Raw genomic sequence first — 103,560 nt, 5'->3', positions numbered from 1 at the left:
GGTCTGCGCGTGGACCTCAAAACGGCCCGCCATCGCCCGCATCTCGTGCGGGTCGGTCATAAAACGTGTTGCCATGTTGCCTTTCTCCTTCTGGATTTAACTTCCTGGATTTCTCATACAGGTTGGTCTTGGATCACGCGTGAAACCTCAGCCCGCCGCCGGCGAGGTCGGTACCACGCTGGTAGTGCGCGGCATGTCGAAGCGAGGTTCCGCTTCGGCTTGCCACTCGCTCCATTCGGCCCACTCATTCCACTCGTCCATGCCGTCGCCGGCCGCCTCCGGGCTGAGCCCCTCGGCCGCCTGCGCGGTTGCATCGGTGCCTTCTTCCGGCTCCGGTGCCCAATGGTCGTAGTCATCCGGGGGAACAGCCACCCCCCACTTCAGCGGAACCGATAAGCCGCCGAGCATCCCCGACTCGCCTCGCTTTGCCGACACCGCATCGTCCGGCAGCGGGGAACCAAGAGGCAAAAGCACGGTGCCCCCTTCCACAGCCGTTTCGTTCACATTCGAACCCGGCGGCGAATACAGCACCACCAGGCACTTCGCATCGTAAGTCAATTCTGAGGACAATATCCGGGATTCACCGATTTCGCCTCTTTGAGAAACAGCGCAAGATCTTGAGCGAAACGGATGACGGAATCCGGGTGAGAGCAGCACTCTCCGCTTGGTGCAACCAATATGGCCACAGACCCGGGCCCTGGGGGCCGCCGACTCGCGACCCGGTTTATCACCTGCCCTTTCCGACGACCTATCCGACCCCGGTCCGCGGCACCACGCTGGGCCGCGACTGCACCACGTGGGTCGGACTGGCTCCGCCGCGGCCCATCATCCCGCCGGGCATGCCCGCGCCCGCGCCCATGCCACCCATCGGCATCGGCATCATCGGCATGCCGCCGCCCATCGGCGCCCCGGCCGCCGCGGCGCCGGCCGGCATCTCGCCCATGCCCGACATCGCCGCGCTGACCATCCGGGACGGCGCCGAGCCCTGCCAGGTCGGCGGGACCGACATCGCGCCGACCAGCCGCGCCTTGCCCAAACCGGCCTCGGCGCCACCCAGGCCGCCGATGCCGCCACCGCCGAGCCCCTTCGGAACCGCACTGCTGACGAACTTCGCCGGATCCATGGCGCCGGCGGCACCCGTCGCTCCGGCCAGGGCCGCCGAATTCGCGCCGCCCATTCCTGCTTGGGCCGCCATCATGATCGGCGACATCATCATGCTCACCGGCATCATCCCGACCTGGGCGACGGTCGACAGCGACGAAATCGGCGCGGCCGAGGCCAGCGCGGACACCTGCGACACCGCGGGTCCGGCCACGGCGACCGCCGAGGCCACCGGAGCGGTGATCGCGCCGCCCACCGACGAGGCCAATCCGACGGCCTGCGAAGTCACCCCCGCCAGCGGCGCCGACAACAGCCCCGTCAAACCCGCCAGGTTCAGGGGCGGCGTGCTGAACGCCGGCAACGCCGCGGCGACCCCCATCGCCCCGCCGTGATAGCCGACCATGGCGGCCACGTCCTGGGCCCACATCTCCATGTACTCGAACTCGGTCATGAAGATCGCCGGGGTGTTCTGGCCCAGGATGTTCGTCGCGATCAACGTCATCAACTGGGTGCGGTTCGCCGCGATTGCGGGCGTGGGCACAGTCGCCGCCAGCGCGGACTCAAACGCCGTCGCCGCTGTGCGCGCCTGCAGACCCGCCGACTCCGCCTGCCCGGCGGCCGCGCTCAACCATCCGACGTAGGGCGTCGCCGCCGCCGCCATGGATATCGACGCCGGCCCCGCCCACGGCCCGTCGGTCAAGCCGGAGACCACCGACTGGAACGACGACGCCGCACCCGCCAGGTCCGTCGCCAGGGAGTCCCAGGCCGACGCCGCCATGAACAAGGGCCCCGAACCCGCCCCGGCGAACATCAACGCCGAGTTGATCTCCGGCGGGAAGAACGTAAAAGCGGGAACCATCACACCCCCAAGCCAGCCAGCCGCATCAACGGCACAGTCCAACGATCAACAGACACCACGGACCGATCCTAAGTCCATCGGCCATCAAAAATCCGGGGTTTCACCAAACCGTCTCACCCGTATTGGCGCTGAATTCGCGTCGGGGACCGGTTCTCGTCACCGAACGCCTCAGGCGTGGGTAACACCGGGGTGTTACCCACGCCCTTGAGAGGTGGTCAGGCCCAGCTGGACCCGACGGCGCTGTCGGTGCTGGCCATGTTGCTGCCGGCGCTTTGCACCTTCTGGCCGTGGGAGTTCGCCTGCTCGTAGATCACCTGGAAGTTGCGACCCAACTGGGTGATGAACTCCTGGCAGGCCACCGAACCGGCGCCACCCCAGAAGTCACCAGCAGCCAGCACATCGCGAACGATGGCCTGGTGCTCGGCCTCCAACGACGCCGCCTGCGCGCGAATCGTCGCGCCATGGGCGTCCACATCGCCGAATTGATAGTTAATTGTCATCGCACAAATCTCCTAAGTCTCAGTGCCGCTAACTGCTCAAAATCTGCTGCGACGCCTGCTCTTGCTGCTCGTAGTTGTTGGCGTCACGGATCAAGCCGTCGCGAACGCTCTGCAGCATGTTCACAATGTTGCGAAATGCCTGGTTCATCTGTCCCATGGTGTTGTAGGACGTCGCCTCCGCCGCCCCGCTCCAGCTGGCGCCGGAAATGTTTTGCGACGACGCCCACATCCGTTGCGCCTCATCCGTAACCGTCTGCGCATGCACGTCGAATCGACCTGCCATCGCCCGCATCGCGTGCGGATCGGTCATAAACCGAGTAGCCATAACCCCACTCCTTCCGTAACAAAAAATTGAAGTTAGGCGCCGCTGCGGCGCCCAACGCGCAGCCCCGACCTATCACCCCCGGTAGCCCAGCATCGCGGCGACATCCTGGGCAGGCAACCAGGAAAAATCGAGAACCATCACGACCCCCGCGCAGCGGGCCGTGCCAACGGCCTCGTCGCCTCCCGGAAATCAACACCCATCACGGCCGGATCGTAAGGCAAAAATCACCGAAAAGCCGCATATTTTTCTAAACTTGAATCAATCGAGAACGCAAACTTGACCGGATCAATAACACAAACTTGATCCAATCCGAAAACGGCTTGACGCCACCCCGCAGACCACCGAGCAGAGGCCGTCGGAGCAGCGCGGATCCCCGGCCGCGGCGCTCGTAGCGCCCGGACGCTCCGCGGAATTGCGATGGCAACTTTTCGAAAGAGCCGGAACCTCAATTCGCGCGCAATTTGAGTCGTTCGATTCATTCGGCGAATTAGCGCCGTGTACGCAGAGACCACAAATCGGCATCACCGTGCGGAAGGGGCGCCTAGCAGCCCTTCAGGCGGGCCGCCAGGTAATCGGCGACAGCGCCGATCGCGACCCGATCCTGGGTCATGGCGTCGCGCTCGCGCACGGTCACGGCGTCGTCCTCGAGCGAGTCGAAGTCGACGGTCACGCAGAACGGCGTGCCGACCTCGTCCTGGCGACGGTACCGGCGACCGATGGCGCCGGCGTCGTCGAAATCGATGTTCCAGCACTTGCGCAATTCGGCGGCCAGGTCACGGGCCTTGGGGCTCAGGTCGGCGTGCCGGGACAGCGGCAGCACCGCGGCCTTGACCGGCGCCAGGCGTGGGTCGAGCCGAAGCACCGTCCGCTTTTCCATGACGCCCTTGGCGTTGGGCGCTTCGTCCTCGCTGTAGGCATCGACGAGAAACGCCATGAACGACCGCGTCAGGCCCGCCGCGGGTTCGATGACGTAGGGCGTGTACCGGGAGTCGGTGACCTGGTCGTAGAACGACAGATCGGCCCCGGAATGCTTTGCGTGCGTTGACAAATCGAAGTCCGTGCGGTTGGCGACGCCTTCCAGCTCGCCCCACGGATTGCCGACGAAGCCGAACTTGTACTCGATGTCGACCGTGCGGTCCGAGTAGTGCGACAGCTTCTCCTGCGGGTGCTCGTACAGGCGCAGGTTCTGCGGGTCGATGCCCAGGTCGACGTACCACTGCAGCCGGGTGTCGATCCAATACTGGTGCCAGTCCCTGGCGGTGGAGGGCTCCACGAAGAACTCCATCTCCATCTGCTCGAACTCGCGGGTCCGGAAGATGAAGTTGCCGGGGGTGATCTCGTTGCGGAAGCTCTTGCCGATCTGCCCGATCCCGAACGGCGGCTTGCGGCGCGCGGTCGTCACCACGTTGGCGAAGTTGACGAAGATGCCCTGCGCGGTCTCGGGACGCAGGTAGTGCAGCCCCTCCTCGGTCTCGATCGGTCCGAGGTAGGTCTTGAGCATCATGTTGAATTCGCGGGGCTCGGTCCACTGGCCCTTGGTGCCGCAGTCCGGGCAGACGATCTCGCCCATCGGTACCGAATCGGGGTCGGCGATTCCCTTCTTCGCCGCGTAGGCCTCCTGCAAGTGGTCCTGGCGATGCCGGTGGTGGCAGTTCAGGCACTCGATGAGCGGGTCGTGGAAGACCTCGACGTGGCCGGAGGCCACCCACACCTGCCGGGGCAGGATGATCGACGAGTCGAGCCCGACCACGTCGTCGCGGCCGGTGACCACCGCGCGCCACCACTGGCGCTTGATGTTCTCCTTGAGCTCCACGCCCAGCGGGCCATAGTCCCACGCCGATTTGGTGCCCCCGTAGATCTCGCCCGAGGGAAAGACGAAGCCCCGCCGTTTGGCCAGGTTGACTACGGTGTCGATGACGGACGCCACGGGGCTGTGCACTCCCTTTCGAAGATCCGGGCAGACGGGCGGCGGCGAACCGCCGCCCGCAAAACATCAGTCATGGTATCGACCGGCGCCGCGATCTTTGACATGCGTCATCACGCATGTGACAGTGGAAAGCGGCCGATCGTGATTGCCACGACGGGCACTCCCGATAACCGGCACTTCTCGAGGTGATGACTCTCCCATGGCGACGTCCTCAACGTCCTCGGTGCCGGCCGCTGCCGGCGGCGACATGGGATCCGAGCTGAGCGTGCTGCCCCACGAGCATGGCGGGGCCGGGCCGGGCGAACACGCGGAGTTTCCCGAGTACCCCGTCCCACCGCCGCGGGAGATCCTCGATGCCGCGGGCGAGCTGTTGCGCGCGCTGGCCGCACCCGTGCGGATCGCGATCGTGCTGCAGTTGCGCGAATCGCACCGCTGCGTGCACGAACTGGTCGACGCGCTCGGCGTGCCGCAGCCGCTGGTCAGCCAGCATCTGAAGATCCTCAAGGCGGCGGGTGTGGTGGCCGGCGAACGGTCCGGACGCGAAGTGCTGTATCGGCTCGCCGACCACCACCTGGCGCACATCGTCGTCGACGCCGTCGCCCACGCGAGCGAGGACGCACCGTGACAGGCGCCAGCGTGCGCTCCACCCGCCAGCGCGCCGCGATCGCCACGCTGCTCGAGACGCTGGACGAATTTCGCTCGGCCCAGGAGCTGCACGACGAGCTGCGGCGCCGCGGCGACAACATCGGCCTGACCACGGTCTACCGGACGCTGCAGTCGATGGCCGCGGCGGGCATGGTCGACACGCTGCGCACCGACACCGGCGAGTCGGTCTACCGCAGGTGCTCGGAACATCACCACCACCATCTGGTGTGCCGATGCTGCGGTTCCACCATCGAGGTGGGTGACCACGAGGTGGAGGAATGGGCGGCGCAGGTGGCCGCCAAGCACGGCTACTCCGAGGTCAGCCACACCATCGAGATCTTCGGAACCTGCGCCCAGTGCCGCTCCTAGGGCGCTGAGGCTGTCCGCAGAAAAGTTCTGAAAAAAGTGTCCGGCACGCGTCCGCCGCGTGCTCCTACCCATGAGTGGCCCACGGGCCGAGACAACACCTCAAGGGAAGTGAGCACCCGATGCGCAACGAACTATCGCCCCAGCTGCGGCCGGTCCGCGAGGTCGAGGCCCCGTCACTGCAGTTCCGCACGATCCACGGGTACCGCCGTGCCTTCCGGATCGCGGGGTCGGGACCGGCCCTGCTGCTGATCCACGGCGTCGGCGACAACTCCAAGTCATGGGAAACGGTGCACGCCAAGCTTGCGCAACGGTTCACGGTCATCGCGCCGGATCTGCTGGGCCACGGCGAGTCCGACAAGCCCCACGCCGACTATTCCCTGCCGGCCTTCGCGAACGGCATGCGCGACCTGCTCGCCGTGCTCGGCATCGACCGGGTCACCGTCGTCGGGCATTCGTTCGGGGGCGGCGTCGCGATGCAGTTCGCCTATCAGTACCCCCAGCTGGTGGAGCGCATCGTGCTGGTGAGCGCCGGCGGCGTCACGAAGGACGTGAGCCTGGCGTTGCGGTTGGCGGCGATGCCGCTGGGCGCCGAGGCGCTGGGCGTGCTGCGCGCACCCGGGGTGATGCCCACGATCCGGCGCGTCGGCCGCGCCGTGCAGACCGTGCTGGGTTCCACCAGGTTCGGGCGCGACGCCGCCGAGGTGGTCAACCTGATGGAGGGCTTCCTCGACCCCGACGGGCTGGCGGCCTTCGCGCGCACCCTGCGATCGGTGGTGGACGCGCGCGGCCAATACGTCACCATGCTGGACCGCAGCTATCTCGTGAAATCCGTTCCAGTGCAAATCATTTGGGGCAAAGACGACCTGATCATCCCGGTCGACCACGCGCACACCGCCCACGCCTCGATGCCGGGTTCGCGCATCGAGATCTTCGAGGACTCCGGGCACATGCCGTTCCACGACCACCCCGACCGCTTCGTCGAGGTCGTCGAACGGTTCGTCGACTCGACCCGGCCGGCCGACTACGACCCGGACACGATGCTGTCGCTGCTGCGGACCGGCGGCCGCGAGGAGCTGGCCGCCGAAGCGACCGAGGCGGCGGTGTCCTAGCCCGTCAGCGAACGACGTATCTCCGCGCCGGTGTCGAGGACCAGCAGGATCATGGTGCGCAGGGCGTCGTCGGTCAGGCCGCCGCCGGGAAAGTTGTAGCGCAGCATCACGTCCGCTGTTTTGGCCACGCCCTTGCCGGAATTGCGTTGCGCCGCCTTCTGGTTGGCCTTCTCGACCAGCGTCACGCTGCCGAAGTTGCTGTCGTGCGCCTGCTTGGCGATCTGGTCGCTGATCTTCTTGGTCAGGGGCAGATCCCAGGCCAAGATCTGCGTCAGCGACACCAGATCGAGGCCCTCGGCGATGTTCACCACCCGCAGCGAGGCCAGCGTGCCGTTGTGCCGCAGCGTCAGCGCGCCGTCGGGCTCCTCCTCGATGGCAAGGGCGTCGCGCAGTATCGACGCCAGCCGCTCCTGCAGTGATGGCATCACGCGCTCCCGAACCGTCGATTGCGGTCCGCGTATTCCTCGCACGCCGCCCACAGGTCGCGGCGGTCGTAGTCGGGCCACAGCTTGTCCTGAAAGATGTACTCAGCGTAGGCCGCCTGCCACAACATGAAGTTGCTGGACCGCTGCTCCCCCGACGTCCGCAGGAACAGGTCGACGTCGGGGATGTCGGGCCGTTGCAGGTGGCGCGAGATCGTCGACTCGCTGATCCGGTCCGGCTTGAGCCTGCCCGCCTCCACCAAACGGGCTATCTCCCTTGCGGATTCGGTGATCTCCGCGCGGCCGCCGTAGTTCACGCAATAATTGACGGTGATGACGTCGTTGCCGTCCGTCATCGCCTCGGCGATCGCCAATTCGTTGATCACGCTGCGCCACAGGCGGGGACGGGATCCGACCCACCGGATTCGGACCCCGATCGTGTTGAGGTTCACCCGGCGCATGCGCACCACGTCGCGGTTGAAGCCCATCAGGAAACGGACCTCCTCGGGCGAACGCTTCCAGTTCTCCGTGGAAAACGCGTAGAGACTCAACCATTTGATTCCGATTTCGATTGCGCCGCAGACGATGTCGATGACGACCGCCTCGCCGGCCCGATGGCCGTCGGTCCGGCTGAGACCGCGCTGGGTGGCCCAGCGGCCGTTGCCGTCCATCACGATGGCCACATGATTGGGCAATCGGTCGGCCGGAATCCGCGGCGCGGCCGCTTTGGAGGTGTGCTGCGGGGGACGGCGCGGGCCGCCGCCGGCGGACGGCGGCAGCTCAGGGAAGGGGACGGGCCAGGTGGATTTGTCGGGAAAGACCGGGTAGTCGTCGGGCGCGGGGGGCAGCTGCGGGAAATCGGTCGACTTCGGCTTGCGCTCAGCCACAGGCAGTATCCTGCCCGATCAGCGCTGCGCGCCGTTCGGCGATGGTGCGGTCGACCTGGTATGTCCGCTCTACCAGCGGCAACGTTTTGAGCTGCCGTTCCAGGTGCCATTGCAAGTGCGCGGCCACCAGCCCGCTGACGTAGCCCCGGTGTGACTGCGGCGACGCCTCGGCGGCCTCCCAGTCCCCGTCGTGCAGCGCGGCCATCAGCTCCAGCACACCCGGCGGCGGGGTGGTCGAGCCGGCCGGGCGGCAGTGTGGGCAGACGCTGCCCCCGGCGGCGACGTGAAACGCCCGATGCGGACCGGCGGTGGCGCACCGGGCGCACTCGGTGAGCGCCGGCGCCCATCCGGCGATGCCCATGGCGCGCAGCAGATAGGCGTCCAGCAACAGGTCGCGGGGCCGGCGCCCGTCGGCCACCGCGCGCAGCGCGCCCACCGTGAGCCGGTGCAGCGCCGGGGCGGGCGCCCGCTCCTCACCGGCGAGGCGTTCAGCGGTTTCCAGCATCGCGCACCCGCAGGTGTACCGGCCGTAGTCGCTGACGATGTCGGTGGCGAACGCGTCGATGGAGACGACCTGGGTGACGATGTCGAGATTGCGACCAGGGTGCAGTTGCGCGTCGATGTGGGCAAACGGCTCCAGCCGCGCGCCGAATTTGCTGCGGGTGCGGCGCACGCCCTTGGCCACCGCGCGGACCAGGCCATGGTCGCGGGTCAGCAGGGTGACGATCCGGTCGGCTTCGCCGAGCTTGTGCTGGCGCAACACCACAGCTCGGTCTCGATATAGCCGCATCACCATAGTTTTGCACCCCGCCGCGACAATGCGGGTATCCGCGCCGTTAGTCTCGTACCCCGTGATCGGCGCTTCCGGGGCGGGCACCGGGTCCATCTCAGGATCCGGCGGTCAGCGCCTGCCCACAATGACTGACCTGCTATATCAGCTGGCCAGTCGCGCAGTGACGTCCACCACACTGGTGAGCCGTTCGCTGCACGCCATTCATTCCAGCCAGCCGACGCTGAACGCCTTCCGGGTGGTGCTGACCGAGTCGGCGCTGGCCGACGCGGCGCAGGCCGACCGGCGCCGCGCGGCCGGGGACACCGCGCCGTTGCTCGGCATTCCGATCGCGGTCAAAGACGACGTCGACGTCGCCGGAGTGCCCACCGCCTTCGGCACCGAGGGGTATGTCGCGCCCGCGACCCAGGACGCCGAGGTGGTGCGCCGCCTCAAGGCCGCCGGCGCCGTGATCGTCGGCAAGACGAACACCTGCGAGCTGGGCCAATGGCCGTTCACCAGCGGGCCGGGCTTTGGCCATACCCGCAATCCCTGGTCGCGGCGGCACACCCCGGGGGGATCTTCCGGGGGTAGCGCGGCCGCCGTGGCCGCGGGCCTGGTCACCGCCGCCATCGGCTCCGACGGCGCCGGCAGCGTCCGCATCCCCGCGGCGTGGACGCACTTGGTAGGCATCAAGCCGCAGCGCGGCCGCATCTCCACCTGGCCGCTGCCCGAGGCGTTCAACGGCATCACGGTCAACGGCGTGCTGGCCCGCACGGTGGCCGACGCGGCGCTGGTGCTCGACGCCGCGTCGGGCAACGTCGAGGGCGACCGGCACAAGCCGCCCCCGATCACGGCGTCCGACTATGTCGGCAAGGCACCCGGTCCGCTGAACATCGCGCTGTCGACCCGGTTCCCGTACAACGGTTTTCGGACCAAGTTGCACCCCGAGATCCTCGCCGCCACGCGGGCGGTGGGCAAGCAACTCGAGCTGCTCGGCCACAAAGTGGTGCCCGGCAACCCCGACTACGGCCTGCGGCTGTCATGGAACTTCCTGGCCCGGTCCACCGCCGGACTGCGGGATTGGGAGGAACGGCTGGGCGACGGCGTGATCCTGGACCCGCGCACGGTGTCCAACCTGCGCATGGGCCAGGTGCTGGGGCAGGCGATTCTGCGCAGCGCGCGCCGCCACGAGGCGGCCGACCAGCGCCGGGTCGGCTCGATCTTCGACATCGTCGACGTGGTGCTGGCCCCGACGACCGCCGAACCACCGCCGTTGGCGCGCTCGTTCGACCGATTGGGCAGCTTCGGCACCGACCGCGCCATGATCGCCGCGTGCCCATTGACCTGGCCGTGGAACCTGCTGGGGTGGCCGTCCATCAACGTGCCGGCGGGATTTACCTCCGACGGTTTGCCGATCGGCGTGCAGCTGATGGGGCCAGCAAACAGCGAGGGCCTGCTGATCTCGCTGGCTGCCGAGCTGGAGGCCGTGTGCGGCTGGTCCACCAGGCAGCCGCCGGTGTGGTGGCACGCCGGGGCCGACACGCCCCCCGCCGGGGCGCCGCCGTCGCGCATGTGAGGCGCCGCGCATTCGGACCGCGCTCTTAGCTCGCGACAACCCGGGTATCCCCACCGAATGGACCAATCCGACGCGCCATTGCTGAATGCGGTCGCCGACTATCGGGAAAAGAACCGGTACGGATTCACCCCACCCGGGCACCGGCAGGGACGCGGCACCGACTACCGGGTGCTGGCCGTGCTGGGCGGCGAACCGTTCCTCGACGACGTGCTGGCCAGCGGCGGGCTGGATGACCGCAAGACCAGCAACGGATACCTCAAGCACGCGGAGGACCTGATGGCCAACGCCGTCGGGGCCGACACCGCATGGTTTTCCACCTGCGGCAGCTCGCTGTCGGTGAAGGCCGCGATGATGGCCGTGGCCGGCGGCGACGGCAGCCTGCTGGTGGGTCGGGACAGCCACAAGTCCGTCGTGGCGGGCCTGGTCTTCTCCGGCGTGCAGCCCCGCTGGATCACCCCCCGCTGGGACGCCGAGCGCCACTTCTCCCATCCGCCCTCCCCCGAGCAGGTCGAGGAGACCTGGGCGAAGCACCCCGACGCCGCCGGTGCGCTCGTCGTGAGCCCCAGCCCGTACGGCACCTGCGCCGACATCGCCGGGATCGCCGAGGTCTGCCACGCGCGCGGCAAGCCGTTGATCATCGACGAGGCGTGGGGCGCGCATCTGCCCTTCCACGAGGACCTGCCGACCTGGGCGATGGATGCCGGCGCGGACATCTGCGTGGTCAGCGTGCACAAGATGGGCGCGGGTTTCGAACAGGGCTCCGTGTTCCACTTGCAGGGCGACCGGATCGACCAGGACCGCCTTTCGGCCTGCGCGGATCTGCTGATGACCACCAGCCCCAGCGTCCTGGTCTATGCCGCGATGGACGGATGGCGCCGGCAGATGGTCGAGCACGGCCACGACTTACTTGGTGCCGCACTGGATTTGGCGCACGAGCTGCGTCAGGACATCGAACTGATCCCGGACGTGGAGGTGCTCGACGACGAGTTGCTGGGCGTCGAGGCGTCCCACGACCTGGACCGGTTACAGGTGATGATGGACGTCTCGGCGACGGGCACCTCCGGCTATCAGGCCGCCGACTGGCTGCGCGCGCACGCCCACATCGATATCGGGATGAGCGATCACCGCCGCATTTTGGCGACCCTGTCCTTCGCCGACGACAAGGCCACCGCGGGCCGCCTCACCCACGCGCTGGCCGAATGGCGCAGGGCGGCCAGCGATTTCGACCCTCCCCCGCTGATCGACCTACCCTCACCCGAGGAATTGCAGTTGGACAACGTCTGCCCGCCCCGCGACGCGTTCTTCGGGCGCACCGAGGCGGTGCCCACCGACCGGGCCGCGGGGCGAGTCTCCGCCGAGCAGGTCACCCCGTATCCCCCAGGCATTCCCGCCGTCGTGCCCGGCGAGCGACTCAACGACACCGTGCTGGACTACCTGTGTTCCGGGGTGCGGGCCGGGATGAACGTCCCCGACGCGGCCGATCCGTCGCTGCAGACCATTCGGGTGCTCGCCTAAAGGCCGCGGCTAAAAGCCAAGCCGACCAAGTTGTTTGGGGTCGCTCTGCCAGTTCTTGGCGACCTTGACCCGCAGTTCGAGGTAGACCTTGGTGCCCAGCAGCTTCTCGATCTGGGCGCGCGCGGCCGTCCCCACTTCCCGTAGCCGCGCGCCGCCCTTGCCGATCACGATGCCCTTCTGGCTGTCCCGCTCGACGTAAAGGATCGCGTGCACGTCGATCAGGTCGTCGCGCCCCTCGCGCGGATTGACCTCGTCGATCACCACCGCCAACGAGTGCGGCAGCTCGTCGCGAACCCCCTCCAGGGCGGCCTCGCGGATGAGCTCGGCCATCAGGACCTCTTCGGGCTCGTCGGTCAGCTCACCGTCGGGGTAGTAGGCCGGGCCGGCGGGCAGCGCCGCGGCCAGCACGTCGGTCAGGATGTCGACCTGCGCGCCGGTGACCGCCGACACCGGGACGATTTCGGCCGAGTCGCCGACCAGCTCGCTGGCGGCGACCAACTGCGCGGCCACCCTGTCCTTGGGCACCTTGTCGATTTTGGTGACGACGGCGACGAGCGCAGTCTTGGGAGCGACCGCGCGAATCTGGTCGACGATCCACCGGTCGCCCGGGCCGATCGGCTCGTCGGCCGGGATGCACAACCCGATCACGTCGACCTCGGCGTAGGTGTCGCGGACCAGTTCGTTGAGCCGCTTGCCCAGCAGGGTCCGTGGCCGATGCAGGCCGGGGGTGTCGACCAGGATGATCTGAAAGTCTTCCCGGTGCACGATCCCGCGGATGGTGTGCCGCGTGGTCTGCGGTCGCGTCGAGGTGATCGCCACCTTGGTGCCGACCAGCGCGTTCGTCAGCGTCGACTTGCCGGTATTCGGCCGGCCCACCAAACACACGAAACCCGAATGGAATTCAGTCATGGCAGCATCCCAAAGCCGAGCGTCATACCGGGTTCCCGTCGGCTTCGGCCGGGCTCAGCAGGACGGTGTTGATCCGCACCCGCCCCCGGTGATCGCGGCCGCCCTCGGCGCGCAGGCGCAGGCCATGCGAGACCACCTCGGCGCCGGGCAGCGGCACCCGGCCCAATTCCAATGCCACCAGGCCGCCCACCGTGTCGACGTCGAGGTCGTCGTCGAATTCGACGTCGTACAGTTCGCCGACATCTTCGATCGGCAGTCGCGCCGATACCCGAAACCGCTTGTCGCCCAACTCTTCTATCGGCGCCGTCTCCGCCTGGTCGTACTCGTCGGCGATCTCCCCGACGATCTCTTCCAGCACGTCCTCGATGCTGACCAGGCCGGCTATCGCGCCGTACTCGTCGACGAGCAGGGCCATGTGGTTGCGGTCGCGTTGCATCTCACGCAGCAGCGCGTCCAGGGGCTTGGAGTCCGGCACGAAGACCGCCGGGCGCATGACCTGCGACACCTTGGTCTCCCGGCCGCCCTCGCGCGACAGGAATGTCTGCTGGACAAGGTCTTTCAAGTACACCACGCCGACCACGTCGTCGACGTTTTCGCCGATCACCGGGAGGCGGGAGTGCCCGCTGCGCACGGCCAGGTTCGTCGCCTGGCTGGCCGACTTGTCGCTTTCGATCCAGATCATCTCGGTGCGCGGCACCATCACCTCGCGGGCCGGGGTGTCGCCGAGTTCGAAGACCGACTCGATCATCCGGCGCTCGTCGGCGGCGACCACGCCGCGCTGCTGGGCCAGATCGACGACCTCGCGCAGTTCGATCTCGGAGGCGAACGGCCCGTTGCGCAACCCCCGCCCGGGTGTCAGGGCGTTGCCCAGCACCACCAGCAACCTGCTGAGCGGCATCAACAACCACGAAATGACCCGCAGCGGAAGCGCGGTCACCATGGAAATGGAATAGGCGTGCTGGCGGCCGAGGGTGCGGGGGCCGACTCCGATGACGACAAAGCTCGTCACCACCATGATGGTGGCCGCGCCGAACAACGCCCACCTCATGCCGAAGTTGTCGTAGAGGAACACCACCAACAAGACGGTCGCGGTGATCTCGCAGATGATGCGCATCAGCACCACCAGATTGATGTAGCGCGGACGCTCGCTCATCACCTTGAACAACGACACCGCCCCGGGCCGCTCCTCGCGCACCAGTTCCTGCACGCGCGCCAGCGACACCGTGCTCATGGCGGCGTCGATCGCCGCGAAGAGTCCGCCCAGGGCGATCAGGGCGATCGCGCCGAGCAGCTGGGACACACCGGTCAATTGTCGAAATACCTTGAGATAGTGGATTTGCTGTTTCATTGACCCTACCTGCGACTTTGCAAGCACGTCCAACATGGGGGGTCAACACTTGCAGCGTCCGGCGAAGGAAAAACACCGCTACGGTTAGCGCGTCCTGCACTGGTTTCTTACCTTGCCGGCCGTGATCCAGTGGGGAACAGTGCCAGCGGGCGGCAGCGTCGCCCTTAGCATATGGAAAGGCGATCGGGGAGGCGAAAAGGCGACGAGAGAAGAAGGCCGCAGCAAACGAAACTAAGATATCGCTGGCATCGCTGCCCCGTCTCGGCCCTTCGGAGCGCCTCGGTGTTGAAGCATGAAATGCCCTGATGCGTAAGGCGATTTCCAGTCTACGCGGCCGAAAGACTGTAACTGCAAACCAACACCGAATTGAGGCGCATTTTTCTGAACTCCCTCGCGCGTTTGTGAATCCGGTCGACGCAGCCGGCTACGACACAATGGTGAGCGCGGTTACATACGGCAGTAAGAACAAGTTAGAACAACCCTCAGCCGAACAACCCGGACCCAGGCTTGCCGGCCGTGCCGTCCGTCCCTATGCCAAACCCGGCGATGCCGCCGTTACCACCAAAGCCAAACAGGGTGTTGCCGCCGTTGCCGCCGGCGCCACCGGTGGCGGTGCCCGCGAACCCGCCGGCCCCGCCCTCGCCGCCGTTGCCGAACAGCACCCCACGGCCGCCGTCACCGCCGTTACCGCCGTTGGTTCCGCCACCGCCGCCGACGCCGCCGGCGCCGCCGGTGCCGTACAGCATGCCGGCATTTCCGCCGACCCCGCCGACACCTCCGATGCCGCCACTGTCCCCGCCGGCACCGCCCGCCCCGCCGGCACCGATCAGGAAACCATTACCGCCGGCGCCGCCGGCCCCACCGGCCGTAAAACCGAACCCGCCGCTGCCGCCGGCCCCGCCGGGACTGAACAGCAGCCCGGCGCCGCCGCCGTTGCCGCCCGCGCCGCCGGTCCCGGCGCTCAGGGTTGTCCCGCCAGCGCCGCCGGACCCACCGGCACCGAACAGCAGGCCGGCGTTGCCGCCGTTACCGCCGGCCCCACCGGTAGAGAGGCCTTGCCCCCCGGCGCCGCCGCCACCGCCGGCGCCGAACAACAGGCCGCCGTGGCCGCCGGCACCACCGGCCCCGCCGGTGGAGGTAGTGCCCCCGCCGCCGACCCCGCCAGGCGCGCCGGGGCCGAACAGCAGGGCGGCACCGCCCGCCCCGCCGGCACCACCGATGATGGCACCGGGGCCGCCGCGCCCGCCAACGCCGGGGGCGCCGAACAGCCCGCCGGTCCCGCCGGTCCCGCCCACCCCGCCGGTGGTGGCACCGGACCCGCCGGCCCCGCCACTGCCTCCGGCGCCGAACAGCCCACCCGCACCGCCCGCGCCGCCGGTACCGCCGGTGCCGGCCGCTGAGTTGATTCCGGACCCGCCGGCACCGCCGTTGCCGATCAGCCAGCCACCGTTCCCGCCTGGTTGTCCGCTTCCAACTGCTCCGGGTGCGCCGTTGCCGATCAGCGGTCGGCCGGACAGCACCAGGAAGGGCGCATTGATCGCACCAAGCAGGTCTTGCTGCACGCTCTGCAACGGCACGGCGCTCGCCGCCTCGGCGCCCGCATAGGCACCGCCGGCGGCGCTCAACGCCCGCACGAACTCGGAATGAAACGCCGCGGCCTGGGCGCTGAGCGCCTGAAACGCCCGCCCGTGCCCGGCAAACAGCGACGCGACCGCCGCCGAGACCTCATCGGTACCGGCGGCCAGCACCCCGGTCGTCGTCCCCGCCGCCGCGGCATTCGCGGCGGTCAGCGATGAGCCGATGTTGGACAGATCCGTTGCCGCCGAAGCCAGGAACTCCGGGGCAGCCACCAAATATGACATCGCAATCCTCTCGCAAGATCGTCGACATACCGGCGAATTGGATGCACATGAAATTGTGTCGAGAGCGTACGCCCATTCCGACCCGATATTCCAGTGCGGCGCGAGACAATTTCGCCCGCCGCGCTAGATCACTTGTACTCCAAGGGATCAACGGGAGGGTGGTGGACAAAGGCGCGCGGCCGATCAAAAGCTCGGAGCCTATTCCAGTTTCATGCCCAGTGTTTACCGGGATTCAATTGTCGAAATACCTTGACTTGTCCAGCAACCGGCGGTCGCGTTCCTCCTGGCGGTTTTGCTGGTAGGCCTCGACCTGTTCGGCGACCCATTCTTCGAGCAACCGGTCCTGCAGGGCGAACATCTCTTTTTCCTCGGCCGGCTCGCCATGGTCGTAGCCGAGCAGGTGCAGTACACCGTGAATCGTCAACAGCGCCAACTCATGTCCGAGGCTGTGGCCCGCGACCGCCGCCTGTTCGGCGGCGAATTCCGGGCACAGCACGATGTCGCCCAGCATCGCCGGCCCCGGCTCGGGCGCGTCCGGGCGGCCGCCGGGCTCGAGCTCATCCATCGGGAAGCTCATCACGTCCGTCGGTCCCGGCAGGTCCATCCAGCGCATGTGCAGGTCGGCCATCGCCGCGGTGTCCAGCAACACCATCGACAGCTCGGCGCTCGGGTTGACGTCCATCCGCGCGATCACGAATTTCGCGACGCTGACCAACTCGACCTCGGACACGTCGACGCCCGACTCGTTGGAGACCTCGATGCTCATCGGCGACTGCGACTACCCGAGGCGCGTCGGGCCGCCCGGTTCATCCCCGATCCGGGCTCCTCGTAGCGGGCATAGGCGTCGACGATTTCCGAAACCAGCCGGTGGCGCACCACATCTACGCTGGTCAGCTCGGCGATGTAGATGTCCTCGACGCTGTCGAGGATCTCGACCGCCGAGCGCAGGCCGGACCGGGCCCCGCCGGGCAGGTCGATCTGGGTCATGTCGCCGGTGACGACGACCTTCGACCCGAAGCCGAGTCGGGTGAGGAACATCTTCATCTGCTCGGCGGTGGTGTTCTGCGCCTCGTCGAGGACGATGAAGGCGTCATTCAACGTCCTTCCTCGCATGTACCCGAGCGGTGCGACCTCGATAACCCCGGCCGACATCAGCTTCGGGATCAGCTCCGCGTCCATCATGTCGTAGAGCGCGTCGTACAGCGGCCGCAGGTACGGGTCGATCTTCTCGCTCAGCGTCCCGGGCAAAAAGCCAAGGCGCTCACCGGCTTCCACGGCCGGTCGGGTCAGGATGATCCGGCTGACCTGCTTGCTCTGCAGCGCGTGGACGGCCTTGGCCATGGCCAGATACGTCTTGCCGGTGCCGGCCGGGCCGACCCCGAAGACGATGGTGTTGGCGTCGATGGCGTCGACGTAGCGCTTCTGGTTGAGCGTCTTGGGCCGGATCGTGTTGCCGCGGCGCGACAGGATGTCCAGGGTGAGGACCTCGGCAGGTGACTCGTTGCCGGTGCCGACCAGCATGGCGACGCTGTGGCGCACCACCTCCGGCGTCAACGGCTGGCCGCCGGCCACGATGGCGATGAGCTCGGAGACCGCCCGCTCGGCCAGCGCGACGTCGGCCGGCTCGCCGGAAATCGTGACGGCATTGCCGCGCACGTGCAGGTCGGCGCTCAGGGTGCGTTCGAGGGCGCGCAGGTTTTCGTCCGCGGAGCCGAGCAGGCCCACAACGAGGTCGGGCGGAACGTTGATGCTGCTGCGAACTTGAGCAGAGCCCGAAGCTGCGCCGGCAGCGCTAGTTTCGCGGGGCGTCACGTGGTTTCCGATACCTGCTTCCTCGGCTTGTCAGGGGTTTGCTCAGCTGACTCAGTCTACGCCGGGGGCCCCCAGTGGTCAGCCTTCTAGTCACCGTCGCTTGCGGTCAGGGCCCGGATCAACCGGTCGATGACCGCGCCGGCTTCCCTGCGTGCCGTGTCATGATCGTCCGCCCTCGCCACGTACAGGGTGGCCTCACGCATGGCGCCAAGCATTGTCAGCGCTGTCGCTTCGATCGGCTGCGGCGGGATGCGGCCGGTCTCGATGGCGCTGGAGAGCAGCGCCCGCACCAACCCGATGTTGTAGCGGTTGCCGATCTCGGTCCACCGCGTCCAACCGAGCACCGCCGGCGCGTCCACCAGCGCGATGCGCTGGATTTCGGGATCGGAGCAGGCGTCCAGCCAGAAAGCCGCGCCCAACCGCATGACCTCGATGGCGTCGGTTTCGCCCGCCGCCGTGATGGCCTCGCTCATCCGGGCGGCGACCTCCGCCTCGACTTGCTCGAACACCGTCGCGAACAGCTCGGTCTTGTCGGCGAAGTGGTGATAGAGCGCGCCGCGGGTCACGCCCGCCGCTCGCACGATCGCCTCGAGCGCCACCTCCGAGAAACCGTCGGCGGCGAACAAGGGCCGCGCCGCGGCCACCAGTGCCTCCCGCGTCTCCGCGGAGCGCTCCGCCTGGGTGCGGCGTTCGTCGTTCACAGCTGTTGCCTTTCATACATACTGTATGTAGGTTCATACATACTGTATGAATCTCGCTCTCAAGATAGCAGCGGGACGGCCGAACCACGGAAAGGGACACGTGAGATGAGCTCAGCGATACAGGCCATCGAGTCGGACCGCGCGGCGCTGCTGGCGATTTTTCCCCTCCTCGGAGAATCCGCCTGGGCACAGGCGAGCGGATGCCCGGGCTGGTCGGTACGGGACGTCGTGTCTCACATGGCGTGCAGTTTCTGGCTGGCCGTCGACCCGTCGCAGCTGCCCGATCCCCGCGGCCTGCCCGCGGAGCGGGCAGCGGACCTCTACGTCGAATCGCGTCGCTCGATGACCTCCCGGGAAATCGTCGACGATTACGAGTCAGTCAGCCTGAAGGGCCTCGAGGTCCTCGCCGCGGCCGAGGGCCAAGACTTCGAGGTGCCGCTCGGAGATGTCGGGACCTATCCCGCGTCGGTGATACCGACGGCGTTCGCCTTCGAGCAGTACGTACACATCAGACATGACCTATTGCAGCCACATGGCCCGGTGCAAGCAGAGCCGCCGGCCTCCGACGCATTGCGGCTTGAACCAACCGTCGACTGGATCGAGGCAGCGCTGCCCCAGCAAAACGCTGCCCTGCTCGGGCGCATCGACGGCGTGGCGGAGATTCGCCTGACTGGAGGCTGCACCCGCACACTGCGCTTCGGCGATGGGGAATTGACCGCCCAAATCACTTCCGACGCCGACGCATTCGTGCGGTGGGTCAGTCAACGCGGAACGTGGGAAGCCCTCGGCGTGCAAGCCGAAGGGGACCGAGCGAACCTCGAGATCGTGCGCCAGCTGAGCGTTTTCTGACGCGGCGCCGCCAAGGCCTCATTGGCCGCCGTCCAGGCCGGCGGGGTCCCATCGCGGCGTGAGCACGCCCAGCGCGCCCAACGCCACCGCGGCCGCGGTCGACGTCCGCAGCACCTGCGGGCCCAGCCGGACCGCCACCGCGCCCGCCGCGGTCAACGCGGTGATCTCGTCCGGCGCGATGCCGCCCTCGGGCCCGATCACCAGCAGCACCGAATCCGCTTGGCCGACATGGTGATCCGCGAGCCGCTCGGTCGCCGACTCGTGCAGGGCCAGCACCGCCGACCCGGCCGACACCTCGTCGCGGACTCGTTGGATCAGCGCGGTGGTGGACAGCACGCCCTCGACGGGCGGGATGTGCGCCCGGCGGGACTGCCGGGCCGCCGAACGGGCGACGGCCCGCCACCGGCGCAGCCCCTTGTCGACCCGGGCACCCTCCCAGCTGGCCACGCAGCGAGCGGCCTGCCAGGCCAGGAACGCGTCGGCACCGGCCTCGGTGGCCAACTCGATCGCCAACTCGGAGCGATCGGACTTCGGCAGCGCCTGCACCACCGTCACCGCCGGGCGACCGGGCTCGACGCTCCAGCGCCCCAGCACCCGCGCCCGCAGCCCGTCGCGTCCGGCGTGCTCGACCTCGCACCGCGCGAGTCCGCCGGCGCCGTCGCCGAGCACGAGCTGTTCGCCGGGCCGGATCCGGCGCACCGTGGCCGCGTGGAAGCCCTCGTCGCCGTCGACGACGGCCAGCGCGCCGGTGTCGGGCAGTGCGTCAACGTAGAACAGCGTCGCCACCATGTGCGGGGCCCAGCGACTTAGCGCCCGGTGAAGGTCTCGCGCAGCCGGCTGAACAGTCCGCCGCCGGCGTGGGTGGAGCGGACCTCGGCCACGTCGCGGCTGCGGCGGTTCTTCAGCTCGCGCAGCAGTTCGGTGTCGCGGTGGTCCAGGCGGGTGGGCACCACCACGTCGACGTGGACATGCAGGTTGCCCCGGGCGCCCGACCGCAGGTGCGGCATCCCGTGCCCGCGCAGCGTGATGATCGAACCCGGCTGCGTGCCAGGCGGAATGGTGATCTCGCTCTGGCCGTCGAGGATGGCGTCGACGATGACGGTCACGCCCAGCGCCGCGTCGAACATCGGCACCGACACCGTGCAGTGCAGGTCGTCGCCCTCGCGGACGAAGATGTCGTGGGCCTGCTCGTGCACCTCGACGTACAGGTCGCCGGCCGGGCCGCCCCCGGGCCCGACCTCGCCCTGGGCGGCCAGGCGGACGCGCATGCCGTCGCCGACGCCGGCGGGAATCTTCACGCTGATCTCCCGGCGGGCCCGCACCCGCCCGTCGCCCATGCACTGGTGGCACGGGTCGGGGATGACGACTCCGACACCCCGGCAGGTGGGACATGGCCGCGACGTCATCATCTGGCCCAGCAGCGAGCGCTGCACCGTCTGCACCTCCCCGCGACCGCCGCAGGTGTCGCATGGGACGGGCACCGAATCGCCGTTGGTGCCCTTGCCCTGGCACCGATCGCACAACACCGCGGTGTCGACGGTGACCTGCTTGGTCACGCCGTTCGCGCACTCCTCCAAGTCCAGCCGCATCCGCAGCAGCGAGTCCGAACCGGGCCGGACCCGGCCGATGGGACCGCGGGAGGCCCCACCCCCGCTGAAGCCGCCGCCGAAGAAGGCCTCGAACACGTCGCCGAGGTTCCCGAAGCCGCCGAACCCGCCGCCGGCCGCGGCGGCGTTCTCCAGCGGATCCCCGCCCAGGTCGACGATCCGGCGTTTCTCCGGGTCGCTCAGCACCTCGTAGGCGGCGCTGATTTCCTTGAACTTCGCCTGCGCGGCCTCGTCGGGGTTGACGTCGGGATGCAGCTCGCGCGCCAACTTGCGGTACGCGCGCTTGATCTCCGCATCGCCGGCGTTTCTGCCCACGCCGAGCAGCCCGTAATAATCGCGTGCCACGCCCTGACCTTCCTTGTGCCGCCGTTATGCGGCCGTCAACAAACACCGGGGTGCGCGGTCATCGGGCACCCAGAACTTCGCCGATATAGAGAGCAACCGCAGCCACGCTGGCGATAGTTCCCGGATAGTCCATCCGAGTGGGGCCCAGCACACCCATACCGCCATACACGGTATCGGAGGTGCCGTAAGCGGTGGACACCATCGAGGTGCCCGCCATCTGCTCGACGGCGGTCTCGTGCCCGATGCGCACCGTCACCTTGCCGGCCTCCTGCTGGGCCGCCAGCAACCGCAGCACCACCACCTGCTCCTCGAGGGCCTCCAGGATGGACCGCAGCGAGCCGCCGAAATCGGCGGCGTGGCGGGTCAAGTTGGCGGTGCCGCCCATCAGCAGGCGCTCCTCGGTGTGCTCCACCAACGACTCCAGCAACACCGTCGCCGAGCGGCCCACGGCGTCGCTGAGGTTGTTGGCCAGCCCGCTGCGCCCGTGCAGCTCACCGGCCAGGTCGGCGACGGCGGTGGACGCCGCGGCGAGCCTCTTGCCGACCAGGGCCTGGCCCAGCATCTCGCGCAGCTGGGACAGCTGATGGTCGTCGATGACGTCGCCGAGTTCGACGATGCGCTGGTCCACCCGGCCGGAGTCGGTGATGACCACCATCAGCAGCCGGGCGGGCGTCAGGCCGATCACTTCCAGGTGGCGAACGGTCGACGTCGACAACGTCGGGTACTGCACCACCGCCACCTGGCGGGTCAGTTGCGCCAACAGCCGGACCGCGCGGCGCAGCACGTCGTCGAGGTCGACGCCGGACTCCAGAAAGCTCTGAATCGCGCTTCGCTCGGCCGACGACAGCGGCTTGACGTCGGCCAGCCGGTCCACGAACTCGCGGTAGCCCTTTTCGGTGGGGACCCGTCCGGAGCTGGTGTGGGGCTGCGTGATGTAGCCCTCGGCCTCCAGCACGGCCATGTCGTTGCGGACCGTCGCGGACGACACGCCCAGGTTGTGGCGGTCCACCAACGACTTGGAACCGATGGGTTCCTGGGTGGAGACGAAGTCGGCGACGATGGCGCGCAGCACCTCGAAGCGACGCTCGTCGGCGCTTCCCATCGGCTCCCACCTCCTTGATCGCGTCCATTTTACGGTGTCACGAGGGTCTCCCCGCCATTCGAGGCGTCTGGCGGCGATCGTCGACGGGTTCCCGGCTAGCCTGTCCCCCATGTACTCGTCGGGCCCGGGGGACGCGTCAGAGACGATCCGCCAATGATTTTCAAGGGCGTGCGCGACGGCAAGCCGTATCCGGAGCACGGGCTGTCCTACAAGGACTGGTCCCAGATACCGCCGCAGCAGATCCGGCTGGACGAATTGGTCACGACGACGACCGTGCTGGCGCTGGACCGGCTGCTGTCGGAGGACTCCACCTTCTACGGCGATCTTTTTCCGCACGCGGTGCGGTGGCGGGGCATCACCTACCTCGAGGACGGCCTGCACCGCGCCGTGCGCGCCGCGCTGCGGAACCGAACCGTGCTGCACGCCCGGGTGTTCGACATGGACATGCCGCTGAGTCACCAGACGTAACTCTTTTGGCGCGGTCACATTTCTGCGTCGCCGGGTGTCGACGTAGAAAGGACCACGTTCAAGGAGGACCGCCATGCCTCGCCTTCAAGGAGTCTCCGACCGTGACGCCGGCCTGGGCGCCAAGATCGCGTTCTTCTTCACCAAGCGCAAGCTGGCGCAGATGGCCGGGCTCGAGACCGCGGGGATGCTCGAACCGCTGCGGATGTATGCGCACATCCCCCGATTGCTCAGCGCCTACGGCAAGCTCGAGCAGGCGGAGTCGAAGCTGGACCTCCTCAGTCCCCGGCACCGCGCGCTGGCCGAGCTGAAGTCGGCGACCACGGTGCGCTGCGAGTACTGCATCGACCTGGGTTCGCAGATCGCGCGCCAGTGGGGACTCACCGACGAGGAACTGCTGGCCCTGTCGGATTACCGCAACGCCTCCTGCTTCTGCGAGCTGGACAAGCTGATCCTGGAGTACGCCACCGCGATGAGCCGCACCCCGGTCGAGGTGAGCGATCAGCTCTTCGACGCGCTGCGCGCCCACTTCGACGCCGCCCAGCTCGTCGCGCTCACCCACGTCATCACGCTGGGCAACATGCGCGCCCGGTTCAACATCGCGCTGGGCATCGGATCGTCCGGCTTCTCCGGCGACCGGGTCTGCGCGCTGCCCGAGAAGGACCGCGCGTGACGAGGCCCGACAAACCGGAGGCCGCGCTGGCCGCGCGTTTCGAGGCGGCGCGGCCCCGGCTGGGCGCCATCGCCTATCGCATGCTGGGCTCGGTCGACGACGCCCAGGACGCCGTGCAGGAGGCGTGGCTACGGCTCAGCGGCGCCGGCCAGGACATCGCGAATATGGACGCCTGGCTGACCACGGTGGTGGCCCGCATCTGCCTGAACACCTTGCGCGACCGCCACGGACGCGGCCGGGAGGAGCCGGTCGGGCACCTGCCGGATCCGATCGTCGACGCCGACGGGGAATTCGATCCCGAACACCGGGCGATGCTGGCCGACGCGGTCGGGCTGGCCCTGTTCGTGGTCCTGGACACCCTGCCGCCCGCCGAGCGGCTGGCCTTCGTGCTGCACGACGTGTTCGCCGTCCCGTTCGACGAGATCGCACCCATCGTCGAGCGGAGCCCGGAGGCGACGCGTAAGTTGGCCAGCCGGGCCCGCCGGCGCATCGAGCGGGCCGAGCCCGCCCCCGAGGGGGGCGTCGCCGCGCAGCGCGAGGCCGTTGACGCCTTCTTCGCCGCGGGCCGCGCCGGCGACTTCGACCGGCTGGTGTCGGTCCTGCATCCCGACGTCGTGCTGCGCGGCGACTTTGGCCGGGGCGCCGCGGTTTTCCGCACCGAGGGCGCGGCCTCGGTGGCCAAACTCGCGCGCGGCTACGCGGCGCCGGAGCGCGAGGTGCGCCCCGCCATCGTCAACGGTGCTGCCGGCGCGGTGGTGTTCGTCGACGGGCGGCCCACGGCCATCATGGGTTTCGTGGTGCGCGACGGGCTGGTGGCGGCCATCGATGTGCTGGCGGACCCGGACCGGATCGCCAAACTAGACCTGCGCGGCGTGCGCGCCGATCACTGACCGGCGGCCTGCAGCAACTCCATCGCCGAGGCGCGCGACAGCACCCAGCCGCCCTGGTTCACGAACGTGACGTTCTGGGTGACCGGCGACGTGAGCTTGGGACCCGAGACCGCCACGTCAGCCGTCGCGGACCCGGCCGCGGCCGGTTGGACGTTGGTGACGTTGAACGCCAGCGGCAGGTCGCCGTTCTTTGCCGCCTTCTGCAGCTTCTTGTCGGCGATGTGCGCTTCCATTCCGCCTATTCCGCCTTCAACCAGATTGCTCTTGCTGGCGAACGGGACACTCGGGTCGGCGAGGCTGGTCAGCAGGCCGGTCAACTGATCGGCCGTCGGCACGTTGACCGCCTGCGGCGGGTCCTGCGGCAACGGCGCACCGACAGCGATCAGCTGCACCGGGGCCGACTCGCCCGGCGCCGCGATGGACGTGATGCCGGCGGCTGCTCCCCCGATGACGGCCAGCGCTGCCGCGCCGCCGGCGAAGAATTTAACGGTTTTCATGGTCCCCCTTTGGTGGGCACGCGTCGACGGACGGTGCCAGTGTGCGTCTTTCGACTCTTACTTCGGGTCTGCGCACCGTGACGTTACGAGCACACCATGTGAGTAGCCTGTGCGCCCACTGTGTGGGTGCACAGGCCGCCCGCTTTGCTAGTTCGTCGCCGACGCGGCCTGGATGAGGGCGATCGCGGCGTCGTGCTGCAGGATCCAGTTGCCGCCCTGGTTGACGAACACGAGGTGCTTCTCGACCGGCCCGGCAAACCTCGGACCGGAGATGGCGACGTCGGCCTGGGCCATGTTCGGTCCGGCCGGCGCAATGTTCGTCACGGCGAACGTCTCCGGGAAGTTGCCGTTCCGGTACGCCTTCCGCAGGTCGTGGTCGGCCACGTGGCCCTCGTCCGGGGCGATGCCGTTCTCGACCAGGTTGGTCTTGGTCGTGTACGAGACGCCGGGATCGGTGGCCTGGTTGCACAGGTTGGACAACTGGTCCGGGGTCGGCAGTCCCGGCGCCGGCGGCGGATCCTGCGGTAGCGGCGCGCCGGATGCCACGCCGATGCCGGCCGCGCCCATCGCACCCACGGCTATCGCGCCGGTGGCCAACGATTTCCAGGATTTCATTCTCATGGTCAGGTCCTCCCCCTGTGCGTAAGAGTTGTGATTCTGCCCCGAGCGCCCGCTGTTCTTGGTCTCGGGCGGGTCACGGTACGGGCACGCTACCGGCGCTCAGCCGGCCGCCATGGCCTCGCGCAAGCTCTTCGGCCGCAGGTCGGCCCAGTTCTCGTCGACGTAGTCCAGGCACGCCGAGCGGCTCGCCTCGCCGTACGCCACGCGCCAGCCGGCCGGGACTTCGGCGAACGCCGGCCACAGGCTGTGCTGCTCCTCGTCGTTGACCAGCACGTAGAACGCCCCGCCGTCGTCATCGAAGGGGTTGGTGCTCATCGCTTCTCCTCATCGTTTTCTGCTTGCCGGAATGTGCCGTCGAGCCCAGCACCCGGTCGGACAGCAGCCCAAGACAGCTCAGGTTCGGGAAGCCGGGGCCCTGTGTGAGGCCGGACAGGTTGGGCAGGAACAACTTTGGGGCGACGTCGGTGACGGCCAGGTCGTAGCCGATGGCCTCCTGCAGGCCGTCGGCGGTGAGCGGTCCGCCCAGGCCGAGTTCGAGCAGGTCGAGCGCGTCCTGGCTGAACAGCGAGGTGAACCACAGCGGGTCGGCGCCGGAGCCGTCGATGACCAGATCGAAACCGTGGACCGTCTCGAGGTTTTCGCTGCCGCGGTTGGTGGACAGGGTCAACCGGATCTGCCCGTCGCGGCCCACCGCGTGCGCGACCCGGCCGCGCAGGTGGCGGATGCGGTCATCGGACAACAGCGCTTCCTGCACATTGGCCGAGAACACCCCACGGTCGGTGCGGGCCAGCGCGTCGCGGCGTTCGTCGAGCGTCAGCGCGACCCAGTCGGTGGGATCGGAGAACAGCGAGTTCTCGAAGAAGCCCTCGCCGCGGGTGAACAGCGTCACCTGAGGCGAGATGACCGTGATCGTCGAAACCCGATGCCGGAACAGCTCGTTGAGCATCGACGCGGCCGTCTCCCCGCCGCCGATCACCGCCACCCGTTCGGCGCTGATCCGGTCGTCGCCCGCGGCGCGGTCCCAGAACTGGGCGATCGACAGCATCCGCGGATTGCCGGGCAACAGGGACTTCTCGGCCTGGCCGGGGCCGGTGATCATCAAAGCGTCGGCGTGCACGATGGTTTCGTGGGTCTGCAGCGCCCAACGGTCGCCGTCGACGGCCAGCCGTTCCACCTCGCCGTGCACCACGTTCAGGCCGATCTGGTCGGCCACCCAACCGAGGTACTGGCTCCACCGGCGGTGGGTGGGCGCCGGCCTGCCACGGTCGATCCATGCGGCGAACGACGCGGTGGCGATGAGGTATGACTGCCAGCTGTAGCGGGTCATCCGCTCGTCGAGTTCCGCGTTGCGGCGCGGTACCAGCGCCGAGCGGTAGGGGAACCCGACGTCCTTCTCCGGGCTGGTTCCCAGCCGGTGCGCCCCGTCGGTCCAGCCGCCGCTGGCCTGCCAGTTGCCCCCGACGCCGATGCGTTCGACGGCGACCACGTCGGGGACCTCTTGGATATCGGGGCCCATGTCGCGCAGCACCGACGCCTTGGCCGCGACGGCCACCGCCTTGGCCCCGGCGCCGAGGATAGCAAGCACGCTCATGTCGCCACCTCCCTGAGGTTGTCTGTCCAGAGTTGTTGCAGCGCAGCCATATCCGCGTCGTCGAGGATGTCGGGCAGCGCGCGCCATTGCGTGGCCAGCATCCGCTGCTCCCCGGCGGTGAGCACGACGGCGAGGATGGTGAGCTCGTGGCGCACGGCGAGCTCGGGCTCGGGCACCGGCGACACATCGGCGAGCAGCTCGCGGTCGAGGCGCAGTGCGGTGCCGCCGCCGGTGTGGGCGGCGCCGAGGTAATTCAGCAGCAGTTGCGGCCCCGGGAAGCCGGCGAGCTGCCCGGCGGTGTCGGCGCGCAGGTAGCGCAGCAGCCCGTAGTCGATTCCGTGGCCGGGGATCTCGGCGAGCTGTTCGGCGACGGGGCGCGCCGGATCGACCCGCAGCGGGTAGATCGAGCTGAGCAGCCCGACCGTGTCGCCGGTGTCGACGGCGCGTGCGCCCGGCTCGTCCAGCAACGCGTCGGCGCGGCCGTGGGTCTCCAGCGCCAGCAACGGTGGCGGCGTGGCCTGACCCCGGGCCCGCCGCCAGCCCGTCAGCATCGCGGCGGTCGCGGCGACGAGCAGATCGGGCAGGGGCGCTTGGGATTTCAGCAACCGACCGCTGACGTCCGCGTCGACCAGGGCGGTGCGGACGACCAGGTCGCGCGCCACGTCCCGGCCCGGGCGGATTCGCCGGGCGCCGATGTCGGGATCGTCGCCCTCGAGTTGGGCGCGCCAGAAGCCGACGGTGTCGAGGCGGCGGGCGCGCTCGGACAGCGCCGCGGCCCAGCGCCGGTAGCTGGTGTGCTCGCGCACCGGCGCGGGTGGCCGGCCGGCGGCCAAAGCCGTGAGCGCGGAGTCCAATTCGCCGAGCACCACCCGCCACGACGCCGGGTCCATCGCCAGCACGTGGGCCGCCAGCAGCAGGACGCTCCCCCCGCTCGGCGGCCGTAGCCACACCGCGGCCAGCAGGGTTCCCCGCTCCGGGTCGAGCCGCTCGACGGCGGCGGACGCCTGGGCGGTGACCGCCGCGTGCAGGTCCTCGACGTCGACTTCGGTGAGGAAGTCCGGGATGGGGCCTTCGAGCAGCGTCATGGCGGCCCGATCCAGGCTGGTGCGCAGCACCTCGTGGCCGTCGATGAGGGCGGCCAGCGCGGCGCGCAGGTGCTCGCGCGTGACGGTGTCGGGCAGCCGGATGGCTTCGGTTTGCGCGAGCCGGCGCGGTTCGCCGTACTCATAGAGCCAATGGGCGTTGGGCAGCAACGGAATTGGGCCGCTTGCCTCGGCGGTCACGAGCTGTTCGGCATCCTCGTCGATCGCCGCGGCGAGCTCGCGAATAGTCTCGCACTCCGTCATCAGCCTGGCCCGCAGCGCGATGCCACGCCGGCGGGCCGCCTGCACCACCGAGAGGGCCACGATGCTGTCCAGACCCATTTCGAGAAATCCGGCGGTGACGTCGACGTCGGCGATCTCCAGGATGTCGGTGAACGCCTCGGCCAGCGCCGCCTCGGTCGGCGTCTCGGGCGGGACAGCCCGGTCCGCCGCGATGCCTGTTGCCGCCAAGGCCTTTTCGTCGATCTTGCCGTGCGGCGTCAGCGGCAACTCGTCGAGCACGACGATGTGGTGGGGCACCAGGTAGCGCGGCAGCCGCTTGAGCAGCATCGACCGCAATTCGGCCACCGTCGGCGGATTGGGGCCACCCGCCACGTACGCCGTGAGCCGCGGCCCGTTGGCATGGCTGCGGGCCGTCACGTGGGCGCCGCGCACCCCGTCGTGTCCGTTGAGTGCCGCGACGATCTCCCCCGGCTCGACGCGGAAGCCGCGGATCTTCAGCTGGTCGTCACTGCGCCCGAGGAACTCCAGGCCGCCGTCGGGCATGCGGCGCACCACATCTCCAGTGCGGTACATCCGGCCACCGCACGCATGCGGGTCGGCGACGAACCGTGCGGCGGTCTCGGCCGCGCGCCCGAGATAGCCGCGGGTCAGCTGGTCCCCGGCCAGGTACAACTCGCCGGCCGCGCCGTCCGGCACCGGGCGCAGCCAGGAGTCCATGACGTAGGCGCGGGTGGTCCGGGTCGGGCGCCCGATGGTCGGTCGCGCGTGCTCATCGATGGCGGCGACGACGGCCTCGACCGTGGTTTCGGTGGGCCCGTAGCAATTGAAGGCGGTCATGGCCGTGCGGGCGCATTCCCGTTGGATCGCTTGCCACGCCGCGCTGCCCAGCGCTTCGCCGCCAAGCGCGAGAATCGCCAGTGGCACCCGGCGCAGCAGCCCCGCGGTGTGCAGCTGGGCGAACATCGACGGCGTGGTGTCGATCATGTCCAGGCCGAACCGGTCGATCGCCGCGACCAGCGCCTCCGCGTCGCGCTGGTCGTCGTCGCCGATGATGTGCACCACGTGGCCGTCGAGCAACGCGGCCAACGGCTGCCACGCCGCGTCGAAGGTGAAGGACCAGGCATGCGCGACGCGCAGCGGCCGGCCGAGTCGCGCGGCGGCCGGTCGCAGGACGCGCTCGATGTGGTCGTCGACGTAGGCCGACAGTGCCCGGTGGGTGCCGACAACGCCTTTGGGTGCGCCGGTGGTGCCCGAGGTGAACACCGCATAGGCGGCGTGATCGGGCGGAACCGGGGCCGCCCGGTAGTCGGCGGGCGTGGCGGTTTCGGCGGAAGCGGTGAACAGTTTCCCGTCGATCACGATCGGCGCCGACGTCTGGCGCAGGATCTCGGCCACCCGGTCCTCGGGCATCGCCGGATCCAGCGGCACGATCGTGCCGCCGGCCTTGAGGACTGCCAGCATCGCGGCCACGTAGCCGGGACCCCGGGGCAGCGTGATCGCGACCGGGGTCTCGCTGCCCACGCCCCCTCGGCTGAGGGCGGCGGCCAGCCGGTCGGCGAGCGCGTCGAGTTCGCCGTAGGTCAGCCGGCCGTCGGCCCAGCCGACCGCCACCGAATCGGGTAGTGCCGCGGCCATTTCGGCGAACCTGATGTGCACCGCGACCGGGTTCGGACCTGGCGCCGGCGGGATCGGGCGCTGCTCGTCGTCCAGCAGGATGTCGACCTCGCGCAGGGGCCGGTCCCACTTGTCCACCAGGCGCTGCAGCGTCGCCAGCAGCCGCCGGCCGAGGCCGTCGGGCGCCATCGTGCCCAGCGCGCCGTCGAGCACCTCCACCAGCACGGTCAGCTCACCCGCGCTCAGGTGCGCGGCGATCGTCACCGGGAAGTGCGACACGCTCTCCAACGTCGCCGGGCGGAACGTCGCGCCGTTCGCCGCGAATTCGGTCGCGCCCACCACGGCGCCGGGCGGGAAGTTCTCGTACACCAGCAAGCTGTCGAACAGCTCGCCGATGCCGGCGAGGGCGCGCGACTCGGCGTGCCCCAGGTAGCTGTGGTCACGCAACGCGGCGGATTCCCGTTGCAGAGCAGCGCATTGCGCCCCGACCGTCGTGCGGGGATCCACCCGCACCCGCAACGGCACGGTGTTGATGAACAGCCCGACCATCGTCTCCACGCCCGACAGTTCGTCGGGCCTGCCGGACACCGTCACCCCGAAGGTCACATCGCTGCGATCGGTCAAGACCGAAAGTATCGCCGCCCAAGCCATTTGAATCAGGGTGTTGAGGGTGACGCCGCGCGCGCGAGCGGCCTCGGCCAGCGCGGTGGTGGCGTCGCGGTCGAGTCGCAGCGTGGTGCGCCGCGGGATGCCCGCCCGCGGCGGCGTGGCGGTCAGCGCCGGTGACAGGAGGGTCGGCCCGTCGAGGCCGGCCAGGTGCTGCGCCCACAGCGCCCGGCTGGCCGTCTGGTCCCGGCCGGCCAGCCAGCCGATGTAGTCGCGGTACGGCCGCGGCGATGGCGGCAGCGCGGCGCCGTCGCCGCCGGCGCGGTACAGGGCGAGCAGTTCGGACACGAAAAGCGGCAGCGACCACCCATCGATCACCAGGTGATGCGCCACGATGACCAGATGCCAGCGCCGGTCGGGTAATTCGACGAGCAGGAATCGGATCAGCGGCCCGCGGCCCAGGTCGAAGCGGCGTCGGCGCTCCTCGGCCTCCAGGGTCTCGACCTCATCGGGCGTAGCCCGGACCTGTCGCCAGGGCACCTCGACGGCGCTCGGAATCACCTGCACTGGGTGGCTGAGGTTGCCGTGTACGAAGCTAGCCCGCAGGTTCGGGTGCCGGGTCAGCATCGTCGCGGCGCAGTCGCGCAGCAGGGAGACGTCGAGCGAACCCGTCACATCGGCGGCCATCGCGATGACATACGGGTCGCTGGCACCGGGATCGGTCAAACTCGTCATCGCGAACAGCCCCTGCTGCAGCGGGCTCAGCGCCATCACGTCCTCGATGGCCGGTCTCTGTTCGGCTCGGGTCACGGCTGACTACCCCACGACGAAGTGAGGGCCGCCAGTTCGTCGGCCGACAGCCCCGACGTGCTCATCGGCGCGTGATGCGTGTCGTGCGAGCCGGTTTCGGCGTCCGACTTGGCGCCAAGCGCTTCCGCGAGCTCGTGCAGCACGGGATGTTCGAACACCATCCGCGGCGTCAGCGGCAGTCCGGCGTCGCGGGCCCGTGCGGCCACCCGCACGGCGAGAATGCTGTCGCCGCCGAGGTTGAAGAATTCGTCGTGGCGACCGACCACCCCGGCGCCGAGCACATCGGAGAAGATCGTCGCCAGCGCGCGCTCGGTCGCGGTCACGGGCGGTTCGGCCGGGCCGGTGACGGGCGCGGCCGGTGCCGATGGTCCCGGCGTCGCCGCGCCGGCCACCAGCTCGAGTAGGCCGTCGTCGCTCCACACGGCGCGCTCACCGGTGCGGTACAGCCTCGAACCGGGCTGCGCGGCAAACGGATCGGCGACCAAGCGGGTCGCGGTCAGCGATGGGCTCGCCAACCGGGCGAGGACGGCCGGGCCGCCGCCGTAGTAGACGTCGCCCACCACGCCGGCCGGGACCGGGTTCAGCCACGCGTCCAGTAGGTATACCCGCGCCGCGCCGGCGCCCGCGTTGGACCGGTCCAGAATGCGTTGTCGCTCTCGCGCGCCGGCGATCTCGACCTCGTGCAGCCGTTGATCGGGGCGGTGGGCGAACGCCTCGACGACGCGGACCAGCCACCCGGCGAACCGGCGCGCGGTGTCGCGTTGATAGAGCTCGGGGCGGAAAATGATGTGCCCGCGGTAGCCGTGTTCGGCGGCGAAGAAGTTGACCGACATGTCGGCGTGTGCGACGTCGAAGGTCGGCTCCAGCGCGCTGAACGTGGTGTCACCGGCCGGGCCGCTGCCGATGACGTTGTCGTGCGGCAACCGGTCACGAACGTGCACCACCACGTCGAACAGCGGATTGCGTGACAGCGACCGGACCGGGCTGACCGCGTCGACCACTCGGTCGAACGGCAGGTCCTGGTGCGAGTATGCGGCCAGCGCCATCTCCCGGGTCCGCAGCAGCACCTCGCGCAGAGTCGGATCTCCGCGAAGGTCGTTGCGCAACACCAGGATGTTGACGAAGAACCCGATCAGCCGATCGAGCCCGGCTTCGTCGCGACCGGCCACCGGGGTGCCGATGGGGACGTCCGGGCTCCCGCCGGCCTTGTGCAGCACGACCGCGACGGCGGCTTGCAGCAACATGAACTCGGTGATGCCGAGGTCGCGGCTCAGCGCCGTCACCCTGTCGCGGGTCTGCGACCCGAGGCTGAACTCGACGGCGTCGCCGGCGCCGCTGAGCGAGGGCGGGCGCGGGAAGTCCGGGCGCAGACCGGTTTCGGCCGGCATCCCCTCGAGTTGGCGGACCCAATAATCGCGCTGCGGGCCGGCGATGCCCGCGCTGTCGTCCAACAGCGCCGCCTGCCACCTGCCGTAGTCCGCGTACTGCACGGGCAGCGGCTCCCATGACGGGCTCTCCCCGCCGCGGCGGGCCCGGTAGGCGGTCAGCAGATCGGTGAACAGCACCCCCGCCGACCAGTGGTCACCGGCGATGTGATGCACCACCAACGACAACACGTGCTGGCCGGGAACGCTGAGCACCGCGGCCCGAATCGGCAGGTCGCCCTCCAGGTCGAAGACATACCGCCGCTCGTCGTCCAGTTCGGCCCGCAGCCAGCGCTCGTCGGGTCCGGCGGCGCGCCGCACCGGCACCTCGGCGGGCGGGTGGATGATCTGGTATGGGACACCGTCGATTTCGCGGTAGGTGGTGCGCAAGATCTCGTGCCGCGCCACGACGTCGGTGATGGCCGCCGCCAGCGCCGCGGTGTCGCACGGGCCACGCAATGCCGCGGCGAACGGAATGTTGTTGACGGCATTGGGCCCGTCGAACCGGTAGGTGGCCCAGCTTCGCAGCTGCGATGACGACAGCGGCACCGGACCGTCGTGTGGTGCGGGCACCAAACGCGGCCTCGCCGATTCCGGGTCCCGCGTGTCGATCTGTTCGGCGATCCTGGCTACCGTTGCCAGTTCGAAGATCTCGCGCACGCCGAGTTCGACTCCGAACGTGTTGCGCACCGCGGCGACCAATTTGGTGGCGAGCAGGGAATGGCCGCCCAGGTCGAAGAACGAGTCGTCGGCACCGACCCGCTCCCGGCCGAGCAGCTCGGCGAACAGCCGGGCGACGCCGCGTTCGGTGGCCGTGTCCGGTGCGCGGAACGCGCCGCCGGAACCGACCTGCGGTTCGGGGAGCGCGGCGCGGTCGATCTTGCCGTGCGCGGTGATCGGAATCTCTTCGAGCACAACGTATGCCGCCGGCACCATGTATTCCGGCAGCGCCGCCGCCACCCGGGCCCGGATGCGGTCGAGGTCGACCCCGCAATTCCCGTCGTCGCCGGTCGCCGGGGTCACGTAACCCACCAGGCTCTTGCCCAGCCGCGGCAGGTAGCTGACCACCACCACGGCCTGTCCGACCGTGGGATCGACCGAGATGGCCGCGGCCACGTCCCCCAGTTCGATCCGGAAACCGCGGATCTTGACCTGTTCGTCGGCGCGGCCCACGAACTCGACATCGCCGTCGGCGTTGCGGCGCGCCAGGTCTCCCGATCGATACATCCTGGCCCCGGGGTTGAACGGGTCGGCGACGAACCGCTCGGCGGTGAGCCGGGAGCGGCGATGGTATCCGTGCGCCAGATGCGTTCCGCCAAGGTAAATCTCGCCGATCACGCCCACCGGCACCGGTTGCAGCGAATCGTCGAGCAGGTACATCGTGGTATTGATCTTGGGCTTGCCGATGGGCACGATGCGGGTGCCCTGCGGTCCCTCCACCAGGTAGCGGCTGGCGTTGATCACGGTTTCGGTCGGGCCGTAGAAGTTGTGCAACAGCGCGTCGAAGGTGGCGTGGAACTTGTCGGCCACCTCGCCCGGCAGCGGCTCGCCGCCGATCGGCACCCGCCGCAACGTCCGCCACTGGTTGACGCCCGGCAGCGACAGGAACAGGCCCAGCAGCGACGGCACGAAATGCATTGCGGTGATGCCCTCGTCGCGCAACAAGGCGGTGAGATAACCGATGTCACCGAGTCCCCCTGGGCGCGGGATCACCATCCGCGCGCCGCAGGCCAGCGTGCCGAAGATCTCGGCGATCGACACATCGAAGCTTGGGGAGGCGACCTGCAACAGCCGGTCGGTGTGGTCGACCCCGTACTCCCCCTTGAACCAGACGAAGTATTCGGCGACGGGCCGATGCGGCACCGCGACGCCTTTGGGCAACCCGGTGGTGCCCGACGTGTAGATCAGGTAGGCGGTGTTGTCCGGCCGCAGCGGCCGGACCCGATCGGCGTCGGTCGGATCGTCGGCGCGATAGCCGGCCAAGTCACCCACCGGTTCCCGCAGCACCAGCGTCGCGTCGCAGTCGTCGAGGATGAATTCCAGCCGATCTCGCGGGTAGGTGGGGTCGACGGGCACATACACCGCACCGGACTTGGCGATGCCCAGCGCGGTGACGACCAGGTCCGGCGACTTGTCCAGCAGCACGGCGACCCGGTCCTCGCTACCGATGCCCTGCCCGATCAGCCAGTGCGCCAGGCGGTTTGCCGCCTCGTTGACGGCCCGGTAGGTGAGCCGGCGGCCCTCGTATACCACCGCGGCGGCATCGGGAGTGCGCGCGGCCTGCTCGGACACCAGGTCGGCGAGGGTCCTCGGCGGGGTGTCGAACGCCTCACCGCGCGACACCGCGCGCAGCCAGTCGGCGTCGGCGCCGCCCAGCAGGGCCAACCGGGCCAACGGCTTGTCCGGTTGGGCCAGGGCGTCGTCGAGCAGCACGGCGAAGTGATCCAGCAGCTGTCTCACCAGTGCGGGGTCCAGGATCTCCCACAGGTGCTCGGCCTCGACCAGCGCACCGGTGCTGTCGAATTCGACCATGAACCCCAGGGGTAACTGAGTGAGGTTGCTGCGCAGGTCGTAGCGCTCGCATGCGATGCCGGGCGGGCGGAAACCCCCACCGTCGGGTTCGCGGAATCCGAAGGACAGCCGGGTCATTCGTTCGGCGCCGTGGCGGCGATCGGGAATCAGTTCGCGCACCACGCGGTCGAGGTTGACCCGCTGATGGGCGAACGCCCCGGTGGCGGCGTCTCGCGTCGACGCCAGCAGCTCGCGGAATCTCATTGTCGGGCGCGGCCGCAGCCGCATCGCCACCGTGTTGCCGAAATACCCGATGGCATCGTCGGTTCCGGCGCCTCGATTGAGTACCGGTGCGGCGACGAGGAAGTCGTCGCAGTGGGTGTAGCGGTGCACCAGCGCGCCGAAGGCGGCCAGCAGCACCATGTATGGGGTGCAGCCGGTGTCCCGCGCCGTCGCGGACACCAGCCGGGTGGTGTCGGCGGACAGCCGCAGCGTCGTGCGGGCGGCGCGCCAGGTGGTCGGCACGGCGGTTCCGGCGGGGCCGGGAAGTTCCAGTGGCTCCGGCGGATCGGCCATGACGGCGCGCCAGTAGTCGAGGTCGGCCTCGCTGGTATCCGGTCCGGATGCGGCGGGCGGGCGGTGGGGCTCGAGGTGGTTGCCCTGGTACGCGCTGGTGAGATCGGAGAAGAACACCCTCCAGGAGCCGTCGTCCCACGCGATGTGGTGGGCCACCAACAGCAGCACGTGTTCGGTGGCCGCCGTGCGCACGACGGTGATCCGCAACGGCGCGTCGCTGGAAAGATCGAAGGCCGCGGAAAACTCGCGCTGGGCAAGCACTTCGAGGCGAAGCCGGCGTGCGTGCTCCGACAGGTCGGTCAGGTCGTGTTCGGCCCACCCCGGGCGGAGATCATCGTGCACCACGGCCCGCGGGTCGCCCTGGTCGCCGACGGCGTAGGTGGTGCGCAGGATGCGATGGCGGCGGGATACGGCGTTGACGGCGTCACGCAGCCGGGCGGGGTCGAGCTCGCCGGTGATCCGGTACGAGACGCAGACGTTGAGCAGCGCGCCGCTGGGGTCGGCCGATTGCACGAACCACATGCGCGCCTGACCGTCGGAGAGCTGATCGTCGGCGGCGGGACGAGGTTCCCCGGCGTCGCCGGCGAGACCGCGTTCGGCGAGCCTGCGCCGAAGCAGTTCCAGTCTGGCCGCATCGAGCCGGGCGCCGGTGTCGGCGATGTCAGTCACGCGAAATGTCCACTTTCTCTGTTGTTTCGAGGCGCTCGGCGGTGTCCCCGAGCTGTTCGACGAGTTCGTCGCCGGTGATTTCGCCCATCAGCGTGGCCAGGGACACGGTCCGGCCGATCATTCGTGTGAGGCGTTTGCGCAGATCGAGCGCCAGCATCGAGTCGACGCCCAGATCGAAGAGCGATTCGGCGAGGTTCAGCTCGGCGGGTCGCTCGATTCCGAGCACGGCCGCCAGCTGGCTACGCACCGCGTCGGGCACCGACACCTCGTCATGTTCGCCAGCGACGGCGTCCGTAGGGCCGGGCGGCCCGGACCTCGTGCCGTCCAGGAACATCCGCAGCCGGGACGCGTCCGCCGCGAACACGAGCGGGTCCTCGCGCCACTCGCGTAGGCTCGCCTCGATCGCCTCGCGCGGCGCCATGGGGCGCAGCCCGGACCGCTCGATGTCGGCGAGCCCGGCCGAATCCGCGATGCTCCGGCCCGATTCGGTCGATCCCTGCCATAGGCCCCATCTCACCGCGACGCAATGCCTCCCCGCATCGCGCAGCTGGCCGGCGATCACGTCCAGCAGCCGGTTGGCCGCCGAGTACGCCGCGTGTCCGCGCCCGCCCCACACCCCGGACACCGACGAACACAACAGCATTCGCGCGTCGGCGCGCACCGGCCACACCTCGACCAGATGGGCGAGACCGCGGACCTTGGCGGCGAAGGTGTCCGCGGCGGCGTCGGCCCCCAGCTCGTGTACCGTGCCGAACGCGGCGCTGCCCGCGGCGTGGACGATCAGCGACGCACCGGCGCCGCCGTATTCCGCCGCGACGAGCGACAATTGGGCCGGGTCGGTGATGTCGCAGGGCGGCGACGCGAGCTCGGTGCCGTAGCCCGCCACCAGGGTCGTCAGCAGTTCGGGATCCGCGGGTCGGCGGCTCAGCAGGATGATGCGCCGCGCGCCGCGCTCGGCGAGATCGCGGGCGTAATGCAGGCCGAGGGCCCCGGACCCGCCGGTGATCACCACGTCGTCGAGCACTCCGGGGACCAGTGGCCATTGCGCGGGGACGGGCCCATCGCGAAACGAGCGCTCGAACAACGCGTATCCGCTTTCGGAGTCGCGCAGCGCGGTTTCGCCGCAACCGGACAGCAAACCTGCCACGGCGGTGTGACCGGCGACCGGCGTCAGCTCCCCCGGCGCCAGGTCCAGGTGGGTGAAACTGCGCTCGGGATAATCGAATCCGATGCTACGGTGCAGCGCGGCCAGCGCCGCCTGGCCGGGTGAGGGCGGCGTGTCGCGATCGCCTACCCGCTCGGCGCCCACCGTGACCAGACAAACGGTGTGGCAGTGGGGACCGAGCGCGCGCGCATAGTCGAGCTGACCGGAGCCGATCAGTGCCGTGAGGGTCTCGGCGGCCGCGGCGGCGTCGGCCCCGTCGAGCGTGGGGGCGATCGCCACGACGACCTCGGCAGCCGGCGGCGCGGCGAGAGTGGCCCCCGGGTGGGACTCGATCGCCGCGCGCAGCGACCGGGCCAGTGGGCCTTGGTCGGCGCCGACCAGCGCGAGACGCGCGGGCCGGCCCGCGGCGGGCGCGGGCCGCGCCGACGCCGGTTCCCAGTGCTCGACCGCAACGGTGAGGCCGGGCGGCCCCGCCAATGTCTCGAGCGGTTCCGGGTGCGCCCACATCGGAATCGCGCGCATCGGCGCGCCCGGAAAGCCGCGCAAACCCACCTCGCCGCCGTCCAGATAATCGCCCCAGCCGTAGCCGGGGTCGGCCACCGCCGCGGTGACGATATTCGCCGACAGCGTGTCGGCCAACGGCTCATCCCGGTGCGCCGACCCGACCAGCACCGCCGGGTCCTCGCGGGCCTCGAAGATCTGTCCGATCGAGAACAGCAGCGCGGGATGCGCCGACAGCTCGATGAACGAGCCCGCGCCACAACGGATTGCCGCCTCGAATGCGCGGTCCAGCCGCACCGTGTTGCGCAGGTTCGCATACCAGTACTCGCCGAACCGTGCGTCCGGACCCACCACGTCGCCGGTGGCGCCGCCGATGAATTGCACCGGGGCCTCGGCGAATTCCGACGCGGGCAGTCGCAGCCGGAATTCGTCGCGCAGCCGCTCGAGCACGCTGGTGTGCCCCGGAAAGCCCGCGGCGATCTCGCGGGCGAAGCCGCCGCTGCGGCGAACGGCGTCGACGACGGCCAGCACCGCGTCGCGATCTCCCGAGACCGCGACGGTCGAGGCCGAGTAGACCACCGACAGCTCCACCCAGCCTTCGGCGGCCGCGATCAGCGCCCCGGCCTCCCGGGCCCCGACGCCCAGGGTCGCCATCGCGTAGCGACCCGGAAGACGGTCGACCACACCGGCGCGCGCCGCGACCACCGCGACCGCGTCGGGCAACGTGATGCTGCCGGCGACGACGGCCGCGGCGACCTCGCCGAGGCTCTGCCCGATGGTGAGGTCGGGAACCACGCCGCACGAGCGCCACACCTCGGCCAGGGCGACGGCGTGCACGAATTGCGCTCCCTGGACTTCGATCTCGGAAAAGGTCTGCGGGTCGTCCCCGGCCGTCAGGTAGCGCAGCGGCGACGCGACGCCGGCGGCCTCGAAAGCCGCGACGCAGCCGTCGGCGGCGGCCCGGTAGTGGTCGAGCGCCCGGTAGGCGGCGGCGCCCATGCCCGGCCAGTGGCCGCCCTGGCCGGGAAACACGAACGCCTGTCGGGGGGCCGCGGTCAGCGCCGACCTGGCGACCAGCGGATGCTCCCGCTCGTCGGCCAGCGCGCGTAGCCCCTCGACGAACTCGGCCCGGTGCGCGGCGCGGATCACCGCGCGGAACGTGCGGACCCGTCGGGTTGAGCGCAGCCGCCGGGCCACCTGCGCCACAGTCGTTTCCGGAAAGCGGTCGAGATAGTCGGCGATCGCCCGGGCGTCCGTGGGGACGAGTTCGTCGGCGTGGGCGCTGAGCAGTACCGGGATCCGCCCGTCGGGCAGGCGTCTGGCGGCCATCAGGCGACCCCGCGCCCGTCGGCGTCGGGCATCGAGACGATCAGATGGGTGTTCGTGCCGCTCATCCCGAACGCGGACACCGCCGCGGTGCGCCAGCCATCGACGGCCTGCCAGGGCGTCAGCTTGTCCGCCAACCGCAAACCCTGGCTCTCCCAATCTATTTCGCGGCTGGGCTCGTCGACGTGCAGGGTGGGCGGCACCGCGGCGTGTTCGGCGGACAGGATCACCTTGGCCAGGCCCAACGCCCCCGCCGCGGCCTGCGCGTGCCCGATGTTGGACTTGACCGATCCCAGGAGCGGTCCGCGTCCGGGTGGCGCGGTGCCGTAACTGGCCGCCATCGACAACAGCTCCGTCCGGTCGCCGAGCCGGGTTCCGGTGGCATGGCCCTCGATCATCCCGACGTCGACGGGCTCGATACCGGCCTGCGCAAGGGCGCGCCGGAACAGCCGCAGCTGCGCGTCGCCGCTGGGGGCCATCAGCCCGGCGCTGCGCCCGTCCGAGTTCAGGCAGCTGGCACGCACTTCGGCGAGGATGCGACGCCCGTCGGCCACCGCCCTGGACCGGCGCTGCAGCACGAACATGGCCGCACCCTCGGCCCAGACGGTGCCGCTGGCGAGCGCGCTGTAGGGCCGGCAGCGGCCGTCGTCGGACAGCGCGTGCTTCTTCGAGAACTCAACGAAATAGCCAGGGCTGCCCATCACGCACACGGCGCCGGCGATCGCGAGGTCGCAGTCGCCGGCCCGGATAGCCTGCACCGCGGTATGGAACGCCGCCAGCGCCGACGAGCACGCGGTGTCGATCGTCAGCGCCGGACCCGCCAGGTCCAGTGTGTAGGCGATGCGCCCCGAGATGACGCCCAGCGACGTCCCGGTGATCAAATGCCCGCTGTGATGGGAGAATTCGGAGAGCGGAGGGCCGTACTCGAGCGTGGAGGCGCCGACGTAGCAGCCCACGTCGTGACCGGCCAGGTCGTCGGGGTTGATCCCGCTGTTCTCCACGCTGCGCCACGCCACCCGCAGGCCGACCCGCTGCTGGGGGTCCATGGCGGTCGCTTCGCGCCGGGAGATGCCGAAGAACTCCGGATCGAAGGCCGTTGCGCCGGACAGGAATCCACCGAGGTTGCGGATGGGCTTGAACCCGTCCCGCCGCGACCCGTCAAACAGCTCGCGCAGCGCCCAGCCCCGATCGGTGGGGAACGGTCCCAGGGCCTCCCGCTGCTCGGAGAGCAGCGCCCAGAAGTCGTCCGGGGTTTCGATCCCACCGGGCGCCTCGAAGGCCAACCCGACGATGACGACCGGGTCGCTATCGGACATCGGCGCTCACCAGCCGGGCCACCGCATCGAGGTGATCGTTGAGGTAGAAGTGCCCGCCCTCGAATTCCGACACCGTGAATCGGCCGGATGTGTGGGTTTGCCAGCTGGCCAAGGTTCCCCGGCTGATCCGGTGGTCGCGGTCGCCACCGACCGCATGGATGTCGGCGCCGATGCGCACGTCCGGACCGCAGGAGTAGGCGTTCAAGGCGCGGTAGTCGGCCTGCACCGCCGTCACCAGGAGTTCGACGAATTCCTCATCCTCCAGCAGCGCCGGATCGGTGCCGCCGAGATCCACCATGTCGGCCAGCACGCCCCTTTCGCTAATCGGCAGGGGCCCGTACGCGGCGACCGTCGACGGGGCCTGCCCGGCCGACGCCCACAGCGCGCGCACCGGCACTCCGTTGCTTTCGGCGACGCGGGCGAACTCGAAGGCGACCACCGCCCCCATGCAATGCCCGAACAGGCTCAGCGGAGCCGCCGAAGCCCAGTCCCCGGCCTCGAAAAGCTCGCGCGCCAGCGCACCGATGCTGTCCGCCGCGGGGTCATTGCGCCGGTCCGCCCGCTGCGGGTACTGCACCACGAAGGCATCAACGCCGTTGGCCGACAACGCTTTGGCCAGCGAGCGGTAGGCCGCGGCCGCACCGCCGGCGTGCGGGAACACGACCACCGAGCCGCGCGCGGCGGCACCGGTGAACCGCTTCACCCAGGGCTGGAACTCCCGCGGCGCCGGCGCGGTCGGCTTCGCCGGAATTTCGTCAAGCGCGGACAGCACGTCGACACTCGCCATGTCCGCGATTTCCAGGTACACGTCGGCGACCTGCTCCAGCCGGCCGTCGGCTTCCCGCCCGACGAGCAACTGGGCCAGGGTCGCGACGGTCCGGGCGGCGAAAATGTCGGCGACCATCAGGCTCGGCGAATCGAGCCACTGCCGGATGCCGGCGACGGCCTGGGTCGCGAGCACGGAGTCGCCACCGAGGGAAAAGAAGTCGTCGTGCACGCCCACGGCGTCGACGTCGCGGTTCAGCAGCTCCGCGACGATGTGGCACAGCGCTCGTTGCAGACGGGTGGCCGGCGCCCGGTAGGGCACCGAGGTCTCGCGCGACCGCTCGGCCACCGCCGCGGCCAGCAGCCCGGCGACCGCGCGCCGGTCGATCTTGCCGCCGTCGGTGAAGGGGATGCGCCCGACCACCGAGATGTGCGCCGGAATCATGTGGGCGGGAACCAGATCGGCAAGGCCGTCGCGCATCCACCGGGCGTCCGACGCAAGCCCATCGAGGCAGACCTGCGCGGCCAGCACCTCGGCGCCGCCGGGCGCGGGCACCAGCGCGGCCACGGCCGCGCGCACCCCGGGCACCCGCCGCAGCGCGGCCTCGATCTCGCCGAGCTCGACGCGATACCCGCTGACCTTGATCCGGTGATCGGCGCGGCCGACGAACTCGAGGGTGCCGTCGCGCCAGTAGCGAGCCAGATCGCCGGTGCGGTACCAGATCCGGCCATCGTGGGCGACGAAGCGCTGGGCGGTCAGCTCGGGGCGCCCACGATACCCGCGGGCGATGCCGCGCCCGGACACCCAGAGCTCGCCGGCCACCCAGTCGGGGCAGTCCGCGCCCCCGTCGCCGACCACCCGGCAAGCGATGTTGGGAAACGGCTTGCCGTAGGGCACCGCGGTCCAGTGGTCGGGCAGCTCCTCGGTGACTTCGAAAATGGTTGCGTGGACTGCCGTTTCGGTGGCGCCACCGAGACCGGCGAACCGCACGCCGGGCGCCTGCGCCCGCAGCCGGCGGGCCAGGCCCGGGCGCACCCAGTCACCGCCGGTGGGTACCACCCGCAGCGACGACAGCCGCCCATGGCCGACCTCGACCAGCATCTCCAGCCAGCCGGGCAGGAAGTTCAGCACGGTGACCCGATGGCCGTCGATCAGCCGGGCCCAGGCGTCGGGGTCGCGGCGCTGCGCCTCGTCGACCACCACGATCGCCCCACCGGCGCGCAGCGTGGCGAAGACGTCCAGCACCGACATGTCGCATTCCAGCGTCGACAGCGCCAGGCATCGGTCGGCGGCGCCGATCCCGAAGTGGCGGGTGACGAATTCGACCGTGTTCATCGCGGCGTCGTGCGTCATCTCGACGCCCTTGGGCTCGCCCGTCGACCCGGAGGTGAACAGCACGTAGGCGAGCGCATCGGGATCCGTTGCAGCGGGCCGGATGTCGGACGGTGCGCCGCGCAACAGGTCGGCGATCACCAGCGCGGGCACCGGCAACGAAAGCGGCCGGCCGCCGCACACCAGCGCCGCGCGCACCCCACCGGTTTTCAGGATGCGCTCCGCCCGGTCGTGTGGCTGGTCGACGCCGATCGGCAGGTACACCCCGCCGGCGGCCAGGATCCCGAGCAGCGCGGGCACCTGTTCGGCGGTCTTCGGGCCCATCACCGCGACGGTGTCTCCGGCGCCGATCCCGGCCGCCCGCAACGCGGCGGCCACGGCCAGCGCCTGATCGCGCAGTTGCGCATAGGTGAGGTCGCCCGAGCCCGCGAAGACCGCGGGCGCGTCGGGTTGCCGTTCGGCCCGGCGGAAGAACCCGTCGTGCAGCGCCTCGCCGCTGGGCTCGGCGGTGTGGCCGTTGGCCGCCTCGCGCACCGCCCGCTGCGCCTCCGGCAGCGCCGGGGGGCCGGGCGCGTCCCAGGCGTCGTCGGCGGTGGCCAGCCGGAGCAGCTCGTCGATGTGGTGGGCGAACATGGCGTCGATGACGCCCGGCGCAAAGACCCCGTCGCGCACGTCCCAGTTCACCAGCACGCCGCCGTCGAACTCGGTGACCTGCGCGTCGAGCAGCACCTGGGGACCCTGGGAAATGATCCAGGCGGGTGTGCCGAATTGCGTTGTGACGTCGGCACCGAACAGTTCCCCCAGACCGAGCGCGCTGGTGAAGACCATCGGCGCCAGGACCTGGGTGCCGCGCTGGCGGCTGAGGTCGCGCAGCACCGACAGCCCGGGGTAGGCGGAATGGGCGGCGGCGGTCCGCATGGCGTCCTGCATGGCGTGCGCGCGCGCCGCCGGGGTCTCGGCCCCGCTCAAGTCGATGTCGAGCAGCAGCGACGAGGTGAAATCGCCGACCACGAGGTCGACGTCGGGGTGCAGCTCCTGGCGCCCGAACAGGGGGACGTTCAGCAGGAATCGCGCGGTGGACCAGCGGGCCAGCGCGTCGGCGAACGCGGCGCCCAGCGCCATCGCCGGGGTGACGCCGCGGGCCCGGGCGCGGGCGAACAGCGCATCGCGGGTCGCCGGATCCAGCCAGTGCCAGCGTCTGGTGCTGGTGCGCGAGTCCCGGCCGCCGGTCGATGGCGGTGCCGGCGGGTCGGGCAGGTGCGGGATGCGTTGTGCCCACCAGTCCCGGTCGGCGTCGCGATCCGGCCGCGGTTGCGCCTCCTGCCGGGCGATCGCCTGCCGGTATTCCCGATAGCTGTAACGCAATTCGGGGAGGTCGCGGCCCGAATAGAGGGCGGCCAGGTCGGCCATCAGGGTGCGGTAGCTCATCGCGTCGGCGGCCTGCATGTCCAGATCGACGTGCAACCGGGACCGATCGCCGGGCAGCAGCGTCAACGTCAGTTCGAACACCGCGCCGTCGAGCTGTTGGTGTGATTTGGCGTCCCGTAGGGCCGCGAGCCGCTGCTCGACGTCTACGTCGTCGCGCAGGTCGACCACCGCGACGGGGAAGTCGCCGCATTCGTCCACCGGGATGCGCTGCGTGCCGTCGGGCAGAAACCGCACCCGCAGCATCGGGTGACGTTGCGCCAGCCGGGTGGCCGCCGCGCGCAGGCGGTCCGGCTCGACCGGGCCGCCGTCGAACTCCACGTAGAGGTGCCCAGCCACCCCGCCGAGCTGCTGGTTGTCCTGACGCCCGACCCACATCGCGTGCTGCATCGGGGCGAGGGGGAAGGGGTCGCCGGCGTGCCCGGTCGCGTCGACCACCGGCACCGCCAGCTCGGCGGGGGGCGTCGGCGCGCCTGCGGTGACCAGCTCGGACCACGCCTCGATCGTCGGAGCCGCGGCCAGCGCGGCGAAATCGACGGCGACGCCGTCCCGGCGCCAGCGACCGGCCAGCGTCATCATCCGGATGGAGTCCAGGCCCTGGCCGATCAGGTTGCTGCCTGGGTCGATGGCGTCGGCGCGGACGCCGAGCAGCGCGGCCACCTCCGCGCGGATGTCCTCCGAGCACGCCGGGGCACGCACCACGAAATCCTCCCAGAATTAGCAAAGGCTGCCCTAAGTTGTTGGTTACCCTATCCTCGATACCTGCGTGGCCGCTACCACCCCCCAAACCAAGGAGTCCGATGGCCCCGAACATGCCGCGGCGTCCGGGCCCGCAGGGCTTCGTGCCGTTCCCGGCCGACCGGGCCGCGTCCTACCGGGCGGCGGGCTATTGGGCGGGACGGGCGCTGGACACAGTCCTGACCGACGCGGCACTCCGCTGGCCCGACCGCATCGCGGTCGTCGACGGGCTGTCGGACGGCGGGTTGAGCTACGCCGAACTCGACGAGCGGGCCGCCCGCGTCGCTGCGGGGCTGGGGCGGCTGGGCATCGCGCCGGGCGACCGGGTGCTGTTGCAGCTGCCGAACGGCTGCCCGTTCGCGGTCGCCCTGTTCGGGTTGCTGCGCGCGGGGGCGGTCCCGGTGCTGTGTCTGCCCGGCCACCGGGGCGCCGAGCTGGCCCACTTCGCCGCGGTCAGCGACGCGACGGGTCTCATAATCCCGGACACCGCAAGCGGTTTCGACTATCGGGCGATGGCGCGCGGCCTGGTCGACGATCACCCCGCGCTGCGGCACGTCGTCGTCGTCGGCGACCCCGGGGAATTCACCCCGTGGACGCAACTGTGCGAGGAAAGCGCCAAAAGGTCTCCCGCACCGCCGGCCGACCCGGAAACCCCTGCGCTGCTACTGGTTTCGGGCGGCACCACCGGCATCCCCAAGCTGATTCCCCGCACCCACGAGGACTACCTCTTCAACGCGAAAGCCAGCGCCGAGGTGTGCCGCCTGCGCGCCGACGACGTCTACCTGGCGGTGCTGCCCGCGGGCCACAACTTCCCCCTCGCCTGCCCCGGTCTGCTGGGGGCCATGGCCGTGGGAGCGACGACGGTGTTCGGCGCCGATCCCAGCCCGGAGGCCGCGTTCGCCGCGATCGCGCGCCACCGGGTCACGGTCACCGCCCTGGTGCCGGCGCTGGCCAAGCTGTGGGCGCAGGCCTGCGACTGGGAGCCGGTGACGCCAAAATCGTTGCGGTTGCTGCAGGTTGGCGGGGCACGACTGGAGCCGGCGGACGCCCGTCTGGTGCGCGCCGCGCTGACGCCGGGCCTGCAGCAGGTGTTCGGGATGGCGGAGGGCCTGCTGAACTACACCCGCCCGGACGACCCGCCAGACCTCCTCGAGAACACCCAGGGGCGGCCGCTGTGCGCCGCCGACGAACTGCGCATCGTCGACGCGGCGGGCGAGCCGGTGGCGCCAGGCGACGAGGGCGAGCTGCTGGTGCGCGGACCGTACACGATCAACGGCTACTTCCGTGCCGAGCGCGACAACGAGCGCTGCTTCGACCCCGACGGCTTCTACCGCAGCGGCGATCTGGTCCGCCGCCGAGACGACGGCTACCTGGTGGTCACCGGCCGGGTCAAGGACGTCATCTGCCGTGGCGGTGAAACCGTCGCGGCGGCGGAGCTCGAGGAGCACCTGCTGAGCCATTCCGCGATCCGATCCGCGGCAGCGGTGGGGCTACCCGATCGCTATCTTGGCGAAAAGATCTGTGCGGCAGTCGTTTTTGCTGGAAAGCCGGTCACCCTCGCCGAGCTGAACGCGCACCTCGACGAGCGCGGGGTGGCCGCCCATGCCCGGCCCGACATGCTGGTTGCGATGGCGGCGCTACCCACCACGCCGATCGGCAAGGTCGACAAGAAGGCGCTCGCCCGCCGCTTCGGCGGGACTTAGCGCGATTCTTAGTGCTGCACCCGCACCGCGAGGTAGTAATCGTGCACCCGGGCGTTGTCGACGGTGTAGCTGACCGCCTTCACGGCGGCATCATGGTCGGAACTCAACCAACGCTCGGTGTGCTGGCGCTCGAACTCGGCCCACGATGCCACGGTGAACCGCTCCAGCATGAGTTGGGGACTCTTGGTGCTGCGGTACAACCGCCAACTGTGGCCACCGGTACGCAGGCGTGATCGCCGGACCGCGCTCATCGCCTCGACGAAGCCATTGAGGTTCTCGGCCGACACTCGATATTGCACGGTCACCAGCACCGGCCCGTCGTTGGCGCGCGGCTCGAACACGACCATCGGCGACGTCCAGCACGTGGAAATGTCGCGGCTCAGCAGCCCGGTGGCCGCCCGCAACGGCAGCACGGCGACGCTGAGGGCGGCCACGCCCAGCAGCACCGCCGAGCACGTCAGCGAGATCTCGAGCCCCGCCTGCGTGGCAATGACGCCCCAGCAGTATGAGCCGATCGCCATAGAACCCGTGAACACCAGCAGATAAACCGACAACCCCCGGGCCCGAACCCATTGCGGCAAGTGCAGTTGCGCCGCGGCGTTCAACGTCGACAAGGTGATCAGCCAGGACATCCCCGCCAGCACCAACGCGGGCATCGCCGCCGCGAACGGCAGCCACCCGACCGCCGCCGGCGCGAGACCATAGACGGCGGCGCATGCTGCCAGGAGCACGTTGGCCGACACCTTCCGGCGCAGCGGTGTGGCGACCGCGACCGCGATCGTCGCGCCAAGCCCGATCGCCCCCAGTGTCAGACCGTAGCCGCTGGCTCCCAGGTGCCATCGGTGGTCGGCGGCCACGGGCAACAGGGCCAACAGGGCCGATGCGGGGAACAGGAAAAGGCTGGCGCGCAACAGGATTCTGCGAAAGATCGGGCTGTGGGCCACGTATTGCAGTCCGGTGCCGATCGCCTGGCTGATGCGTTCTCGCTCGATCGGCGCGATTTGCTTGGGGCGCTTCCAGCCCCGCAGGACGACGATGATCCCGGCGAACGAGACCGCGTTGATCGCGAAGACGGCGGCGGGGCCGGCCAGCGCGACGGCGACGCCGCCGATGGCGGGTCCCACCGCCTGGCCCACGTTCGCCGAGACGCTGGACAAGGTGGCTGCGGCGGGTATCTGCTCGCGCGGGACGACCTCGGGCTGAATCGCCTGCCAGGCCGGTGCGGTCAGCGCCGAAGCGCAGCCGATGGCAACGGTGAACAGCAACAGCGATGTCGGGGTGAGGTGACCGCCGTAGGTCAGCGCGGCCAGCGCCAGCGCCACCACCACCGCGTAGGACTGCAGGAAGATCAACAGCCGCCGCCGGTCGAACAGATCGGCCAGCACGCCGGCGAACAGCCCCAGCACCAGCGTCGGCCCCAGGCTGGCCGTCTGGATCAGCGACACGATGGCGGCGCTGCCGTGCTCCTCGATCAAGAACCATTGGGCCGCCACGCTTTGCATCCAGGTCCCGATGTTGGAGATGAACTGCGCGATGAACAGGCCGCGGTACAGGCGATCGCGCAACGGCGAGGGCGCCGGCTGCCCGCCGTCGGCGCGCTCGGCGACCTGAGTCACCATCGAACCGATTGACGACGGCCCGCCGCTTCACGGGCAACGCCTTGCGCCTCGTGCACGGCTGCAAAGTCTAGGACACGCGTCCTGCCCCCGCAGCACCCGACAGGCGGCTAGAAATTCAGCCCGGAGAACATCACCCGGCCGGGGTCGTACTTCTGCCGTGCGGCGCTCAGCCGGGACAGGTTCGGGCCGAAGTAGCGCGACGGCGGCTGGCCGGCCTCGATGTAGTTCACGTAGCCGCCGACCGAATACGGTTGCACCGCTTGATGTGCGGTGTTGAGCCAGTTGGTGGCCGCAGCCGGGTCACCGGTTTCGACGTACCACTGCACCAGCGACGACTGCCGGCGCCACGGAAAGGCGGTGGCGCCCGGCGCCACGGTGGCGAGGGCACCGTCGAGGGCGTGCATGATCGCCAGCATGCGCCCCGCGCTCCGGGGGAAGGCGTCGACCGCGGAGGCGATCCCCTGGGCCGCGGCCGGGGTGAGCGTCGTGAACACGTCGGAGCCGCCGACGTACCCGAGCGGCGCCGGGTTGAGGTTCCCGACGGCCAGATAACGCACCAGATCCAGGTAATTGAACGTGTGGCTCTCGGTCCCGGTCGGTTGCAGCCCGACGGCCGAGGTGATCGCCTTTGCCACGCTCCCGCCCGAGCCCGCGGGGCTGGTCGCCATGATCCGGCAGTGCGCGCCCATCGCGTCGACGGTGGCGTCGGCCAGGGCCCAGCTGTTTCGGTCGGCGGTGCGCAGCCAACCCTGCCAACCGAGCAAGATCTGCGCGAAGGACTGCGGCGGGAAATTCAGGTTGACCACGTCGACGTCACTGGTCGGAAACGTGGCGAAGGTCAGCGAGGTCGTCACGCCGAAGTTGCCGCCACCGCCGCCGCGCAGCGCCCAGAACAGGTCGGGGTTGCTCGCGGCGGACGCCATGACCGCCTGGCCCCCGGGCAGCACCACCGACGCCGACGTCAATTGGTCGCACAGCAGGCCCGCGTGCCGGGATTGGGGGCCCAGCCCGCCGCCCAGGGCGTGGCCCGCGGCGCCGACCGACGGGCAGGTGCCCGTCGGGATGCCGCGGCCGGCCGCGGCCAGCGCCTGGTGCATCGCGTACAGGCTCGTCGCCGGCGTCACGGTGACCTGGCCGCTGGCCGCGTCGTAATTGATTTCCCCCGGCAGCTGACGGAGGTCGAAAACCATGGTCCCGTTGGCCGTGGACGCGCCGATGTACGAGTGCCCGCCGCTGCGCGGGGCAACCTTGAGGTTGTTGGCGGCGGCAAACGCCATCGCCTTTTGCACGTCCGCCGCCGACGTCGGGGTGACGATCGCCGCCGGCGCGGAGCCGTTGTAGTTGGTGTTGAAAACCTGCTTGGCCGAGGCGAATTGGGGGCTACCCGGCAACAGCACCTTGCCGCCCAAGGCGGTGGAGAGGCCGTCCCAGCCGGACGCGGCCGGAGCGGCGGCGGCCCGGACCGGGCCGACTCGGCCCGATCCGAGAACGGCGCCGGCGGCCAACGCGCCGGCGGCGCCCCGCAGAAAAGTCTGGCGGGAGATCTCACGCGCCAACGTGGGCTCCCGCGATTGCGTCATGCCCGCATTCTCGATGAGCACAACCGCGGCGCGGCATGACGTGTCGGGGCGACGACCGAAACGTGCCCGAACCGTTACCCGGCCGAGCGCCTATCGTCCGCTGAGCGTCAGTGTGCCTTCGGTTTTGAGCACCCGACTGGCGGTGATCCGCTCGGCCTTGCGGGCCTCCCGTTCGAGGTAGCGCTGCTTGGATTCGTCGAATTTGTCGCTGGCGACTTCGAGTTCCTTGATCAGCACGGCGAGGTCGTCGCGCATCCGGGCGGCCTCGCCGGTGAAGTCCTCACGTTCGAAGATGCGCCATTTCTTCAGCACCGGCATGACGACCTCGTCGAGATGGATACGCGGGTCGTAGACACCTCCGACCGCGATGATCACGGCCTTGCGCCGAAACTCCGGCACGGTGAATCCGGGCATCTTGAAGTTGCGCAGGATGCGGTGCACCGACCTCATCGCCTGATTGGGGGCGATGTCCAGGCCGGCGGCGCTGACGTCGCGGTAGAAGATCATGTGCAGGTTCTCGTCGTGCGACACCCGCGCCATCAACTGTTCGGCGATGGTGTCGTCGGCGGCTCTACCGGTGTTGCGGTGCGCGACGCGGGTGGCCAATTCCTGAAACGACACGTACATGACCGAGTCGAACAGGCTCTCAGCGAACATGTCGCCCTGTTGGTTCTGGCCCGGGCTGAACCCCCGCGTCATTTGCTCCATCCGCAGCTTCTCCAGCTCGACCGGGTCGACCGCGCGGGTGACAACCAGGTAGTCGCGCAGCGCAGTGCTGTGCCGGTTCTCCTCGGCGGTCCACCGGTTCACCCACTGGCCCCACGGGCCGTCCATGCTGAAGTTCATCGCGATCTCGCGGTGATACGACGGCAAATTGTCCTCGGTCAGCAGGTTTTGCACCATCGCGACTTGTGCGACGTCGGAAAGCCGGCTCTGTCCGGGCTCCCAGTCCTGACCGTCCAGGGCGTAGAAGTTCTTGCCGTCCGACCACGGGACGTAATCGTGCGGGTTCCACTCCTTGAACAGCGAGAGGTGGCGGTCGAGCAGCTGCTCGACCACGGGCTCGAGCTCCTGGAGTAGCTGCAGGTTGGTCAAGCTGTCGGACACGGGACCCCTCCCAGTTATGTGTGTCTATCAGTACCTGTGTCATGCAGTTACATCAAGATGACACGCCCAGGAGACCGTCGACTAGGGCCAAAAGTCCTTACGGGGCCGAGCGACGGGCGTTCTTGCACGCCGAGATCGGCGCTAACGTGCACCTGACTCGCACTTGTTTGCGCCGGCGTAGATCTCGACGAAAGACCACTCGGGCGCTAGCGCCGCGCGATCAGATAAGGCGCGAGCGTCGACAGCTTTTCGCAGGTCTCCTCGAATTCGCGCTCGGGCTCGGACTCTTCGATGATCCCGGCACCGGCCCGCAGCCACGTCTTGCCGTCGCATTCGTAGGCCGCCCGCAGTGTCAGCGCCGCGTCCAGGCCGCCGTCCGCCGAAAACATCACGACGGCACCGGAATACAGCCCGCGCGGGCCTTCGTCGAGGCGCAGGATGGCTTCGACGGCGGCCGCCTTCGGGATCCCCGAGGCCGTGACCGCCGGGAAGAGCGCCTCCAGCGCGTCCATCCGGTCGCTCGATGGGGCAAGGCGCGCGCTGACCGTGGAACCCAGGTGCTGCACGCTCCCCCGCTCCCGCACCGTCATGAAGTCGCTGACCACCGCGGTTCCCGGTTCGGCGATCTCGGTCATCTCCTGCAACGAGCTGCGCACCGAAATAGCGTGCTCGACAATCTCTTTGGAGTTCGATTCCAGGTCTTCGCGAGCCTGGCGATCACGCGCCGCACCGCGACCGAGCGCGCGCGTGCCGGCCAGCGGCTCGGTCACCACGGCGCCATCGCGGTGCACTGCGGCCACGAGTTCGGGGCTGTAGCCGACGGCGCGAATCCCGCCGAGCCGCAACAAGAACGATCTCGCCGGGGTGTTGTGCCGCCGGCCCAGCCGGTAGGTAGACGGGAAGTCCAGCGCGAAAGGGACATCGACGCAACGCGACAGGATCACCTTGTGGTAGCCACCCCTCGCGATCTCGCGGACGGCCGTCGCCACCCGGTCGCGGTAGGCGGACGGGTCGGCCGTCACGTCGACCGCGCGAGCGTTGGGCAGGCCGCGCACGCCGCCCCCCACCAAGCCCTGCACCGCCTCGAGGTGGCCGGCTTCGGCGCCATAGAGGCGAACCGCGTCCCGGGTCACCACGATGCGGGTGCGGGGCCAAAACACCCGCGCCAAGGGCGTGCGCGGCGCCAGCCGCTGCTGCAGCCCATAGCGGTGGATGCCGAATTCGAAGGTGACCCAGCCGAAAAGCTGGTCGGTTTCGAGCAGCAGCCGGTCGATGGCTTCGCCCAGGACCGGGCCGGGCCGCCCGGACCACTGTTGCCGCTGGGTGACGCCGTCGCGGATCACCCGCAGCTCGTCGCTGTCCAGCTCGACCATCGCCCGCACACCGCTGGCCAATACCCATTGCCCGTCGTGTTCGTAGAGCAGGTACTCCTCGCCGAGCCGCTCCGGCAGCGCGGCGGCCAGCTCGGCTGCGACGTCGGCCGGGTGGACGTCGGGGGGCAACGGAATAGGCGGTGACGTAGAGCCTGCGGAACTCGTTTCGACGCTGACCTCGGTCACGGTTAGTAAATGTAGCCTAACCTATCTAACTCCGCGCAACCCCTCCCGTTGGCCCGCCGGGACCGTCGTCGCCGCGCCCACGCCGATCCACAGCGAATCACCAGAAAAGTCACAGTGGATTCACGCCAAACTCGGCATACACCGTCCGACCAGCGGCGCTGTGACCATAGGCTTTGGGAAAATCCGCTGTTTCGATACGGCTGTGTAAAACATCGGCTTTTCGCGCTGTGTCCGAGTGGCGGACCCCCATCGGCGGGGTTAAATTTTGCACCGGTTTCGGGATGGCGTGGTTGCCCCGGTTGTGAACGGTGCTTCCCCTGATCACCGCTTCAAAAAGAGAGGCACCCAATGCTGCAAGAGTTCTGGCACAACTTCACCCACAACCTGTTCAAGCCGCTCCTGCTGTTCTTCTACTTCGGCTTCCTGATCCCGATCCTCAAGGTGCGCTTCGAGTTCCCGTACGTGATCTATCAGGGCCTGACTATGTACCTGCTGCTGGCCATCGGCTGGCACGGCGGCGAGGAGCTCGCCAACGTCAACGCCTCCAGCGTCGGCGTCATCGTCGGATTCATGGCGGTGGGCTTCCTGCTCAACTTTGTGATCGGGGCCGTCGCCTACGCGCTGATGGGTTGGCTGACGTCCTTGCGAAAGGTGGATCGCGCCACCGTCGCCGGCTATTACGGATCCGACTCAGCGGGCACGTTCGCCACCTGCCTGGCGGTCCTGGCCGCCGTCGGCATCTCGTTCAACCCCTACATGCCGGTGATGCTGGCCGTCATGGAGGTCCCCGGCTGCCTGGTGGCGCTGTACTTCGTTGCGCTGCTGCGCCACCGGAACATGGACGCGGCGGGGAACATGCCCGACGAGCCCGGGTACACGCCACCGGTCAAGGTCGGCGTCGGGCCCGGCACGGCGGCAAAGCCTCCACACGGCCAGAGCCTGGAGGCCGAGCACGATCGGGGCGTCGAGCAGGAGCTAGAGCTCGCGATGGAGAAGCTGGAGCATCCGAACTGGGAGCCCGATCAGAGCCCACCCATCGGTAAGCCCAAGAGGATGCCCCTTTTCTCCCGTGAACTGCTGCAGGAAGTGTTCCTGAACCCCGGACTCGTCCTCCTTTTCGGCGGCATCGCCATCGGGCTTATCAGTGGCCTGCAAGGACAGAAGGTCGTCGCGGATGACGACAAGTTCTTCGTATTGGCATTCCAGGGCGTGCTGTGTCTTTTTCTGCTCGAGATGGGCATGACGGCCTCCCGCAAGTTGAAGGACCTTCGGTCGGCGGGCCCCGGTTTCATCTTTTTCGGTTTGCTCGCGCCGAATATCTTTGCGCCGCTGGGCATCATCGTCGCTCACCTCTACGCGGCCGCGACTCATGCCGACTTCAAGCCCGGAACCTACGTGCTGTTCGCGGTGCTCTGCGGCGCGGCTTCCTACATCGCCGTTCCTGCGGTCCAGCGGCTGGCCATCCCCGAGGCAAGCCCAACCCTGCCGCTGGCCGCATCGCTGGGTTTGACGTTCTCGTACAACGTCACCATCGGAATCCCGCTCTATATCGAGATCAACCGCCTGGTCTCGCACTGGTTCTAGTGCCCTGAGGGCCGAGAACGGCTCATCGCGGTGCGGCGTCTGCGTCACCCAGTCCGCTTGCAGCCGAGCGCAATACGCGTGCGCAGGCCCGCTGTAGGTGGGTTGCCTACGGCGATGGCGCCGGGAGCCTCACCATCGCGTGCGAGCGGGACGCACCATCCGTCCCGACCCCCCAGCGACCGACCGGATGTTTCCACGATGTTCCAAGCCGACGCCGTGCGCGTCGACTGTTCGTAAAAGTGATGTCAATTGTTCGTAAAGACGCGTTAACTGGGGCCGCCATGGGTGCCGCCGGGAGCAAACTGCATGAGTTCCATATGAATTTGACCCATATCGTGTTCTATCCGTTGTCGAGAGGCGCTCACCGTGCTGCAGGCCAGAACCGTTCCGGCAACCGTTTTGACCGAAAAGCCCCGCAATGGCCTGGCCGGTCTTAAACACTGGCGCTACGACCTTCGGTCGGGTTTCACGGTCGCCATGATCTCGCTGCCGTTCTCGATGGGAATCGCGATGACCTCGGGTGCTCCGCCGATCTGCGGGATCATGTCGGCGATCATCGCCGGCTTCATCTTGCCGTTCGTGGGCGGCTCGTACGTGACGATCAGCGGCCCGGCCGCGGGGTTGGCGCCCGCTCTGTTCGCCGGCATGATCGCACTGGGACACGCCCACCTGGGCCGCGGCGGCTCCACATCCGAGCTACTCGCCGTGGGATACCCCCTGGTCCTGGTCGCGATCGCCATCGCGGGCGTATTGCAAGTAGTTCTTGCCAAGCTGAAGGTGGCGCGCCTGAGCGCCATCTTCCCGGCCGCGGCGATCCACGGCATGCTGGCGGCGATCGGCCTGATGATCATCGTCAAGCAGATCCCGCTGTTCATGGGAGTGAAGTTCGAGGCCCACGAGTTCTGGGCTGTCCTGGGCGAGGTGCCCAGTCATCTCGGATCGATGAGCCCCAAGGTCTGCGCGCTCGGGATCGGTTGCCTGGCAGCGTTGTTCGCGCTGTCAGTCCTGCCCGGGCGGCTGCTCAAGGTCATGCCGCCGCCGGTCTGGGTGTTCCTGGGCGGCACATTGGTCAGCACATTTGTCTTGAAGATGGACAAGCACTATCTGATCAACGTGCCCGATTCGCTCGAGCATGGGATCGTCTTCCCCCAGTTCGGTGAGGCATTCACCGATGCCGCGGTGTGGCTGCCCCTGGGCTACCTGGTGGTCACCCTGCTCTTGATCGACGCGACCGAGTCCCTGGCGACGATCGCGGCCGTGGACAATATCGACCCTTACCGCCGCCGGTCCAACCCGGACCGGACCCTGCTGGCGATGGGCGTTTCTAACGGCGCCTCGAGCCTTCTCGGTGGCTTGACCATCATCCCGGGCATGGTCAAGAGCACCGCGAATGTCATGGCGGGGGGCCGGACCCAGTGGGCCAACTTCTACAACGCCTGCTTCCTGCTGACGTTTGTGCTGCTCGGCCGCTACCTGATCGACATGGTCCCGATGGCAGTCCTGGGCGCCATCCTGGTATTCATCGGCTACAAGCTCTGTAAGCCCGCACTCTGGCTCAAAATCGCGCGGATCGGGACGGAGCAGTTCGTCGTCTTCGTCACCACATTGCTCGTGACCGTGACAACGGACCTGCTCATCGGCATCATCGCCGGCGTCGCGCTGGAGTTGGTCTTGAACCTTTGGTACGTCGGGCTCTGGCACACCCTGAGCAACGGGTCGGAATACGCCAAGCCGAATTTCGTCGCGCGCTTCTTCAGTCTGTTCCGCAATCCGGTGTCCGATCGGGAAGCCGACGACGGCACTTACCACCTGTACTTGGACGGTCCCCTCGTGTGTTTCAACCTCTTCCACGTGATTCGGGAGTTGGGGCAGCTTCCGCAGGGCACCCGGGCGGTGTATCTCCACGTGAGCTCCCGTGTGCCGCTGGTCGATCACACGACAGGTGAATCCCTGCGCTATTACCTGGAGGAGTTCAGCGGCCAGGATCAGAGTCCGAAACTGACGATCGAGGGATGGGACCACATGCGCCCCCTGTCCAAACACGAGACGAGCACTCGGATCGCAATAGCGACCGTCGAAACGCCGGCGCCCACGGGCGTCGAGAGCATGCCCCTCACCAAAGTCGAGACGGTGACCCTCATCGACGTCGAGCAGGCGGCCTTCATGGATCGGGCCGAACACGAATTGAGGGTCGCGCAAACCACGGATTGACGGCGCTCCGGTCCCCGGAAACCACTGCGCGACAACGCAATTACGGCTACCCCAGCAGCGCGCGCACCACTCCGTCGGCCAGCAGCCGGCCGCGCGGGGTGAGCACCAGCCGCTCCCCCTCGGAAACCAGCAAACCGTCGGCCACCGCGGTTTGGGCGCGTTGACGTTCGGCGTCCCCTAGCCGATCCAGCGGAAGCCCTTGCCGCAACCGGGTTTTCAACAGCACCTCCTCGGTGTGCAGCGCGTCGGGATCGAGCTGTTCGAAACCCGAGACCGGCAGCGTGCCGTCGGCCAGCAGCTCGGCATAGGCGTTGGGGTGCTTGACGTTCCACCAGCGCGTCGCACCGACGTATCCGTGGGCCCCGGGCCCCGCACCCCACCACTGGCCGCCGTTCCAGTAGCCGAGGTTGTGCCGGCACTCGCCGCCCGGCCGGCTCCAGTTGGACACCTCGTACCAGCTCATGCCGGCGGCGGACAGCCGGGCGTCGACCAATTCGTAGCGGTGCGCCAGCACGTCGTCGTCGGGAGCGGCCAGCTCCCCGCGCCGAACCCGCCGGGCCAGTGCGGTGCCCTCCTCCACGACCAGCGCGTACGCCGATACGTGGTCGACGCCGGTGTCGACCGCGGTGTCGACGGAGCGCAGCAGATCGTCGTCGGACTCCCCCGGCGTTCCGTAGATCAGGTCGAGGCTGACGTGTTCGAAGCCCTCGGCCAGCGCCTCGCGGGCCGCCGCCGCCGACCGGTTCGGCGTGTGGATCCGGTCGAGCACGCCTAACACCCGCGGCGACACCGACTGCATGCCCAGCGACACCCGCGTGAAGCCGGCGGCGCGGGTGGTCGCGAAAAAGTCCGGCCAGGCCGACTCCGGATTGGCCTCGGTGGTGATCTCGGCGTCGGGGGCCAGGACGAAGTGGTCGCGCACCATGCCCAGCAGCCTGGCGATCCGCTCGCCGCCCAGCAGCGACGGCGTCCCTCCGCCGACGAACACCGTGCTCACGCTCGGTCCGTCCAACCGCGCGGCGGCCAGCTCCAGCTCCGCCCCCAGCGCCTCCAGCCAGGCGTCGGGGTTGACGCCGCCGAGTTCGGCCGGGGTGTAGGTGTTGAAGTCGCAATAGCCGCAACGTGTGAAGCAGAACGGAACGTGGAGATACAGCCCGAACGGCTGGCCGGGACTCGGCTGCAGGGCGGGCAGGTCGCCCGGGGCCTCGCGAAGGGGCATGCCAAAGTTTCCCACGGGGCATGGCCGGGCCGTCGTGCGGAACGGATCGCGGCAGGTCGCAGGGGGTAAGCGGCCCCAGACCAGTACGAACCGTTTCCCAGGCGATTGGTGGCTCCGTGTGCCCGGGCGCCCAGGGTCGCTGCCTAGTTTGGGTCAGCGTGAGGAAAAATATGACCTGCTGGCAACCCCCGTCTCGGTCCATGGCACAATGGCAGCCGTGACCGCCAACCGCAGCTTGCGCATCGCCCTCGTGGCGCGGCGGCACATTGATCTCAAGCGCGTCTGCAGCTGTTGCTGTCTGCCTTGATCTCGTAGACCCGCCCCCCGCCTGTACCTCCAGCTGGCTGCCGGATCTGCGCCGCCGGAATAAATCGGTGGACTGCGCTGTCTGACGCCCTTGAGATCCGTGAAGGAGAACCCCGGAATGACAACAGCCCCTCCCGCGAAGTCCCGCAACGAGGGCCAGTGGGCGCTGGGAAACCGCGAGGCGCTCAACCCCAACGAGGAGATGAAGCAGGCCGGCGCACCGCTCGAGGTCCGGGATCGCATCGAAAACATCTATGCGCAGGGCGGGTTCGACAGCATCGACAAGGGCGACCTGCGTGGCCGCTTCCGCTGGTGGGGCCTGTACACCCAGCGCGAACAGGGTTACGACGGGTCGTTCACCGGCGACGAGAACGCCGAGTTGCTCGAGGCCAAGTACTTCATGATGCGGGTGCGCTGCGACGGCGGCGCGCTGTCGACCGCCGCGCTGCGCACGGTCGGCCAGATCTCGACCGAGTTCGGCCGCGACACCGCCGACATCTCCGACCGGCAGAACGTGCAGATGCACTGGATCGAGGTGGAAAACGTCCCGGAGATCTGGCGGCGGCTCGACGAGGTCGGGCTGCAGACCGCCGAGGCGTGCGGCGACTGCCCGCGCGTGATCCTGGGCTCGCCCCTGGCCGGCGAATCCCTCGACGAGGTGATCGACCCCACCTGGGCGATCGACGAGATCGTGCGTCGCTACATCGGCAAACCCGACTTCGCCGACCTGCCGCGCAAGTACAAGACCGCCATCTCCGGCCTGCAGGATGTCGCGCACGAGATCAACGACATCGCCTTCATCGGCGTCAACCATCCCGAGCACGGTCCCGGCCTGGACCTCTGGGTGGGCGGCGGCCTGTCCACCAACCCGATGCTCGCCCAGCGCGTCGGCGCCTGGGTTCCCCTGGACGAGGTACCCGAGGTGTGGGTCGCGGTGACCTCGATCTTCCGCGACTACGGCTACCGGCGCCTGCGGGCCAAGGCGCGGCTGAAGTTCCTGATCAAGGACTGGGGCATCGAGAAGTTCCGCGAGGTCCTCGAAACCGAGTACCTCAAGCGCCCGTTGATCGACGGCCCGGCCCCCGAGCCGCTCAAGCACCCGATCGATCACGTCGGGGTGCAGCGGCTCAAGAACGGGCTCAACGCCGTCGGGCTCGCCCCGATAGCGGGTCGCGTGTCCGGCACCATCCTGTCGACGGTGGCCGACCTGGCCGAGCGGGCCGGTTCCAACCGAATCCGGTTCACGCCGTATCAGAAGCTGATCGTCCTCGACGTGCCCGACGACAAGCTCGACGACCTGATCGCCGGCGTGGAGGCACTGGGCCTGCAGGCGCGCCCGTCGCGGTGGCGCCGAAACCTCATGGCCTGCACGGGAATCGAGTTCTGTAAGTTGTCTTTCGCCGAAACACGGGGCAGGGCACAAGAATTGGTGCCCGAGCTGGAGCGCCGGCTCGAGGACCTCAACTCGCGCCTGGACGTGCCGATCACGGTCAACATCAACGGCTGCCCCAACTCCTGCGCGCGCATTCAGGTCGCCGACATCGGGTTCAAGGGCCAGATGGTTGACGACGGTCACGGCGGCTCGGTGGAGGGCTTTCAGGTGCATCTGGGCGGCAGCCTCGGCCTGGACAGCGGTTTCGGCCGAAAACTGCGTCAGCACAAGGTCACCAGCGACGAGCTGGGTGACTACATCGATCGGGTAGTACGCAACTTCATCAAGCACCGGAGCGACGGCGAACGATTCGCGCAGTGGGTCGTTCGCGCCGAGGAAGGCGACTTGCGATGAGCATTGAGACCACCAGCCCCACCGAAGCCGACCTGCGTGAGCTGGCCGCCCGCGGCGCCGCGGAGCTCGAGGGCGCCAGCGCCACCGAGTTGCTGCGCTGGACCGACGACCACTTCGGCGGCATCAACGGCCCCCGGGGCTGGGCGACTTGCAACTACGTGGTGGCGTCCAGCATGCAGGAGGCGGTGCTGATCGACCTGGCCGCCAAGGTGCGGCCCGGAGTGCCGGTGATGTTTTTGGACACCGGCTACCACTTCGTGGAGACCATCGGCACCCGCGACGCGATCGAGTCCGTCTACGACATCCGGGTGGTGAACGTCACGCCCGAGCACACGGTGGCCGAGCAGGACAGGCTGCTGGGCAAGGACCTCTTCGCCCGTGACCCCGGCGAGTGCTGCCGGCTGCGCAAGGTCGCCCCGTTGGGCAAGGCGTTGCGCGGCTACTCGGCGTGGGTCACCGGGCTGCGCCGCAGCGACTCGCAGACTCGCGCCAACGCCCCGCTGGTCAGCTTCGACGAGGGCTACAAGCTGGTGAAGATCAATCCGCTGGCAACGTGGACCGACGACGACATGCAGAACTACATCGACGAGCACGACGTGCTGGTCAATCCCCTTGTCTACGACGGCTATCCGTCGATCGGTTGCGCCCCCTGCACCGCCAAGCCGGTCGAGGGCGCCGACCCGCGCAGCGGGCGCTGGCAGGGACACGCCAAGACCGAATGCGGGTTACACGCGTCGTGACCACGCTCGTGCTGACCGCGCACGGAAGCAAGGATCCGCGCTCGGCGGCCAACGCCCGGGCCGTGGCCGCCCACCTCGCGCGCATCCGGCCCGACCTCGACGTGCGCCTGGCATTCTGTGAGCTGAACACGCCCAGCCTGGCCGACGTGCTCGGTGACCTGCCGGGCGGCGCGGTGGTCACCCCGTTGCTGCTGGCGAACGCCTACCACGCGCGCATCGACATCCCCGCCCAGCTCGCCCGGTCGGGTGTCGATGTCGCCCAGGCTGACGTGCTAGGCGAGGATCCACGGCTGATTTCGCTACTGCGGCATCGAGTTACGGACTTGGGTGTCTCCCGGCACGACGAACGGGTCGGCGTGCTTGTGGCGGCGATCGGTTCATCCGACCCGCGCGCCAACGCCCGCACTCGGCAGGTGGCGCCCCAACTCCTGGCAGGCACGAGTTGGGCGGGCGCGACGACGGCGTTCGTGACCCGTCCGGAACCGTCGCTGGCCGAGGCCGCCGGCCGGCTGCGCCGGCAGGGCGCCCGGCGGGTGGTTATCGCTCCATGGTTCTTGGCGCCCGGCCTGCTGCCGGACCGGGTGCGCGATTTCGCGGACGACACCGGCATCGAGCTGGCGGAACCCCTGGGCGCGCACGGGCTGGTGGCCGAGACGGTGCTGGATCGCTTCGACGAAGCCCTGACATCTCGAATTCACGGCATCGCGGCCTGAGGGATCGCCCTTCTCCGACATCCCCGTGGCCGCGCCCGCGCCGCAGAGATCCGAGCGATTTATTGCTCGTGAGCGACCTGCCCTAAAAGCCAGGCGCCCCAGGCCGCATCGGTTCGCTTACCGGGCAACGCGAGTGCCGTAGAGATCGTCACCAAAAGGCCCGTGGCGAAGAAGGTTCGCACCTCCAGCTCGTCCGCGCCGGTGAGGTCGGTGACTGCTTGTTGCAGCGCGAGGTGACGGGCCGCGACCGCCTCGCGTACGGCTTCGTCTCCGGCAGCGGCGTAACTCTGCAGCATCATCAGCGCGACCGTCCGGTCGCGCTGCAGCAGACGCCGATAGGCGTCGCCGAGCCCAATGAGCGGCGTCGCGTCGCTGGCGCGCGAGCGGGTGGCCGCCGCCGTGAACGCGGCGGCAATGTGATCGAAGGCCGCGTCGACGACCGCAAGAAAAAGCGCCCGCTTCGAGCCGAACATCTGCACAATGCGCGGATGCGAGATGGCGGCGCGAGCGGCGATCGCCTCCAACCGCGTTCCAGCCAGCCCGGTTTCGGCGAATTCGATCGCCCCCGCACTCAGAATCTCGGCACGCCGCACCGCCGCCGGCTTTCGCTCCCGTACCGGCGCCGCGGCATCGCCGCTCATCGCGGCCGAGTTTTCCCAAGCTGGCGCAGCACCAGATCGTTGTCGTACAGGCGGCGATAGGCGCTGATCAGACCGTCCTCGCGCAACACCAAGCGGTCGTCGCCGTGGAATTCGACCTTCCGGCCGGTCGGGGCGTGCGTGCCACTGAACCGCCAGGCGACCAGCACCGCGGGCCGGGCCACATCGGCGTACAGGCCCTCCAGGAAGAACGTGTGGTCGGGAAAGGCCGCATCCATCATTGCCACAAAATTTCGGATTGCGTCGCGGCCGTGAACCGTGTCGCCGAGCGCCGGCTCGTCGTACACCAGATCCTCTGCACACAACGCGGCGACGGCGTCGCCGTCATGGTCGTTCCATGCCTTCGCCCATCGTCGGAAAACGTCTTCGACGGCGGCGGGTTCGGCAATCGCGGCGCTCGATATCGGCGGCATGCTTTCTAACTTACTAGTTTGTAAGGAACGGGGCAACCCTCGGCAGGTTCACCACATCGGGTGACCCGAGCGCAGACGGTTAGCCGGTGCGGTTCACCGAATGGATCCATCCCGCCCAATCCACCCGATCGGGTCCAGTAAACTTCGTGGCTTGAACAGGCCGTCAATTCGAGCGCTGCTGACCGTTTTGGCGCTGTGGCTGGCCGCATGCGGCGGCAACCACGCGGCCGGGCCGCATGCGGCGGGTCCATGCGAGATCGTGCCCAACGGCACGCCGTTGCCCGAGACCCCTTCGGCGTCAGCGCCTTCGGCGCGGAACACCGCGGCCAGCCCGGAAACCGCGACCGGGTACCGCAGCGACATGACCGTCGTGCGCACGGCCCACTACGCGGTGGCCACCGCCAATCCCCTGTCGACCCAGGCCGCGTGCCAGGTGCTGCGCGACGGCGGCACGGCCGCCGACGCGATGGTGGTGGCCCAGGCGGTCCTGGGCCTGGTCGAACCGCAGTCTTCGGGAATCGGCGGCGGCGGATTCGCCGTCTACTACGACGCGCGTGCCGGTACGGTGCAGGCCTACGACGGCCGGGAGGTTGCCCCGGCGGCCGCTAGCGAAAACTACCTGCGCTGGATCGGAGACAACGATCACACCAGCCCCCGGCCCGACGCGCGCGCCTCGGGTCGTTCGATCGGGGTCCCGGGCATTCCCCGGATGCTCGAACTCGTCCACCACGACCACGGCCGCACGCCATGGCGCGATCTCTTCGGCCCCGCAATGGCGTTGGCCGACAACGGCTTCGACATCAGCCCTAGGCTGGCCGCCGCGATCGTCGACTCGGCGGCACAACTGCGCGTCGACCCGCAGGCGCGCGCATACTTCCTGAACCCGGACGGCAGAGCGAAGACCGCGGGAACCCGGCTGACCAACCCCGCCTACTCAAAGACCTTGTCCGCCCTCGCCTCCTCGGGCGTCAACGCCTTTTACACCGGCGACATCGCTCACGACATCCTCGCCGAAGCCGGCGATACCTCGGAAGGGCGCACGCCGAGCCTGATGACCAACGACGACCTCACGGGCTACGTCGCCAAGAAACGCGACCCGCTGTGCACGATGTATCGCGGCCGGCAGGTCTGCGGCATGCCCACCCCGTCGTCGGGCGGCGTCGCGGTGGCGGCCACGCTGGGCATCCTCGAGCATTTCCCGCTGGGCGACTACCCGCCCACCAACGTCGACCGCAACGGCGGTCGCCCGAGCGTGCTGGGCGTTCACCTGGTCTCCGAGGCCGAGCGGCTGGCCTACGCCGACCGTGACAAGTACGTCGCCGACGCCGATTTCGTCGCGCCGCCCGGTGGTTCGCTCGCCACGCTGATCGACCCCGGCTATCTGGCCGGGCGCGCCACGCTGATCTCGCCGCGGCACAGCATGGGAACCGCCGAGCCCGGGGACTTCGGCATGCCCGGCGACGTCGACCCACCCGGCAGGGAGCACGGCACCAGCCACGTCAGCATCATCGATTCCTACGGCAATGCGGCCGCGTTCACGACGACCGTCGAGTCGCCGTTCGGCTCCTTCCACATGGTCGACGGCTTCGTCCTGAACAACCAGCTCACCGATTTCGCGGCCAACCCCCGCGCCACCGACGGATCGCCGGTGGCCAACCGCGTCCAGCCCGGAAAGCGGCCGCGCAGCTCGATGGCCCCGACGCTGGTGTTCGATCCCGCCCCGGCGGGGCGGGGCGGGCTATACGCGGTGACGGGCTCACCCGGCGGCTCCACGATCATTCAATATGTCGTGAAAACCCTTGTGGCGATGCTGGATTGGGGTCTGAACCCGCAACAGGCGGTGTCCCTGGTCGACTTCGGTGCGGACAACTCGCCGCAAACCAACGTCGGCGGCGAGGACCCGGAGATCAACCGGTCCGACAACGGCGATCACGATCCGCTGGTGGCCGGCCTGCGCGCGCTGAGGCACCAGGTGAACCTGACCGACCAGTCCAGCGGGCTCTCCGCGATCACCCGCAGCTCGTCGGGGTGGACCGGTGGCGCCGATCCCCGCCGCGAGGGCGCGGTCCTGGGCGACACCGCCTAAGCCAAGGTCACGCCGACGTCAGCGTGCTCCGGTCCTCCTCGGCGCCCCCGCGTCCCGGCCTCACGATGTCGCTGGGCAGCGGCGGGACACGAGTCGCTCGCACGTAGACGGTGTCGCCGTCGCGCAGGGCCAGCGCCTCGGCGTCGCCGCGGGTGATCTGCGCGGTGAAGGCGCTCCCGGTGGCCGCGCTGGTCATCTCCACGCGCACCTCGAATCCCAGCGCGACCACCCGGTCCACCGTCGCGCGCACCACGCCGATGGACTCCGCGGTGCCGTCCCCGCCGGCGACCGCCATGTCGGGCTTGCGGCCGACGCGGATGTCGTGCGGGCGCACCAGCGCGCCGTTGAGCTCGGAGACCGTGCCCAAAAACGACATCACGAACGCACTCGCCGGGGAGTCGTACACCTCGGTGGGCGATCCGACCTGCTCGATGCGGCCCTTGTTCAACACCGCGATCCGGTCGGCCACGTCAAGCGCCTCGGCCTGGTCGTGCGTGACCAGCACCGTGGTGACGTGCACCTCGTCATGCAGGCGCCGCAGCCACGCCCGCAGGTCCTCGCGCACCTTGGCGTCCAGCGCCCCGAACGGCTCGTCGAGCAACAGCACCTGCGGGTCGACGGCCAGCGCCCGGGCCAGCGCCATGCGCTGCCGTTGGCCGCCGGAAAGCTGGTTGGGGTAGCGGGTCTGAAACCCGCTCAGCCCCACCACTTCGAGCAGGTTGTCGACCTTTTCCTTGATTTCGGCCTTGGGCCGTTTGCGAATCCGCAACCCGTAGGCCACGTTGTCCCGGACCGTCAGGTGCTTGAACGCGGCATAGTGCTGAAACACGAAGCCGATGCCGCGGCGCTGCGGCGGCACCCCGGTGACGTCACGACCGTTGATCGTGACGGTTCCGCTGTCCGGCTGGTCCAGGCCGGCGATCGCCCGCAGCAGCGTCGACTTGCCCGAACCGCTGGGGCCCAACAACGCCGTCAGCGAGCCCTTCGGCACCACGAAGTCCACATGGTCCAGCGCGACGAAGTCGCCGTACTGTTTGAAGGCGTCGTGCACGATGATCGCGTTGTCACCGCGCTGGGGTCGGCTGTCGGTCATCACGAGTCTCCTTGTCGCGCTTACTTGGCCGCTCGTGCCCGGCGGGCGTCGAGGACCAGCTGGAAGATCAGGACCAGTACGGCCACCCCCATCAGCAGTGTCGACAGCGCGTAGGCGCCGTACTCCGCCCCGCGGTTGTACCGGTCCGCGACGAGCAATGTCAGGGTCTGCGACTTGCCGGGCAGGTTGGACGACACGATGATCACCGCGCCGAACTCGCCGAGGGTGCGCGCGACGGTCAGCACGATGCCGTAGGTCAAGCCCCACCGGATCGACGGCAACGTGATCCGCCAAAACGTCTGCCACCAGCCCGAACCCAGGGTGGCCGCCGCCTCCTCCTGGTCGGTGCCCAGCTCGTGCAGCACCGGCTCCACCTCGCGCACCACGAAGGGCAGGGTGACGAAGATGCTGGCCAGCACGATCCCGGGCAGCCCGAAAATGATCTTGAGCCCGAGGTCGCGTTCGACGAACCCGAACGCGCCGGCCGCCCCCCACAGCAGGATCAACGCCACGCCCACGATGACCGGCGACACCGCGAACGGCAGGTCGATGACCGCCTGCAACAGCCCCTTGCCGCGGAAACGGTTGCGCGCCAGCACCAGTGCGGTCGGGATGCCGAACACCACGTTGAGCGGCACCACGATCGCCACCACCAGCAGCGTCAAGTTCAGCGCCGAGATGGCCGCCGGTGTGCTCACCCAGTCGAAGAACTGACCGACGCCGGGCCGGAATGTCCGCCACAGGATCAGCGTCACCGGAACGACGAGCAACACGAAGATGTAGGACAGCGCGGCGAACCGGATGAGGTAGCGAATCCTGGGCGACGATGTCATTCGGCCAGCTCCTGACGCTTGGCGGCGCGCCCGCCCACGATTCGCAAGGCGAGCAACACGAAGAACGAGATCGCCAGCAGCACAATGGATATCGCGGCGGCACCGGTGCGGTCATCGTTTTCGATCAGCGTCCGTATCCACTGCGATGACACCTCGGTCTTGCCCGGGACGGCGCCGCCGATCAGCACCACCGACCCGAACTCACCGATCGCTCGCGAGAAGGCCAGCCCCGCACCGGATAACAGGGCGGGCGTCAGGGACGGCAACATGACCGAGGTGAAGACCTTCGGGCCGCTGGCGCCCAGCGACGCCGCCGCCTCCTCGGTCTCCCGATCCATTTCCAGCAGCACCGGCTGAACAGCGCGCACCACAAAGGGCAGCGTGACGAAGGCCAGCGCCACGGCCACGCCCCAGGCGGTGTGCTGCAGGTGCAGGCCCACCGGGCTGTTGTTGCCGTACAGGGCCAGCATCACCAGGCTGGCCACGATGGTCGGCAGCGCGAACGGCAGGTCGATGATCGCGTCGACGAGCCGCTTGCCGAAGAAGTCGTCACGCACCAGCACCCACGCGATCAGCAGGCCGAAGATCACGTTGACGACCGTCACCCCGGCGGAGATGGTCAGCGTCACCCGGAACGACTCCAGCGCGGCGTTCGACGTGACCGCGAGCCAGAAGGCATGCCAGCCGCCGGCGGCCGCCTGCCACGCGATGGCGGCCAGCGGCAGCAGCACGATCACCGAAAGCCACAGCGTCGCAACGCCGACCCGCAGTGACGTGGTTCCGGATCCCCGCACCCGCCACGCACCCGTCGGCGCCTGGTACCCGGGCGTCACCGTGGCCGTCATCCGGTGGCCTGGGTGTAGATCTTGGTGATGCTGCCGATGCTCTTGTCGAACAGCTGCGGATCCGTTGTCCCCCAACCGCCGAGGTCGGCGATCGTCCACAGTTTCGCCGGCGCCGGGAACTGGTCAGGGAAGTCGGCCGCCACGGCCGGATCGACCGGCCGGAAGCCGGCCTGCGCCCACACCTTTTGCGCCGCCGCGGTGTACTGGAAGTTCTTGAAGGCGACGGCGGCGTTCAGGTGGGGGCTGGTGCTCACCACCGCTACCGGGTTCTCGATCTTGAAGGTCTGCGGCGGGTTGACGTGCTCGACGGGTTTGCCGGCCCGCTCCGTGGCGATCGCCTCGTTCTCGTAGCTGATCAACACGTCGCCACTGCCCTGGACGAAGACGTCGGTGGCCTCCCGGCCCGACCCGGGACGCAATTTGACGTGTTCGCGCACCAGCTTGCCGATGAAGTCGACACCCGCCTGGGCGTTGTTCCCGCCCTGGCTCTTGACGGCGTACGGGGCGAGCAGGTTCCACTTGGCCGAGCCGGAACTCAGTGGGCTGGGCGTGATGACCTCGACGCCGGGCCGCAACAAGTCATCCCAGTCCCTGATGTTCTTCGGATTGCCCTTGCGTACCACCAGGGTTACCACCGACCCGAACGGGATCCCCTTGGTGGCGTCGGTGTTCCAGTCCTTGGAAACCTTGCCGGCCTTGACCAATCGCGCGATGTCCGGCTCGACGGAGAAGTTCACGACGTCGGCCGGCTTACCGTCGACAACGCCGCGGGACTGGTCACCCGAGGCGCCGTACGAGGCCACCACCTGCACGCCCTTGCCCTCCTCCGAAGCGTTGAACGCGGGAATCACCTTGCTCCAGCCCGGTTCTGGGACCGAATAGGCGACCAGCGTGATACTGGTGCGCGCGTTGCCCGGCCCGCCGCCCCCGACGACGTCGCTGGGGCCGCCCGCGCACGCGCCGACGGCACCGGCGATCAGCGCCAGCGCCACGACACAGCGGAGAACCGGCCGGCGCGGGGCGCTGCCGATGTCGTTGAGCATGGGTGGCCTTTCAGTGCGGGACTTTGGTTCTCGGTCCCGGTGCGGCGGAAAGGCGTTTGCCAATTCAGGAGAATTCACGACTCCAGACCAGACCGCGCACGGGGTTTGGGAGTCAGCGACAACAGTGCACGAAGACGGCGCATTCGAAAACACCGGACGCCTCATGCATGTCGCGAAGCCTAACAGGATCCGCAGGGGCCGTCTTGTCAGTGCGTCGCCAGCCACGCGACGATCACCAGCACGACGAGCGTGATCAGAATCAGGGTCACGTGTGACCGGGGCATGCGCGTTACCCGGGCGCCTCATCGGCGTGCCGGACCCGGCGCATCAACTTGATGCCCCGCCCGAGCAGGCCGTCGAGCACCGTCGCCGCGACGTAGGCCACCGCCAACACGACGGGCATCACGATCAGGGCCTGCAACACGAACGGCAGGCCCGAAAGCCACAGCTCGTTGCCGTCCCACCAATTCAGGAACGCGCTCACTTGGCTCACCCTATTCGCCCTGGGAGGCGAAACCAACGTGGCGTGGCCCGCTGCCGCGTAAAAGTCACGGTGAGGGAAAAACGCGGCTTCCCGTGGATTCCGCGGCGGTACCGCGAACGCCGGCCAAAACCCGACACCCGATGCAAACATTGGACGCCGGGCAGGTTGACAGTCGATGATGTCGGGATGGTTCTGCACGCCCAACCCGCCGACCAGCCGGCCGACGGTGCTCCCGGGGAGCCCCCGCTCGAAGCGTTCGGCACGGCCCCCGAAACGGTGCTGCCCTCGCCGATCGATTTCAACGCGCCCGCGCCGCTCACGACCAGCGGGTCACTGCGGAACCCCTTCCCGCCGATCGCCGATTACGCGTTCTTGTCCGACTGGGAGACGACGTGCCTGATCTCCCCCGCCGGGTCGGTGGAATGGCTGTGCGTGCCCCGGCCTGACTCACCGAGCGTGTTCGGCGCCATCCTGGACCGCAGCGCGGGCCATTTCCGGCTCGGCCCCTACGGCGTCTCGGTGCCCTCGGCCCGTCGCTACCTCCCGGGCAGCCTGATCATGGAGACCACGTGGCAGACCCACACCGGGTGGCTGATCGTGCGCGACGCCCTGGTGATGGGCAAGTGGCATGACATCGAGCGACGGTCGCGAACCCATCGCCGCACCCCGATGGACTGGGACGCCGAGCACATCCTGCTGCGCACCGTGCGCTGCGTCAGCGGCACCGTCGAGCTGATGATGAGCTGCGAACCGGCGTTCGACTACCACCGGGTCGGCTCCACCTGGGAATACTCAGCGAACGCGTACGGCGAGGCCATCGCCCGCGCCAACCGGCAACCGGATGCGCACCCGACGCTGCGGCTGACCACCAACCTGCGCATCGGGCTGGAGGGCCGGGAGGCGCGCGCCCGCACCCGGATGAAAGAGGGCGACGACATCTTCGTCGCCCTGAGCTGGACTAAGCACCCCGCGCCGCAGACCTACGAAGAGGCCGCCGACAAGATGTGGCAGACCACCGAGTGCTGGCGGCAGTGGATCAACATCGGCAACTTCCCCGACCACCCGTGGCGGGCCTACCTGCAGCGCAGCGCGCTCACGCTGAAGGGGTTGACCTATTCACCCACCGGCGCGCTGCTGGCGGCCAGCACCACGTCGCTTCCGGAGACGCCGCACGGCGAGCGCAACTGGGACTACCGCTACGCCTGGGTCCGGGATTCGACGTTCGCGTTGTGGGGCCTCTACACCCTGGGACTGGACCGCGAGGCCGACGACTTCTTCGCCTTCATCGCCGACGTCTCCGGCGCCAACAGCAACGAGCGGCACCCGCTGCAGGTGATGTACGGCGTCGGCGGGGAGCGCAGCCTGGTCGAAGACGAGCTGCACCACCTGTCCGGCTACGACCACGCCCGGCCGGTGCGCATCGGCAACGGCGCCTACGACCAGGTCCAGCACGACATCTGGGGCTCGATCTTGGACTCGTTCTACCTGCACGCCAAGTCGCGCGAGCAGATCCCGGAGACGCTGTGGCCGGTGCTCAAGAAGCAGGTGGAAGAGGCGATCAAGCACTGGCGTGAGCCCGACCGCGGCATCTGGGAGGTGCGCGGGGAGCCGCAGCACTTCACGTCGTCGAAGGTGATGTGCTGGGTGGCGCTCGACCGCGGCTGCAAGCTCGCCGAGCGGCAGGGCGAGAAGAGCTACGCCCAGCAGTGGCGGGCCATCGCCGAGGAGATCAAGGCCGACATCCTCGAGCACGGGGTGGACTCGCGCGGCGTGTTCACCCAGCGCTACGGCAGCGACGCGCTGGATGCCTCGCTGCTGCTGGTGGTGCTGACCCGGTTCCTGCCGCCCGACGACCCGCGCGTGCGCAATACCGTGCTGGCGATCGCCAACGAACTCACCGAGGAAGGCCTGGTGCTGCGCTACCGGGTCCACGAGACCGACGACGGGCTGTCCGGCGAGGAGGGCACGTTCACGATCTGCTCGTTCTGGCTGGTGTCGGCGCTGGTCGAGATCGGCGAGGTGAGCCGCGCCAAGCGGCTGTGCGAGCGGCTGCTGTCCTACGCGAGCCCGCTGCACCTCTACGCCGAGGAGATCGAGCCGCGCACCGGACGGCACCTCGGCAACTTCCCGCAGGCGTTCACCCACCTGGCGCTGATCAACGCCGTGGTGCACGTCATCCGCGCCGAAGAAGAAGCCGACGGCTCCGGGACGTTCCAGCCGGCCAACGCGCCGGTCTGACGCGCCGGGTCAGATCAGCGCGCCGATCCTGTCCATCATCGCGCGCGCGACGTCGATGGCGCTGTTGTTGATCTCCCCCGGCCCGTGAGCCGACGGTCGCGGGGAATTGAAGAAATCCACCTCGACCTCGATGAGGCAATTGCCGCGCACCGCGATGGCGCGCCCCGCCGGGATGGACACCGAATCCGGATCGGGCGACCGCCACCCCTCCCAAACCGTGGCCGCCACAACGGAATCAGCGACCTGCACGTCGGTGATCTTGCCCTTGAGCCGGAACACGCCGCCCGGCAACGACGTCTGCGCGCCATTGCATTCCTGCCACTGCCGAGAAAACGTCGCGAACAACGCGCCGGCGTCAGCGGCGGTGGGCAGGCTGACCACGCCCTCCCTCACGTCCGTCACATCCGCGGGCCTATTAGCGTGCCGCCACGCCGCAACCGCGACTTCTTCGACGTCGCTGGATTCGTAGACGCCTTGCTGCAGCATCGCCACGACGCCGAGACAGCCGTCGGGCAAAGCCGTTCCAGCGTTCTGTAACTCCTCGGCGCCACCGAACTGTGGCGGAAAACGAAGGTCAAGGTCCAAGGGCTGCTTGAGGATTCGGGAAAGCGCTTCATCGCCCAGCAGCACGTGGTCGACGGCCGGTCCACCGAGCGATCGCGGCGCCAGGCCCGCCACCGGCGTCGCTTTGCCGCCGATGGCCACAGCGCATCCGGCGACCAGCAGCACGATCGTCAACGGGCCCATCAAGAACGAGAGGTGTTTCATTCGGTCACTTCGGCGTCGTCGTTAACCTTTTGTTCACCTTGATTTTAGGCTTCGTTTCCCGAAAGCGTGCTGCGCCGCGCCGGAAAAACAGGCCAGCCGCAGCGAGGTCTCAGGCGCTTTTCAGCGGGCCCCTCAGCCCAGGGCGTTGACCTTGTCCATCATGGTGTGCGCGATGTCGACGGCGCTGGTGTCGACGTTGCCCGAACCCGGGTCGGACGGGCGTCGCTCGCCGAAGAAGACCACCTCGACCTCGACGAGGCAGTTCGACTGGACCCCGAGGGCTCGCGCCTGGGGCGTGGGCCGCAGGGGTGGCATGTTGGGCAGCGTCGATGTCGCCGTATTGGTCGCGGCGACAATGGTATTCGAGGCGTCGGCCACCCGAACGTCGCTGATGGCGTTCGTCGTGCTGATCGGGCCGGTCTGTTCCGTCATCGTGGTGCCCGCGCACTGCTGCCACTGCTGCGAGAACTGCGCGAACAGCGCGGCGGCCTGCGCGGCCGAGGGCAGGCTCACCACGCCCTCGATCACGGTGAGCACCTGCGCCGGCTCGCCGTTGTTCCACCACGACTCCGACGCAACGTCTTTCACGTCGGCCGGTTGGGGGCCGGCCAGGTAGACGCTCTTCTGCAGCATCGAGGTCACGCCCAGGCAACCGGCCGGCGACACCGCCTCGTCCTTGTGGTACAGCGCTTCCGGGCCGCCGAACTCGGGTGGGTTGCGGGCGACTAAGGGCTGGCTGAGCATCCGCGACAGCGTCGCCCCGTCGAGCAGCACCTGCTTGACGGTCGCACCGGTGAGCGGCCGCGGCTTCAGATTCGGCGCGGGCTTGGCGGTGCCGTCCACCACCGTGCCGCAGCCCGCCGCCAACGCGGCGACCAAGAGCAACGCCGTCGCCGGCCCGATTCTCCGCACGGCTACTTCTTACCCTTGTCCCCGGCCGCGTCGGTGGACAGCGCGGCGACGAACGCCTCCTGCGGCACCTCGACGCGGCCGATGGTCTTCATCCGCTTCTTGCCTTCCTTCTGCTTCTCCAGAAGTTTGCGTTTGCGGGTGATGTCACCGCCGTAGCACTTGGACAGCACGTCCTTGCGGATCGCCCGGATATTCTCGCGCGCAATGATTTTGGAGCCGATCGCCGCCTGCACCGGCACCTCGAACTGCTGGCGCGGGATGAGCTCCTTGAGCTTGGTGGCCATCTTGTTGCCGTAGGCGTACGCCGAATCCTTGTGCACGATCGCGCTGAACGCGTCGACGGCCTCGCCCTGCAGCAGGATGTCGACCTTGACCAGTTCGGCTTCCTGCTCGCCGGCCTCCTCGTAGTCGAGGCTGGCGTAGCCACGGGTGCGCGACTTCAGGGAGTCGAAGAAATCGAAGATGATCTCGCCGAGCGGCATGGTGTAGCGCAATTCCACCCGTTCGGGCGACAGATAATCCATCCCCCCGAGCTCCCCGCGGCGGGACTGGCACAGTTCCATGATGGTGCCGATGAATTCGCTGGGCGCGATGATGGTCGTCTTCACCACGGGCTCGTACACGGTGCGGACCTTGCCCTCCGGCCAGTCCGACGGGTTGGTCACGACGATCTGCGAGTCGTCTTCCTTCACCACGCGGTAGACGACGTTCGGCGAGGTGGAGATCAGGTCCAGGTCGAACTCGCGCTCCAGGCGCTCGCGGGTGATCTCCATGTGCAGCAGGCCCAAAAAGCCGCAGCGGAACCCGAAGCCCAGCGCCACCGACGTCTCCGGCTCGTAGGTCAGCGCGGCGTCGTTGAGCTGCAGCCTGTCCAGCGCATCGCGCAGGTCCGGGTAGTCGGAGCCGTCGACGGGATAGAGCCCCGAGTACACCATCGGCTTGGGCTCGCGGTAGCCCGTCAGCGCCTCGGTGGCGCCGTGCCGGGCGGTCGTCACCGTGTCCCCGACCTTGGACTGGCGGACGTCCTTGACGCCGGTGATCAGGTAGCCCACCTCCCCCACGCCCAGGCCCACGCTGGGCTTGGGTTCGGGCGAGACGATGCCGACCTCGAGCAGTTCGTGGGTGGCGCCCGTCGACATCATCGCGATGCGTTCGCGCGGCGTGATCTTGCCGTCCACCACCCTGACGTAGGTCACCACGCCGCGGTAGATGTCGTAGACCGAGTCGAAGATCATTGCGCGGGTGGGCGCGTCGGCGTCACCCTGCGGCGGCGGCACCTGACGGACCACCTCGTCGAGCAGCTCGGGCACGCCCTCGCCGGTCTTGCCGGACACGCGCAACACGTTGCTCGGTTCGCAGCCGATGATGTGGGCGATCTCGCCGGCGTAGCGGTCCGGATCGGCCGCCGGCAGGTCGATCTTGTTGAGCACCGGGATGATCGTCAGGTCGCGGTCCAGCGCCAGGTAGAGGTTGGCCAGGGTCTGCGCTTCGATGCCCTGGGCCGCATCGACCAGCAGGACGGCGCCCTCGCAGGCCTCGAGCGCGCGCGACACCTCATAGGTGAAGTCGACGTGACCGGGTGTGTCGATGAGGTGCAGGACATACCGTTCATCCCCGACTTGCCAGGGCAGGCGCACGTTCTGCGCCTTGATGGTGATCCCGCGCTCCCGCTCGATGTCCATCCGGTCCAGGTACTGGGCGCGCATGGACCGCTCGTCGACGACGCCGGTGAGCTGAAGCATCCGGTCCGCCAGCGTCGACTTGCCGTGGTCGATGTGAGCGATGATGCAGAAATTCCGAATCTGCGCCGGCGGGGTGAAGGTTTTGTCGGCGAAACTGCTGATGGGAATCTCCTGGTCTGGCCCTGCTCGCGGCCGCTTGAGCGGTACGTCAAGGGTATCTGTGTGGGGTCGCCCGGGCCTACTTGGACACAATCGCACCCGGCCGCGCGTGGTTATGCTGCGAATATGGCGTCTGCCCGGAAATCTCAGTGGAAGACGTTGCAGCGGTTCGCCCGCAATGCGGTGGTGTACGCGCAGACCGCCCAGGTCGTCGCGCGGGAACTGCAGCAGGCCGTGAAGATCACCGCGAACGTCATCGCCGCGGCGTCCCCGCAGCCGCCCGTGGCCATCGCCGCGGGCCGGCCGGTGACCAGCGCCAGCTTTCCGACCGCCCAGCGGGCGCGCAAGCTGGTCTACGCCCCGAACCTCGACGGCCGCGCCGATCCGGGGGAGATCGTCTGGACGTGGGTGGTCTACGAGGACGATCCCAGCCGCGGCAAGGACCGACCCGTCCTCGTCGTGGGTCGCGACCGCAGCGTCCTGCTGGGACTGGTGGTGTCCAGCCAGGAGCGGCACGCCGGCGACCACGATTGGGTCGGGATCGGTGCGGGCGCATGGGATGACGAGGGCCGGGAAAGCTGGGTCCGGCTCGACCGGGTGCTCGACGTGCCCGAGGAGAGCATTCGCCGCGAGGGCGCCGTCCTGGATCGTGAGATCTTCGACGCGGTCGCCGCGCGGCTGCGCGCGGAGTACGCGTGGAGCTAGCCAGCGCCTCGCCGAGCGTGTAACCACGGCGAGAAAACGGCAGAATTTTCGCCCTGAGCGCACGTTCGGCGAAGAGGCGGGCAACCAGCCCCGCGGTTGATCAGCCCTGGGTGATGTAGGACTGCAGCTGCTGCTGCTCGGCCTCGAGCTCTTCCATCCGGGTCTTCACCACGTCACCGATGCTCACGATGCCGATCAGCTTCTTGCCGTCCAGCACCGGCACGTGGCGCACCCGGTTCTTCGTCATCAGCACGCTCAACGAGTCGACCGTGTCGGATTTTGTGCAGGTGGCGACGTTGGCGGTCATGATCTTCGAGATCGGCCGGGACAGCACACTGGCTCCGTGCGTGTGCAGTTGGCGCACGACGTCGCGCTCCGAGACGATGCCGACGACGCCGTCGTCGCCGACCACCACCATGGCACCGATGTTTTGCTCGGCGAGGCCGGCGAGCAACTCCTTGACCGTGGCCTCCGGGTTGATCGTCACCACCGCCGCGCCCTTGTTCCGCAAGACGTCCGCAATCCGCATCAGGCCTCCAGCCGGTTGTGATCCGCTGCACACCAGGCTACGGCTAACTCACGCGCCGGGAAAGCCACCACGAGCACCGGAACCGGACGCACCCATACCCTCGGATTTCCCGGCCCAAACCCGGATCGGTCAAACGCCACTGCGCCCCTTCGCGGCTTGCGAGGATAGGACGATGATCGAGATCACTTTGCTGGGAACAGGTAGCCCGATCCCCGACCCCAACCGCGCCGGGCCGTCGACGCTGGTCCGGGCCGCCGGGCAGGTGTTCCTGGTGGATTGCGGGCGGGGGGTGCTGCAGCGGGCGGCCGCGGTGGGCGTGGGCGCCGCCGGATTGTCCGCGCTGCTGCTCACCCACCTGCACAGCGACCACATCGGCGAGCTCGGCGACCTGCTCATCACCCGGTGGATCACCACTTTCGCGCCCAACCCGGCGCCGCTGCCGATCATCGGGCCGCCCGGCACCGCGGAGACGGTGGAGGCGACGTTGAAGGCGTTCGGCCATGACATCGGCTACCGGATCGCCCACCACGCCGATCTCAACGATCCGCCCGCGGTCGAGGTGCACGAATACACCGAGGGCCCGGTGTGGGACCGCGACGGGGTGTCGATCCGGGTGGCGCCGACCGATCACCGGCCGGTGGCGCCGACCATCGGCTTCCGCATCGACTCCGATGGCGCGTCGGTGGTGCTGGCCGGGGACACCGTGCCGTGCGCCGGCCTGGACGAATTGGCCCGCGGCGCCGACGCCTTGGTGCACACCGTGATCCGCAAGGACATCGTCGTCAACATCCCGCAGCAGCGGCTGCAGGACATCTGCGATTACCACTCGTCGGTGCAGGAGGCCGCGGCGACGGCGGCCCGGGCGGGCGTGGGCACCCTGGTGATGACGCATTACGTGCCGGCGCTGGTGCCCGGGCAGGAGGAACAGTGGCGCGCGCTGGCTGCCTCCGAATTCGGCGGGCGCATCGAGCTGGGCGACGACCTACTTCGGGTCGAGGTCACCGCGCGGCAATAGCGCGCCGCCCACCACCAGCCACACCAACGCCGAAACGCGCGCGATCGGCAGGATCGGCCCACACTGCGGCCACGCCAACACCAACGCCGCCGATTCGGCGAGTGCGGCCGTCGCCATGCCGACCCAGGCCACCGGCCGCGGCGTCAGGCCCATCGCGAGGCTCGGCGCCGCGATGCCCGCCACCAGCAGCCCCAGGGCCACGATGTGCCCCGGGCCGCCGACCAGAAAGACCAGGAAGTACAGGGCGCGCACCAGCGCGGCGTCGGCGCTGATGTCCGGCCGCGACAGCGGCCAGGCCAACAACCCGGTCAGGCCCAGCGAGCCGGCGGCCAGAACGCCGCCCGTCGCGGCGACCGCGGCCGTCGGCGCGGCGACGCCGAGCCGCCGCAACCGGGCACCGGCCGCCGCCGCGTAGAGAGCCAGCGGCACCGACGATGCGAACGTGGCCGCGGCCATGACGTGCACCGCGACGGGTTGCGCGCGGACGTAGGCGACGACGTCTCCCGCCGGCCCGTACGGCAACGGCGGCACACCGCCCATGGCGACCCCGACGGCGATCCCCGCGAACAGCAATCCCAGGCACAGCATGGCGAGCAACGTCAACGACGGCCCGGCGCGCCGTGGATCGGCCATGCCCGCAACGATATTCCCGAATTCGCGGGCGGCTAGGCCAGCCGGGTGACCTCCACGATCACGTCGAGATCCGTCGCGCCTTCCCCGGAGTAGATCCCCCTGAGCGGGGAGACGTCGGTGTAGTCGCGCCCGGCGCCCACGCTGACGTACTGCTCGGTGATCTCGGTGTCGTTGGTGGGGTCGAAATTCCACCAGCCACCGGTCCAGGCCTGGACCCAGGCGTGGCTCCGTCCTTCCACGGTGTCCCCGACGACCGCGTTGCGTTTGGGGTGCAGGTAGCCGGACACGTAGCGCCCGGGAATTCCCATGCCGCGCAATACCATCAGCGTCAGGTGCACGAAGTCCTGGCACACACCCTTGCCCTCGTTCAGCGCGTCCGCCCCCGAGGTGTGCACGCCGGTGGTCCCGGGCAGGTAGTCCAGCTCGTCACGGACCCACTTGCCCGCCGCGACGACGGCCTCGGCGGGGTCGTAGGACTTGGCGAGTTTCTTGGCCATGGACGCGGCGCGTTTGCTCGTCGGGGTGTGCGCCGTGGGGCGCAGCAGTTCGTCGAAGCGATCGATCACGGCCGCGGAGTGCAGATCGCTCCAGCTGACCTCCGCCAGCGCCGGCTCCCCCCGCTCGGTCTCGACGACCGAGGAGGACGTCACCGTGAGATCGGTGTGCGGCGCATGCAGGTCGAACGCCGTGACGGCGGTGCCCCAATAGTCGATGTAGCGGTGGGAGCGCGTCGCGGGGATGGTCTCGATCCGGTTGAGGATGACGTTTTGGCGGGTGTCCGAGCGCGGGGTCAGGCGGGCTTCGTTGTACGAGGCGGTGACCGGCGACTGGTAGGCGTAGCCGGTGGTGTGCACCACCCGCAGCCGCCACATCAGGGTTCGCCCTGCCGGGCGACCAGCCGGGCGCGCTGGCCGGCGTCCGACCATGCCACCCATGGGGTGACGTGAAAGTACTGCAGCGACAACGCCTCTCCGACATCGCTACAGGTCCGCTGCAGGCCGGCCAGGCGGCTCTCCAGCGACTCGAGCAGCACGCCGGGTTGCACGAATTCCAGTTCGCTGCGCGCCTTCCCGAGCAGGCGCTGCGCCTCGGCGGTGGAGCCGATGCGGCTCTGCGGATTGTGCAGCAGCTCTTCGAGATTGTGTTCGGCCAGCCGCAGCGAGTAGAACACCGAGCGCGGAAACAGGCGGTCCAACAACATGAACTCGACCACCCGGCCGGCGTCCAGCACGCCGCGGTAGGTGCGCAGGTAGGTGTCGTGCGCGCCCGCCGAGCGCAACAGCGTCACCCACGCCGGGGACGACGCGCTGTCCCCGACCCGCGACAGCAGCAGGCGCACCGTCATGTCGACCCGCTCGATCGCGCGGCCCAGCAGCAGGAAGCGGTATCCGTCGTCGCGCGACAGCGTCGAATCGGCCAGACCGGCGAACATCGCCGCCCGACCCTCGATGAACGACAGAAATTCATGTGGCCCAAGGCGTTTGGCGGCGCGCTCGCGTTCGGCAAGCGCATGGTAGGTGGTGTTGAGGCATTCCCAGATCTCGATGGACGTCACCTCGCGGGCGGACTTCGCGTTCTCCCGCGCCGCCGTGATGGCGTCGACGATCGAACAGCCGCTCGAGGCGTTGGTGCTGAAGGCCACCAGGTCGGTCAGCGACCAGACATCCAGGTCGTGATCCGGTGGGTCGATGCCCAGCACCCGCAACAGCAGCCGGGACGCCTGGTCCGGGTCGACGCTGGAATCCTCGAGCAGTTGGTGCAGCGCCACATCCAGGATCCGGGCGGTGTCGTCGGCCCGCTCGACGTAGCGACCGATCCAGTAGAGCGCCTCGGCGTTGCGGGCCAGCATCAGCGCATCCTCTGTTGTTGTTGCTGCTGGGGCTGCTCGTCGGGAATCTCCGTCGGCTGCGGCTGCTGCTGCTGTAGCCGTGGCGCACCGTCGAGCACCTGGTCGGGGATCGACTTGGGCAACGACCGGACGACCTCGGCGGCGCCCAGCTCCCGCGCGCCGGACGCGGCGCGCGGCGCCAGCACCCAGGTGTCCTTCGATCCCCCGCCCTGGCTGGAGTTGACCACCCGCGAGCCCTCGACCAGGGCCACCCGGGTCAGTCCGCCGGGTAGCACCCACACGTCGTTGCCGTCGTTGACCGCGAACGGCCGCAGGTCGACGTAGCGGGGCGCCAGCGTGCTCCCGACCTGCGTCGGCACGGTCGACAGCTCCATCATCGGCTGCGCGATCCAGCTGCGCGGATCGTCGCGGACCTTCTTGGCGACGGTGGCCAGCTCCTTGTCGGAGGCCTCCGGGCCGAACACGATGCCGTAACCGCCGGAGCCCTCCACCGGCTTGAGCACCAGCTCGTCGATCCGGTCCAGCACCTCTTCGCGTTCGTCGTCGAGCCAGCACCGGTAGGTCTCCACGTTGGCCAGCAGCGGTTTCTCGCCGAGGTAGTACTCGATCATCGTCGGCACATAGGTGTAGACGAGCTTGTCGTCGCCCACGCCGTTGCCGATCGCGCTGGAGATGACGACGTTGCCGGCGCGGGCGGCGTTGACCAGGCCGGCCACCCCCAGCACGGAGTCGGCGCGGAACTGCAGCGGGTCGAGGAAGGCGTCGTCGATGCGCCGGTAGATGACGTCGACCTGGCGCTCGCCCTCGGTGGTGCGCATGTACACCTGGTTGTCGCGGCAGAACAGGTCGCGACCCTCGACGAGCTCGACCCCCATCTGCCGCGCCAGCAGCGAATGCTCGAAATAGGCCGAGTTCGCCACGCCGGGAGTCAGCACGACGACGGTGGGATCGGCCTCATTGGTGGCCGCGGAGTTGCGCAGCGCGCGCAGCAGGTGCGACGAGTAATCGTCGACGGCGCGCACCCGGTGGGTGGCGAACAGGTTGGGGAAGACCCGCGCCATGGTGCGCCGGTTCTCCATGACGTACGACACGCCCGACGGTGAGCGCAGATTGTCCTCGAGGACGCGGAAGTTGCCTTTTTCGTCGCGGATCAGGTCGATGCCCGCGACGTGGATGCGGACGCCGTTGGGCGGGACGATGCCGAAGGCCTGCCGGTGGAAATGCTCGCAGGAGGTGATCAGGCTGCGCGGGATGATGTCGTCGTTCAGGATTTCCTGATCGCCGTAGATGTCGTCGAGATACATCTCGAGGGCCTTGACGCGCTGGGTGATGCCGCGCTCCAAGCGGCTCCACTCGGCGGCCGAGATCACCCGTGGCACCAGGTCGAGCGGGAACGGCCGCTCCTGGCCCGACAGCGAAAACGTGATGCCCTGGTCGATGAAGGCGCGGCCCAGCGCCTCGGCGCGGGCCTTCAGCTCGGAGGCGTCGGAGGGCGCGAGCTCGGCGTAGATCCCCTTGTACGGGCCGCGCACGGTGCCCTGGGCATCGAACATCTCGTCGAAAGCCATCGAGTAGGCGTCCGATTCGTTGTAGCCGCCGAAGATGCGCTCGGCGCGCGCGTCCGGGCGCCCCGCAGCGCCCCGCCTGGTGTCCTCAAGCTGGCTCGGAAGACTCACTTTAGAGATGCTGCCTCAAATCGACGTTCTGGCAGGCCACGGTTTCCCCTTTTGGGAGAAAACGTAACCGACTGCTAACCTGGGCAGTCGCGATCGGGTGTGGGGCGCCCGGCGCAAAACACCGATCTTGAAGAAGGAACTGACGCGTGGCCAACATCAAGTCGCAGCAGAAGCGTATCAAGACGAACGAGAGCGCCCGCGTGCGCAACAAGGCGGTCAAGTCCTCGCTGCGCACCGCCGTGCGCTCGTTCCGCGAGGCCGCCCACTCCGGCGACAAGGAGAAGGCCGCCGAGCTGCTGGTGTCGACCAACCGCAAGCTGGACAAGGCGGCCAGCAAGGGCGTCATCCACAAGAACCAGGCCGCCAACAAGAAGTCGGCGCTGGCGCGGGCCCTCAACAAGATCTGAGCCGCCACCCGGCCCTTCAGCGGCCCCGGTCGGCCACCAATTCGGCAACCTGCCTGACGGCGGATTCCAGCGCGTAGTCCGCGTCGGCGACGGCTCCCTTGACGTTGGCGTTGAGCTCCGCCACGACTCTCATCGCGGTGGCCACGGTGTCGCGCGACCAGCGCCGGGCCTGTTTTTGGGCCTTCTGCACCCGCCATGGCGGCATCCCCAGTTGCGCCGCCAGGCGATACGGGTCGCCGGACAGCGGGCCCACCCGGCCGATGCTGTGCACGGCCTCGGCCAGCGCGTCGGCCAGCACCACCAGCGGTTCGCCGCGCAGCATCGCCCACCGCAGCGCCTCGGTGGCTCCCGCGACGTCGCCGGTCACCGCCTTGTCGGCGATGTCGAAGCCCTTCACCTCCGCCTTGCCGCTGTGGTAGCGCCGCACCGCGGCGGCATCGACATCGCCGGCGGTGTCGGCGACCAGCTGTGAACACGCGGCCGCCAGCTCGCGCACGTCGGAGCCGACGGCGTCCAGCAGGGCGGTCACGGTCTCCTCGTCGACCTTGACGCGCAGCTCACGGAATTCCTTGCGGATGAAGTCGATGCGCTCGCTGAGCTTGCTGATGCGCGCGCACGGATGGACCTCGGCGCCCAGCGTCTGCAGCTGGCCGGCCAGCGCCTTGGCCCGCCCGCCGCCGGAGTGCACCACCACCAGCACCGTGCCCGTCGGCACGTCGGCGGCGGCCGCGGCGATCATCGCGGCCGCGTCCTTGCCCGCTTCGCCGGCCGCCTCCAGCACGACGATGCGCTCGTCGGCGAACAGCGACGGGCTCAGCAGTTCGGCGAGTTCGTAGGTGCTGACGTCGCCGGCCCGCATCCGGCTCACGGGAACGTCTGGGTTCTCGGAGCTGCCGGCGCGTTTGCGCGCCGACCGCAACACGTCGGCCACCGCCCGCTCGACCAGCAGCTCCTCGTCCCCCAACACCAGGTGCAGGTGGTGCGCAACCTCGCTCACCCCACGATCGTGTCACGCGGGACTGACGAGCTCGGACACAGACCAGGCCAGCCAGCACACGACGAGCGCCGACACGGCGAGCCCGAGCGCCCGGCGAAACCAGCGCCGCCGCCACAGCAGCGCGGCCGACAGCAACGCCGACGCCGTGCCTGCGGCGACCACCGCCACGCCGGGCACACCGGCCGGAACGGGTACCGTCGCCGCGGGCACGCCGGCCGACCACCGCGCCACGTGCAACACCCACCACAGTTCCGGCCCGCTGAACCGGATCAACAGCTGCGCACCGGCGGGCCACAGCAGGCAGCTGACGGTCGCCGCGCTGCCCAGCACGGTGATCGGCGCTATCACGGGCGCCACCGCGAGGTTGGCCGCCGCGGCCACCAGGCTGACCCGGCCCGAGATCCCGGCGACCAGCGGGGCGGTCACCACGTGCGCGGCGCACGCGACGGCGAGCGCGTCCGCCAGCGGCTTGGGCCGGCCCCTGCCGACCAGGCGCCGCGACCAGGCGGGCGCGATGACGACCAACGCGGCCGTCGCCAGCACCGACAGCGCAAAGCCCACGTCGACGGCCAGCTGTGGAGCGACCGCCAGCAAGATCAGCACGGTGGCCGACAGCGCCGGAATCGCTTGCCGCCGGCGCGAAGACAGCATCCCGGCCAACGCGATCGCGCCCATCACCGCCGCGCGCAGGACGCTCGCCGTCGGCTGCACGACGATGACGAACGCCACCAGCGCCACGGCAGCGAGCAGGACGGCGGCGCGCGGGCCGATCAACCGGGCCGAGAACAGCACCGCCGCGCACACGATCGTGACGTTGGCCCCCGACACGGCGGTCAAGTGCGTCATGCCCGCCGCCCGGAAGTCGCGGCTGGTCTGGCCGGTAATCGCCGCGGTGTCGCCGAGGACCAGCGCGGGCAGCATCGCGGCCTGGTCCGCGGGCAGCGTGTCGCGGGCGGCGGCGGCGAACCGGCGGCGCACGTGGTGTGCGGCCCGCTGCACCGCACCGGCGGTCCCCAGCGTCGGCCGGCCGGACGCGTTGAGCACCGCCACCGTCAGGTCACGGCGGGACGGACGGTTGACGCGCGCGGTGAACCGCACCGGTTGACCCACCATCAGGTCGCCGAAGTCCGAGGCCCGGGCGAAGACCACCACTCGGCCGGACACCTCGTCGTCGCGCAGCCGCCGCAGGTTGGCACGGAACATCACCCGTCCGCTGCCGAGCGCCAGCGCCGTCTCGCTGGGGGTGACGGTCACCGGGGCGGTCGTGCCGAACGCCGCGGTGATCGGGTGGCGACCTACCGCGTCGGCACGCAGCCCGATCGCCAACCCAAACCCCGCACCCACCACACCGGCCGCCACCAGGCCGGCGCCAACCGCCGGTAGCCACCGGCGGCCCGGCCCGCGCGCCGCGCAGCGGGCCAGCGCACCCACCACGACCAGCACGACGCAGCAGGCCGCCAAGACCCGCCCGATCGGCCACCAGATCCCGGCGGCGGTCACCACCCAGCCGGTGAGCGCGGGCGCCACCAGCCGCACGTCGACGTGCGCGTCGGCCGATCCGCCGCCGCCCGGCCGGCCCACCGGCGTCAGACACGGACGAGCGGGCGTAGTTTCTCCAGCCGCGCCGGACCGATGCCATCGACGTCGGCGAGCTGATCGACGCTGGTGAATTTGCCGTTCGCCTGCCGCCAAGCCACGATCGCGGCAGCGGTGACCGGTCCCACACCGGGCAGCCCGTCCAGCTGCTCGACGGTCGCCGTGTTGAGGTCGAGCGCCTCGCCCGCCTTCGGCTTCGCCGTCCCCGAAACGGGTCCCCGCGGCCCGGGCGCCGGGGACGTACCGGAGGCCACCGAGCTGCCGAGCGCGGCCGGCTGCCCCGGCGCGGGAGCGAGCCCGACCACGATCTGCTCACCGTCGCCGACCGGGCGGGCCATGTTCAACCCGATGGTGTCGGCGCCGTTCACCGCGCCGCCCGCCGCCTGCAGCGCGTCGGCGATGCGCGCGCCGGGCGCCAGGGTGACCAGCCCGGGAGCGTGCACCAGCCCCACCACGCTCACCACCACCGGTCGATCGCCATCGGCGGGCCGGCCGGCGCCCGGGGCCGCCGAGGATCGGGGGCCGGCCGTTCCGGCCTTCTCCACCGGCGGCAGCTTGGCCGACATCACCGGCGCGGGCCGGTCACGCATCAGGGTGAACACCGTGACCAGCACGGCCAGCGCGGCCACGATAGCCAACGCGATCGCGCCCGTGCGGCCGGGGTCGGCGCGCATCTTGGCCACCCAGCCGCGGCTCTCGACGGCGTCCGGCAGCCACCGCGGCAGCAGCGAGTTCTGGTCTTCTGATTCGCCCAAGCCTGCGGCGTCGTGGTCCGAGCCCGATTCGTCCGCGCCGTCGGCGGCCGGGTCCGCGCCGAGCCGGCGCTGCAGCCGCTCGGCGGGCAGTTCTGTTCGCATGCGCCGACCGTAGGCGCGCCGACCGCCCCGGCGACCGCGTGCGACGGCGCCGCACCGCCGGCATGTGGACGAATCCGAGGCTGTGCACAGGCACCCGAATCCGATGGGTCAAGATGGAACGAGTCGCGACGTTCACCTCGACCAAAGGAGGCTGCCATGCAGTTGGCGCTCACACCGGAGGAAGCCGCGTTCCGCGATGAGCTTCGCACCTTCTACACCACGAAGATCCCCGAGGAGCTGCGCGAGCGGGTGCGCGCCGGGGCGGCGTCCGTGCGCCGCGAAGACATCGTCACCAGCCACAAGATCCTGCACGAGCACGGGCTGGCGGTGCCGAACTGGCCGGTCGAATGGGGCGGCAAGGACTGGACGCCCACCCAGCACCAGATCTGGGCCGACGAAATGCAACTGGCGTGCGTGCCCGAGCCGCTGAACTTCAACACCAAGATGGTCGGCCCCGTGATCGCCGAATTCGGTTCCGAGGAGATCAAACAACGCTTCCTGCCGCCGACGGCCAACCTCGACATCTGGTGGTGCCAGGGCTTCTCCGAGCCCGAGGCCGGCTCGGACCTGGCGTCGCTGCGCACCACCGCGGTCCGGGACGGCGACAGCTACGTCGTCAACGGGCAGAAGACCTGGACAACGCTCGGCCAGTACGCGGACTGGATCTTCTGCCTGGTACGCACCGACCCCCAGGCGCCCAAGCGGCAGGCCGGCATCTCGTTTCTGCTCTTCGACATGAAGACGCCGGGCATCACGCTGCGGCCCATCAAGACGATCGACGGCGGCCAGGAGATCAACGAATTGTTCTTCTCCGACGTCCGGGTGCCCGCCAATCAGCTTGTCGGGCAAGAGAATCAGGGCTGGACCTACGCGAAGTACCTGCTGGGCAACGAACGCACCGGCATCGCCGGGGTGGGGCGCACCAAGGTGCGCCTGGCCGAGGTGAAAAAGCGCGCCACCGAAACCGGGTTGCTCGACGATCCCCTGTTCGCGGCGCGCCTCGCCGAGGCCGAGAACGAGGTGCTGGCACTGGAACTCACGCAGTCGCGAGTGGTCTCGGACTCCGCGGACGGGCAGCCCAACCCCGCGTCGTCGGTGCTCAAGCTGCGCGGCAGCCAACTGCAGCAGATCGCCACCGAGCTGCTGGTCGAGGTGGCCGGCCCCGACGCGCTGCCGGTCAACGGTGACGACATCACGTCGCCGGAGTGGGCGCAACACAGCGCCCCGCACTACCTCAACTACCGCAAGACGTCGATCTACGGCGGCAGCAGCGAGGTGCAGCGCAACATCATCGCGTCCACCATTCTCGGATTGTGAGGCAGTCATGGACTTTCAGTTGAGCGACGAGCAGGCCCTGCTGCGCGACACGACCCGCGACCTGCTGTCGCGCTCCTACGACCCGGAGAGCCGCAACAAGGTCATCGGCTCCGATCTGGGCTGGAGCCGCGAGGTCTGGAGTCAGCTCGCCGACACCGGGATCCTGGGCCTCGGGTTCGAGCCTGAGGAGGCCGGCCAGATCGAGATCATGGTGGTGCTCACAGAGGTGGGCCGCCGGTTGGCCCCCGAACCGATCCTGCACGGTGCGCTCGCACCGGGCGCGCTGATCGCCGAGCTGGGCAGCGACGCCCAGAAGCTACAGCTCGACGAGGTCGCGGCCGGGCAACGGCTGCTGGCCTTCGCCCACCTGGAACAGGGGCACCGCAAACCAATCGCCGCGGTCACCACTCAGGCTGCGCGGCAAGGTGATTCATGGACGCTCACCGGGCGCAAGAACCCGGTGCTCGCCGGCGACTGCGCCGACGCGCTGGTGGTCAGCGCCGCGTTGCCCGACGGCGGCACCGGCCTGTTCCTGGTCGACGCGGACGCCGTGAGGCGGCACCCCTACCCGACGTTCGACGGTCAGCGCGGCGCCCAGATCGATCTGGACGGCGCGGCCGCGGAGCCGCTCGGCGAAGCCGTGGACGCGTCGCGGGCCATCCGCGACGCCATCGTGCGCATCCAATCGGCGTTGTGCTCCGAAGCCGTCGGGGCGATGGAGGAAGCGCTGCGCCTGACCACCGATTACCTCAAGACACGCAAGCAATTCGGCGTCACGCTCAACAAGTTTCAGGCGCTCACCCAGCGGGCCGCCGACATGTACGTGTCGCTGGAATTGGCGCGCAGCATGAGCCTTTACGCCGCGATGTCGATCGCCGACGGCAACCTGGACCCGGTCATCGCCTCGCGCGCCAAGATCCAGATCGGCCGGTCCGGTCGGCACATCGCGCAGGAGTCCATCCAGATGCACGGCGGAATAGGCGTGACGGCCGAATATCCGGTCAGCCACTACGCCGCGCGGCTCACCGCGATCGAACACACGCTGGGCACCTCCGGCGACCACCTGCACAACCTGATCGACCACCTCGGCGAGTACGACTTGGCCCGGCTGTAGCCGATGGCCGAGCTGTCCGACAAGGTCGTCCAGTTCCTGTCAACCGGCACCCGCACCGGGATGCTGGGTTACGTCGCCGCCGACGGCCGACCCCTGGTCGCCCCGGTGTGTTTCGTGGTCGACGACGGCGAACTGGTGTTCACCACCGGCCGTGACACCTCGAAAGGCCGTGCGCTGGCACGTGATTCGCGGCTGGTGATCTGTGTCGACGATCCCCACCCGCCGTACTCGTTCGTCCAGGTGCAAGGTGCGGCCTCGGTGAGCGAGGACCCGCACGACGTGCTGGACATCGCGACGCGGACCGGTGCCCGCTACATGGGCGCCGACCGCGCCGACGAATTCGGCCGCCGCAACGCCGTTCCCGGCGAATTGGTGGTGCGCCTACTCCCGACCAAGGTCATCGCCGGATTCGATATCAGCGACTGACCCGCTGGATTCGACTGGCTCTGGCCCCGCCACCGATTCCGGGCTCGCCTCCGCCGGCGCTGCCACCGATTCCGCGGCGTCCGCCTCCGAGTCGGCCTCCGGCAGCTGACCGGCGAGGTACTCGGCGAGGCCTCCGATCGTCGGATAGTCGAACACCGCGGTTGCGTTGATCGTGAACGCGCCACCGAACTGACTGTGCAGGCGGTTGCGGAGTTCGACGGCCATCAGCGAATCCGTACCGAGGTCCAGGAACCGGCTGGTTGCGGCGGGTGGTTGCGCGAGCCGCAGGAAACCCTGCACCTCGCGCTGCAGGAACTCGGTGATGAAAACGGCGCGCTGCGCCACCGGTATCTCCTGCAGTTGCCGGAGCAGCTCGCTGTCACCGACGGCGTCCGTGACCGCGCTGGGCAGCACCAGGTCGAGGATCGGTGGACGAGAGCTGCCGAGCACCTTCGCGGCACGCTGCCAGTTGGCCTTGATGATCGTTGCCTGCGCGGCTCCGTTGGCGACCGCCTCGGCGAGCGCGCTGAGGGCGGCCGAGGGGTCCAGCGGAATGAGGCCTTGCGCACCGATATTGGCGCGCGCGGCCTCCGAGGACGCCATGCCCCCCTTGGCCCAGGGACCGAAGTTGACACCGGTCGCCGGCAAGCCTCGCGCCTGGCGTTCAGCGACCAGCCCGTCGAGCAGCGCGTTGGCCGCCGAGTAGTTGGCCTGCCCCGGTGAACCGAGCAGGCTGGACACCGAGGACGACACGATGAAGAAATCCAGACCGTCGCTCTTCGTCAACCTGTCCAGATAGCAGGCACCGAACGCCTTGGGCGCCAACGTCGTCCGGAAGCGCTCCAGGTTCTGCTGCGACAGCAGCGCGTCGTCGAGGACGCCTGCCAGATGCACCACACCGGCCAGCGGCGGCAACTCCGCGCGGATCCGCTCCAGCAGCCGTTCGACGTGCGCCTCGTCGCCGACGTCGGCGGCGAACGTGTGGATGCGGCACCGGTACCGCTCGCTGATGTCGTCGATTGTGCGTTGCGCGTCGGCATCGGGCGCGCGCCGGCTGGTCAACACGATGTCGCCGGCGCCGAGCTGGGCCAGATACGACGCCGTGTGCAGGCCGATCGCGCCGAGCCCACCGGTGATCAGATAGCTCCGATCGCCGCGCGGCTGCAGCGGGTTCGGCATCTGCAGCACGATCTTGCCGATATGCCGGGCCTGCTGCATCCGGCGAAATGCCGTCTTCGCCTCGGTCAGCGGGTAGATCTCGGCGGGCAGCGGCGCCCACTCGCCGTCGGCCAACCCGGCCGACACCTCACCCAGCAAGGCGCGAATGCGCTCGGGCTGCTGGAATGTAACCGTGTCCAGCGCGACGATCTCGTAGGCGATATCTGGACGGGCCGCCGCCATCTGCTCCGGGGTCCAGATGTCTCGCTTCGCGATCTCGGCGAAGCGCCCGTTCTGGGCGGTGGCCCGCACGGTCGCTTCGACGAAGCCCTCGTTGGTCAGGCTGTTCAGCACCACGTCGACGCCGAGGCCATCGGTGTCGGCGAGGATCTGGTCGGCAAAATCCGTTGTGCGCGAGTCGTAGACGTGTTCCACGCCCAGCTTGCGCAGTGTGGCGCGCTTGTAGGTGCTGGCGGTGGCGAAGACGGTCGCGCCGTGCTGCTGGGCCATCTGGATGGCGGCCAATCCGACGCCACCGCTGGCGGCGTGGATGAGCACCCGGTCGCCGGGCTTCAACTGCGCCCAGTCGAAGGCGAGCCGAGCCGTAAGCGCCGCGGCGGGAATGGTCGCCGCGGCCACGGCGCTCACCCCATCGGGAATCGGCGCCAGCAACTGGGCCGGCACGTTGAACCGGCTGGAGAACGCGCCCTGCATGAAGCCGTAGACGCGCTGGCCGACCTCGAGTCCGGTGACGCCGCCGCCCAATTGGGTGACAACGCCGGCGAAGTCGCCACCGATGGGGCCCGGATCGCCCGGGTAGAGGCCCAGCACGTTGAGCACGTCGCGGAAGTTCAGCCCAGCGGCCTCCACGCGCACCTGCACATAGCCGTCGTCGGGTGGCAACACTTCCGTCTCGGTCAGGCGCAGGTTGTCGATGGCGCCACGTTCGGTGGGCGCCAGCACGTAATCGGTTGACCGCGGTATCGCGAGGTGACCGCTGCGCGACCATTGCAGCAACCGGGACGCCAGGAACTTCCCTTGGCGCACAGCGAGTTCGGGTTCGTCGATCGGTTCGCCGAGCAGACCGGCCAGCGAGCGCACCGCCTGCTCCGATCCGTCGCAATCGATCATCCTGCAGCGCAGGGCCGGTTCCTCGTTGACGATGGTGCGACCGAGCCCCCACAGCGCCGCCTGCACGGGGTCGACGGCTTCGCCGGATTCTGTCGCCACCGCTCGTTCGGTGATGATCCACAACCCGCCCGGAAGTTTCACCGCCCCGTCGGCCTGCAGAGTGTGCACGGCGCTGAGCAGGTGGGCGATTTCGGCCTCCAGTCGCGCGACGGATTCGGCGCTCGACTCTTCCGCGTTCGGTCCGGCGGCGCGCCAGACGATGCCCGAGAACGGCATACCGCGCTCGTGAGCCTGCGCCAGCAGTTGCCCCAGGGGCTCCGACTCCTGGTTCCGGTCGAAAGAGATGCAGCCGGGTACGTGGGCCGCCAGCTCCTCGAAGCCCGCAATCAGCCACGTGCCGAGCGCGTTTCCGGCGCCGGCGACATCACCGCTCGGTGCCGGCGGCGGCACCTCGTGCCAGCCGAGGGCGTAGAGCAGCCGGGTGGCGTCGCCGCCCAGCCCGCGCAGCAACGCCTCTCGGGGAGCGCGTTTGACCGTGAACTCGCGAATCCCGCCCAGGCGGCGGCCATCCCGATCGACGAAGTCGAGATCGAAGACCTGGGTTTCGCTGTCCAGGCCGCTGGTGTGCCATTTGGCGCGGCAGTAGAACCGCCGCGGCATCTTCTCCCGCAGCTCCACCGCGCCGTACCGCAAGGGCAAGAACAGATCGCTCACGCCTTGTTCGGCCGCGAGAAGCGCCGGGAACGCGGGGAAGGCGACGCCGGTGCACAAATCGAGCAGCACCGGATGCATCGGCTCGGTTCCGAGGTGTTCGGCGAGTTCGTCGCCGACGGTGATATCGCCGATCGCCTCGCCCTCGCCCAGCCACAGCGACTTCAACGAACCGGACCAGTTGGGCCCCCACGCCAGTTCCATGTCGGCGAAGGTGTCGAAGAGCTCCTGCGGACGCATGCGGTTCATCCGCTCGATGGCCGCGTCGATGGGATCCGTGGAGTCCTCCGGATCGGGCGCCGGCTCAGCCTCGACGCCGGTCACGACGGTGCCGTCGGCGTTCAGCGACCATTCGGCATCGCGGGCGCCATATGGGCGGCTGTGCACCCGGAAACTCCAGGCCTCCCCGTTTTGCGAGCCGTCCTGCGGATGCAGCGTCAGCTGCACCTCGCGAGAGGCCTTCTCCGGCAGGATGATCGGCTCATAGAAAAAGACGTCCTGCACCCGTCCCGGCGGCCCGACGGCGGCCAGTGCCATCGCCGCGTACGTCGCCCCCGGGACGACGACCGTGCCGTAGATGACGTGATCGGAAAGCCACGGCTGCGACTTGACCGACAGCCGGCTGGTGTAGACGCAGTCGCCTGAGGCGAGATCTTTTGCACTACCGAGGATTCCGGACACGGTGGCGCCCTGGCCGTCGATGCCGGGAAGACCGGACGTCTTGGGCCAGAAGCTGCGCCGCTGGAAAGGATAGGTGGGCAGTTCGAGCCTGCTGCGGGGTTGCCGATGGAGCGCAGCGAATCTCGGTCGGTGGCCGCTGACGTAGGCCCCGGCCAGCGCTTCGGCGATCTGGCGGCGGTCGGGAATGCCCTTGCGCAGGGAAACGATCGCACGAGGCGCGGCCAGATGTTCCGGCCAGACCTGCACCGCGGCCCCGGTCAGAACCGGCTGCGGGCCGATCTCCATCAACACCGAGCAGCCCAGGGCCGCCACGGTGCGCACGCTTTCGGCGAACTGCACGGGCTGGCGGGAATGCCGCCGCCAATATTGCGCGTCGAGCGGGGTTTCCGCGGTCAGCACGGCGCCGGTGCGGTTGCAGACCAGCGGCAACGTCGGCACCGCGAACTGCAACTGCGCCGCGTAGGACTCGAATTCACCGAGCACCGGCTCCAGCAATTCCGAGTGGAAGGCGTGGCTGGTCTCCAGCCAGGTGCAGCGGATCCCGTCGTTGCCGCCCCTGGCGACGATCTGTTCCAGATCCGCGCCGGGTCCCGACAGCACCGTGTTGGGGCCGTTGTAGGCGGCGACCGACACTCGGGGGAACTCGTTGGCGATCTCCTCGACGTATTTGGCGTCGGCGAACACCGCCACCATTCGCCCACCGTCGGGCAGGCTGCCGAACAGCCGGCCGCGCTCGGCCATGAGCCGCGCCCCGTCCTCGAGGCTGAAGACCCCGGCCACACACGCCGCCGCGTACTGACCCACGCTGTGCCCCAGCACCACGTCCGGCTCGATGCCCCACGACTGCCAGAGCCGCGCCAGCCCCATCTCGACGGCGAACAGGGCGGGCTGCGCAAACGACGTGTGCCGCAGCATTTCCGCGCTTTCCCGATCGGTCGCGAACAGCACCTCCAGCAAGGGTCGCGGCAGCATCGGGTCCACCGCTTCCGCGCAGCGCGTCACGGTGTCCGCGAAAACCGGCTCGGCGTAGAACAATTCGCGCGCCATCGCCGGGTACTGGCTGCCCTGCCCGGTGAACAACCATGCCGTCGTCGGCGGGTCGGTGCACTCACCGCGCACCACCCCCGGTCGTAACCGGTTCTCGGCCAACTCGGCCAGCAGCTCGCGGGCGCCCTGAACCGAATCCACCACCAGCGCGGCCCGGTGTTCGAAGTGCGAACGACCCACCCCGGCCGTGCAGCACAGATCGGCGATGTCGACCTTCGGGTGGGCGTTCAACCATTCCTCGTATCGGTGCGCCAACGCCACCAGCGCCTCCGGTGAGCGCGCGGACAGCGGCAGCAGGGCGACCGGTTCCTCTTGAGTGTCCGACTCCGATGCCACGGCGACGTCGGAGAAGACGTCGCCCGTCGAGTACTCGTCGGGCGTCGCCGGTTGCGCCGGGGCCTCCTCGATCAGCACGTGCGCGTTCGTGCCGGTGAACCCGAATGAACTTATGCCGGCGCGTCGGGGTTTCCCGTTGGCCTGCCACGGAGTCGACTTGTCCACCACGCGCACGGGTAGCGAATCCCATGGGATGTGCGGTGAGGGCTTTTCGAAGTGCAGGCTCTGCGGCAGCATTTCGTGCTGCAGAGACAACACGACCTTGATCAGACCGGCGACGCCCGATGCCGATTCGAGGTGGCCGATGTTCGTTTTCACCGATCCCATCAGCAACGGCCGGTCCGCGTCGCGGGCGGCACCGTAGACGGCCGCGGCCGCCTGCACCTCGATCGGGTCGCCCAGGGGGGTGCCCGTCCCGTGCGCCTCGAGGTAGTCGACGTCCCCGCCGACGAGACCGGCGCGGGCCAGCGCCGTGGTGATAAGGCGTTGCTGCGCACCACCATTGGGCACCGTCAGCCCGCTGGACGCGCCGTCCTGGTTGACCGCGGTGCTCGGGATGACCGCGCAAACCCGATCGCCGTCGCGGACCGCATCGCTGAGCCGCTTGAGCACCAGAATCCCGCAGCCCTCACTGCGCACATAGCCGTCGGCGGAGGCGTCGAAGGTCTTGCATCGCCCGACGGGGGAAAGCATCCTGGCGCGGGAGGCCGCGATGATGGACACCGGACTCAGCAAGACATTCACACCGCCGGCCAGCGCCAAATCGCAGTCACCAGAGTGCAATGCCTGGCAGGCCTGATGGACGGCCACCAGCGACGAGCTGCACGCGGTATCGACCGCGACCGCCGGGCCTTCCAGCCCTAGCGCGAAGGCAACTCGACCCGAGATGGCATTGAGCGCGTTGCCGGTGATGAACTGGGGCTCCAGCTTGTCGACCGAGTCCGCGGACAGCAGGTGCGAATACTCGTTGGCGCCCACCCCCACGAAGACCCCGGTTCGGCTGCCGCGCAACGCGGACGGCGCGTACCCGGCCCTTTCGATGCCCTCCCAGGCGGTCTCCAGCATCAGCCGCTGCTGCGGATCGATCCAGATCGCCTCGCGCGGGGAAATGCCGAAGAATTCCGGATCGAATCCGTCGACCTCGTCCAGGAATCCGCCGAAGCGGCTGTAGATCTTGCCCGGAGCCTCAGGATCCGGGTCGTAGAACTCATCGATGTCGAATCGATCCTCGGGCACCTCCGATATCGCATCGACACCACCCGACAACACCTCCCAAAAAGCTTCGGGACTGGCCGCGCCCGGGAAGTGGCACGCCACCGCGACGATCGCGATCGGCTCGTCGGTGCGCGTCGTGACCGCTGAGGCAAGCTGGAGCCCCGACTGCGCCGATGCCTGCTCGCTGAGGCCGAGCACCTCGCCGAGCAGGTAATCCACCACGTCGGACAGCCGTGGGTGGTCCATCGCCAGCGTGGCCGGCACCTCCTTGCCCACCGCTTGCTCGATGCGGCGCCGCAATTCGACGGCCATCAGCGAATCCATGCCCAGATCGAAGAATCCGGCGTCCTCGCGGATTTCCGCGACGTCGACGCGGGTCACCTCCGCGACCGCGTCCCGCAGGTGATCCATCAGGAGTTTTTTGCGCTGCTGCACCGGGGCGTTGGTGAGCTGCTCGACCAGCTGGGTCTTCCCGGACTGCCCGAGCAACGCGGCCGCGGGCGCCGAGACGGGGACCTCGCGCTCCAACTCCGCCAGGAATGCTCGCCGTCCGGCTTGCTGGTACAGCGGCAGGAACCGGTCCCAGCCGATCCGGGCCACCACGCCTTGGGGGGCAGCACCCGCCATGAGGTCGGCCATGCCCGCCAGCGCATCGGCGGGAGACAACGTCCGGACCCCGCGCTGATCCAGTCGGGCGCGGGCCTGTTCGTCGGCCATGCCCGCCGACCAGGGACCGAAGTTGACGCTGATGCCGGGCACCCCCTGCTCGCGCAGCCGCCAGGCCAGCCCGTCGAGGAAGGCGTTGGCCGCGGCGTAGGCGGTCTGACCGAACCCGCCCCACACGGAGGCGATCGAGGAGGTGCTCAGGAAGAAGTCCAGCTGCAGATCCACCGCGGCTTCGCTCAAATGCCAAGCGCCCCAAACCTTCCCGGCGAAAACTCGATCTACCTCTGCGTCGTCCAGGGTGCGCAGCGGGGTGGTTCCGATCTCGCCCGCGGCGTGGACGATGCCCCGCAGCGGCGGCAGTTCGGCATGCACGGTGGCCAACAGGCGCTCGACCTCATGCATATCGGCGACATCGGCCGCCACGACCCGGACTTCGCAGCCGTGCTGTTCGCGGATGGCGGCGATGCGCCCCTGCGCGGCATCGCCGGGCGCGCGTCGCCCGGTCAGCACCAGCTGCCGGGCGCCGTGCGCGGCCAGGTATCCGGCGATTTCCAGGCCGACCGAACCCAGCCCCCCGGTCACCAGATACGTTGCTTCATCGCGCAGCGCCGGCGGCGTGGCAACCGGCTGCTCCACCCGTCGGACCAGCCGGGGCACGTAGACCGCGCCATCGCGCACGGCCAGTTGATCTTCGCCGGCGGCTGAGCCGCGCGGCGCCGTCACGACCTGGTCGATCAAGCGCGACCATTCGTCGACGTCGAGTTCCCGGCCGCCCGACAAATCCGCCAGTCCGCCCCACACCTGCGGATGCTCCAGCGCGGCGGCGCGGCCAAATCCCCAGAGGCAGGCCTGATCCGGTGACACGGTGTCCGCGTCGGTGACGCGTTGCGCGCCTCGGGTCACCACCCAGATGGGTATCCGCAGTTCGGCGGCGACCGCCGCGCGGAAGAGTCGTCGCGTTCCGCCCAGGACCCGGTGTTGCATGCGCAGCAGCGACCGCATCGACGGTGCGGGGTCGGATTCCAGGGCCGCGACGTGCAGGATGCGCAGCACCGCTTCGTCCGCTGCCGCTTCGCGCAACGTGGCCTCGAGCCGTTCGGTGTCCGCGTCGGATACGGGCAGCCCGAGGATCCGGTGCTGGTGGCCATGCGCGGTCAGCGCGTCGATCAACGGTGCGACCGCATCGGCATCGTCGGCGATGAGCAGCCAGGTGGCGCTCGCGTGCGGCGCCTCTGCATCCCCGGAAGCCCCAGTGGATTGCTCCCAGCGGATCTCGTAGCGTGCGTCCGCGATCGACTGGGTCTTGCGCTGCTGGTTGTGTTGCGCGGCAAGCTTTGTCAGCACCCTCAGGGTCTGCTGATTGTCGCTCACACCGTCGACCAGCGCGGCGAGTTCCTCGATCCGGCCGTCCTCGAGGAGCCGGACGGCCTGGGTACTCACGGCGGTGTTCTGTTGTTGGTTCGGGCGTTCCCGATTGTCGCGATACCAGTACTCGCGGTGCTGGAACGGATAGGTCGGCAGGTCGAGCTTGCGCGCCGGACCTGAGACGGCGCCGAAGTCGGGCACGTGACCCAGCACGTACGCGTCGGCGAGAGCCTCGGTGATCTGGCGGCGGTCGGCGGTGTTTCGGCGCAATGACGCGATCGCCCGCGGGGCGGCGACCGTGTCAGGCCATGCCCGCAGCGCCGCGGCGGTGAGCACCGGTTGCGGGCCGATCTCCAGCAACACTTTGCAACCCAGATCGGCCAGGGTGCGCACGCTCTTGGCGAATTCCACCGGTTGGCGCGCGTGGCGGCGCCAATAGGCGCCATCGAGTTTCACGCTCCTGCCGAGCGCAGCACCGGTGCGGTTGCACACCAACATCCGTTGTGGCGAGCCGAAATCGAACCGGTTCGCGTACACCTCGAAGTCGTCGAGGATCGGATCCAGCAGCGCCGAGTGGAACGCGTGGCTGGTGTCCAGCCAGTCACAGCGCACACCGTCGGCCGTCAACCCGGCCACCGCCCGCTCCAGATCCTGCGCGGGCCCCGACAGCACGGTGTTGGCACCGTTGTAGGCGGCCACCGACAGGCTCGGGAACTCGTCGGTCAGGCTCTCGACGCGCTCGGCGGCGGCGAAGACCGCGACCATCCGGCCGCCGGCAGGCAGACTGCCGAACAGGCGGCCGCGCTCGGCCATCAGCAGCATTCCGTCCTCGAGGCTGAACACGCCCGCGACGCAGGCCGCCGCGTACTGGCCGACGCTGTGGCCCAGCACCACACCGGGTTCGAAGCCCCACGACTGCCACAGCCGGGCCAGGCCCATCTCCACCGCGAACAAGGCGGGCTGGGCGTAACTGGTTTGCCGCAGAGTCTCTTCGCCTTCGGGGTCTTCCGTGTCGAAAATCACGTCCAGCAAGGGCTTTTCGAGCAGGTCGGCGACCACCGCCGCACAACGGGTCAGTGTGTCGGCGAACACCGGCTCGGTCTCGAACAGCTCCCGTGCCATGCCCGCGTACTGGCTGCCCTGACCGGTGAACAGCCACGCCGTCTTCGGCGTGTCGTCGGATGTGCCGCGCACCAGCCCGGGCGCGGGGCGGTCGTCCGCGAGCGCGCCGAGCAACTCACCGCCGGAGTCCTTCGAGTTGACCACCAGTGCGGCGCGGTGCTCGAAGTGCGCACGCCCCACCCCGGCGGTGAAGCACACATCGGCCAGGGTGGCCTCCGGGTGTGCGCTCAACCAGCTGCGGTATTGATCGGCGATCTGCACCAGCGCGGCGGGCGTGCGCGCAGACAGCGGAAGCAGGCTGAACCGTCGGTCCCCGGGCGCCTCGACCGCGGCCGGTGGCGGGCCGACCTGATCAACGGCATCGGGAGCTTCTTCGAGGATGACGTGCGCGTTGGTCCCGGCGAACCCGAACGAGCTGACCCCCGCAATACGCCGGCGGCCGCTGCGTTCCCACGGGGTGGCCTCCCGCACGACCTGCAGCGCAAGCCGGTGCCAGGGAATGTGCGGCGACGGATTGCGAAAGTGCAGGTGTGGCGGCAATAACTCGTGCTCGAGCGACAGGATCACCTTGATCACGCCCGCAATCCCCGCGGCCGCCTCCAGATGCCCGATATTCGTCTTCGCCGAGCCGATCAACAACGGCCGGCTCGGCTCGCGCCCCGCACCGAACACCGCGCCCGCGGCCTGGGCCTCGATCGGATCGCCCAGCGAAGTCCCGGTCCCGTGCGCCTCGAGGTATCCGACGTCGCCGGGTGCGACGCCGGCGCGCTTCAGCGCCTCGGCGATAACCCGTTGCTGAGCAACACCGTTCGGCACCGTCAAACCGCCCGATGCCCCGTCCTGGTTGATCGCGCTGCCCCGGATCACGGCCCGAATGCGGTCGCCGTCGCGGATCGCGTCCTCGAGCCGCTTCACGACGATGACACCGCAACCCTCGCCGCGCACGTAGCCGTCCGCGGCCGCATCGAAGGTCTTGCATCGGCCGTCGGGCGCGAGCATGTGGGCGTGGGAGAAGGTGATCATGGTCGCCGGGGTGAGCAGCACGTTCGCGCCGCCGGCCAGCGCGAGGTCACATTCCCCCAGCCGCAGCGCCTGGCACGCCTGATGGATCGCCACCAACGACGAGCTGCACGCCGTGTCGACGGCGACCGACGGGCCCTGTAGCCCCAATCGGTAGCTGATCCGGCCCGCGGCAGCGGCACTCGACGTCCCGATTGCCATGTAGGCCTCGATCTCGGGATACGTCAGCTCGTCTGATGCCATACCCAGGTAGTCATGGGTGGCCAAACCGATGAACACGCCCGTGTTGGTGTTCGCCAAAGCCGTTGGCGCGGTTCCCGAATGCTCCACCGCGCGCCAGGCCGTTTCCAGCAAGAGCCGGTGCTGCGGATCCATCAACCGCACCTCGCGCGTCGACATGCCGAAAAACGGCGCGTCGAACCCCGTCACGTCGTCGACGAAACCCGCGCGACGCGTCACGACCTTCCCGGGCGCGTCCGGATCGGGGTCGAAGAATTCGTCGGCATCCCACCGGTCCTCGGGGACCTCCGATATCGCGTCCCGACCATCCCGCAGCACCTGCCAGAATTCGTCCGCGTCCCCGGCACCCGGAAACCTCGCCGCGTAGCCGATGATCGCGAAGCCCGCAGAACCCGATGCCCCCTGCATCGGATCTTCGGCGGATGTCATGCGGTTGTCCTCCCTGTGTCCATCGGAAGATTCGATGCCCGCGCCCGTGCGACGCCGTGGCCGTGGTTGCTCCGAACCACCTACCGGGCCGCTCACTGCACGCACCCAGGAACAGACCTGGCGGAAGTCCCCCCGGCGTACTGGCTCCAGCGACCGTCGTGGCGAATGTACACATGCCGAACCGGTTGCCGCAGCCGAACCACCTCCGACGGCAAGTATGCCAAGTGTGGCAGCTTCCGGCGGCGCATCGCGCAAGTATGGTCGGGGCGTGCCGGCCGGCTCGTGTCCCACGCCGGGGCGGTCGTCACTACCATGCCGGCGCGCCTTTCGCGTGGTGGGGGACGCGTCCGCGCATACCGCCGACGGTGCTCGCCGGGAGAGTTATCTTGGTGTCGCTAGCAGCGGCCGAACCAGCCGCGCAGACCGGGGAGAAAAATATTGCGAATCGGGAAGATTACGATCGGCTCACTGGGCGATTGGGCGCCGATCCCAGGGTCGGTCATCTCCTGGCACCCGACGACCGCGGCCGCCGAGAAGGTCCGGCACGCGCCGGTCAGTTCCGTGCCGGTCAGCCACATGCAGGGCCAGCATCTTCGTAATTACGTCGAGCGGACAGCCGCTGGGCTGGACTTCTCCCGGCAGATCATCGCGACCTGTGAAGTGCCCGGCCAATGCGATATTTCTGCCATGGATCACGCCGTCAACGCCTACCTGCGTCGGCATGACACGTTTCGCAGCTGGTTCGAACACACCGGCAACGGAGAGTTCAACAGGCACACCGTCACCGACCCCGCCGATATCGAATTCATGCCGATCGATCACGGCAGGAAGAGCGTCGACGAAATACGCGCTCATGTCGTAGCCATACCGAATCCGCTGGAATGGGGCTGCTTCACCTTCGGGATTATCCAAAGCGAGAATCATTTCACTTTCTTTGCCGCCATGGATCACGTCCACGGGGACGCCACGTTGATTGGCACCACGATGCTTGAGGCCAACGGAATGTATGCGGCGCTGAGCGGGGGCGGTGAACCCCTTGCGCTTCCCGATGCCGGCAGCTTTAACGATTTCTGCGCCCGCGAGCGCCAGTACACGTCATCGTTAACCGTAGATTCGCCCGGGGTGCGCGCGTGGATCGAATTCGCAGAAAACAACAACGGCGGCTTTCCCGAATTCCCGCTCCCGCTGGGCGACCCGTCGGAGCCGAGTGAGAGCAACCTGATCTCCGAATTCCTGATGGACCCAGCACAGACGGAGCGGTTCGAATCGGCCTGTTCAGCGGTCGGCGCGCGCTTCGTCGGCGGCTTGTTCGCGTGCTTCGCCCTGGTCGAGCACGAGTTCACCGGCGCTCTGACGTATTACGGCCTGACTCCCAGGGACACCCGCAGGACCACCGATAACTTCATGACGCAGGGCTGGTTCACCGGCCTGGTCCCGATCACCGTGCCCATAGCCGCGGCCTCCTTCGGCGACGCCGCATGGGCGGCGCAGAATTCCTTCGATTCAGGCCTGCACTTGGCGAAGGTGCCGTATTACCGCGTATTGGAATTGGCGCCGTGGTTGAACTGGCCAGAGCCGAACTTCCCGGTGTCGAACTTCTTGCATGGCGGCGCGGCTCCCCTCAACGCCGTCCTTGCCGCGGCCGACCTCGGTTATGCGAACAATCTCGGGATCTACTCCGACGGCCGGTATTCGTATCAGCTGACCATTTACGTATTTCGCTACGGCGAGGGCACCGCGATGGCGATCATGTATCCCGACAATCCGGTCGCCCAGAAATCAGTGACTCGCTATATGGAAGCGATGAAATCCGTGTGCTCGCGGGTCGCCGCCAGCGGGCATTGGGGACGCGTTGCGTAGCGTGGGGTAATCCGGTGGCTCGTGATGCGGAATTGCACGGTTTGAGGTGAGGGCGAAATGCGACGGCTAGCCGATTTTGTAGTGCGTTGGCCCTGGATAGTGATCGGGCTGTGGGTCGCGGTCGCGGTCGCCCTCCCGCTGACACTCCCATCGCTGGGCGAGATGGCCCAGAAGCATCCGCTGGCCATCCTGCCCAGCGATGCACCGTCGAGCGTCACCGCCCGCAAGATGACCGAGGCGTTTCACGAATCGGGCTCCGAGGACCTCGCGCTGGTGGTCCTGACCAACGACAAGGGGCTGGGGCCCGACGACGAAGCCACCTACCGCAAACTCGTGGACGCGCTGCGCCACGACACGCGGGACGTCGTGATGGTGCAGGATTTCGTCACCACGCCCCCCCTGCGTCAGGTCGTGACCAGCGCGGACCACAAAGCCTGGGTGCTGCCGGTCGGCGTCGCGGGCGAATTGGGCACGCCACGGTCGTTCGCCGCTTTCAACCGGATCAGCGACCTCGTCAAGCACACGGTCGCCGGCACGGCCCTGACGGCTAACGTCACCGGTCCCGCGGCGACCGTCGCCGACCTCACCGTCGCGGGCGACCGGGACCGGCTTCCCATCGAGCTGGCGATCGGCGTCCTGGTGCTCATCGTCCTGCTGGTTGTCTACCGCAGCGCCGTCACCATGCTGCTGCCGCTGATCACGATCGGGTTGTCCCTGGTGATCGCGCAGGCGGTGGTGGCGGGATACTCGCAGCTCACGGACTCGGGCGTCTCGAACCAGTCGATGGTGTTCCTGAGCGCGATCATGGCCGGCGCCGGAACGGACTACGCGGTCTTTCTCATCAGCCGCTATCACGACTATCGGCGGCTGGGCGCGGATTTCGATGACGCGGTCAAGCGGGCGATGAACTCGATCGGAAAAGTGATCGCCGCTTCGGCCACCACCGTGGGAATCACTTTTCTGCTCATCAGCTTCGCCCGAATGGGAGTGTTCAAGACGGTCGGGGCGTCGTCTGCGATCGGGATCGGCGTCGCATTCCTCGCCGCGGTGACGCTGCTGCCGGCGATTTTGGCGCTCGCCGGGCCGCGCGGCTGGGTCAAGCCGCGCCGCGAACTGACCGCTCGGTTCTGGCGGCGCTCCGGCGTCCGCATCGTGCGCCGGCCCAGGGCCCATCTGGTCGCCAGCGTGCTCGTGTTGATCATCTTGGCCAGCTGTGCGGGCTTGGTGCGCTACAACTACGACGATCGCAAGGCCCTTCGGCCCTCCGCGCCCAGCTCCGTCGGGTACACCGCGCTGGACCGCCATTTCAACGTCAATCAGTCCATCCCGGAATACATCCTCGTCCAATCACCGCGTGACCTTCGCACCCCGCAGGCCCTCGCGGACCTCGAGCAGATGGCTGCCCGCGTCAGCCAGCTGCCGAACGTCGCCGTCGTCAGCGGCATCACCCGTCCCACCGGAAACGTCCCGGAGCAATTCAGGGCCACCTACCAGGCCGGCGCCATCGGCACCATGCTGGCCGGCGGCTCCAACCTGATCAACGACCACACGGGCGACCTCAATCGGCTGGTCGACGGCGCCGGCACGCTGGCCAACAACCTCCGCGAGGTCCGCGGCCAGGTCACCCAGCTCACCGCCAGCGTGCAGGAACTGGAGAACGCCTTCTCGTCGACGAAGAACCAGTACAGCGGCGACACGCTGGTCAAAGAGGTCGATCTGGCCGCTCAACTCGTCGACCACGTCAACGCGCTCAGCAATGCCATGGGCTGGAACTTCTCGGCCGCCAAGAACATGTTCGCCTGGATGGGCCCGGTGCTGACGGCGCTGCAGGGCAACCCGGTCTGCGACGCCGATCCGTCGTGCAGCGCCACCCGCGGAACGTTCGAGCAGCTGACCGGTGGGCGCGACCAGGCAGATCTCGACGCGATCAACGACCTGGCCCACCAGCTGCAGGACTACCAGGACAAGCGGGCCCTGAAAGCGTCGACCGAGCGCCTGCGCGTTGCCCTGACGAAGCTCACCAATGTGCTGCACTCCATGGGAATCGACCAGCCCGGCGGGCTGCAGGCGAACCTGAACAGCCTGCAAAACGGCGCCGACCGATTCGCCGGCGGGAGCCGGCAGGTGGCCGACGCGGTGGCCCAGCTCGTCGACCAGGTCAAACAGCTGGGCGCCGGGCTCAGCGAGTCGGCGGCATTCCTGTTGTCGCTGAAGCAGGACGCGGCACAGCCGGCGATGGCCGGCTTCAACATTCCGTCGCAGCTGCTGCATTTGAAGGAGTTCCAGCAGGCCGCCAAGGCATTCATCTCGCCGGACGGGCATTCGGTGCGGTACCTGGTGCAAACCAAACTCAACCCGTTCAGCACCGAGGCCATGGATCAGGTCAACGCGATCAGCGCGACGGCCCGGGGAGCCCAACCGAATACCTCGCTGTCCGACGCCACGGTATCGATGGCGGGATACACGGTTGGCCTGAAGGACACGCGCGACTACTACCAACACGACATCCGGTTCATCATCGCGGTGACCCTGTTCGTCGTGCTGCTGACCTTGATCGCGCTGCTTCGTGCGATCGTCGCACCGCTGTATCTGGTTGCTTCCGTGGTCATTTCGTTCTTGTCGGCGGTGGGAATCGGCGTTTTGGCGTTTCAATTCCTGCTCGGCCAGCAATTGCATTGGAGCGTGCCGCCGTTGGCATTCGTGGTGTTGGTCTCGGTGCTATCTCTTATAAAA

General features: G+C 68.9%; 75 protein-coding genes and 2 pseudogenes. 26 read left to right on the top strand and 51 right to left on the bottom strand.

The features are described from left to right. The 6 genes and pseudogenes from A5787_RS26350 to A5787_RS01825 form a co-directional block, all read right to left on the bottom strand. Positions 1–75 (bottom strand): annotated as a pseudogene (locus A5787_RS26350) (WXG100 family type VII secretion target); the annotation flags it as partial. A gap of 72 nt (positions 76–147) precedes the next feature. After that, a complete protein-coding gene (locus A5787_RS28725) occupies positions 148–408 on the bottom strand; it encodes a hypothetical protein (RefSeq protein ID WP_066960774.1) in 261 nt (86 codons plus the stop codon). A gap of 340 nt (positions 409–748) precedes the next feature. Then, positions 749–1,960 carry a PPE family protein gene (locus A5787_RS01840; RefSeq protein WP_066960739.1) on the bottom strand — a complete coding sequence of 404 codons (1,212 nt, stop codon included), beginning with the start codon at positions 1,958–1,960 and terminating at the stop codon, positions 749–751. Between the two features lie 215 nt (positions 1,961–2,175). After that, a complete protein-coding gene (locus tag A5787_RS01835; RefSeq protein WP_066960736.1) occupies positions 2,176–2,460 on the bottom strand; it encodes a WXG100 family type VII secretion target in 285 nt (94 codons plus the stop codon). A 28-nt stretch (positions 2,461–2,488) separates the two neighbouring features. Beyond that, a complete protein-coding gene (locus A5787_RS01830; protein WP_066960733.1) occupies positions 2,489–2,785 on the bottom strand; it encodes a WXG100 family type VII secretion target in 297 nt (98 codons plus the stop codon). 541 nt (positions 2,786–3,326) lie between these two features. After that, positions 3,327–4,724 (bottom strand): glycine--tRNA ligase, encoded by a 1,398-nt coding sequence (locus tag A5787_RS01825; protein WP_197506939.1) that lies wholly within the window; start codon positions 4,722–4,724, stop codon positions 3,327–3,329. Positions 4,725–4,911: 187 nt separating this feature from the next. On the opposite strand from A5787_RS01825, the gene A5787_RS01820 reads away from it, so the two are divergent. From A5787_RS01820 to A5787_RS01810, 3 genes are all read left to right on the top strand, one after another. Next, positions 4,912–5,337, top strand: coding sequence for a helix-turn-helix transcriptional regulator (locus tag A5787_RS01820; protein ID WP_066960727.1), 426 nt, complete (start codon positions 4,912–4,914; stop codon positions 5,335–5,337). Further along, positions 5,334–5,726: a Fur family transcriptional regulator gene (locus tag A5787_RS01815; protein ID WP_066960724.1), complete on the top strand. Its 393-nt coding sequence runs from the start codon at positions 5,334–5,336 to the stop codon at positions 5,724–5,726. The genes A5787_RS01820 and A5787_RS01815 overlap by 4 nt, the downstream gene beginning before the upstream one ends. A 119-nt stretch (positions 5,727–5,845) precedes the next feature. Continuing rightward, positions 5,846–6,835, top strand: a complete 990-nt coding sequence (locus tag A5787_RS01810; protein ID WP_066960721.1) for an alpha/beta fold hydrolase — start codon at positions 5,846–5,848, stop codon at positions 6,833–6,835. Here the strand turns inward: A5787_RS01810 and A5787_RS01805 are convergent. From A5787_RS01805 to recO, 3 genes are read right to left on the bottom strand one after another with little or no spacing between them, the layout of a single operon-like run. Beyond that, complete coding sequence (locus tag A5787_RS01805; RefSeq protein ID WP_066960718.1) at positions 6,832–7,260, bottom strand: hypothetical protein; 429 nt, start codon at positions 7,258–7,260, stop codon at positions 6,832–6,834. The two genes, A5787_RS01810 and A5787_RS01805, sit on opposite strands and share 4 nt — an antisense overlap. Beyond that, positions 7,260–8,144 carry a decaprenyl diphosphate synthase gene (locus tag A5787_RS01800; protein ID WP_066960715.1) on the bottom strand — a complete coding sequence of 295 codons (885 nt, stop codon included), beginning with the start codon at positions 8,142–8,144 and terminating at the stop codon, positions 7,260–7,262. Before A5787_RS01800 ends, A5787_RS01805 begins: the two co-directional genes overlap by 1 nt. Further along, a complete protein-coding gene (gene recO, locus A5787_RS01795; protein ID WP_066960771.1) occupies positions 8,137–8,934 on the bottom strand; it encodes a DNA repair protein RecO in 798 nt (265 codons plus the stop codon). The genes A5787_RS01800 and recO overlap by 8 nt, the downstream gene beginning before the upstream one ends. A gap of 61 nt (positions 8,935–8,995) precedes the next feature. Between recO and A5787_RS01790 the strand changes: the two genes are divergently transcribed. Together A5787_RS01790 and A5787_RS01785 are read left to right on the top strand one after the other, a co-directional pair. Continuing rightward, a complete protein-coding gene (locus tag A5787_RS01790; protein WP_066960712.1) occupies positions 8,996–10,492 on the top strand; it encodes an amidase in 1,497 nt (498 codons plus the stop codon). Between the two features lie 57 nt (positions 10,493–10,549). Next, entirely contained in the window at positions 10,550–12,007 is a 1,458-nt protein-coding gene (locus A5787_RS01785; protein WP_066960708.1) for an aminotransferase class I/II-fold pyridoxal phosphate-dependent enzyme, read from the top strand. 9 nt (positions 12,008–12,016) lie between these two features. Here A5787_RS01785 and era read toward each other — a convergent pair whose 3' ends face one another. From era to A5787_RS01755, 6 genes are all read right to left on the bottom strand, one after another. Next, a complete protein-coding gene (gene era / locus A5787_RS01780; protein ID WP_066960704.1) occupies positions 12,017–12,916 on the bottom strand; it encodes a GTPase Era in 900 nt (299 codons plus the stop codon). A 22-nt stretch (positions 12,917–12,938) separates the two neighbouring features. Then, positions 12,939–14,225 carry a hemolysin family protein gene (locus tag A5787_RS01775; RefSeq protein WP_066960769.1) on the bottom strand — a complete coding sequence of 429 codons (1,287 nt, stop codon included), beginning with the start codon at positions 14,223–14,225 and terminating at the stop codon, positions 12,939–12,941. Between the two features lie 521 nt (positions 14,226–14,746). Continuing rightward, positions 14,747–16,126 carry a PE family protein gene (locus tag A5787_RS01770; protein WP_066960701.1) on the bottom strand — a complete coding sequence of 460 codons (1,380 nt, stop codon included), beginning with the start codon at positions 16,124–16,126 and terminating at the stop codon, positions 14,747–14,749. A gap of 232 nt (positions 16,127–16,358) precedes the next feature. Continuing rightward, positions 16,359–16,892, bottom strand: coding sequence for an rRNA maturation RNase YbeY (gene ybeY, locus A5787_RS01765; RefSeq protein WP_066960698.1), 534 nt, complete (start codon positions 16,890–16,892; stop codon positions 16,359–16,361). Next, complete coding sequence (locus tag A5787_RS01760; protein ID WP_066960694.1) at positions 16,889–17,938, bottom strand: PhoH family protein; 1,050 nt, start codon at positions 17,936–17,938, stop codon at positions 16,889–16,891. Before A5787_RS01760 ends, ybeY begins: the two co-directional genes overlap by 4 nt. A gap of 86 nt (positions 17,939–18,024) precedes the next feature. Then, a complete protein-coding gene (locus A5787_RS01755; protein WP_066960691.1) occupies positions 18,025–18,639 on the bottom strand; it encodes a TetR/AcrR family transcriptional regulator in 615 nt (204 codons plus the stop codon). A 105-nt stretch (positions 18,640–18,744) separates the two neighbouring features. Here A5787_RS01755 and A5787_RS01750 point away from each other — a divergent pair, with 105 nt between their 5' ends. Next, positions 18,745–19,488, top strand: coding sequence for a maleylpyruvate isomerase family mycothiol-dependent enzyme (locus A5787_RS01750; RefSeq protein ID WP_082977024.1), 744 nt, complete (start codon positions 18,745–18,747; stop codon positions 19,486–19,488). 18 nt (positions 19,489–19,506) lie between these two features. Here A5787_RS01750 and A5787_RS01745 read toward each other — a convergent pair whose 3' ends face one another. Genes A5787_RS01745 through hrcA form a run of 3 tightly spaced genes read right to left on the bottom strand, consistent with a single transcriptional unit; the run spans position 19,507 to position 22,542 of the window. Further along, complete coding sequence (locus A5787_RS01745) at positions 19,507–20,277, bottom strand: 16S rRNA (uracil(1498)-N(3))-methyltransferase (RefSeq protein ID WP_066960689.1); 771 nt, start codon at positions 20,275–20,277, stop codon at positions 19,507–19,509. A gap of 17 nt (positions 20,278–20,294) precedes the next feature. Beyond that, positions 20,295–21,440 carry a molecular chaperone DnaJ gene (gene dnaJ / locus A5787_RS01740; RefSeq protein ID WP_066960686.1) on the bottom strand — a complete coding sequence of 382 codons (1,146 nt, stop codon included), beginning with the start codon at positions 21,438–21,440 and terminating at the stop codon, positions 20,295–20,297. A gap of 58 nt (positions 21,441–21,498) precedes the next feature. Beyond that, entirely contained in the window at positions 21,499–22,542 is a 1,044-nt protein-coding gene (gene hrcA / locus A5787_RS01735) for a heat-inducible transcriptional repressor HrcA (protein WP_066960684.1), read from the bottom strand. Positions 22,543–22,695: 153 nt separating this feature from the next. On the opposite strand from hrcA, the gene A5787_RS01730 reads away from it, so the two are divergent. From A5787_RS01730 to A5787_RS01720, 3 genes are all read left to right on the top strand, one after another. Beyond that, the gene (locus tag A5787_RS01730) at positions 22,696–23,010 is read left to right on the top strand and encodes a type II toxin-antitoxin system VapB family antitoxin (protein ID WP_066914047.1); all 315 of its coding nucleotides are present in this window, start codon (positions 22,696–22,698) and stop codon (positions 23,008–23,010) included. Positions 23,011–23,083: 73 nt separating this feature from the next. Beyond that, complete coding sequence (locus A5787_RS01725; RefSeq protein WP_066960681.1) at positions 23,084–23,680, top strand: carboxymuconolactone decarboxylase family protein; 597 nt, start codon at positions 23,084–23,086, stop codon at positions 23,678–23,680. Beyond that, entirely contained in the window at positions 23,677–24,570 is an 894-nt protein-coding gene (locus tag A5787_RS01720) for a sigma-70 family RNA polymerase sigma factor (RefSeq protein WP_066960678.1), read from the top strand. The genes A5787_RS01725 and A5787_RS01720 overlap by 4 nt, the downstream gene beginning before the upstream one ends. Here A5787_RS01720 and A5787_RS01715 read toward each other — a convergent pair. From A5787_RS01715 to A5787_RS01675, 9 genes are all read right to left on the bottom strand, one after another. Further along, positions 24,564–25,067 (bottom strand): hypothetical protein, encoded by a 504-nt coding sequence (locus A5787_RS01715; protein ID WP_066960675.1) that lies wholly within the window; start codon positions 25,065–25,067, stop codon positions 24,564–24,566. The two genes, A5787_RS01720 and A5787_RS01715, sit on opposite strands and share 7 nt — an antisense overlap. A 147-nt stretch (positions 25,068–25,214) precedes the next feature. Continuing rightward, positions 25,215–25,682, bottom strand: coding sequence for a hypothetical protein (locus A5787_RS01710; RefSeq protein WP_066960672.1), 468 nt, complete (start codon positions 25,680–25,682; stop codon positions 25,215–25,217). A gap of 105 nt (positions 25,683–25,787) precedes the next feature. Then, positions 25,788–26,003, bottom strand: coding sequence for an MbtH family protein (locus A5787_RS01705; RefSeq protein ID WP_066960669.1), 216 nt, complete (start codon positions 26,001–26,003; stop codon positions 25,788–25,790). Continuing rightward, positions 25,981–27,279 (bottom strand): NADPH-dependent L-lysine N(6)-monooxygenase MbtG, encoded by a 1,299-nt coding sequence (gene mbtG, locus A5787_RS01700; protein ID WP_066960666.1) that lies wholly within the window; start codon positions 27,277–27,279, stop codon positions 25,981–25,983. Before mbtG ends, A5787_RS01705 begins: the two co-directional genes overlap by 23 nt. Further along, positions 27,276–31,595, bottom strand: coding sequence for a non-ribosomal peptide synthetase (locus A5787_RS01695; RefSeq protein WP_066960764.1), 4,320 nt, complete (start codon positions 31,593–31,595; stop codon positions 27,276–27,278). Before A5787_RS01695 ends, mbtG begins: the two co-directional genes overlap by 4 nt. A 35-nt stretch (positions 31,596–31,630) precedes the next feature. Next, entirely contained in the window at positions 31,631–36,814 is a 5,184-nt protein-coding gene (locus A5787_RS01690) for a non-ribosomal peptide synthetase (protein ID WP_066960662.1), read from the bottom strand. Continuing rightward, positions 36,807–39,809, bottom strand: a complete 3,003-nt coding sequence (gene mbtD / locus A5787_RS01685) for a mycobactin polyketide synthase MbtD (protein WP_066960659.1) — start codon at positions 39,807–39,809, stop codon at positions 36,807–36,809. The genes A5787_RS01690 and mbtD overlap by 8 nt, the downstream gene beginning before the upstream one ends. After that, positions 39,809–41,122 carry a polyketide synthase gene (locus A5787_RS01680; protein WP_066960656.1) on the bottom strand — a complete coding sequence of 438 codons (1,314 nt, stop codon included), beginning with the start codon at positions 41,120–41,122 and terminating at the stop codon, positions 39,809–39,811. Before A5787_RS01680 ends, mbtD begins: the two co-directional genes overlap by 1 nt. Next, the gene (locus tag A5787_RS01675; protein ID WP_066960653.1) at positions 41,112–45,347 is read right to left on the bottom strand and encodes a non-ribosomal peptide synthetase; all 4,236 of its coding nucleotides are present in this window, start codon (positions 45,345–45,347) and stop codon (positions 41,112–41,114) included. Before A5787_RS01675 ends, A5787_RS01680 begins: the two co-directional genes overlap by 11 nt. A gap of 98 nt (positions 45,348–45,445) precedes the next feature. Between A5787_RS01675 and A5787_RS01670 the strand changes: the two genes are divergently transcribed. Next, positions 45,446–47,086, top strand: coding sequence for a (2,3-dihydroxybenzoyl)adenylate synthase (locus tag A5787_RS01670; RefSeq protein ID WP_066960649.1), 1,641 nt, complete (start codon positions 45,446–45,448; stop codon positions 47,084–47,086). 8 nt (positions 47,087–47,094) lie between these two features. Here the strand turns inward: A5787_RS01670 and A5787_RS01665 are convergent, their stop codons facing one another. The 4 genes from A5787_RS01665 to A5787_RS01650 all read right to left on the bottom strand — a co-directional run bounded on the left by A5787_RS01665 (position 47,095) and on the right by A5787_RS01650 (position 52,951). After that, on the bottom strand, positions 47,095–48,705 hold the full coding sequence (locus tag A5787_RS01665) for an MFS transporter (protein WP_066960646.1): 1,611 nt from the start codon (positions 48,703–48,705) through the stop codon (positions 47,095–47,097). A 107-nt stretch (positions 48,706–48,812) separates the two neighbouring features. Continuing rightward, positions 48,813–50,261 (bottom strand): FAD-binding oxidoreductase, encoded by a 1,449-nt coding sequence (locus tag A5787_RS01660; protein ID WP_066960762.1) that lies wholly within the window; start codon positions 50,259–50,261, stop codon positions 48,813–48,815. Between the two features lie 114 nt (positions 50,262–50,375). Continuing rightward, positions 50,376–51,392 (bottom strand): acyl-ACP desaturase, encoded by a 1,017-nt coding sequence (locus A5787_RS01655; protein ID WP_066960643.1) that lies wholly within the window; start codon positions 51,390–51,392, stop codon positions 50,376–50,378. A 206-nt stretch (positions 51,393–51,598) separates the two neighbouring features. Further along, entirely contained in the window at positions 51,599–52,951 is a 1,353-nt protein-coding gene (locus tag A5787_RS01650) for a salicylate synthase (RefSeq protein ID WP_066960641.1), read from the bottom strand. A gap of 348 nt (positions 52,952–53,299) precedes the next feature. Here A5787_RS01650 and A5787_RS01645 point away from each other — a divergent pair, with 348 nt between their 5' ends. Then, entirely contained in the window at positions 53,300–54,535 is a 1,236-nt protein-coding gene (locus A5787_RS01645) for a sodium-dependent bicarbonate transport family permease (RefSeq protein WP_066960638.1), read from the top strand. A gap of 366 nt (positions 54,536–54,901) precedes the next feature. After that, positions 54,902–56,746, top strand: coding sequence for a SulP family inorganic anion transporter (locus A5787_RS01640; protein ID WP_082977023.1), 1,845 nt, complete (start codon positions 54,902–54,904; stop codon positions 56,744–56,746). Between the two features lie 46 nt (positions 56,747–56,792). On the opposite strand, the gene hemW is transcribed toward A5787_RS01640, so the two are convergent. After that, positions 56,793–57,965 (bottom strand): radical SAM family heme chaperone HemW, encoded by a 1,173-nt coding sequence (hemW, locus tag A5787_RS01635; RefSeq protein ID WP_066960636.1) that lies wholly within the window; start codon positions 57,963–57,965, stop codon positions 56,793–56,795. Between hemW and A5787_RS28720 the strand changes: the two genes are divergently transcribed. The 4 genes from A5787_RS28720 (at position 57,964) to A5787_RS01620 (ending at position 61,510) form a co-directional block, all read left to right on the top strand. Further along, positions 57,964–58,272, top strand: a complete 309-nt coding sequence (locus A5787_RS28720) for an Ms4527A family Cys-rich leader peptide (protein WP_369829069.1) — start codon at positions 57,964–57,966, stop codon at positions 58,270–58,272. The two genes, hemW and A5787_RS28720, sit on opposite strands and share 2 nt — an antisense overlap. Before the next feature lie 117 nt (positions 58,273–58,389). Beyond that, positions 58,390–60,057, top strand: coding sequence for a nitrite/sulfite reductase (locus A5787_RS01630; RefSeq protein ID WP_066960760.1), 1,668 nt, complete (start codon positions 58,390–58,392; stop codon positions 60,055–60,057). Beyond that, positions 60,054–60,797 carry a phosphoadenylyl-sulfate reductase gene (locus tag A5787_RS01625; RefSeq protein ID WP_066960633.1) on the top strand — a complete coding sequence of 248 codons (744 nt, stop codon included), beginning with the start codon at positions 60,054–60,056 and terminating at the stop codon, positions 60,795–60,797. The genes A5787_RS01630 and A5787_RS01625 overlap by 4 nt, the downstream gene beginning before the upstream one ends. Continuing rightward, positions 60,776–61,510 carry a sirohydrochlorin chelatase gene (locus A5787_RS01620; RefSeq protein WP_082977022.1) on the top strand — a complete coding sequence of 245 codons (735 nt, stop codon included), beginning with the start codon at positions 60,776–60,778 and terminating at the stop codon, positions 61,508–61,510. Before A5787_RS01625 ends, A5787_RS01620 begins: the two co-directional genes overlap by 22 nt. A 59-nt stretch (positions 61,511–61,569) precedes the next feature. On the opposite strand, the gene A5787_RS01615 is transcribed toward A5787_RS01620, so the two are convergent. After that, the gene (locus tag A5787_RS01615) at positions 61,570–62,151 is read right to left on the bottom strand and encodes a TetR/AcrR family transcriptional regulator (protein WP_082977021.1); all 582 of its coding nucleotides are present in this window, start codon (positions 62,149–62,151) and stop codon (positions 61,570–61,572) included. Further along, positions 62,148–62,618 (bottom strand): nuclear transport factor 2 family protein, encoded by a 471-nt coding sequence (locus A5787_RS01610; RefSeq protein ID WP_231993761.1) that lies wholly within the window; start codon positions 62,616–62,618, stop codon positions 62,148–62,150. Before A5787_RS01610 ends, A5787_RS01615 begins: the two co-directional genes overlap by 4 nt. A gap of 115 nt (positions 62,619–62,733) precedes the next feature. Here A5787_RS01610 and A5787_RS01605 point away from each other — a divergent pair, with 115 nt between their 5' ends. Then, the gene (locus A5787_RS01605; protein ID WP_369829068.1) at positions 62,734–64,668 is read left to right on the top strand and encodes a gamma-glutamyltransferase family protein; all 1,935 of its coding nucleotides are present in this window, start codon (positions 62,734–62,736) and stop codon (positions 64,666–64,668) included. A gap of 7 nt (positions 64,669–64,675) precedes the next feature. Here the strand turns inward: A5787_RS01605 and A5787_RS01600 are convergent, their stop codons facing one another. The 5 genes from A5787_RS01600 to A5787_RS01580 all read right to left on the bottom strand — a co-directional run bounded on the left by A5787_RS01600 (position 64,676) and on the right by A5787_RS01580 (position 68,966). Next, complete coding sequence (locus A5787_RS01600) at positions 64,676–65,761, bottom strand: sulfate/molybdate ABC transporter ATP-binding protein (RefSeq protein WP_066960628.1); 1,086 nt, start codon at positions 65,759–65,761, stop codon at positions 64,676–64,678. A gap of 20 nt (positions 65,762–65,781) precedes the next feature. Continuing rightward, a complete protein-coding gene (cysW, locus tag A5787_RS01595; RefSeq protein ID WP_066960625.1) occupies positions 65,782–66,594 on the bottom strand; it encodes a sulfate ABC transporter permease subunit CysW in 813 nt (270 codons plus the stop codon). Then, positions 66,591–67,439: a sulfate ABC transporter permease subunit CysT gene (gene cysT, locus A5787_RS01590; RefSeq protein ID WP_066960622.1), complete on the bottom strand. Its 849-nt coding sequence runs from the start codon at positions 67,437–67,439 to the stop codon at positions 66,591–66,593. Before cysT ends, cysW begins: the two co-directional genes overlap by 4 nt. Beyond that, positions 67,436–68,482: a sulfate ABC transporter substrate-binding protein gene (locus A5787_RS01585; RefSeq protein ID WP_082977018.1), complete on the bottom strand. Its 1,047-nt coding sequence runs from the start codon at positions 68,480–68,482 to the stop codon at positions 67,436–67,438. Before A5787_RS01585 ends, cysT begins: the two co-directional genes overlap by 4 nt. A gap of 289 nt (positions 68,483–68,771) precedes the next feature. Beyond that, positions 68,772–68,966 carry a hypothetical protein gene (locus A5787_RS01580; RefSeq protein ID WP_066960619.1) on the bottom strand — a complete coding sequence of 65 codons (195 nt, stop codon included), beginning with the start codon at positions 68,964–68,966 and terminating at the stop codon, positions 68,772–68,774. Positions 68,967–69,152: 186 nt separating this feature from the next. Between A5787_RS01580 and A5787_RS01575 the strand changes: the two genes are divergently transcribed. Next, positions 69,153–71,204: a glycoside hydrolase family 15 protein gene (locus A5787_RS01575; protein ID WP_066960616.1), complete on the top strand. Its 2,052-nt coding sequence runs from the start codon at positions 69,153–69,155 to the stop codon at positions 71,202–71,204. Positions 71,205–71,213: 9 nt separating this feature from the next. Here the strand turns inward: A5787_RS01575 and A5787_RS01570 are convergent, their stop codons facing one another. From A5787_RS01570 to lepA, 3 genes and pseudogenes are all read right to left on the bottom strand, one after another. Next, the gene (locus A5787_RS01570; RefSeq protein ID WP_066960613.1) at positions 71,214–71,972 is read right to left on the bottom strand and encodes a sensor domain-containing protein; all 759 of its coding nucleotides are present in this window, start codon (positions 71,970–71,972) and stop codon (positions 71,214–71,216) included. Between the two features lie 132 nt (positions 71,973–72,104). Next, a complete protein-coding gene (locus A5787_RS01565; protein ID WP_066960611.1) occupies positions 72,105–72,884 on the bottom strand; it encodes a sensor domain-containing protein in 780 nt (259 codons plus the stop codon). A gap of 2 nt (positions 72,885–72,886) precedes the next feature. Next, positions 72,887–74,870: pseudogene (gene lepA, locus A5787_RS01560) on the bottom strand (translation elongation factor 4). On the opposite strand from lepA, the gene A5787_RS01555 reads away from it, so the two are divergent. After that, positions 74,852–75,430: a type II toxin-antitoxin system PemK/MazF family toxin gene (locus A5787_RS01555; protein WP_066960605.1), complete on the top strand. Its 579-nt coding sequence runs from the start codon at positions 74,852–74,854 to the stop codon at positions 75,428–75,430. The pseudogene lepA and the gene A5787_RS01555 sit on opposite strands and share 19 nt — an antisense overlap. A gap of 100 nt (positions 75,431–75,530) precedes the next feature. On the opposite strand, the gene A5787_RS01550 is transcribed toward A5787_RS01555, so the two are convergent. After that, a complete protein-coding gene (locus tag A5787_RS01550; protein WP_066914112.1) occupies positions 75,531–75,959 on the bottom strand; it encodes a CBS domain-containing protein in 429 nt (142 codons plus the stop codon). A 172-nt stretch (positions 75,960–76,131) separates the two neighbouring features. Here A5787_RS01550 and A5787_RS01545 point away from each other — a divergent pair, with 172 nt between their 5' ends. Continuing rightward, entirely contained in the window at positions 76,132–76,974 is an 843-nt protein-coding gene (locus A5787_RS01545; protein WP_066960602.1) for a ribonuclease Z, read from the top strand. On the opposite strand, the gene A5787_RS01540 is transcribed toward A5787_RS01545, so the two are convergent. From A5787_RS01540 to A5787_RS01525, 4 genes are read right to left on the bottom strand one after another with little or no spacing between them, the layout of a single operon-like run. Further along, on the bottom strand, positions 76,942–77,607 hold the full coding sequence (locus A5787_RS01540; RefSeq protein WP_082977017.1) for a hypothetical protein: 666 nt from the start codon (positions 77,605–77,607) through the stop codon (positions 76,942–76,944). The genes A5787_RS01545 and A5787_RS01540 overlap by 33 nt on opposite strands. A gap of 32 nt (positions 77,608–77,639) precedes the next feature. Further along, positions 77,640–78,479 (bottom strand): transglutaminase family protein, encoded by an 840-nt coding sequence (locus tag A5787_RS01535; RefSeq protein ID WP_066960600.1) that lies wholly within the window; start codon positions 78,477–78,479, stop codon positions 77,640–77,642. Then, complete coding sequence (locus A5787_RS01530) at positions 78,479–79,456, bottom strand: alpha-E domain-containing protein (RefSeq protein ID WP_066960597.1); 978 nt, start codon at positions 79,454–79,456, stop codon at positions 78,479–78,481. The genes A5787_RS01535 and A5787_RS01530 overlap by 1 nt, the downstream gene beginning before the upstream one ends. After that, complete coding sequence (locus A5787_RS01525) at positions 79,456–81,141, bottom strand: circularly permuted type 2 ATP-grasp protein (protein WP_082977016.1); 1,686 nt, start codon at positions 81,139–81,141, stop codon at positions 79,456–79,458. Before A5787_RS01525 ends, A5787_RS01530 begins: the two co-directional genes overlap by 1 nt. 137 nt (positions 81,142–81,278) lie before the next feature. On the opposite strand from A5787_RS01525, the gene rpsT reads away from it, so the two are divergent. After that, positions 81,279–81,539, top strand: a complete 261-nt coding sequence (gene rpsT / locus A5787_RS01520; protein WP_066960592.1) for a 30S ribosomal protein S20 — start codon at positions 81,279–81,281, stop codon at positions 81,537–81,539. Positions 81,540–81,555: 16 nt separating this feature from the next. Here rpsT and holA read toward each other — a convergent pair whose 3' ends face one another. From holA to A5787_RS01505, 3 genes are read right to left on the bottom strand one after another with little or no spacing between them, the layout of a single operon-like run. Beyond that, positions 81,556–82,515, bottom strand: coding sequence for a DNA polymerase III subunit delta (gene holA, locus A5787_RS01515; protein ID WP_156763714.1), 960 nt, complete (start codon positions 82,513–82,515; stop codon positions 81,556–81,558). Between the two features lie 33 nt (positions 82,516–82,548). Continuing rightward, entirely contained in the window at positions 82,549–84,072 is a 1,524-nt protein-coding gene (locus A5787_RS01510) for a ComEC/Rec2 family competence protein (protein WP_066960742.1), read from the bottom strand. Positions 84,073–84,122: 50 nt separating this feature from the next. Further along, the gene (locus A5787_RS01505; RefSeq protein WP_066960587.1) at positions 84,123–84,989 is read right to left on the bottom strand and encodes a ComEA family DNA-binding protein; all 867 of its coding nucleotides are present in this window, start codon (positions 84,987–84,989) and stop codon (positions 84,123–84,125) included. A 156-nt stretch (positions 84,990–85,145) separates the two neighbouring features. Between A5787_RS01505 and A5787_RS01500 the strand changes: the two genes are divergently transcribed. The 3 genes from A5787_RS01500 to A5787_RS01490 are packed head-to-tail and all read left to right on the top strand — an operon-like array spanning position 85,146 to position 87,846. Next, on the top strand, positions 85,146–86,306 hold the full coding sequence (locus tag A5787_RS01500) for an acyl-CoA dehydrogenase family protein (protein ID WP_066960585.1): 1,161 nt from the start codon (positions 85,146–85,148) through the stop codon (positions 86,304–86,306). 7 nt (positions 86,307–86,313) lie between these two features. After that, positions 86,314–87,420: an acyl-CoA dehydrogenase family protein gene (locus A5787_RS01495; RefSeq protein ID WP_066960582.1), complete on the top strand. Its 1,107-nt coding sequence runs from the start codon at positions 86,314–86,316 to the stop codon at positions 87,418–87,420. Between the two features lie 3 nt (positions 87,421–87,423). Next, positions 87,424–87,846: a PPOX class F420-dependent oxidoreductase gene (locus A5787_RS01490; protein WP_066960580.1), complete on the top strand. Its 423-nt coding sequence runs from the start codon at positions 87,424–87,426 to the stop codon at positions 87,844–87,846. Here the strand turns inward: A5787_RS01490 and A5787_RS01485 are convergent. Further along, on the bottom strand, positions 87,802–98,967 hold the full coding sequence (locus A5787_RS01485) for a type I polyketide synthase (RefSeq protein WP_066960575.1): 11,166 nt from the start codon (positions 98,965–98,967) through the stop codon (positions 87,802–87,804). The two genes, A5787_RS01490 and A5787_RS01485, sit on opposite strands and share 45 nt — an antisense overlap. A gap of 438 nt (positions 98,968–99,405) precedes the next feature. On the opposite strand from A5787_RS01485, the gene A5787_RS01480 reads away from it, so the two are divergent. Then, positions 99,406–100,827: a condensation domain-containing protein gene (locus tag A5787_RS01480; RefSeq protein WP_066960573.1), complete on the top strand. Its 1,422-nt coding sequence runs from the start codon at positions 99,406–99,408 to the stop codon at positions 100,825–100,827. 57 nt (positions 100,828–100,884) lie between these two features. Beyond that, positions 100,885–103,560: RND family transporter (locus A5787_RS01475; RefSeq protein ID WP_197506937.1), on the top strand; the 2,676-nt coding region annotated here is incomplete at its 3' end.

It is taken from the genome of Mycobacterium sp. 852002-50816_SCH5313054-b, from assembly GCF_001667185.1.
Classification (GTDB): Bacteria; Actinomycetota; Actinomycetes; order Mycobacteriales; family Mycobacteriaceae; genus Mycobacterium.
This window is presented reverse-complemented; position numbering and strand designations above follow the sequence as displayed.

What these genes read in the sequence shown, in the direction of transcription:
- A5787_RS28725 (WP_066960774.1), bottom strand. Translation starts at nt 408, where the DNA reads ATGCTCGGCGGCTTATCGGTTCCGCTGAAGTGGGGGGTGGCTGTTCCC.
- A5787_RS01840 (WP_066960739.1), bottom strand. Translation starts at nt 1,960, where the DNA reads ATGGTTCCCGCTTTTACGTTCTTCCCGCCGGAGATCAACTCGGCGTTG.
- A5787_RS01835 (WP_066960736.1), bottom strand. Translation starts at nt 2,460, where the DNA reads ATGACAATTAACTATCAATTCGGCGATGTGGACGCCCATGGCGCGACG.
- A5787_RS01830 (WP_066960733.1), bottom strand. Translation starts at nt 2,785, where the DNA reads ATGGCTACTCGGTTTATGACCGATCCGCACGCGATGCGGGCGATGGCA.
- A5787_RS01820 (WP_066960727.1), top strand. Translation starts at nt 4,912, where the DNA reads ATGGCGACGTCCTCAACGTCCTCGGTGCCGGCCGCTGCCGGCGGCGAC.
- A5787_RS01810 (WP_066960721.1), top strand. Translation starts at nt 5,846, where the DNA reads ATGCGCAACGAACTATCGCCCCAGCTGCGGCCGGTCCGCGAGGTCGAG.
- A5787_RS01805 (WP_066960718.1), bottom strand. Translation starts at nt 7,260, where the DNA reads ATGCCATCACTGCAGGAGCGGCTGGCGTCGATACTGCGCGACGCCCTT.
- recO (WP_066960771.1), bottom strand. Translation starts at nt 8,934, where the DNA reads ATGCGGCTATATCGAGACCGAGCTGTGGTGTTGCGCCAGCACAAGCTC.
- A5787_RS01785 (WP_066960708.1), top strand. Translation starts at nt 10,550, where the DNA reads ATGGACCAATCCGACGCGCCATTGCTGAATGCGGTCGCCGACTATCGG.
- era (WP_066960704.1), bottom strand. Translation starts at nt 12,916, where the DNA reads ATGACTGAATTCCATTCGGGTTTCGTGTGTTTGGTGGGCCGGCCGAAT.
- A5787_RS01770 (WP_066960701.1), bottom strand. Translation starts at nt 16,126, where the DNA reads ATGTCATATTTGGTGGCTGCCCCGGAGTTCCTGGCTTCGGCGGCAACG.
- ybeY (WP_066960698.1), bottom strand. Translation starts at nt 16,892, where the DNA reads ATGAGCATCGAGGTCTCCAACGAGTCGGGCGTCGACGTGTCCGAGGTC.
- A5787_RS01750 (WP_082977024.1), top strand. Translation starts at nt 18,745, where the DNA reads ATGAGCTCAGCGATACAGGCCATCGAGTCGGACCGCGCGGCGCTGCTG.
- A5787_RS01745 (WP_066960689.1), bottom strand. Translation starts at nt 20,277, where the DNA reads ATGGTGGCGACGCTGTTCTACGTTGACGCACTGCCCGACACCGGCGCG.
- hrcA (WP_066960684.1), bottom strand. Translation starts at nt 22,542, where the DNA reads ATGGGAAGCGCCGACGAGCGTCGCTTCGAGGTGCTGCGCGCCATCGTC.
- A5787_RS01730 (WP_066914047.1), top strand. Translation starts at nt 22,696, where the DNA reads ATGATTTTCAAGGGCGTGCGCGACGGCAAGCCGTATCCGGAGCACGGG.
- A5787_RS01725 (WP_066960681.1), top strand. Translation starts at nt 23,084, where the DNA reads ATGCCTCGCCTTCAAGGAGTCTCCGACCGTGACGCCGGCCTGGGCGCC.
- A5787_RS01715 (WP_066960675.1), bottom strand. Translation starts at nt 25,067, where the DNA reads ATGAAAACCGTTAAATTCTTCGCCGGCGGCGCGGCAGCGCTGGCCGTC.
- A5787_RS01710 (WP_066960672.1), bottom strand. Translation starts at nt 25,682, where the DNA reads ATGAAATCCTGGAAATCGTTGGCCACCGGCGCGATAGCCGTGGGTGCG.
- A5787_RS01705 (WP_066960669.1), bottom strand. Translation starts at nt 26,003, where the DNA reads ATGAGCACCAACCCCTTCGATGACGACGGCGGGGCGTTCTACGTGCTG.
- mbtG (WP_066960666.1), bottom strand. Translation starts at nt 27,279, where the DNA reads ATGAGCGTGCTTGCTATCCTCGGCGCCGGGGCCAAGGCGGTGGCCGTC.
- A5787_RS01695 (WP_066960764.1), bottom strand. Translation starts at nt 31,595, where the DNA reads ATGGCGCTGAGCCCGCTGCAGCAGGGGCTGTTCGCGATGACGAGTTTG.
- mbtD (WP_066960659.1), bottom strand. Translation starts at nt 39,809, where the DNA reads ATGGCCGCCAGACGCCTGCCCGACGGGCGGATCCCGGTACTGCTCAGC.
- A5787_RS01680 (WP_066960656.1), bottom strand. Translation starts at nt 41,122, where the DNA reads ATGTCCGATAGCGACCCGGTCGTCATCGTCGGGTTGGCCTTCGAGGCG.
- A5787_RS01670 (WP_066960649.1), top strand. Translation starts at nt 45,446, where the DNA reads ATGGCCCCGAACATGCCGCGGCGTCCGGGCCCGCAGGGCTTCGTGCCG.
- A5787_RS01665 (WP_066960646.1), bottom strand. Translation starts at nt 48,705, where the DNA reads ATGGTGACTCAGGTCGCCGAGCGCGCCGACGGCGGGCAGCCGGCGCCC.
- A5787_RS01645 (WP_066960638.1), top strand. Translation starts at nt 53,300, where the DNA reads ATGCTGCAAGAGTTCTGGCACAACTTCACCCACAACCTGTTCAAGCCG.
- A5787_RS28720 (WP_369829069.1), top strand. Translation starts at nt 57,964, where the DNA reads ATGCCAAAGTTTCCCACGGGGCATGGCCGGGCCGTCGTGCGGAACGGA.
- hemW (WP_066960636.1), bottom strand. Translation starts at nt 57,965, where the DNA reads ATGCCCCTTCGCGAGGCCCCGGGCGACCTGCCCGCCCTGCAGCCGAGT.
- A5787_RS01630 (WP_066960760.1), top strand. Translation starts at nt 58,390, where the DNA reads ATGACAACAGCCCCTCCCGCGAAGTCCCGCAACGAGGGCCAGTGGGCG.
- A5787_RS01625 (WP_066960633.1), top strand. Translation starts at nt 60,054, where the DNA reads ATGAGCATTGAGACCACCAGCCCCACCGAAGCCGACCTGCGTGAGCTG.
- A5787_RS01620 (WP_082977022.1), top strand. Translation starts at nt 60,776, where the DNA reads ATGCGGGTTACACGCGTCGTGACCACGCTCGTGCTGACCGCGCACGGA.
- A5787_RS01615 (WP_082977021.1), bottom strand. Translation starts at nt 62,151, where the DNA reads ATGAGCGGCGATGCCGCGGCGCCGGTACGGGAGCGAAAGCCGGCGGCG.
- A5787_RS01600 (WP_066960628.1), bottom strand. Translation starts at nt 65,761, where the DNA reads ATGACCGACAGCCGACCCCAGCGCGGTGACAACGCGATCATCGTGCAC.
- cysW (WP_066960625.1), bottom strand. Translation starts at nt 66,594, where the DNA reads ATGACATCGTCGCCCAGGATTCGCTACCTCATCCGGTTCGCCGCGCTG.
- cysT (WP_066960622.1), bottom strand. Translation starts at nt 67,439, where the DNA reads ATGACGGCCACGGTGACGCCCGGGTACCAGGCGCCGACGGGTGCGTGG.
- A5787_RS01585 (WP_082977018.1), bottom strand. Translation starts at nt 68,482, where the DNA reads ATGCTCAACGACATCGGCAGCGCCCCGCGCCGGCCGGTTCTCCGCTGT.
- A5787_RS01575 (WP_066960616.1), top strand. Translation starts at nt 69,153, where the DNA reads ATGGTTCTGCACGCCCAACCCGCCGACCAGCCGGCCGACGGTGCTCCC.
- A5787_RS01570 (WP_066960613.1), bottom strand. Translation starts at nt 71,972, where the DNA reads ATGAAACACCTCTCGTTCTTGATGGGCCCGTTGACGATCGTGCTGCTG.
- A5787_RS01555 (WP_066960605.1), top strand. Translation starts at nt 74,852, where the DNA reads ATGGCGTCTGCCCGGAAATCTCAGTGGAAGACGTTGCAGCGGTTCGCC.
- A5787_RS01550 (WP_066914112.1), bottom strand. Translation starts at nt 75,959, where the DNA reads ATGCGGATTGCGGACGTCTTGCGGAACAAGGGCGCGGCGGTGGTGACG.
- A5787_RS01545 (WP_066960602.1), top strand. Translation starts at nt 76,132, where the DNA reads ATGATCGAGATCACTTTGCTGGGAACAGGTAGCCCGATCCCCGACCCC.
- A5787_RS01540 (WP_082977017.1), bottom strand. Translation starts at nt 77,607, where the DNA reads ATGGCCGATCCACGGCGCGCCGGGCCGTCGTTGACGTTGCTCGCCATG.
- A5787_RS01535 (WP_066960600.1), bottom strand. Translation starts at nt 78,479, where the DNA reads ATGTGGCGGCTGCGGGTGGTGCACACCACCGGCTACGCCTACCAGTCG.
- A5787_RS01530 (WP_066960597.1), bottom strand. Translation starts at nt 79,456, where the DNA reads ATGCTGGCCCGCAACGCCGAGGCGCTCTACTGGATCGGTCGCTACGTC.
- A5787_RS01505 (WP_066960587.1), bottom strand. Translation starts at nt 84,989, where the DNA reads ATGCGAACAGAACTGCCCGCCGAGCGGCTGCAGCGCCGGCTCGGCGCG.
- A5787_RS01500 (WP_066960585.1), top strand. Translation starts at nt 85,146, where the DNA reads ATGCAGTTGGCGCTCACACCGGAGGAAGCCGCGTTCCGCGATGAGCTT.
- A5787_RS01495 (WP_066960582.1), top strand. Translation starts at nt 86,314, where the DNA reads ATGGACTTTCAGTTGAGCGACGAGCAGGCCCTGCTGCGCGACACGACC.
- A5787_RS01490 (WP_066960580.1), top strand. Translation starts at nt 87,424, where the DNA reads ATGGCCGAGCTGTCCGACAAGGTCGTCCAGTTCCTGTCAACCGGCACC.
- A5787_RS01485 (WP_066960575.1), bottom strand. Translation starts at nt 98,967, where the DNA reads ATGACATCCGCCGAAGATCCGATGCAGGGGGCATCGGGTTCTGCGGGC.